The 82,800-nt window shown below is 67.1% G+C and carries 79 protein-coding genes and 3 pseudogenes; 48 read left to right on the top strand and 34 right to left on the bottom strand.

The annotated features are described in order from the left end of the window. Nucleotides 1–137: pseudogene (locus K3M35_RS26735) on the bottom strand (IS630 family transposase); the annotation flags it as partial. A 321-nt stretch (nucleotides 138–458) separates the two neighbouring features. Continuing rightward, nucleotides 459–1,074 (bottom strand): annotated as a pseudogene (locus K3M35_RS21860) (transposase). 255 nt (nucleotides 1,075–1,329) lie between these two features. On the opposite strand from K3M35_RS21860, the gene K3M35_RS21865 reads away from it, so the two are divergent. Both K3M35_RS21865 and K3M35_RS21870 read left to right on the top strand, forming a co-directional pair. Next, complete coding sequence (locus K3M35_RS21865) at nucleotides 1,330–2,301, top strand: LLM class F420-dependent oxidoreductase (protein ID WP_019290753.1); 972 nt, start codon at nucleotides 1,330–1,332, stop codon at nucleotides 2,299–2,301. 88 nt (nucleotides 2,302–2,389) lie between these two features. Beyond that, complete coding sequence (locus tag K3M35_RS21870) at nucleotides 2,390–3,337, top strand: alpha/beta fold hydrolase (RefSeq protein WP_019290754.1); 948 nt, start codon at nucleotides 2,390–2,392, stop codon at nucleotides 3,335–3,337. On the opposite strand, the gene K3M35_RS21875 is transcribed toward K3M35_RS21870, so the two are convergent. Further along, nucleotides 3,307–4,482, bottom strand: coding sequence for an MFS transporter (locus K3M35_RS21875; RefSeq protein ID WP_220666966.1), 1,176 nt, complete (start codon nucleotides 4,480–4,482; stop codon nucleotides 3,307–3,309). The genes K3M35_RS21870 and K3M35_RS21875 overlap by 31 nt on opposite strands. Before the next feature lie 141 nt (nucleotides 4,483–4,623). On the opposite strand from K3M35_RS21875, the gene K3M35_RS21880 reads away from it, so the two are divergent. From K3M35_RS21880 to K3M35_RS21945, 14 genes are all read left to right on the top strand, one after another. Next, the gene (locus K3M35_RS21880; RefSeq protein ID WP_220666967.1) at nucleotides 4,624–6,021 is read left to right on the top strand and encodes an amidase; all 1,398 of its coding nucleotides are present in this window, start codon (nucleotides 4,624–4,626) and stop codon (nucleotides 6,019–6,021) included. A gap of 21 nt (nucleotides 6,022–6,042) precedes the next feature. Further along, nucleotides 6,043–7,146 carry an XdhC family protein gene (locus K3M35_RS21885; RefSeq protein ID WP_006551033.1) on the top strand — a complete coding sequence of 368 codons (1,104 nt, stop codon included), beginning with the start codon at nucleotides 6,043–6,045 and terminating at the stop codon, nucleotides 7,144–7,146. A gap of 54 nt (nucleotides 7,147–7,200) precedes the next feature. Continuing rightward, nucleotides 7,201–8,904, top strand: coding sequence for a PucR family transcriptional regulator (locus K3M35_RS21890; protein WP_024102180.1), 1,704 nt, complete (start codon nucleotides 7,201–7,203; stop codon nucleotides 8,902–8,904). 177 nt (nucleotides 8,905–9,081) lie between these two features. Next, on the top strand, nucleotides 9,082–10,530 hold the full coding sequence (locus K3M35_RS21895; RefSeq protein WP_006551031.1) for a uracil-xanthine permease family protein: 1,449 nt from the start codon (nucleotides 9,082–9,084) through the stop codon (nucleotides 10,528–10,530). A gap of 87 nt (nucleotides 10,531–10,617) precedes the next feature. Continuing rightward, nucleotides 10,618–11,532, top strand: a complete 915-nt coding sequence (locus K3M35_RS21900; protein WP_220666968.1) for a xanthine dehydrogenase family protein subunit M — start codon at nucleotides 10,618–10,620, stop codon at nucleotides 11,530–11,532. After that, complete coding sequence (locus K3M35_RS21905; protein WP_006551027.1) at nucleotides 11,529–12,200, top strand: (2Fe-2S)-binding protein; 672 nt, start codon at nucleotides 11,529–11,531, stop codon at nucleotides 12,198–12,200. Before K3M35_RS21900 ends, K3M35_RS21905 begins: the two co-directional genes overlap by 4 nt. After that, nucleotides 12,197–14,725 (top strand): aerobic carbon-monoxide dehydrogenase large subunit, encoded by a 2,529-nt coding sequence (cutA, locus tag K3M35_RS21910; RefSeq protein ID WP_006551026.1) that lies wholly within the window; start codon nucleotides 12,197–12,199, stop codon nucleotides 14,723–14,725. Before K3M35_RS21905 ends, cutA begins: the two co-directional genes overlap by 4 nt. Continuing rightward, entirely contained in the window at nucleotides 14,722–15,399 is a 678-nt protein-coding gene (locus tag K3M35_RS21915) for a carbon monoxide dehydrogenase subunit G (RefSeq protein ID WP_039586497.1), read from the top strand. Before cutA ends, K3M35_RS21915 begins: the two co-directional genes overlap by 4 nt. A 196-nt stretch (nucleotides 15,400–15,595) precedes the next feature. Then, entirely contained in the window at nucleotides 15,596–17,698 is a 2,103-nt protein-coding gene (locus K3M35_RS21920) for a hydantoinase/oxoprolinase family protein (protein ID WP_220666969.1), read from the top strand. Beyond that, entirely contained in the window at nucleotides 17,695–19,647 is a 1,953-nt protein-coding gene (locus K3M35_RS21925) for a hydantoinase B/oxoprolinase family protein (RefSeq protein WP_006551022.1), read from the top strand. Before K3M35_RS21920 ends, K3M35_RS21925 begins: the two co-directional genes overlap by 4 nt. Further along, on the top strand, nucleotides 19,647–20,495 hold the full coding sequence (locus tag K3M35_RS21930) for an SDR family oxidoreductase (RefSeq protein ID WP_039586499.1): 849 nt from the start codon (nucleotides 19,647–19,649) through the stop codon (nucleotides 20,493–20,495). The genes K3M35_RS21925 and K3M35_RS21930 overlap by 1 nt, the downstream gene beginning before the upstream one ends. Nucleotides 20,496–20,521: 26 nt before the next feature. Next, the gene (locus K3M35_RS21935; protein WP_308257101.1) at nucleotides 20,522–21,337 is read left to right on the top strand and encodes an enoyl-CoA hydratase; all 816 of its coding nucleotides are present in this window, start codon (nucleotides 20,522–20,524) and stop codon (nucleotides 21,335–21,337) included. A 57-nt stretch (nucleotides 21,338–21,394) separates the two neighbouring features. Next, on the top strand, nucleotides 21,395–22,912 hold the full coding sequence (locus K3M35_RS21940; protein WP_220666970.1) for an acyl-CoA synthetase: 1,518 nt from the start codon (nucleotides 21,395–21,397) through the stop codon (nucleotides 22,910–22,912). Nucleotides 22,913–22,952: 40 nt separating this feature from the next. Continuing rightward, nucleotides 22,953–24,104 carry an acyl-CoA dehydrogenase family protein gene (locus K3M35_RS21945; RefSeq protein ID WP_006551018.1) on the top strand — a complete coding sequence of 384 codons (1,152 nt, stop codon included), beginning with the start codon at nucleotides 22,953–22,955 and terminating at the stop codon, nucleotides 24,102–24,104. 30 nt (nucleotides 24,105–24,134) lie between these two features. On the opposite strand, the gene K3M35_RS21950 is transcribed toward K3M35_RS21945, so the two are convergent. From K3M35_RS21950 to K3M35_RS21970, 5 genes are all read right to left on the bottom strand, one after another. Further along, the gene (locus K3M35_RS21950; protein ID WP_033098434.1) at nucleotides 24,135–24,974 is read right to left on the bottom strand and encodes an alpha/beta fold hydrolase; all 840 of its coding nucleotides are present in this window, start codon (nucleotides 24,972–24,974) and stop codon (nucleotides 24,135–24,137) included. A 75-nt stretch (nucleotides 24,975–25,049) separates the two neighbouring features. Beyond that, nucleotides 25,050–25,649 (bottom strand): bifunctional 2-polyprenyl-6-hydroxyphenol methylase/3-demethylubiquinol 3-O-methyltransferase UbiG, encoded by a 600-nt coding sequence (locus K3M35_RS21955; RefSeq protein ID WP_084222359.1) that lies wholly within the window; start codon nucleotides 25,647–25,649, stop codon nucleotides 25,050–25,052. A gap of 475 nt (nucleotides 25,650–26,124) precedes the next feature. Further along, entirely contained in the window at nucleotides 26,125–26,664 is a 540-nt protein-coding gene (locus K3M35_RS21960; protein WP_019290767.1) for an acyl-CoA thioesterase, read from the bottom strand. 33 nt (nucleotides 26,665–26,697) lie between these two features. After that, nucleotides 26,698–27,177 carry a MarR family winged helix-turn-helix transcriptional regulator gene (locus K3M35_RS21965; RefSeq protein ID WP_039586507.1) on the bottom strand — a complete coding sequence of 160 codons (480 nt, stop codon included), beginning with the start codon at nucleotides 27,175–27,177 and terminating at the stop codon, nucleotides 26,698–26,700. A gap of 43 nt (nucleotides 27,178–27,220) precedes the next feature. After that, nucleotides 27,221–28,183 (bottom strand): DNA-3-methyladenine glycosylase 2 family protein, encoded by a 963-nt coding sequence (locus K3M35_RS21970; protein WP_220666971.1) that lies wholly within the window; start codon nucleotides 28,181–28,183, stop codon nucleotides 27,221–27,223. Between the two features lie 97 nt (nucleotides 28,184–28,280). On the opposite strand from K3M35_RS21970, the gene K3M35_RS21975 reads away from it, so the two are divergent. Then, nucleotides 28,281–28,799, top strand: a complete 519-nt coding sequence (locus tag K3M35_RS21975; RefSeq protein ID WP_033098456.1) for a ribonuclease H — start codon at nucleotides 28,281–28,283, stop codon at nucleotides 28,797–28,799. Between the two features lie 12 nt (nucleotides 28,800–28,811). On the opposite strand, the gene K3M35_RS21980 is transcribed toward K3M35_RS21975, so the two are convergent. Genes K3M35_RS21980 through K3M35_RS21990 form a run of 3 tightly spaced genes read right to left on the bottom strand, consistent with a single transcriptional unit; the run spans nucleotide 28,812 to nucleotide 31,169 of the window. Further along, nucleotides 28,812–29,570, bottom strand: coding sequence for an ABC transporter ATP-binding protein (locus tag K3M35_RS21980; protein ID WP_033098433.1), 759 nt, complete (start codon nucleotides 29,568–29,570; stop codon nucleotides 28,812–28,814). Continuing rightward, complete coding sequence (locus K3M35_RS21985; protein WP_230811174.1) at nucleotides 29,567–30,577, bottom strand: iron chelate uptake ABC transporter family permease subunit; 1,011 nt, start codon at nucleotides 30,575–30,577, stop codon at nucleotides 29,567–29,569. The genes K3M35_RS21980 and K3M35_RS21985 overlap by 4 nt, the downstream gene beginning before the upstream one ends. Continuing rightward, a complete protein-coding gene (locus tag K3M35_RS21990; RefSeq protein ID WP_308257102.1) occupies nucleotides 30,564–31,169 on the bottom strand; it encodes an iron chelate uptake ABC transporter family permease subunit in 606 nt (201 codons plus the stop codon). The genes K3M35_RS21985 and K3M35_RS21990 overlap by 14 nt, the downstream gene beginning before the upstream one ends. Between K3M35_RS21990 and K3M35_RS21995 the strand changes: the two genes are divergently transcribed. After that, nucleotides 31,159–31,377 carry a hypothetical protein gene (locus K3M35_RS21995; protein ID WP_220666988.1) on the top strand — a complete coding sequence of 73 codons (219 nt, stop codon included), beginning with the start codon at nucleotides 31,159–31,161 and terminating at the stop codon, nucleotides 31,375–31,377. The genes K3M35_RS21990 and K3M35_RS21995 overlap by 11 nt on opposite strands. 127 nt (nucleotides 31,378–31,504) lie before the next feature. Then, nucleotides 31,505–32,383 (top strand): amidohydrolase family protein, encoded by an 879-nt coding sequence (locus K3M35_RS22000; protein WP_006551007.1) that lies wholly within the window; start codon nucleotides 31,505–31,507, stop codon nucleotides 32,381–32,383. Between the two features lie 16 nt (nucleotides 32,384–32,399). Here the strand turns inward: K3M35_RS22000 and K3M35_RS22005 are convergent, their stop codons facing one another. Continuing rightward, nucleotides 32,400–34,037 carry a class I adenylate-forming enzyme family protein gene (locus K3M35_RS22005; RefSeq protein ID WP_174556303.1) on the bottom strand — a complete coding sequence of 546 codons (1,638 nt, stop codon included), beginning with the start codon at nucleotides 34,035–34,037 and terminating at the stop codon, nucleotides 32,400–32,402. A 303-nt stretch (nucleotides 34,038–34,340) separates the two neighbouring features. Here K3M35_RS22005 and K3M35_RS22010 point away from each other — a divergent pair, with 303 nt between their 5' ends. From K3M35_RS22010 to K3M35_RS22030, 5 genes are all read left to right on the top strand, one after another. Further along, entirely contained in the window at nucleotides 34,341–35,735 is a 1,395-nt protein-coding gene (locus K3M35_RS22010; protein WP_193903964.1) for an ABC transporter substrate-binding protein, read from the top strand. 65 nt (nucleotides 35,736–35,800) lie between these two features. Next, nucleotides 35,801–38,071 carry an ABC transporter permease gene (locus tag K3M35_RS22015; RefSeq protein WP_220666972.1) on the top strand — a complete coding sequence of 757 codons (2,271 nt, stop codon included), beginning with the start codon at nucleotides 35,801–35,803 and terminating at the stop codon, nucleotides 38,069–38,071. Then, entirely contained in the window at nucleotides 38,064–38,807 is a 744-nt protein-coding gene (locus K3M35_RS22020) for an ABC transporter ATP-binding protein (RefSeq protein ID WP_220666973.1), read from the top strand. Before K3M35_RS22015 ends, K3M35_RS22020 begins: the two co-directional genes overlap by 8 nt. After that, a complete protein-coding gene (locus K3M35_RS22025; protein ID WP_006551002.1) occupies nucleotides 38,804–39,508 on the top strand; it encodes an ABC transporter ATP-binding protein in 705 nt (234 codons plus the stop codon). Before K3M35_RS22020 ends, K3M35_RS22025 begins: the two co-directional genes overlap by 4 nt. Beyond that, nucleotides 39,505–39,870, top strand: coding sequence for a hypothetical protein (locus tag K3M35_RS22030; RefSeq protein ID WP_220666974.1), 366 nt, complete (start codon nucleotides 39,505–39,507; stop codon nucleotides 39,868–39,870). Before K3M35_RS22025 ends, K3M35_RS22030 begins: the two co-directional genes overlap by 4 nt. Nucleotides 39,871–39,941: 71 nt before the next feature. Here the strand turns inward: K3M35_RS22030 and K3M35_RS22035 are convergent, their stop codons facing one another. Continuing rightward, the gene (locus K3M35_RS22035; RefSeq protein ID WP_006551000.1) at nucleotides 39,942–41,255 is read right to left on the bottom strand and encodes a bifunctional o-acetylhomoserine/o-acetylserine sulfhydrylase; all 1,314 of its coding nucleotides are present in this window, start codon (nucleotides 41,253–41,255) and stop codon (nucleotides 39,942–39,944) included. A gap of 377 nt (nucleotides 41,256–41,632) precedes the next feature. Between K3M35_RS22035 and K3M35_RS22040 the strand changes: the two genes are divergently transcribed. Then, nucleotides 41,633–42,472, top strand: coding sequence for an IclR family transcriptional regulator (locus K3M35_RS22040; RefSeq protein WP_006550999.1), 840 nt, complete (start codon nucleotides 41,633–41,635; stop codon nucleotides 42,470–42,472). A gap of 106 nt (nucleotides 42,473–42,578) precedes the next feature. Here the strand turns inward: K3M35_RS22040 and K3M35_RS22045 are convergent, their stop codons facing one another. From K3M35_RS22045 to K3M35_RS22055, 3 genes are all read right to left on the bottom strand, one after another. Continuing rightward, nucleotides 42,579–43,511 (bottom strand): diiron oxygenase, encoded by a 933-nt coding sequence (locus K3M35_RS22045; protein ID WP_006550998.1) that lies wholly within the window; start codon nucleotides 43,509–43,511, stop codon nucleotides 42,579–42,581. 150 nt (nucleotides 43,512–43,661) lie between these two features. Then, nucleotides 43,662–44,057 carry an MFS transporter gene (locus K3M35_RS22050; RefSeq protein WP_259444347.1) on the bottom strand — a complete coding sequence of 132 codons (396 nt, stop codon included), beginning with the start codon at nucleotides 44,055–44,057 and terminating at the stop codon, nucleotides 43,662–43,664. Beyond that, the gene (locus K3M35_RS22055) at nucleotides 44,054–45,151 is read right to left on the bottom strand and encodes an adenylate/guanylate cyclase domain-containing protein (RefSeq protein ID WP_006550996.1); all 1,098 of its coding nucleotides are present in this window, start codon (nucleotides 45,149–45,151) and stop codon (nucleotides 44,054–44,056) included. Before K3M35_RS22055 ends, K3M35_RS22050 begins: the two co-directional genes overlap by 4 nt. A 140-nt stretch (nucleotides 45,152–45,291) precedes the next feature. Here K3M35_RS22055 and K3M35_RS22060 point away from each other — a divergent pair, with 140 nt between their 5' ends. Together K3M35_RS22060 and K3M35_RS22065 are read left to right on the top strand one after the other, a co-directional pair. Then, complete coding sequence (locus tag K3M35_RS22060; protein ID WP_064060875.1) at nucleotides 45,292–46,128, top strand: DUF6319 family protein; 837 nt, start codon at nucleotides 45,292–45,294, stop codon at nucleotides 46,126–46,128. Nucleotides 46,129–46,176: 48 nt separating this feature from the next. After that, entirely contained in the window at nucleotides 46,177–46,839 is a 663-nt protein-coding gene (locus K3M35_RS22065; RefSeq protein WP_006550994.1) for a hypothetical protein, read from the top strand. 34 nt (nucleotides 46,840–46,873) lie between these two features. Here K3M35_RS22065 and ilvD read toward each other — a convergent pair whose 3' ends face one another. Both ilvD and K3M35_RS22075 read right to left on the bottom strand, forming a co-directional pair. Next, a complete protein-coding gene (gene ilvD / locus K3M35_RS22070) occupies nucleotides 46,874–48,571 on the bottom strand; it encodes a dihydroxy-acid dehydratase (RefSeq protein ID WP_019290782.1) in 1,698 nt (565 codons plus the stop codon). After that, on the bottom strand, nucleotides 48,568–49,134 hold the full coding sequence (locus K3M35_RS22075; RefSeq protein ID WP_033098423.1) for a TIGR03086 family metal-binding protein: 567 nt from the start codon (nucleotides 49,132–49,134) through the stop codon (nucleotides 48,568–48,570). Before K3M35_RS22075 ends, ilvD begins: the two co-directional genes overlap by 4 nt. Nucleotides 49,135–49,248: 114 nt before the next feature. On the opposite strand from K3M35_RS22075, the gene K3M35_RS22080 reads away from it, so the two are divergent. The 3 genes from K3M35_RS22080 to K3M35_RS22090 all read left to right on the top strand — a co-directional run bounded on the left by K3M35_RS22080 (nucleotide 49,249) and on the right by K3M35_RS22090 (nucleotide 52,433). Continuing rightward, a complete protein-coding gene (locus K3M35_RS22080; RefSeq protein ID WP_220666985.1) occupies nucleotides 49,249–50,253 on the top strand; it encodes an aldo/keto reductase in 1,005 nt (334 codons plus the stop codon). 40 nt (nucleotides 50,254–50,293) lie between these two features. Beyond that, on the top strand, nucleotides 50,294–51,568 hold the full coding sequence (locus K3M35_RS22085; RefSeq protein ID WP_220666975.1) for a nitrate/nitrite transporter: 1,275 nt from the start codon (nucleotides 50,294–50,296) through the stop codon (nucleotides 51,566–51,568). Nucleotides 51,569–51,740: 172 nt separating this feature from the next. Beyond that, complete coding sequence (locus tag K3M35_RS22090) at nucleotides 51,741–52,433, top strand: GTP pyrophosphokinase family protein (protein WP_220666976.1); 693 nt, start codon at nucleotides 51,741–51,743, stop codon at nucleotides 52,431–52,433. 85 nt (nucleotides 52,434–52,518) lie between these two features. Here K3M35_RS22090 and K3M35_RS22095 read toward each other — a convergent pair whose 3' ends face one another. From K3M35_RS22095 to K3M35_RS22135, 9 genes are all read right to left on the bottom strand, one after another. Continuing rightward, nucleotides 52,519–53,448, bottom strand: coding sequence for a hypothetical protein (locus K3M35_RS22095; protein ID WP_308257103.1), 930 nt, complete (start codon nucleotides 53,446–53,448; stop codon nucleotides 52,519–52,521). After that, nucleotides 53,445–53,972, bottom strand: a complete 528-nt coding sequence (locus K3M35_RS22100) for an LpqN/LpqT family lipoprotein (protein ID WP_039586525.1) — start codon at nucleotides 53,970–53,972, stop codon at nucleotides 53,445–53,447. The genes K3M35_RS22095 and K3M35_RS22100 overlap by 4 nt, the downstream gene beginning before the upstream one ends. Continuing rightward, nucleotides 53,969–54,913 carry a hypothetical protein gene (locus K3M35_RS26370; RefSeq protein WP_231414086.1) on the bottom strand — a complete coding sequence of 315 codons (945 nt, stop codon included), beginning with the start codon at nucleotides 54,911–54,913 and terminating at the stop codon, nucleotides 53,969–53,971. The genes K3M35_RS22100 and K3M35_RS26370 overlap by 4 nt, the downstream gene beginning before the upstream one ends. Further along, entirely contained in the window at nucleotides 54,913–55,911 is a 999-nt protein-coding gene (locus tag K3M35_RS22110) for a hypothetical protein (protein WP_039585296.1), read from the bottom strand. Before K3M35_RS22110 ends, K3M35_RS26370 begins: the two co-directional genes overlap by 1 nt. After that, complete coding sequence (locus K3M35_RS22115; RefSeq protein ID WP_254707489.1) at nucleotides 55,908–56,183, bottom strand: hypothetical protein; 276 nt, start codon at nucleotides 56,181–56,183, stop codon at nucleotides 55,908–55,910. Before K3M35_RS22115 ends, K3M35_RS22110 begins: the two co-directional genes overlap by 4 nt. Nucleotides 56,184–56,473: 290 nt before the next feature. Next, nucleotides 56,474–57,322 (bottom strand): 3-hydroxybutyryl-CoA dehydrogenase, encoded by an 849-nt coding sequence (locus K3M35_RS22120; protein WP_006553692.1) that lies wholly within the window; start codon nucleotides 57,320–57,322, stop codon nucleotides 56,474–56,476. Nucleotides 57,323–57,381: 59 nt separating this feature from the next. Further along, nucleotides 57,382–58,539, bottom strand: a complete 1,158-nt coding sequence (locus K3M35_RS22125) for an acyl-CoA dehydrogenase (RefSeq protein WP_006553691.1) — start codon at nucleotides 58,537–58,539, stop codon at nucleotides 57,382–57,384. Between the two features lie 123 nt (nucleotides 58,540–58,662). Then, on the bottom strand, nucleotides 58,663–59,409 hold the full coding sequence (locus K3M35_RS22130; protein WP_006553690.1) for a TetR family transcriptional regulator: 747 nt from the start codon (nucleotides 59,407–59,409) through the stop codon (nucleotides 58,663–58,665). 36 nt (nucleotides 59,410–59,445) lie between these two features. After that, nucleotides 59,446–61,026 (bottom strand): acyl--CoA ligase family protein, encoded by a 1,581-nt coding sequence (locus K3M35_RS22135; protein WP_232238145.1) that lies wholly within the window; start codon nucleotides 61,024–61,026, stop codon nucleotides 59,446–59,448. A gap of 195 nt (nucleotides 61,027–61,221) precedes the next feature. Here K3M35_RS22135 and K3M35_RS22140 point away from each other — a divergent pair, with 195 nt between their 5' ends. Then, on the top strand, nucleotides 61,222–62,082 hold the full coding sequence (locus K3M35_RS22140; RefSeq protein ID WP_220666977.1) for a LuxR C-terminal-related transcriptional regulator: 861 nt from the start codon (nucleotides 61,222–61,224) through the stop codon (nucleotides 62,080–62,082). A 16-nt stretch (nucleotides 62,083–62,098) separates the two neighbouring features. On the opposite strand, the gene K3M35_RS22145 is transcribed toward K3M35_RS22140, so the two are convergent. Together K3M35_RS22145 and K3M35_RS22150 are read right to left on the bottom strand one after the other, a co-directional pair. Then, nucleotides 62,099–62,878 (bottom strand): 3'-5' exonuclease, encoded by a 780-nt coding sequence (locus K3M35_RS22145; RefSeq protein WP_220666978.1) that lies wholly within the window; start codon nucleotides 62,876–62,878, stop codon nucleotides 62,099–62,101. Between the two features lie 107 nt (nucleotides 62,879–62,985). Beyond that, the gene (locus K3M35_RS22150; protein ID WP_039585292.1) at nucleotides 62,986–63,570 is read right to left on the bottom strand and encodes a hypothetical protein; all 585 of its coding nucleotides are present in this window, start codon (nucleotides 63,568–63,570) and stop codon (nucleotides 62,986–62,988) included. A gap of 58 nt (nucleotides 63,571–63,628) precedes the next feature. Here K3M35_RS22150 and K3M35_RS22155 point away from each other — a divergent pair, with 58 nt between their 5' ends. The 9 genes from K3M35_RS22155 (at nucleotide 63,629) to K3M35_RS22195 (ending at nucleotide 71,434) form a co-directional block, all read left to right on the top strand. Next, a complete protein-coding gene (locus tag K3M35_RS22155; RefSeq protein WP_006553685.1) occupies nucleotides 63,629–64,693 on the top strand; it encodes an ATP-dependent DNA ligase in 1,065 nt (354 codons plus the stop codon). 1 nt (nucleotide 64,694) lies between these two features. Next, entirely contained in the window at nucleotides 64,695–65,747 is a 1,053-nt protein-coding gene (locus tag K3M35_RS22160) for a DNA polymerase domain-containing protein (RefSeq protein WP_039585290.1), read from the top strand. A 117-nt stretch (nucleotides 65,748–65,864) separates the two neighbouring features. Continuing rightward, complete coding sequence (locus tag K3M35_RS22165; RefSeq protein WP_220666979.1) at nucleotides 65,865–66,416, top strand: DUF6764 family protein; 552 nt, start codon at nucleotides 65,865–65,867, stop codon at nucleotides 66,414–66,416. A 106-nt stretch (nucleotides 66,417–66,522) separates the two neighbouring features. Next, a complete protein-coding gene (locus K3M35_RS22170; protein WP_006553683.1) occupies nucleotides 66,523–67,782 on the top strand; it encodes a serine hydrolase in 1,260 nt (419 codons plus the stop codon). 92 nt (nucleotides 67,783–67,874) lie between these two features. After that, entirely contained in the window at nucleotides 67,875–68,099 is a 225-nt protein-coding gene (locus tag K3M35_RS22175; RefSeq protein WP_006553682.1) for a dodecin, read from the top strand. Nucleotides 68,100–68,224: 125 nt separating this feature from the next. Beyond that, nucleotides 68,225–69,901: an FAD-dependent oxidoreductase gene (locus tag K3M35_RS22180; RefSeq protein ID WP_220666980.1), complete on the top strand. Its 1,677-nt coding sequence runs from the start codon at nucleotides 68,225–68,227 to the stop codon at nucleotides 69,899–69,901. A gap of 28 nt (nucleotides 69,902–69,929) precedes the next feature. Continuing rightward, nucleotides 69,930–70,193, top strand: a complete 264-nt coding sequence (locus tag K3M35_RS22185; protein ID WP_220666981.1) for a hypothetical protein — start codon at nucleotides 69,930–69,932, stop codon at nucleotides 70,191–70,193. Next, on the top strand, nucleotides 70,148–70,417 hold the full coding sequence (locus K3M35_RS22190; protein ID WP_308257104.1) for a hypothetical protein: 270 nt from the start codon (nucleotides 70,148–70,150) through the stop codon (nucleotides 70,415–70,417). The genes K3M35_RS22185 and K3M35_RS22190 overlap by 46 nt, the downstream gene beginning before the upstream one ends. Before the next feature lie 48 nt (nucleotides 70,418–70,465). Then, nucleotides 70,466–71,434, top strand: a complete 969-nt coding sequence (locus tag K3M35_RS22195) for an MsnO8 family LLM class oxidoreductase (protein ID WP_220666982.1) — start codon at nucleotides 70,466–70,468, stop codon at nucleotides 71,432–71,434. A 26-nt stretch (nucleotides 71,435–71,460) separates the two neighbouring features. Here the strand turns inward: K3M35_RS22195 and K3M35_RS22200 are convergent, their stop codons facing one another. Both K3M35_RS22200 and K3M35_RS22205 read right to left on the bottom strand, forming a co-directional pair. Beyond that, complete coding sequence (locus K3M35_RS22200; protein WP_019290802.1) at nucleotides 71,461–71,898, bottom strand: PaaI family thioesterase; 438 nt, start codon at nucleotides 71,896–71,898, stop codon at nucleotides 71,461–71,463. A gap of 57 nt (nucleotides 71,899–71,955) precedes the next feature. Beyond that, on the bottom strand, nucleotides 71,956–73,293 hold the full coding sequence (locus tag K3M35_RS22205; RefSeq protein WP_220666983.1) for a wax ester/triacylglycerol synthase domain-containing protein: 1,338 nt from the start codon (nucleotides 73,291–73,293) through the stop codon (nucleotides 71,956–71,958). Nucleotides 73,294–73,433: 140 nt separating this feature from the next. On the opposite strand from K3M35_RS22205, the gene K3M35_RS22210 reads away from it, so the two are divergent. The 6 genes from K3M35_RS22210 (at nucleotide 73,434) to K3M35_RS22235 (ending at nucleotide 79,625) form a co-directional block, all read left to right on the top strand. Then, a complete protein-coding gene (locus K3M35_RS22210) occupies nucleotides 73,434–74,063 on the top strand; it encodes a hypothetical protein (RefSeq protein WP_064060821.1) in 630 nt (209 codons plus the stop codon). A gap of 211 nt (nucleotides 74,064–74,274) precedes the next feature. Further along, nucleotides 74,275–75,216: an Ig-like domain-containing protein gene (locus K3M35_RS22215; RefSeq protein ID WP_006553674.1), complete on the top strand. Its 942-nt coding sequence runs from the start codon at nucleotides 74,275–74,277 to the stop codon at nucleotides 75,214–75,216. A gap of 115 nt (nucleotides 75,217–75,331) precedes the next feature. Further along, on the top strand, nucleotides 75,332–76,258 hold the full coding sequence (locus tag K3M35_RS22220) for a carbohydrate ABC transporter permease (protein WP_052040160.1): 927 nt from the start codon (nucleotides 75,332–75,334) through the stop codon (nucleotides 76,256–76,258). After that, nucleotides 76,255–77,148: a carbohydrate ABC transporter permease gene (locus K3M35_RS22225; protein WP_217579447.1), complete on the top strand. Its 894-nt coding sequence runs from the start codon at nucleotides 76,255–76,257 to the stop codon at nucleotides 77,146–77,148. Before K3M35_RS22220 ends, K3M35_RS22225 begins: the two co-directional genes overlap by 4 nt. Before the next feature lie 18 nt (nucleotides 77,149–77,166). Next, a complete protein-coding gene (locus tag K3M35_RS22230) occupies nucleotides 77,167–78,501 on the top strand; it encodes an ABC transporter substrate-binding protein (RefSeq protein WP_082921143.1) in 1,335 nt (444 codons plus the stop codon). An 11-nt stretch (nucleotides 78,502–78,512) separates the two neighbouring features. After that, nucleotides 78,513–79,625 carry an ABC transporter ATP-binding protein gene (locus K3M35_RS22235; protein ID WP_006553670.1) on the top strand — a complete coding sequence of 371 codons (1,113 nt, stop codon included), beginning with the start codon at nucleotides 78,513–78,515 and terminating at the stop codon, nucleotides 79,623–79,625. On the opposite strand, the gene K3M35_RS22240 is transcribed toward K3M35_RS22235, so the two are convergent. Genes K3M35_RS22240 through K3M35_RS22250 form a run of 3 tightly spaced genes read right to left on the bottom strand, consistent with a single transcriptional unit; the run spans nucleotide 79,591 to nucleotide 81,216 of the window. After that, on the bottom strand, nucleotides 79,591–80,079 hold the full coding sequence (locus K3M35_RS22240; RefSeq protein WP_217579448.1) for an SRPBCC domain-containing protein: 489 nt from the start codon (nucleotides 80,077–80,079) through the stop codon (nucleotides 79,591–79,593). The genes K3M35_RS22235 and K3M35_RS22240 overlap by 35 nt on opposite strands. A 3-nt stretch (nucleotides 80,080–80,082) precedes the next feature. Beyond that, entirely contained in the window at nucleotides 80,083–80,424 is a 342-nt protein-coding gene (locus K3M35_RS22245) for a helix-turn-helix transcriptional regulator (RefSeq protein ID WP_006553668.1), read from the bottom strand. Nucleotides 80,425–80,454: 30 nt separating this feature from the next. Next, a complete protein-coding gene (locus K3M35_RS22250) occupies nucleotides 80,455–81,216 on the bottom strand; it encodes a DeoR/GlpR family DNA-binding transcription regulator (protein ID WP_064060819.1) in 762 nt (253 codons plus the stop codon). Between the two features lie 206 nt (nucleotides 81,217–81,422). Between K3M35_RS22250 and fgd the strand changes: the two genes are divergently transcribed. Beyond that, nucleotides 81,423–82,427, top strand: a complete 1,005-nt coding sequence (fgd, locus tag K3M35_RS22255; RefSeq protein ID WP_138844654.1) for a glucose-6-phosphate dehydrogenase (coenzyme-F420) — start codon at nucleotides 81,423–81,425, stop codon at nucleotides 82,425–82,427. A 41-nt stretch (nucleotides 82,428–82,468) separates the two neighbouring features. Continuing rightward, nucleotides 82,469–82,800 (top strand): annotated as a pseudogene (locus tag K3M35_RS22260) (glucose-6-phosphate isomerase); the annotation flags it as partial.

Here is an 82,800-nt window from a genome sequence, read left to right on the forward strand (position 1 = left end):
GGCATGTTCTGGGCGGAGAGCAGGATCATCTGGGCGCGCCGCCAGGTCACCACCGATCCGGTGCCACGGCGGATGATCCGCACCAGCCGCTTGCCTTCGTCGTCATCGAGTTCTCGCACTCGTACTCGTTCTGCCACTCGACCAGGTTGACCGATCCCGTGGCCGACACGCCGCAACCGGTCGGCGTGTCGGCGAGAACGGGGCAAAGGTTCACGGGTGCGGCACTAGCGGATCCAGATCGCGGACCTCCGTCGGGACGGCATCAGCGTGGTCGGAACTGTCCGACTTCCGAGCGCCGTCAACAGGATTTAGCCTCAATGCACCGATCGGCTGATGCGGTCGTCGTGACTTCCTTTGCGCACCTTCGGACAGAGTCTGGACACAGCTGACCGCCTGACCGCTCGTGCCGGGTTGTTCCACTGGATCTTTCGTGTCGTAGACAGGCAAGGACGAGCCGGTTAGCCGACGATCGGCCGGTTCCGCCCGAACGCTGTGTCGAACAGGGAGTTCCACGCCGGTTCCCACGGCCCGCGCAGGGGTAGATGCAACGTCAACCGGCGCGCCGACGACGCGATCCGTGCGGGAACCGACACGAGGGTCCGCCGGACAGTTCCGGTGGTTGCCCTGACCAGCTTCGGATCGCCGGTGGCGGCGGCTGCGGCGCGGGTGAGGTTGAACGCCATCACCGCGCAGACCAGCCACGCGGCATTGGCAGTGAACCGAGACGACGGCACACGAGCAAGCGCGGAGTTCTTCAGGTCCGCGTGGACCTGCTCGATGATCGCGTGATGGCGGTGGAGCTTGACGGAGGCGACGGCACCCGAGTTGCCGGACGTGTCCGAAGGTGAAGGTGCGCAGGAACGATCCCAGGGTCGAGGGTGCATACGGACGGTCGAAGAGTGTTCCCATCGCCCCGTGCCGTAGTAGTGCCACGTCGGCGATGCTGTCGGCGCCGGTGATCAATCCTGCGATGAGTGATCCGATCTTGTCGCCGGAGTGCGCACCCTTGTCGATGGGAACGCTGAGGTGTTCGTCGGCGAGAGCCTGCAGGCCGCAGTTCTGTGCCAAACCCATGATCGGAACGAGCCCGGCGGCCGACACGAGATTCGCATCGTCGAACCTCGCCGCGGTGACGGGCCGGGAGGTTTCCCCTTCGTCGATCGTCGATCGAAAAACGCGGTGATGCCGCACTTTCCGGACACGGTGGCGAGAGTGGGTGTCGAACACGCCGGACACCGAGGACCGGAGTGGGCGCGGGGCGGGCTCGATCGCCCGGGGCGGGACACGCCCGGATATGACCTGAACCACAGTGTGGCTAGGGTGACGGTCATGACGGAGAACACGACACGACGATGGGGCCTGACCGTCCCGCTCGACGGCATCCCCCTGCCCGACCAGCGACGCATCATCGAAGAGCTCCCCGATCTCGGGTACACGGACGTGTGGTCGTCCGAGGCCGGCGCTGCCGATGCGTTCACCCCGCTGACCCTCGCGAGCGTGTGGGCTCCCGGCCTGCGCCTGGGTACCGCGATCGTCCCCGTCTACACTCGCGGCCCCGCGACGCTGGCCATGTCGGCCGCGAGCCTCGCCGCCGCCGCACCCGGCCGCTTCGTGCTCGGGGTGGGCACCTCCTCCGACGTCATCGTGGAGAAGTGGAACGGCATCCCCTTCGAGGAACCGTTCAAGCGTGCCCGTGACACCCTGCGGTTCCTGCGTGCGGCGCTGGCGGGGGAGAAGGTCTCCGAGAAGTACGACACCTTCGCCGTCGACGGCTTCCGGGCCGGCGTCGTACCCGACCCGGCGCCGCCGGTGCTGCTGGCGGCACTGCGCCCGGGCATGCTGCGTCTGGCCGGGCGTGAGGCCGACGGCGCCATCATCAACTGGCTGTCCGCCGACGACGTCCGCACCGTGGCGCCCTACGTCCACGAGGGCGGCGAGAACAAGGAGATCGTCGCGCGGATCTTCGTGCTCCCCGGCTTCGACACCGAGACCGCCCGCGCCATCGGCCGCCGCATGATCGCCGCCTACATGAACGTCCCCGTCTATCGGGCCTTCCACGAATTCCTCGGCCGTTCGGACGATTTCGCCGGCATGTGGAAGGCGTGGGCGGAAGGCGACCGCAAGGCCGCCCTCGAAGCGATCCCGGACCACGTGGTCGACGCCCTCGTGATCCACGGCGAACCCGAGGCCTGCCGCGAGCATGTGGAGCGCTACGTCGAGGCAGGTGTGACCACCCCGGCCATCGCCCTGGTGCCCTCGGGCGATCCCGCACCGATGATCCGGGCGCTCGCCCCGCGCTGACGACCGGACGTCACGATTCGATGTCGGCGGTTAACGGCACCCGAGGGCGACGCGACAACTCCTGCAGATGCGCTGTGCAGGAGGCGAGATGGCCGAGCCGACGTCGAGTACGGACCCGAACACGATCGCTCGTGTGACCGTGGTTGCCGACGACGGAGTGCCGTTGGCCACCACGGTGACCGGATCGCGGGATGCGGGTCTGACCCTCGTGTGCCTGCACGGCCACTGCCAGGACGCCGCGAGCTGGGATGCCGTCTGCGAATCGGTGGACCTGCCGGGTCTGCGCATCGTCCGCTACGACCAGCGAGGACACGGTCGTTCCGGGACCGGCGACGTCACGGCGTGCACGGTCTCCGGGATGGCCGACGACCTCGACGCGGTGCTCCGGACCCTCGCGCCGGACGGACCGGTGGTGCTGGCGGGATATTCGATGGGCGGCATGGTCGCACTGTCCTACGTCCGTCGTCACCCTGACGCCGTCGGCGACCGCATCGTGGGTGTCGGCCTGTTCGCCACCGCAGCATCGGGGCTCGCGGACGGCGGTATCGGACGCTATCTGCGGCATCCGGCCGCCTTCATCGTGCACCGGGCGGTGTCGCGTGCACCGCGCGTCATGGAGTTGTCGAAACGCGCCGGGGGCCGGGTGTGCACGGTTGCCGCACGCAGGCGCACGGAGGAATCGTGGCTGCGGGTGGTCGGATCGGCGCTGTCGAACGAGACCTCCGTCGTCACCTGGTCGCGACTGCTGGCCGACTTCGCGGTGCTCGACGAGTCCGCCGCCCTCGATGTGCTCGCCAGAGTGCCGGTGGTCGTCGCGGCGGGCACGGAGGACGTCTTCGTGCCCTTGTCGTTGTCGGAGATGATGACGGCGCGGCTGCCGCACGCGAACCTCGTGCGGTTCGTCGGTGCCGGTCACCGCGTGCTCGCCGACCGTCCCGAGGAGGTCGCCGGTGCGCTGTCGGATCTGCTCGAGCAGGTGCGCGTCCAGAGTCCCGTCGGCCTCGCTCAGCGCGAGCCGACGAGGGTCGCTTCCTGATCGGCGAGCAACTTCCGGGGGACGAGCGCGAGCACGAGCAGTGCCACGGCGACCGCGAAGCATGCGACGAACCCGACGTGGGGTGCGGCGAGCGAGATGACGAAGGGCACCGCGAAACCCAGATAGATCAGGCAGTAGAAGACGGCGACGGTCTGCGCCAGCTCGTCCGGCGGAGCGATGTGCTCGACGGTGACGAGACCGGAGACGAGCAGCATGCCGTAACCCCCGCCGAGAAGGACGGCGGTGACGAGGACGGCAAGCACCGATACCGGGCCGTCGACGAGCACTGCGACGCCGGCGGTCACGAAGCCCAGCACACCGAGACCCACCCCCGTCCAGACGCCACGGTCCTCACCGTGCCGGGTGATGCGCCGGGCCACGGGCTGGATCAACGCACCGGTGAGCAGGGTCAGGGCGGCGACCACGCCGGTGAACGCGACGGCCACGCTGTCCACGCGGCCCGAGACGATCGGCGGCATCGTGGCGAACGAGACGGTCGCGCATCCGAAGACCCACGGGGCCCACGGCACGACACCCCAGCGGAAGCGCGGGGACGACAGCGTCGACAGGCGCCACGAGCCCTGCACGGTGCGGGGCCGGTGGGCGTCGGGGACGGTCCACACCAGTACCAGCGCGACCACCATCAGAGCGATGTGCACGAGATAGGGCAGACGGTCGGGGGCGGGCAGCCACTGCGCGATGAGACCGGCGAACAGGGCGCCGCTGCCGAATCCCGCCGACAGTGAGACGGCGGCTCGGCGCGCTCCCACACCTGGACCTTCGCTCAGTTCCTTCATCCACGCGGTGCCTGCTCCGAACGCCATCCCGGATGCCAATCCGGCGAGGACCCGGCCGAGATACAGCAACGCCGGGATATCGGCGCCGAGAAGCAGGACGATCGACGACAGGATGCTCACCGGGATCATCGCCCGGATCACCGGACGACGCCCGATCCGGTCGGCCACGCGCCCGAAGTAGAGCAGGGCGGGGATCAACCCGACGATGTAGGAGCCGAGCATGGCGGTGAACGAGTCGCTGCCGAGTCCCAGGTGGTCGCGGTAGACGAGCTGCATCGGAGCGAACTGATTGGCGCCCCAGCTCACCGCGAATACGGCGAACGCGAGACGAGCCCAGGACGGAATCATTCCCCGATCCTCTCAGGCCCGTTCCGGCGGGAAAGTATCAACTCTTCACACCGCGGCGACCGGCTTCCTGTGGAGTGTGGACGTAGGAGGGGCCCGGAGCCGGCCATAGCGTTCTCGTCGAACGCAGACCAAGGAGGGCCAGTGGCGGTAGACGGTCGATCCCCGACGCTCGACACCGAGCGCACCGGCACGTGGACCGGCACCGACGCGCGGTCGATCGCCGCCGTGGTCCGCAACCGCGAGGTCACCGCCCGTCGGGTCGTCGAGGACCATCTCGCCCTGATCGCCGAGCAGAACACGCGCCTCAACGCGATCGTCACCGTCGCGGCGGAGAGTGCCCTCGCCGAGGCCGACGCCCTCGACCGACGCCTCGACCGCGGCGAGGTGGCCGGTCCGCTCGCCGGGGTGCCGTTCACCGTCAAGGACCTCATCGCCACCGCAGGCGTGCGCACGACGGCCGCCTCGAGGGCGCTGGCCGACAACGTCCCCGTCGTCGATGCACCGGCCGTCGCCGCGATGAAGGCGGCCGGCGCGATCCTCGTCGGCAAGACCAACACGCCCGAGTTCGGGACCTCCGGGCTCACCGACAACGAGATGTTCGGACCGGCCGTGAACCCGCTCGGCAGCCCCGAGTCGCCGCGCTCACCCGGCGGATCCAGCGGGGGCGAAGCCGCGTCGATCGCGTCGGGCATGAGCGTCCTCGGATTGGGCACCGATTTCGGCGGGTCCGTGCGCTGGCCCGCGCACTGCACCGGCCTGTGCTCGATCCGCCCCACCGTCGGCCGGGTGTCCGCGGACGGCCAGTACCCGGGGGTGCTCGTCGGCGATCATGTACGTGCCAATCCGACGACGGTGCACGGCGCGCTGCAGACCGTCGGGCCCATGACACGGAACCTCGGCGACCTCGTCCTCGCCCTGCGCATGATCTCCGAACCGCACGTCGCGTGGACCGACCCGGCGACCGTCGACGTCGACACGCTGACGATCACCTGGGCGCCCGGGGAGGGCACCGTGCCCGTCGACGACGAGATCGAGGACGTCGTCCGCGAGAGCGCGCGGCGCCTCGGTGCCCGTGAATACCGCGGGTCGGCCCTGGTAGAGGGGAACGAGTTGTTCGGGCGGCTGAGGGCCACCCAGACCCACGCCGACATCGACGCGCTGGCGAGGACCGACCGCTTCGGTGCTGTCATCCGCGACCTGCTGTCCACGGCCGGTCGCGCCGAACATCGGGAGGTGGAGGGCCTCTGGGCGTGGCGCACCGCGCTGATCCATCGCCTGCTCGACGAGATGGGCGACGTGCTGGTGCTGCCGGTCGCGTCCATCGGGGCGCCTCCGCTCAGCGACGATCGTTTCGCTGTCGGCGACCGGCTGCTCACCTGGCAGGAGGCACTGGCGAGCTGCCGCACGATCAGCGTCACCGGCCTCCCGTCCGTCGTCGTCCCTGTCGGGCGGACGAGTGACGGCATGCCCATCGGCGTGCAGGTCGTCGCGCGCCCCTTCCACGACCACGTCGCGCTGGCCGTCGCCGCGCGTCTGTGACACACCGGTAAGGAGACCGCTGTGCGGGACATTCTCGACGAGCTGTCGCGATGGTTCGACGACGGTGAGACGTTCGCGCTCGCAACCGTCGTGCGCACCTGGAAGTCGTCGCCGCGCGAACCCGGCGCCGCGATGGCCGTCTCGCGGTCGGGCGAGGTGGTGGGCAGTGTCTCGGGAGGGTGCATCGAAGGCGCGCTGTACGACATCGCGGGTGACGTGCTCGCCGACGGGCGTGCACGGACCGAGGTCTTCCGCGTCACTGACGACGACGCCTTCGGAGTGGGTCTGACCTGCGGCGGCACCATCGAGGTGTTCGTGCAGCGGGTCGATGCCGCGACCTATCCCGAGTTCCCCGAGGTGGCACGGCGGATCGGGGCTGGAGAGCCGGTCGCCGTCGTTACCGATCGGGAGTCCGCCGACCATCGTGTGGTCACCCTCGACGGGGACGACGGCACCGACGTCGGGGACGAGGTGCGCCTGCGCCTGTCCTACGGCGATTCGGAGGTCTATGTCGACGAGGGGCGTGCGCAGATCGTGGCGATCTTCGCGCCGCGACCGCGGATGTACGTCTTCGGTGCCATCGACTTCGCGTCCGCCCTGTGCACGCTGGGGAAGTTTGCCGGTTACCGCGTGACGGTGATCGACGCCCGGCCCGTCTTCGCGACGCCCGCCCGATTCCCCGACGCCGACGAGGTCGTGGTGGCGTGGCCGCACGTCTTCCTCGAGTCGGCGCCGATCGACCCCACCACGGTCGTCGCGGTGCTCACCCACGACGAGAAGTTCGACATCCCACTGCTCGAACGGGCCCTCCGCTGCGAGGCCGGATACATCGGGGCGATGGGCAGCCGCTCCACGCACGAGCGCCGGGTCGCCCTGTTGCGCGAGGCCGGTCTGTCCGCCGACGAACTGGGACGGCTGCACTCGCCGATCGGACTCGACCTCGGGGCGCGCACCCCGGAGGAAACGGCCGTGTCGATCTTCGCCGAGGTCCTCGTGAGCACGCGCGGTGCCACCGGACGCAGCCTCGCGACACTGCGCGGACCCATCCACCGGGTCCCGGCGGGACGTGCTGCCCGACCTGCGGCTTGTCCGCCTGCGATTGACGGTGTTGCCACAGCCCTCTAATGTCACGTGTCTCCCACGCAGGGGTGAACGACTGGCAGGTGGACGGGTATTGCTGTGACGGTGCGCAAGGCTGAGAAACCGGGGCCCAGCGCAGCCGAACCGGATCGCAGCGCAGCCGATCCGGAGGACAGCGCAGCGGTCGCATTCGAACCCTGCCCGCTCACGGACGTCGTCTCCTCGGGCTTCCTCGTCGCACCGACGGTGCTCGCCGGTGACGTCTCCACGGCGCGAGCCGTCACCGGGGTCGCGGTGATGATGCTCCCCGAGATCGGTCCCTGGTTGCGTCCGGGACTGCTGCTCGTCACCTCCACCACCGTGCTCGCGCGACTCGCCGTGCCGATCGCCGACTTCCTGGCGCGGCTGGACCGGAGCGAGGTCTCGGCTCTGGTGGTCCGACTCGACACCGGACACCCGCTGCCGCAGGGTCTCACGGACGACGTTCCCCTCCCTGTGCTGACGACGCCGGAGGAGGTCGTCGCGGATCACCGTCTCGCGCGGGATCTCCGCGACATGGCCGTCGCTCAGGTGGAAGCGGTCTTCGAGGCGGATCACCTCCGTCGCGGGCTGCTCGAGATCGTCATGGCGGGTGGTGGGCACAGGGCGCTCGCCGAAGGCATCTCGCGCCGGCTCGGCGGGGCGGTTCTGATCACCACGCCCGACGGACGCCAGACCTACAGGGCCGGAAAAGAGTCCGATTTCGCCTGGCTGTCCTCGACGGCGGCTGTCGACGCGACTGGCCGGGTGCGGACCGATTCGATCGAGGGCGGGCTCGGTCTGCACCGATTCGGCAACGAGTACGTGGCGATCGCCGCGATCTCCGCCAATGGCATAGACCACGGCCGGCTCGTGTTCTTCTGTCCCGCACGCGATCTCTCCGCGCCGGATCTGTATCTCGTGGAGCAGGCGGCGACGGTGTGTGCGCTCGTCGTCAGTCGTGAACTCGCAGTGTCGGCGGTCGAGGAGAAGCACCGGGCCAACTTCGTCCGGGACCTGTTGCGCGGCCGCGCCGGTGAACCCGAACAGGTGATCGTGCACGCCCAGATGTTCGGCTGGAATCTCGACCGCCCGGTGGTGGTGGTCGCCGTCGAACCCGATCGCGTGGACGACGATTCCTCGGCGGCACCGGCGCGACTGCCCGTCGTGGAACGGCAGGCCCGCGCGTTCGCGGGTGCGCTCGCCGGCCGCGATTCCGGAGCGTCCGTCACGGCCCTGGCGACCGAGACCGTCGTGCTCATGGGTGAGGGCAGCGACACGATGACCCTCGTGCACGAACTCGTCGCCCAGGTGCGCGGAGCCGGTGGGGGAGGACGTCGCCCGTTCGGTGTGGGGGTCTCGCGTGCGTCGTCGTCCACCGACGACCTGCCGGTGCTCTACGCCCAGGCGCGCACGGCACTCGAAGTGGGGCGCAAGATCTCCGGGCCGTGGGCGGTGACCCATTTCGACGATCTGGGTGTGTACCGGTTGCTGAGCCTCGTCGAGGACACCGAGGAACTCGAGTCGTTCGCGCGCGAGACGCTCAAGGAACTGACCGACGGCACGGCCGAGGCGCAGGACATGTGCCGTACCCTCGAGGTGCTCCTCGCCACCAACATCAACATCGCAGAAGCCGCGCGCCAGTTACATTTTCATTACAACACTCTGCGCTATCGTGTGGCGAAACTCGAAAAGATCCTCGGTCCCTTCACCGAGCAGCCCGAACTGCGGCTGGACCTTTCGCTCGCCCTCAAGATCATCGCGATGCGCGGGATCGATTCCTGACGATCAACCACCGATCTTGCCAATTTCGGAAGGTCGCTCCTGGCAGATTCCTCCCACGCCGGGCCGGAGCTGCTCCGTTAGCGTTTGCGGCTACCGAAGTACACGTGTGATCGGCAACACAGGCGTAACGATCCACGTGAACGCTATCGGCACCCACACTCTGCTGAAAGGTCCGATATGCCCATCTGGACAGTGCACGGAGACGGCAAGAACATAGAACCGGGACAGGTCGTGGCGCCGATGGAGCGCCTGAGTTGGGGCCGCACCATCGGCCTGGGCGGCCAGCACGTGGTGTCGATGTTCGGCGCCACCTTCGTCTTCCCCATCATCATGGGACTCAACCCGCAACTCGCAGTCATGCTTTCGGGCTTCTGCACCCTGTTCTTCCTCGCTGTCGTCAAGGGCCGGATCCCCAGCTATCTCGGTACCTCCGCGGCCTTCGTCGGCGGCATCGCCGCGATCTACGCCCAGGGCGGCTCGCCGTCGGAGGTCACCGGTGCGATCATGGTCTCCGGGCTCGTGCTCGCCGCGATCGGTGTGGTGATCCACTTCCTCGGCGGCTCGCTGGTCTTCAAGATCCTGCCGCCGGTCGTCACCGGCGCGGTGGTCATGCTCATCGGCTTCAACCTGGCGCCGGTGGTGGCCGGTACCTACTGGCCGCAGGATCAGTGGGTCGCGCTGACGGTGATGATCGCGCTGATCGTGGGCAGTGTCGTGCTGCGCGGCTTCCTCGGCCGCGTCGCCATCTTCCTGGCATTGCTGTTCGGCTACGCACTGTCGTGGATCCTCGACCGGATCAGCGGACCGATCACCTCCTACGACGCCGGTGCCGACGCCGTCACCGAACACTTCCGCGTGAACTGGGACGGCGTCGCGTCCGCGCCGTGGTTCGGTCTGCCGCCGTTCACGGACGAAGCCGCCGGTGTCGTCGGCATCCATGCCCCGTCGTTCAGCCTCACCTTCATCGTGCTCGTGCTGCCCGGCGTCATCGCCCTGATCGCGGAGAACGCCGGACACGTCAAAGCGGTCGCCGAGATCACCAAGACCGATCTCGACCCCATGATGGGACGCGCGCTGGCCGGTGACGGTCTCGCCACGGCCCTCGCCACCGGTGTCGGCGGTTCCCCGACGACGACCTACGCGGAGAACATCGGCGTCATGGCCGCGACCCGCGTGTACTCGACGGCCGCCTACGCCGCGGCCGGTGTCATCGCGATGCTCCTCGGCTTCTCCCCGAAGTTCGGCGCGGTCATCTCCGCGACCCCCGGCGGCGTGCTCGGCGGCATCACCGTGGTCCTCTACGGCATCATCGGCCTGCTCGGCGCCAAGATCTGGAAGGAGAACGGCGTCGACTTCGGCGACCCGCGCAACCTCATGCCCGTCGCGGCCGGCCTGATCATCGCCATCGGCGACACCAGCCTCGAGTTCACCGACACGTTCTCGCTGAGCGGCATCGCGCTGGGCACCATCGTCGTTATCGGTCTCTACCACCTGTGCCGGGTCATCGCCCCCAAGGACATCGCCCCCGAGGATCCCGATACCCCCTCCGATCAGGGAGAACCGGTCCGGACGGAGCCCGATCCCGACGGGGAGAGCGGCGCCGGGAGGCTGAAGGAGTTCGCGTGACCTCTATTACATCTGACATTGTCGACCGGTGAGCTTTGTCACTTCTCCACGAAACGCCGATCACACTATGCGGGCAGGATCTGTTCAATGAAACCGTCGCCACTCACCTACCACCGACCGCGGTCGATCGATGAAGCCTGCGAGATCCTCGCGGGGGTCGCGCACGAGGGCAAAGTGCTCGCCGGCGGCCAGTCACTGATTCCACTGCTGTCGATGCGCCTGGCGGCACCGGCTCACCTCGTCGACATCGGCTCGATCCCGCGCCTCGACGCGATCTCCGCTTCACCGGAACTCGGCGTCACCTTCGACGCTCTCACCACCCACACAGCGCTCGAATCCGATTCGACGGTCGCGCAGGTCCAGCCCCTGCTGGGCCGCGCGCTCCGGTTGGTCGCACACCCGACCATCCGCAATCGCGGAACGACCGTGGGATCGATCGTCCACGCCGATCCGTCCGCGGAGATGCCGGCCGTGCTGTCGCTGCTCGGGGGAACGCTCACCGTTCGCTCCGTCCGCGGAGTCCGGCAGATCCCCGCCGCCGAGCTGTTCGCCGGGGCGCTCGAATCGACCCTCGAGGCCGACGAGATCGCCACCAGCGTGACGGTGCCGGCTGCGCGGCCGGGCACCGGCACCGCCATCGACGAGATCGCACGACGCCACGGCGACTACGCACTCGTCGGCGTGGTCGCGCAGGTGGAGGTCGAGGACGGCGCGGTGACGTCCGCCCGGATGACCTACGTCTCCGCGGGAGAACTCGGGCAGGTCGTCGACTACACCGACATCCTGCGCGGAGCCTCGGCGCACGACGAGCGCGACCCGCTCTGGCAGCAGGTCGCGGAGAAGGCACGCGAGACCGTCGAGACGGAGGCGGACATCCACGCCACCGACCGCTACCGGTCGCAGCTGGTGGCGGCACTGACCGGCCGTGTCGGCTTCGCGGCCGCGCAGGACGCGATCCGCGACGACACACGGGTACCGATGCACACGGGAGGAAGTCGATGACGAGCTCGATCCACAAGGGTGGTCGCGATGCCTCGCGGCGGACCGTCGCCGAACAGGTCGACGAGCTGCAGGCGGAGACCGGCGAGCACCACGTCGCCGTGACCTTCACCCTCAACGGCGTGACGCAGACCGTGGTGCTGCCCTCGCGCACGCTGGCATCGGACGCGATCCGTCATCACCTCCGCCAGACCGGGACCCATGTGGGATGCGAGCACGGTGTGTGCGGCGCGTGCACGGTGCTGCTCGACGGCAAGCCGGTGCGGTCGTGCCTCGTGCTCGCTGCGAGCCTCGAGGGCCGCTCGGTGACGACGGTCGAAGGGCTCGTCGAACCGGACGGCACCCTGCATCCCGTGCAGGAGGCGTTCGTCGACTGCCACGGTCTGCAATGCGGTTTCTGCACACCGGGATTCGTCACCACGATCGCCGCCTTCCTCGAGGAGAACCCGTCGCCCACCCACGAGGAGGCGACCGATGCGATCGCCGGCAACCTCTGCCGGTGCACGGGCTACCAGAACATCCGGGCGGCCGTGCTGCGCGCCGCCGAGATCAAGCGCGAACGGTCCGGAGGCTCACCGCTCGGCCCCGACAGCGAGGCGGCACGCGCCTCGCTCGACGCCAAGGTCCGCGGCGCCACCGCTCCGGTCGGAGGAAAGGCAGGACGAGCATGACCAGCGTCTCCGATTCGCCCGTCTCCACCTCGGTCTCGACGAGCACGGCAACCGACCTCGCCCCCGCCGACATCGGTGGTGCCACCGAGTCGGGCAAGTCGTTCGGCAAGCCCATCCCGCGTGTCGAGGACAACCGGCTCGTCAGCGGTAATGGCCGCTATCTCGACGATCTCGGGCACGGCGCGCTCGCCGCGGCCTTCGTCCGGTCGCCGCACGCGCACGCCCGCATCCTCGACATCGCCGTCGATGCGGCTCTCGAACTGCCGGGCGTGCACGCCATCTACACCTACGACGATCTCGAGGCCGACTCGCCCGAGATGGCCGAGAATCTCCCACTGCTCATCCCGCACCCCGCGATCACCGCTCCGCGCAACGGATATCCGCTCGCCAAGGACGAGGTGAACCATGTCGGTGAGGCGATCGTGATGGTCGTGGCCGACAACCGGTACATCGCCGAGGACGCCTGCGCGCTGATCGACATCACCTACGAGGCCCTTCCTGCCGTGGTCGGTGTCGACACCGCACGCAACGCCGAGCACGTCGTCCATCCGGATGTGCCCGACAACGTCGCGGCGCACCTCCAGCACGGGTTCGGCGACATCGAGGCGGAACTCGCCGCGGCACCGCACACGTTGACCCTCGACCTCGAGATCGAACGTTCGGCGTCGATGCCGATGGAGGGCAAGGGCGTCTACGCCCGCTGGGACGACGACGAGAAGGTGCTGACCTTCTGGACGTCCACCCAAACCTCGACGTCCGCCCGTGCTGCGATCGCCGCGCGACTGGGCATGGCGCACAACAAGGTCCATTGCATCGCCCCCGACGTCGGTGGTGGTTTCGGTGTGAAGATCGTCCACCCGTGGCCCGAGGAGGTCATGGTCACCTGGGCCGCCCGCAAGCTGGGGCAGGCCGGGATCTCCAGCGAGGTCAAGTGGGTCGAGGACCGGCGCGAACATTTCATCTCGAGCGCCCACGAGCGCGGGCAGGTCCACGAGGTCACCGTCGGGTTCGACGACGACGGCAGGCTGCTGGCCTTCGACTTCTCGATCTGGCACGACAACGGCGCGTACCTGCCGTACGGAATCATCGTGCTGCTCAACACCTCCACCCAGGTGCTCGGCCCCTACAAACCGCGCGCCTTCCGGGTGGACGCCTATTCGCTGTACACCAACACGGTCATCGTCACGCCCTACCGCGGCGCGGGACGACCCCAGGGCGTGTTCGCAATGGAGCGGGCGATGGACGCCATCGCCAAGCATCTCGGCAAGGATGTCCTCGAGGTCCGCGAGACCAACTTCATCCGCCCCGAGGAGATGCCCTACGACTTCCACCTGATCTTCCAGGACGGTCGTCCCCTCATCTACGACACCGGCGACTACCAGGCCGGAATGGACAAGCTCAAGAAGCTCATCGGCTGGGACGAGTTCGCCGAGTACAAGGAACGTGCCCGCGCCGAGGGCCGCCGCGTCGGAATCGGTGTTGGAGCGTACGTCGAGGGCACGGGACCGGGCCCGTACGAGGGCGCACACGTGCTCATCGAGACCTCGGGCAAGGTCAAGGCCGCCACGGGCCTGACCACCCAGGGCCAGGGACACCAGACCTCCTTCGCGCAGATCGTCGCCGATGATCTCGGTGTGCCGGTCTCCGATGTCGAGATCGTCACCGGCGACACCCGCCGATTCGGGTACGCGGTCGGCACGTTCGCCTCGCGCGGTGCCGTGATGTCCGGATCCGCCTTCCACGTCGCCGCGCAGATGGTGGCGGAGAAGGCGAAGAAGATCGCCGCGGACCACCTCCACGCCGATGTCGCCGATCTCGAACTGCGCGAGGGGCACGTGTGCGTGGTGGGCACCGAACCCGGCGCGGAGGGCACCTCGATCCCACTCGGTGTCGTGGCCGTACTGTCGAACCCGCTCCGCTACGCCTTCGACGACGCATCCCGTCGCGCAACGGGATTCGCGAACGCCGAGACCGACATGTCGGTGCCGCCCGTCCTCGAGGGTGAGCAGCCCGGCCTGGAGGCGACCGGCTACTACTCGCCGCCCACCTCGACGTTCGCGTCGGGAATCCACGCGGCGATCGTCGAGACCGATCCCGTCACCGCCGAGATCCGGGTGCTCCGGTACGCGGTGGTGCACGACTGCGGCAACGTCATCAACCCGCGCATCGTCGAAGGCCAGGTGCAGGGCGCGGTTGCGCAGGGCATCGGCGGCGCACTCTACGAGAAGATCGTCTACGACGAGCACGGGCAGATGCTCAACGCGTCGTACATGGACTTCCTCATGCCCTTCGTGACGGAGATGCCCGACTCTCTCGAGATGGACCACACCGTCACCCCGTCCGCACTCAATCCCCTCGGGATGAAGGGCGCCGGTGAGGCCGGTGTCATCCCGACGTCGGCGGTGATCGCCGCGGCCGTCGAGGACGCGGAGGGTATCCCGATCACCAGCATGCCGATTTCCCCCTCGGAGTTGTTCGAGCTGCGTCTGACCCACGCGGCGTCCCGAAACAAGGAGAACGAATGAGAATCGCCGGTACCGCGCAACTGCAGGCACCTCCCGACGTGGTGTACGACAGCCTGCAGGACGGCCGTGTTCTCGCGGCGACGATCCCGGGCGTGCAGTCGCTCGAGCAGATCAACGACAACCACTACAAGCTGTCCATCACCGCCGGAGTGGCCTCCATCAAGGGCACCTACGACGGGGAAGTGGTTCTGTCGCAGCAGAATCGCCCCGAATCGTTCGTGATGACGGCATCGGGATCCGGTGCCCCGGGAACGGTCAAGGCCGATGTGACGGTGCGTCTCGAAGAACGCGACGGCGGCACCGTGCTCACCTACGACGCGGACGCGGTCGTCGGCGGCATGGTCGGTGGTGTCGGACAACGGATGATCACCGGTGTCGCCAAGAAGATGGCCGGTGTGTTCTTCAACGGCATCGACGGTGTGATCGCCGACGGTCTGCCGGCGGCGCCGAGTGCGGCCGAAGCCGAAGTTGTCGCGGGCATGAACGGAGCCGAGGTGGCCGAGGTCGCCGAGGGTGCGGGTGTGAAGACCACCGCGCTGCCCGTGGCCGCTGCGTCCGCTGCACCGGTACCGGCCGGAACACCCTCGGTAGCAACCGTTCTGCTGTCCGCGGGAGTGGGCGCCGGTATCGCGCTGGCGGGCGTCGCCCTGGGAGCGATCCTCGCCCGACGCTGACCTTCTCGTCGAATCTCCACGGCACCCCCGGGCCATCACGGCCCGGGGGTGCCGTCGTCTGCAGGTGGCAGGTGCACGAACCCCGAACTCCAGGCGACGAGTTCGGCGAGATGTGACAAAGAAACACCGCCGCTCAGGGGGTGGAATGTCATCAGACGTCAGGTGGGACACCGGCGAGACGAACCCAGGAGGAAACATGGGATCCAGGAAGATTCGGGTCGGTATCGATACCGGCGGAACATTCACGGACGTGGTCGCGGTGGACGACGAGTCCGGCGCCATCGTCACCACGAAGACCCCGTCGACACCGCAGGATCCGGCCATCGGCTTCCTCGCAGGCATCGAGAAGGTCCTCGCGCAGCTCGGCGAGACCGGCGACGCGATCGACGCCGTCAGTCACGGCACCACCGTCGCGACCAACAAGCTCCTCGAGGGCAAGGTCGGCACCCTCGGATTCATCACCACCGAGGGCTACGAACACGTCCTCGAGATCGCCCGCCAGTCGGTCCCCGACGGCTACGGCAACTCCTACTTCTGGGTCAAGCCCGACCGCATCGTGCCGGCCGACCGTGTCCGCACCATCCGCGGTCGTCTCGCCTACAACGGCAGCGAGATCCGTCCCCTGAACGAGGACGACGTCCGCGCCGCCGCCCGCTTCTTCAAGGACCGCGAGATCCGCACCGTCGGCGTGTGCCTCATGCACTCTTACGCCAACCCCGAGCACGAGCGCCGCGTCCGCGACATCCTCATGGAGGAGTACCCGGAGGCGACCGTGAGCATCTCCAGCGAGGTGCTGCGCGAGTACCGCGAGTACGAGCGGTCCATCACGACCCTCGTCGACGCCGCGGTCAAGCCCAACATCCGCAACTACGTCAACAACATCGCGAACCGGCTCCGCGAGTTCTCCTCCGCCGAGGGCGAACAGCGCGACATCCCGTTCTACGTGATGAAGTCCAACGGTGGCGTGCTGTCGGCGAAGGAGGTCGTGCACCAGCCGATCACGACCGTGCTCTCCGGCCCTGCAGCCGGTGCCCTGGGTGCGGCCCTGATTGCCGGCGTCGCCGGTGTCGACCAGGTGCTGACCTGCGACGGTGGCGGCACCTCCACGGACGTCACCGTGGTCGTCGGCGGCGAGCCGGCACTCACCACGGAAGGTCGCGTGGGTGTCTACCCGTCCAAGATCCCGATGATCGACGTGGTGACCGTCGGCGCCGGCGGTGGCTCCATCGCGTGGATGACCCCCGAGGGCACCCTGCGCGTCGGCCCGCAGTCGGCGGGCGCCGATCCCGGACCCCTGTGCTACGCCAAGGGCGGCAACGAGCCGACCATCACCGACGCCCACGTCCTGCTCGGTCGCATCCCTCCCCACCTGCTCGGCGGTGAGATCCCGCTCGACACCGAACTCGCCCGCAAGGGCGTCGAGGAGCTCGCACACCGTCTCGGCCTCGAATTCGAGGCGTGCGCCACGGGCATTCTCGAAGTGTCGGCCTGGAACCAGGCCAACGCGCTGCGCCAGATCACCGTCAAGCGTGGTCTCGACGTCCGCGACTTCACCCTGGTGACCTTCGGCGGCTCCGGGTCGCTGCTGGCCTGTCGCCTCATCGACATCCTCGGTCTCAAGGACGTCCTCGTGCCGCTCGAGCCCGGCAACGTCTCGGCCTTCGGTCTGCTCACCGTCGATGTCCGCAACGACTATGTGCAGACGCACGTCAGCCGTCACGACCGGTTGAAGATCGACGAACTGCAGGCCGGACTCGACGCCCTCGCGGCCGAGGCCGAACGCGCTTTGGAGGACGAGGGATTCGGGCCCGACCAGCGGCAGTACGCCCGCTCGGCGGACCTGCGCTATTTCGGCCAGGCCTTCGAGGTGCGCGTGCCGGTCGGCGACGGCCCCATCACCCAGGAACTGATGGACGAGGCGGCCGAACGCTTCCACCAGGCCCACCGTGAGCTCTACGGTTACGACTTCCGCAACGATCCCCACCAGCACGTGGAATGGGTCAACCTCCGCGTCAGCGGTATCGGCCCCATCAAGCGACCGGAACTCGCCGAGATCGCCCCGGGCACGGGGGCGGACGACGCCCTCACCGGCACCCGTCAGGCGTACTTCGACGAGTGGGTCACCACCCGCGTGTACGACCGCGCCCGCCTCGGCGCCGGCGACGAACTCGAAGGTCCCGCCGTGATCGAGGAATTCAGCTCGACCATCCCGGTTCATCCCGGATTCCGCGCTCGCATAGACACTTTCGGCAACATCCGCCTCAGCAAGACGTCCGACTCGAACGGAGCCACCCGATGACTGCGACTCTCGAACCCGCCGCGGCCACGACCCGCAAGCCCTTCCGGCTGACCGACGCTTCGGGTAGCGCTCCCGATCCGGTGCTGGTCGAGATCGTCGCCGGCTATCTCGCCAGTGTCGAGATGGAGGTGGAGACCTCCATCTCCCGGACCTCGCGCTCGCCGATGATCCGCGACGCCCACGACTTCCGTGCCGGCATCCACGACCGCAACCTGCGCAAGCTCACCGGTCGTTCGTACTCGGCGCTCGTGCATCCGGTGGCGCGGGACTTCCCGCTCGAGACGATGAAGCCCGGCGACGTCTTCTTCCACAACGACGTCTACCTCTCCGAAGGCGGCATCGGGCACCTGCCCGACCTGTGTGTCACCGTCCCGGTCTTCGCGACCCGCCCCGGCGACACCGAGCCCTCGGTGGTCGCGTTCGTGCAGGCCTTCGGCCACCACGACGACATCGGCGGTTGCTGCCCGGGCTCCATGCCCTCGGGTGCGACCACCGTGTACGAGGAGGGACTGATGGTCCCGCCGATCAAGCTGTGGGACCAGGGCGTTCCCAACGAGGCGGCACTGCGCATCATGACCCGCAACTCCCGCATGCCCGATTCGCTCGCCGCCGACCTCGACGCCGAGTGCTCGGCGTGCCTCATGGGTGCGCGCCGGCTGTCGGAGCTGTTCGAACGCTACGGTGTCGAGACCGTCGAGGCCTGCTTCGACGCGATCCTCGATGCGACCACCGAGACGTACCGCCGCGAGATCCTCAGCAAGATCCCGGTGGGCACGTACACCTGGGAGGACTACGCCGAGCACGACGGTGTGGACGAGCCGATGCTGCACGTGCAGCGCATCACGCTCACCAAGACCTCCCCGGAGGACGAGGGCGGCGAGCGCCTGATCCTGGACTTCAACGGCACCGGTCCGCAGGCGAAGGGCCCGATCAACCACTGCGGTGACTACGCCGACGGCAACTTCCTCATCAAGTGGCTGGCGCCGATCCTCCGCAACCTGGCCGACACCCCGGACCGCATGGCGGAACTGGACGTCAACGAAGGTGTCGTGCCGCTGATCGAGATGAGGTTCCCGGAGCCGGGCACGCTCATCACGCCGATCTTCCCCGCTCCCACCAACGCTCGCACGTTCGTGATCCTGCGTCTGCTCGGTGTGCTCTCCGGTGTGGTCGCCAAGGCGGTCGACGGCAACATGCCCGCCGACCAGGAGACCATCCGCTACACCGGTGTGTACGGCGAGGACTTCGACGGCCACTCCTACCTCATGCGTGAGGTGCTCGGCGGCGGCTCCGGCGGCCGGCACTACGCCGACGGTGAGGACACCATCCACGTGGTGCCCGACTCGCGGAACCTGCCCACGGAGTTCACCGAGAGCCGTTTCCCGTTCATCGTCGAGAAGCTGGGTCTGGCAATCGATTCCGGTGGGGCCGGCCGCTACCGCGGTGGTCTCGGCTACGAGAAGCACATCCGCATGCTCAAGGACGCGAACTTCATGTCCATCGCGGACCGTTCGATCCTCGCCTGCTGGGGCGTCAAGGGCGGCAAGGCCGGCAAGCCGTTCTCCGTCACCCTCGATCCCGGCGGCCCGAACGAGCGCGAGTTCGACGCCCTCACGGACGCCGAGCCGATCAAGGCCGGCGAGGTCGTGCGCATCCGCACCACCGGTGGCGGTGGCTGGGGCGACCCGCTCGATCGTCCGATCGACGAGGTGGTCCGGGACGTGCTGTGGCGCAAGGTGTCCGTCGAGGGCGCCCGCGACGACTACGGCGTGATCCTGAAGGACACCTCGGCGGAGGAGCCCGTCGCCGACGTCGAGGCCACCGAGGCGCTGCGTGCGCAGATGCGCGCCGAGCGCGGCGAGGAAGAGCCCTTCTTCGACCGCGGTCCCGGTTACGCCCGCCTGTCGGGTGGTGCCGAGTTCGCCGAGTACGACTTCATCGGCAACTGATGTCGACGACGGCCACTTTCTCCCGCGGCACCGATCTCGCAGTGATCGGTGCCGCGGGGAAGACCGGAACGGCTGTCATCGCGGCGCTGGAGACAGCAGACACGACCCCCGTCCGCCGAGTGGTGCACACCGCTCGGCAGGCGGGGGATCGTGCTGTCGACCTCGAGACCGGTGCCGGGCTCGTCGACGCCCTGTCGGGCTGCCGTGGCGTCTACTTCATCGCCCCGAACATGCACCCCGACGAACCGGCGCTGTTCGAACGGTTCCTCGCGGCGGTGGCCGAGGCAGGTGTCGATCACGTCGTCTACCACTCCGTCGCCTGGCCGTACACGCCGGCGATGCCGCACCACCTCGACAAGGCGCGTTGCGAGGACATCCTGCACGCTTCCGGGGTGCGGTGGACCGTTCTGCAGCCCTGCGCGTACACGGAGAACTTCGCATCCGTCCTCGACGGCTCGGTCGATGCACTCGACGTCCCCTACGACCCCGACGCGCCGTTCTCGTTCGTCGCCCTGTCGGACGTCGCGACGGTGGCGGCCCGTGTCCTCGTCGAGGGTACGGACATCCACCACGGCGCCACCTACGAGCTCGGGGGACCGGACTCGGTGAGTGTGCGGCAGCTGTGCGCGGTCGCCGGGCGGTCGGTGGAGATCGAGCAGGTGTCCGTCCCGGTGTGGATGGAGCGCCACGGCCGCGACCTGCCCGCGGATACCCGGGAGCGTCTGGCGGCGATGTTCGACTTCTACGACGATCACGGCTTCGTCGCGGGAAGCGCCGTGACGGCGGCGCTGCTCGGTCGGGCGCCCGCCCGCGTCGCGGATCTCGTCTCGTCGATGCCGCGCCGGTAACCCGCCGGTGGTGTAGGAAAGGGAACGTGACGGATCGCTCTGCGGACGGCCCCGACGCCGTCGACACCCTGCCCCCGCCTGTGCTCATCGCTGTCGACGAGGCCAGCGGTATCGGGGTGCTCACCCTCGACCGCCCGGAGCAGCGCAACCCGCTGTCGGTGGAGACGATGCGCGAGCTCATCGCCGGTCTGACGGCGCTCGCGGCCGACACGAAGGTGATCGTGGTCCGCGCGGAAGGCCCGGTGTTCTCGGCCGGGCACGACCTGCGGCAGATGATCGGACGCACGCTCGACGAGGAACGCGCGATCTTCGAGACGTGCAACGAGATGATGCGGACCGTGCAGTCGATCCCTCAACCGGTGATCGCATCGGTGCAGGGCACGGCGCTCGCGGCGGGATGCCAGCTCGTCGCTGCGTGCGATCTCGCCGTCGCTGCCGGCGACGCTCGCTTCGGTACCCCGGGTGTGCGGATCGGGTTGTTCTGCTCGACGCCGATGGTCGCGGTCAGCCGCGCGATCGGCCGCAAGCGGGCGCTGCAGATGCTGCTGACCGGCGACACCATCGACGCGCAGACCGCCGCCGACTGGGGCCTGGTGAACTACGTCGTCGAACCGGAGACGCTGGAGACCGCGACCACCGAGCTCGCCCTGAAGATCGCCACGTCGTCCCCCGAGACGATACGGATCGGCAAGGAGGCGTTCTACCGGCAGATCGATCTGCCGCAAGAGACGGCCTATGCCGCAATGGCGGAGACGATGGCGTCGAACGCGATGATCGACGACGCGCAGGAGGGGATGACGGCCTTCCTCGAGAAGCGGGCACCGGTCTGGAAGGATCGCTGATCCCGAGCGATCGCTAGGTCTGGACTAGTTGGTTGGACGTCCTATAAAGTTCACTGCATGACCCCCGACCCGCGTCAGAGCACCGTCGACGGCATCCTCCACCGCACCGCCGCGCGCTATCCCGCCCGCGTCGCACTCCGCTTCGGCGACCGGCAGTTCACCTACCGGGAACTCGACGACGCCGTCACCCGTGCCGCTGCGCACCTGCTCTCGTTGGGCCTGTCCAAGGGCGACCGCGTGGCCGCCTACGGCACCAACTCCGACGGCTACGCGATCGGATATCTCGCCGCTGCCCGCGCCGGCCTGGTGCACGTGCCGATCAACTACGCACTGCGCGGCGAGGAACTGTCGTACCTGCTCGGTCAGTCGGGCGCGAAAGCCGTGCTCGTCGACCCCGTGTTGCGCGACAATCTCGACGCCGTCCTGGCCGACGTGCCGGCCGAGACCGTCGTCCCGCTCCGCGACGCCGACGACTCCCTGGTGACGGTCGCGCAGACCGGCGACGTGCCGGCGCTCGACGTCGCCGTGGCCGACACCGACCTCGTCCAGCTCCTCTACACCTCGGGCACGACGTCGAAGCCCAAGGGCGCCATGATGACCCACCAGGCGCTCACCTTCGAATACATGTCGTCGATCGAGGCGCTCGACCTGTCGGCCGGCGACGACCCGCTCGTGTGCATGCCGCTCTACCACTCCGCGGCGATGCACGTCTTCCTCATCCCGTACTTCGCGGTCGGTGCGACCGTGCGGCTGCTGCCCGCACCCGACGTCGCCGAGATCCTGCGGCTGGTGGAGGAGGAGCGCATCGGATCGCTGTTCCTCGCCCCGACGGTGTGGGTGCCGCTGACCAACCATCCCGACCTCGACGAGCGCGACCTGTCGTCGCTGCGCAAGGCGCAGTACGGAGCGTCGATCATGCCCGTCACCGTCCTCGAGCGACTCCGCGGCCGCTACCCGGAGCTCGGCTTCTACAACTGTTTCGGCCAATCCGAGATCGGTCCGCTCGCCACCGTCCTCCGCCCCGAGGAACACGACGCGCGTCCCGCCTCGTGCGGCCGGGCCGTGCTGTTCGTCGAAACCCGCGTCGTCGACGCCGACGGCAACGACGTCCCCGACGGTGAACCCGGTGAGATCCTGTACCGCTCACCGCAACTGTGCCTGGGCTATTGGGAGAATCCCGCCGCGACGGAGGAGGCCTTTCGCGACGGCTGGTTCCACTCCGGCGACCTCGTCACCCGCGACGCCGAAGGCTTCATCACCGTCGTCGATCGCATCAAGGACGTCATCAACACCGGTGGCATCCTCGTCGCCTCACGTGAGGTCGAGGACGCGATCTACACGCATTCGGCCGTCGCGGAGGTCGCGGTGATCGGTACTCCGGACGAGAAATGGATCGAAGCGGTGACCGCGGTGGTCGTCCTCAAGGACGGTCACGAGCTCGACGAGTCCACCTTGATCGACCACGTCAAGCAGCGCCTCGCACCGTTCAAGGTGCCCAAGGCCGTTCGCTTCACCGACGTCCTGCCGCGTAACCAGAGCGGCAAGCTCCTCAAGCGCGAACTGCGCGGATCCTGACCACTCCGACCGAACACTGCGAAAAGGAAATCCGAACCCGATGCCGAAGAAGCACGTCGCCTCCTGGTACGACGACGAGGTCTCTGCCGTCTACGATCTCGCGCGCGAGTTCTTCGATCGCGAGGTCATGGGCAAGGCCGAGAAGTGGGATTCGCAGCGTCGTATCGATCGTGAGGTGTGGCTCGAGGCCGGCAAACTCGGTCTGCTGTGCTGCTCGATCCCCGAGGAATACGGGGGTGGCGGCGGTACCTTCGCGCACGACCTCGCGGTGTTCGACGCGCAGGGCTACTCCGGCGATCTCGCGTTCGGCAACTCCGTGCACAGCGGCATCGTCGCGCACTACATCCTCGAATACGGCAACGAGGAGCAGAAGAAGACGTGGCTGCCGGGCATGGCCACCGGCGAGATCCTCGGTGCCATCGGCATGACCGAACCCGGCGCGGGTTCGGACCTCAAAGCGATCAAGACCACCGCGGTGCGCGACGGCGACCACTACGTCGTCAACGGCTCGAAGACCTTCATCACCAACGGTTCTTCGGCCGACGTCATCGTCCTCGCCGTCAAAACCGACCCGAAGGCAGGTGCCAAGGGTGTGTCGCTGCTCATCGTGGATCTCCGTGACGCCCCGGGCTTCTCGGTGGGCCGTGTGCTCGACAAGGTCGGCCAGCACGCCGCCGACACCTCCGAGCTGTCGTTCGTCGACGTGCGCGTGCCCGTGACGAACCTGCTCGGCGAATCCGAAGGTCTCGGCTTCGGTCAGCTCATGGCACAGCTCGTGCAGGAACGTCTGATCATCGGCGCGCAGGCCGCCGGTGCGATGGACCGGGCCGTCGAGGAGACCGTCCGCTACACCAAGGCGCGACAGGCGTTCGGGCACAGCCTGTTCGAGTTCCAGAACACGGCCTTCGAACTCGCCGAGTGTCAAACCATCGCCCGCACCTGCCGCATCTTCCTCGACCACTGCATCGAGCAGCACCTGAAGGGCCAACTCGATCCGTCCGATGCCGCGATGGTCAAGTACTGGCTGACCGACAAGCAGTGCGAGGTCATCGACCGGTGCGTGCAGTTGCACGGCGGCTACGGCTACATGCGCGAATACCTCATCGCGCGGATGTACGAGGACGCGCGCGTCCAGCGGATCTACGCCGGCGCGAACGAGGTCATGAAGCAGATCATCGCGCGGGCGCTGTAACCGCCGAGTCGTATCCGGATGCGGGACGTCTCAGCGGGCTGTGGCGGTCAAGAACTCTTCGATCGCCGCCGTGAGCTTCTCGGGCTGGTCTTCGGCCAGCAGGGTGTAGCTGTCGTCGATTTCGACCAGCCGCGCGTCGGGGAAGGCCTCGGCGAGGCGTCGCCCGTGATCGCGCGGCATCATGCGGTCCTCGGTGGCCCACACGACCAGCACCGGCCCGGAGAATTGCGCCGCTTTCGCAGCGATCTCGAGCAGCTGTTGCTTGGGCGGGGCCGAGAGTGCGTACTTGGCCAGATCACGCCGGATGTTCCGGTCGACGGTGGCCGGGCGGAACCAGGCGTCCATGACGGGTCCGGGCACCGGACGTTTGCTCATCCATCCCCAGGTGCCGGGGCCACGCCGGCCGAACTTCGTGCCGAGCACCGCCATGAGCAGGCGTACCCCACCCGGAAGCTTGACCAGCGGCAGGAGTCGTTTCACCGGGCCGGGAGGGTAGTTGTCGAATGCCTCGCACGCGGCGAGCACGAGTCGCGAGACCCGTTCGGGATTCGACACGGCGAAGAAGGCCTGGGCGCCGCCCCAATCGTTCTGGATCAGCGTGACGTCACGCAGGTCGAGAGCGTCGAGGAACTCCCCGATGAGATGGCCCATGCCGACGAGGGTGAGGTCTGCCTCCGGGCGCATCGGTATGCGGTGCGAGCCGAGAGGCCAGGTCGGCGCGATGCAGCGGTAGGTGCCGCGGAGTTGTTCCACGACGTTTCGCCACGCGGTTCCGTCCATCAGTAGACCGTGGATGAACACGAGAACCGGTCCGTCGCCACCGGTGTCCTCGTACTCGATCGTTCCTGCCGAAAGCTCGATGTCGAACACGCGATCCCCCTTCGCGTCGAGTCGTCGAGATACTTCCACAGTTCGACGCCGATCACCGGGATTTCACTGATTCCCTCAGAGGGGCTTGGTCCAGTCCAGCGTGTAGCGGTAGTAGAAGCGTCGATGGATACGGCTTCCGGGCAGCACCATCGCGGCCGCGCGACGGATATCGGCGAGTGACTCGCGGGGTTGTTCGGTCGTCATGCCGGGGTAGCCGGATTCGCGGTGGATGGTGCTCGCTACGCGAACGGGAAGAACAAGGGCCCCGGCGACGAGCCGATCGATCACGGTCTTGTTGGCAGACAGCCCCACGATGCACAGGCTCCCTTCCGGGGCCAGAAGTTCTCGCATGCGTTCGAGCGCGATGATCAGCGGCATGTGATGGAGGGTGGCGACGCACGTGATCAGGTCGAAGCGCCGATCATCGAGTTCCGACGAGGTGAGGACATCTCCCTCGACGACGTGCGCGTCGGGGGTGTCGGCAAGGCGTGCGCGCGCTCGGGCGACAGCCGAGTGATCCGAATCGATGCCGGTGACCGATGCAGCTGCCGTGGCGAGTTTCCGAAGGAGAAGTCCGTCGCCGCAGCCGATATCGAGGACGCTGCTGTCACGGTGCGGAACCGCTGCGAGCAACTCCGAGTGGAAGACCGTGTTGTGATTCCAATACTCGGTCACGATGCTCCTTTCTCGTCGTCGGGAACGTGTCAGGGTGCATGAGGTCGGGTCCGCGGAATCGCCGACGGTATCGAGCGTGAACTCGACGCATCGGGCTGGGGCACCTGCCACATCGTCGGGAACTCCCTCCGTGGACAGGTCGGGTTCGAACTCGAACGCCATGGCCGTGCACGTTCGCCGGCTGCTGTCAGTCCGAGTCGCGGTCGGAAACGTTTGTCATGGAGGGAGTTCCGTATCGGCTTGTCGTTCATTGCGCAGTTTCCGTTGGCGGCAGCGGCGCGGGTGCTCGGTGAGCGGGCCTGGGCACGGCTCCAACGACCGATCCTCCGGAACGCGAGCCGGCGACTCGACGCCGTACCACCCGAGGATGCTGCGAATGTCGTCCGCGCAGTGTCCCACTGCCCGATCTACCTCACGAGGCTGCTCGCCGGCCTTCGCGACGGGCCGTTGACGGACCTTCACCGGGTGAAGGCACCTACCACGGCCGGCTCGTGGTGAGATACTTCGCCATCTCCTGACTCTGCGCGCGGTGCATGCGGCGGTGCTCCGCCCGCTCGTCACCGGACTCGTTCAGCTTGCGTTCCTCGTCGGATTCGGGTAGCACCGGTGGGACCTGCATGGTTCGACCGCCGTCGTCGACGGCGACGAAGGTGAGGAAGGCGGTGGCGGCGATGCGCCGCTCCCCGCTGCGCAGATCTTCGGCGGTGACCTTGACGAAGACCTCCATCGAGCTACGTCCGGTCCACGTCACGAACGACTCGAGGCACACCGAATCGGACGGACGGACGGGTTCGAGGAAGGCCACGGAATCGGTCGACGCCGTCACAACCGAGGCACGACTGTGACGGGTCGCCGAGATCGACGCGGTCATGTCGATGTCGCTCATCAGCTTCCCGCCGAACAACGTGTTGTGGTCGTTGACGTCGTTGGGAAACACCCTGCTGGTCTTGACGACTCGCGATTCTCGGCAAGGTTTGGCCTGCACGCCGATGGTCCTTTCGTAGATCGTGCTCACGGCTGGATCTCCGCCGGATGCACCTCTACAAGCCTACGACTGCTGCGCGGAAATCGGCGCAGGCCTGGTGTGATACTCGACAATTCTGGTCAGCATGGCGGTGAGCTGTGCGCGTTCGGCCGCGTCGAGGGGAGCGAACGCCTCGTCCTGCGCCGAGGTGAGCATCCGGTCGAGATCGAACAGTCGCCGGCGCCCGCGCTGGGGGAGGGTGATGATGTTGCGTCGCCGATCGGTCGGGTCGGGTGCTCGTTCGACGAAACGCCGGTCGACGAGTGCGTCGACGGCGGCGGCGACGTCGCTGCGATCGAGTCCGCAGCGACGGGCGAGGTCGATCTGACTGGACGGACCGTGTACCTCGAGGGCGGCCAGGATCCGGTAGTGGTGACCTCGGGCATCGGCGGAATCGAGGCGGTCGAACACGACGCGATGCACGTGTCGCGCCGCCAGGGTCATCAGATAGCTCGGGAGGTGTCCGAGCCGATCGGGGCCGGCCGCGTCGTGGGTGGCGGACATGTGACCGAGTCTACGATTACGGGCCCTGTGGATCGAGACCCCGTCACCGCCGACGGTGGTCGGTGATGGGGGTGCGAGGGCCGCGTTTCGGAACCTGCGCGTACCCACCGGACTCCACGATCAGTCGAACCGCCCGATAGCGTTGCGGGCGCAGGGGTTCGAGGTATTCGATCATGCCGGGATCGTCGAGGGGCGTACCGAGCAGCGCCCATCCGACGACCTTCGCGAGGTGATAGTCGCCGACGGAAAGCGCATCGGTGTCGCCGAACGCGCGCTGGGCGACCTCCGCGGCCGTCCACACGCCCACCCCCGGCACGACCCGCAACTTCCGTCGGGCGTCGGCGGCCGGTTCATGCACGAGGCGCTCGAGGGAGTCGGCGACCTGCGCGCACCGCACCACAGTGCGTGCGCGGCCGGGGTCGACGTTCGCCCGATGGAACTCCCAGGACGGCACGGTCCGCCAGGTCGCCGCGGAGGGCGGCACGCGCATGCCCTCCGGGGCCGGACCGGGCGCCGGATCGCCGAACCACGTGACGAGACGACGCCAGGACGCGAACGCCGCCACCCCGTGCACCCGCTGTTCCAGGATGGCCGGCACCAGGGATTCGAGCACCCGGCCCGTGCGGGTGATGCGCAGGGCAGGCATGCGTCGGTGCGCCTCGACGAGCAGGGGATGCTCGGGTACGAAGCCGGACGGGTCGTCGTCGGCGCCGAGCAGCGCCGGAAGCCGATCGACCAACTCGGATGCGCCCGGACCCCACGCCAGACACCGCGCGCCGTGCGGACCGTCCTGGGTGAGTCGGTACGTCACGGCACCGGTGTTCATCCGGGAGGTACGCCAGACGGCGCCGGCGACGACGCGATGACACGGATCCCACGGCCCGCGCTGCAGCGGGCGCAGGGTGCGCACCACGTCGACCGGCCACGGCACGCGCACGCGGGTGTCGAGGGGTGCTTCGTCCGCCACGCTCGCGATGCGACGGCCTCGCTCGTCGGACACGGTCACCGTCCTACCGTACTCTGTGCGCTGGAGCCGACTTTCGCGACTCTGTGCGCTCGAGCCGACTTTCGTGGTGTCGGAGGGTGCGGCTATGGTCGGGCGCATGATCATCGTGAGCACCGACGGATCCTGCCTTCGCAATCCCGGTGGCGCCATCGGGTGGGCGTGGGTCAATCACGAGGGGCCCAGCGCGTCGGGCGGTGAGCGTTCGGGCACGAATCAGATCGCCGAGCTCCGGGCGGTGCTCGAGGCACTGCGCGCGCATCCCGGCGCCGAGCCGATGATCATCGAATCCGATTCGCAGTACGCGATCAAGTGCGCCTCCGAATGGCTGCCCGGATGGAAGCGCAAGGGTTGGAAGACGGCCACCGGCGCGCCGGTGAAGAACCTCGAACTCGTGCGCGCCATCGACCGCGAGCTCACCGACCGCACCGGTCCGGTGCGGTTCCGCTGGGTGCGCGGCCACGTCGGCAACCACTTCAACGAGATGGCCGACACGCTCGCCGGCCAGGCCGCCCGCGAGATCGCGGCGCAGCCCGGACCGATCGAGGTGCCGAGCACGCCCGTGGTCGCGCACAAGCCGCCGAAGTGCGCCGACGACGCCGAATTGACCTTGTTCTGAGCGAAGTTCCGCTCAGCGCGCGTAGACCGCGGTGGGTTGCCCGTTGATCGCGTGGACGGTCACGGGGGTATCGAACACGTCGGTGAGGATCTCGTCCCGCATGATCTCGTCGGACGTGCCGCTGGTGACGATCAGGCCGTCGCGCAACGCGATGATGTGATCGGAGTACGCGGCGGCGATGTTCACGTCGTGGATGACGAGCACGATCGTCTTGCCCAGTTCGTCCGCTGCCCGCCGCAGCTGACGCATCATCAGCACGGCGTGCTTCATGTCGAGGTTGTTGAGCGGCTCGTCGAGCAGCACGTACTTGGTGTCCTGTGCCAGCACCATCGCCACGAAGGTGCGCTGCCGCTGACCGCCGGAGAGCTGGTCGAGGAAGCGGTCTGCGAGGTCGGTGAGGTTGAGGAATTCCATCGCCTCGTCGACGTGCCGCACGTCTTCCGCGGTGAGTCTGCCCTGGCAGTGCGGGAATCGACCGAAGCCGACCAGTTCGCGGACCGTCAGGCGCGCGGTGATGTGGTTCTCCTGCCGCAGGATCGACAGATGCTTGGCCAGCTCCCGGGTCTTCGTGGAATGCACGTCGAGTCCGCCCACGGTGACGGTGCCGCTGGTGGGTTGCAGCAGTCGGCCGATGATCGTCATGAGCGTCGACTTGCCGGCACCGTTCGGTCCGATCAGGGAGGTGATGCCGCCCTCGCGGATCGTGCCGGAGACGGGTCCGAGGACCCGCTTGTCCTGGTACGACATCGAGACGTCGTGGAACTCGATCACAGCGTTCCCTTTCTCAGGAGCATGAACAGGAACAGGATGCCGCCGACGAACTCGATGATCACCGTCAGGAACCCGCCCGCGTAGAAGACGTGCTGCATGAAGAACTGGCCGAAGGCGAGGGTGATCACGCCGAGCAGGAACGCCATGGGCATGACGTACTGGTGCTTGTACGAACCGGCGATCTGGTAGGCGAGGGTGGCGACGAGGAAGCCGAAGAAGGTCATGGGCCCGGCCAATGCGGTCGCGAACGCCACGAGCAGCGCGATGAGGACGAGCATCAGCGTCAACTCGCGCTTGTAGGCGACACCGATGTTGGTTGCGGTGTCGCGGCCGAGCAGCAGCGCATCGAGACGGTGGCGACGGCGCCACAGGATCACCCCCACGACGATGCAGATGCCGAACGCGAGGGGCAGATAGTCGCCGGGTACGGACGACAGGCGACCCATCAGCTCGACCGAGAGCATGTCGTACTCGGTGGGGGAGAGCACCCGCTGGATGAACGTCGAGAGACTGTCGAACGCCATTCCGAGTACGACGCCGACGAGCAGCATCAGGAACAGGCTGCCGAAACGGCCGGAGAACAACCAGCGATAGAGCAGCGTCGCCAGTGCCACCATGAGCCCGGTCTGGAGGACGAGCTTCGGGATGCCTTCGGAGGTCGCGATCGCGGTGGCTCCGAAGAAGAAGACCGTCAGCGTCTGCATCAGCGTGTACAGGGAATCGAACCCGATGATGGACGGCGTGAGGATGCGGTTGTCGGTGACCGTGTGGAACACGACGGTCCCCATGCCGTGCGCGAACGCCGCGACCACCATGGCTCCCAGGACGGTGAGCCGGCGAGGGAAGGTGAAGTCGAACGAGCCGCGGATGAACAGGAACAGATAGCAGGCGACCGCTACGGCGGCGATCGCGGCGACGATGGCCAGGCGCACTCCCGGCGACAGGCGACGGCGCTCACCCTTGCCGGACGGGACGGCCCGGGCGCGTACGGAATCAAGCACTGACATGACGACGCTGCCTCAGAACGAGAGTGATGAAGACGACGGCGCCGACGACGCCGAGGACGACGGACGCGGGAATCTCCATGGGGGCGACGATCGTGCGGCCGACGAGATCGCACGCGAGAAGTAGTCCGGCGCCGATGACGGCGACCCAGGGCAGGTTCTTGTGCATGTCGTCGCCGAGCATCATCGACACGAGATTCGGGACGATCAGGCCGAGGAACGGGATGAAGCCCACCACCACGGTAGTGACGCCGGTGGCGATCGCGACGAGCATGACGCCGAGGAAGACGACCTGCTCGTACTTCAGCCCCACGTTGGTGGCGAGGTCTCTACCGAGACCGGCGATGGTGAACCGGTCGGCGAGGAGATAGGCGAGGACGGCGACGGCGAGCACCGCCCACAGCGGTTCGTAGAAGCCGCGAACCACGCTGCTGAAGCCACCCGAACGCCACGCCGACATCGACTGCAGCAGGTCGAAGTTGCCGGCGAGGAAAGTGGTGATCGAGCCGACCACGGCACCGAGCATGATGCCGACGAGCGGCACGATGATCGACGACTTCAGCGCGATCCGGCGCAGGACGACGATGAACACCATCGTTCCCGCGAACGGTCTCGATGGTGACGGTCGCGCCGTTCTCGGCGTCGGCGCTGTCGATACCGCTGTCACCGCAGGCGGTCAGGACGAGCGCCCCGGCGAGGGCCGGTGCGAGGAGCAGGCGCTTGAGATTCAGTTTCACGGGGTGACGTCCGAGGAAGGGTCGGACGGCGTGCTGACATGCGCCAAGACGCTCGCGGATCGGTAATTCAAGTTTCACATAGTATTGGTAAGGCAAACCTTTGTCCTGCTGGGGGTATGTGACAACGATCTCCCGGAGCGAATATCAACTACTCACGTCACCCCTGCTGAGGGTCGCCGGATAGGGTCGCGGCATGAACGAAGTCGAGTCGGTCGCACGCTTTCGGAGCACCCACGGTCTCGATCACCTGATCGACGTCCACACGCACTTCATGCCCCGCCAGGTCATGGACAAGGTCTGGGCGTACTTCGACTCCGCAGGCCCGCTCGTCGGACGGCCCTGGCCGATCACCTACCGGCACGACGAGGAGGAACGCGTCGCGCGTCTCCGCGACTTCGGGGTACGCCGGTTCACCGCCATGCTGTACCCGCACAAGCCGGAGATGGCGGCGTGGCTCAACTCGTGGGCGGCCGACTTCGCGGCCCGGACCCCCGACTGTCTCCACACCGCCACCTTCTACCCGGAGGCCGAGGCGAAGGAGTACGTCGCGTCGGCGATCGAGGCGGGCGCGCGCGTGTTCAAATCCCACATCCAGGTCGGCGATTACTCGCCGCTCGATCCGCTCCTCGACGACGTGTGGGGCCTGCTCGAGGACTCGGGCGTGCCCATCGTCGTGCACTGCGGGTCGGGCCCGGCGCCCGGCACGTACACCGGTCCGGCTCCGATGCAGGAACTCATGCGCCGGTACCCGCAGCTGACGGTGATCGTCGCGCACATGGGTCTGCCCGAGTACCGCGAGTTCCTCGACCTCGCGGAACAGTACGAGCGGGTGTATCTCGACACGACGATGGCGTTCACCGATTTCGTCGAGGAGGACACACCCTTCCCGAGGGATCAGCTGCCGCGTCTCGACGCGCTGCGTCGGAAGATCCTGCTCGGCACGGATTTTCCGAACATTCCGTACGACTATCTGCACCAGCTCGAGGTGCTCGAGCGCGTCGCGCCCGACAGCGAGTGGATCCGCGCGGTGTGCCGCGACAACGCCACGTCGCTGTTCGGGCTCGGCGAGTGATCGACGGGTTCGCCGGTCAGACGGTGATCGAGCGTCGGACGATCTTGCCGGTCGCGTTGCGGGGGAGCAGATCCTGCGTGATCCGCCAGACGGTAGGGACCTTGTAGTAGGCCAGTCGCTCGGCGCAGAAGGCTCGCAACTCGTCCTCGGTGATCGTGCTGCCGGGTCGCAGCACGACGACGGCGGCGATCTCCTGTCCCAGATCCTCGTGGTCCACGCCGATCACGGCGCTCTCGACGACGCCGGGGTGCTCGTCGAGGCACTGTTCGATCTCCGTGGGATAGACGTTCTCGCCGCCGCGCAGGATGAGATCGGACCGTCGGCCCGTGAGCCGCAGACGTCCGTTCTCGATCGCGCCGTAGTCGCCGGTACGCAACCATCCCTCCGGGGTGATGGCCGCGTCCGTTGCGGCCGGATCCTCCCAGTAGCCGAGCATTACGTAGGGACTGCGGACGCAGATCTCACCCTCGGTGCCGTCGGGCACCCGTTCGCCGAACGGATCGCGGATCTCCATGCTCACCGTGATGATGGGGGAGCCGAGGGTTCCGGGGAAGGCCTCGATTTCCGGGGCCGTCGCCATGGCGATCGCGGTGCTGCACTCGGTCAGCCCATAGCTGTCCACCAGAGCCTGTCGCGCGAAGGGGAACTTCGCCTGCAGGCGTTGCTTGAACTCGGGGGAGGACGGAGCAGAAGCCAGCGCGAACGCAGTGAGCGAGCCGAGGTCGTACTTGTCGGTGTTCTCGTGCTCGAGCATGCGCGAAGCCATCGTCGGCACCGCACCCCAGTTGGTCACCCTCTCGCGCTCGATGAGCGTGAAGACCTTGTCGACGTCGAACCCGCCTTCCGTCATGACAGCGGCGCTTCCCGTTGCGAGTCGCGGCACCGCAAGGTTGTGCAGGCTCGCGATGTGGAACAACGGTGAGGTCAGGAGATACCGGTTGTCGTTGGGCACCGAGTCGTCATAGGGGCGCTGCTGCATCGCGGCAACCAGCGCGTCGGAGTATCGGTGATAGTCGACGACGGCGAGCACGTTGCGGTGGGAGTGCAGTGCCCCCTTGGGACGCCCACTGGTACCGCTCGTGAACAGGATGACCGCGGGATCGTCCTCCTCCACGTCCGCCGACGGCAGTTCGGCGCCGGACGCCGCGGCCACGATCCGGGGCACGTCCTGCTCGGTGGTGAGCAGATCGAACCCGGAGACCCCCGCTCTCCCCAGCAACGCGGCGCGTTTGGCGTCGGCGACGATCACCTTGGGCCGCACCAGGTTCACGCCGTACGCGATCTCGGGCGGCGTCCACCAGGAGTTCAGGCCCACTGCAATTGCACCCAGGCACTGAGCGGCCCAGAAGGTGATGATCCATTCGGGAGAGTTGGCCGCGAGAAGCGCGACGCGGTCGCCCTTCTTCACGCCGTGCTCGTCGCGCAGGACGGTCGCCAGGGCGGCGACGGCGTCGGCGTGCGCGCTGAACGAGAGGCGGCGATCGGCCGTCACGAGGTAGTCGCGGTCGCCCCATTGCCGGGACGCGGCGACGAGGTCGCCGATGCGGCGGTCGCGGTTGCGCATGACCTGCATCCGGTTGCCGCGCACGTCCTCTTCGACGATTTCGAATCGGCCACCGGGGCCGGTGAGCTGGGAAACGACCATCTGCAACATCTGCTGCAGATCTGCTTGTGCTGTCAAGGATTCGCCTTTCTCGGTCCCGCACGGTTTCGTCGCGCAGCAGGGCGTACACAGGGGATCGGAGAACTGTTTCGGGTGACGTAGTGCATAGAACCCTAGGCGCTGTGTTCACTGTCACAGATTTGTCCCGGTGAGTGAGAGTGGCCCAGGTCTCACTCTGTGGGGTGGCTACCTTCGCGACACCCGGCCTACCGTCCGGCGCCCCGGAATTGCGCTTCAGCCCAGACCGAGACCAAGGAGTCCATCGTCGTGAAACTCAGCGCTGCCTCGAAATCGATGGCGGGTCTGTTCGCCGTCGTAGTGGCGACGTCCGCTTGTGCGTCGGACCGCGGCGCCGACCCGTCGGCGGGCGCCCTCGCTCCGGCGGCAGCCGCCGCAGCGGCGGCCCCCACGGCCGAGGAATCGTTCGGAACCCTCGCGTCTCCGTGCGGGCCGGGGGATGCGGCAGGAAGCACCGACCAGGGAGTGTCGGATACCGAGATCCGCATCGGATACGGCGACGACCGGGGCTACTCGAAAAGTCCCGGACTCAACAAGGAGATCGGTGACGCCGTCTCCGCGATGATCGACTGGTGCAATGCCCAGGGTGGCATCAACGGTCGCACGATCGTCGGTACCCACTACGACGCTGCGATGACGCAGGCCAACGCCGTGATGCAGAACGCGTGTGCGAGCGAGTTCATGATGGTCGGTCACGGCTTCGCCATGGACCAGACGTCCGAGCAGACTCGGGTCGCGTGCAATCTCGCCGCTGTCCCCGCCTTCACCGTGTCCCCCGACGCGGCCAACGGCCCGATGACCTACCAGGGCGTCCCGTTCCCGGTCGACTACGCGAACGGCTCACAGTGGTTCCAGATCGCCGAGATGTACCCGGACCTGGTCGGCGAGTTCGACGTCATCGACAGCACGATGCCCACGATCATCTCGGCGAGCACCAAGATCCGGTCCATCGCCGAGGCCGCCGGCTTCACGCTGAAGAACTGCGGTGTCACGCTCAACTACGAGGGCGAGTCGAGTTACGCGCCCTTCGCCGAGAAGTTCAAGCAGTGCGGCGTCAAGGGCCTGTGGACGTCCCGTTCTCCGGTGCCGGCCGAGTTCAACTTCGTGAAGGCACTCGACCAGGCCGGCATCGACCCGATCCTGCTCGGTGAGGCCACCTGGTACGGCAACGCCGCCCAGGCGTGGAACGGGGAGAGCGGTCTGCTCGACAACCTCCACGCCGGCATGACCTTCCAGATGATCGAGAACGCTGATGCCGTACCGGCCGTGAAGAAGTACGTCGAGCTGGTCACCGAGCAGGACGGCAAGACCGCGCTGCTCGGCATGCAGGCCACCTCTTCGTTCCTGTTGTGGGCGACCGCTGCGGACGCCTGCGGATCGGACCTGTCTCGTCAGTGCGTCATCGACGAACTGTCCCGAATCGACGAGTGGGACGGAGGCGGGCTGCACGCCGTCACCGATCCCGGGAACAACATGCCGGCAACCTGCGGGCTCGTCGTGAGGCTCACCGGCGCCGAATACACCCAGGCGTTCCCCACGGAGGCCGGCACCTTCAAGTGCGACGACCGCTACCGCGTCGCAACCGATCCGAGCACGTGGGGCACCGAACTCGGACCCGACCGCGTCGCGACGAAATACCTGAACCCGAACATCATCAGACCGACCGTCTGATCCGAGCGCCCGGTGCCGGCGAGGCCTGACACGCACTCGCCGGCACCCCGACCAGAGGTACTCGTATGGACACCTTTCTGACCTTCACGATCGTGGGGTTGGTGCTCGGATCGGTTTACGCGATCGCTGCATCGGGCCTCGTTCTCACCTACAACACGTCCGGCATCTTCAACTTCGCGCACGGCGCACAGGCGATGCTCGGTGCGTTCGCCTACTGGCAACTGCGCTACGGCTGGGGGCTGCCCACACCCGTCGCGTTGCTTCTCGTCCTCGGCGTCCTCGGCCCGATGACGGGCCTGTTGCTCTACGTCGTGATCATGCGCGGCATGCGTGACACCGCCGAGGTCACCAAAATCGTCGTCACCGTGTCGATCCTGCTCGGCATGGTCTCGGTGTCGCACTGGTTCTGGCATCCGGAGACCGCACGCACCATGACGATGTTCTTCGGCGACCAGGCAAGGATCGACCTCTTCGGCGTCACCATTCGCTACCACGAATTGATCTGTCTCGCCGCCGCGGTGCTCATCGCCGTGGGACTGCGAATCATGTTCGTGCGCACCCGCGTCGGAGTGGCGATGCGAGGTGTGGTCGATGATCCCGATCTGCTGCGCCTGAACGGGCACGACCCCGACCGGCTCGCCGCGCTGTCCTGGATGATGGGTTCGACCCTCGCGGTGCTGGCAGGTGTCCTCGTGACACCGATCAACGGTGGCACCCTCGAAGCGAACATGCTGACCCTGCTCGTCATCGACGCGTTCGCGGCGGCGATGTTCGGCCGGCTGCGCAGCATTCCGCGCACCTTCGCCGGTGCGCTGTTCCTCGGCCTGGCAGCCACATACGTGCTCGCCTACTTCCCGACCGCGTGGACGTGGACGTCGAATCTGCGGGTGTCCCTGCCGATGATCGCGCTGTTCGTGGTTCTCGTCGTACTGCCGCAGGATCGGTTGCGCGGTGCCGTCACCCGTACCCGGGAGCGCTACCACGTGCCGTCGGTGCGCAAGGCGATCGCCTGGGCGGTCGCGCTCGTCGTCATCGTCTATGCCATCCGCCTGCTCATGGTGACGTCGGCGGTCACGACCCTCACGATCGGCATGGCCTTCGCGATCATCGCGTTGTCGCTGACCCTGCTGACCGGATACGCGGGCGAGATGAACCTCGCGCCGGTATCTTTCGGTGCCATCGCGACGATCGTGGCGTTCCACTTCGGTATCTCCGGGAGCGGACTGGCTGCCCACCTGAACCTGTGGGGCGTGGCGCTCGGCGTCGCCGTCACGGCCGTGATCGGCGGGCTCATTGCGCTTCCGGCCCTGCGGTTGCGCGGCCTCTATCTCGCCCTGGCCACGATGGCGTTCGGTGTGTTCCTGTCGAACATGGTGCTGCGCGACACCACCCAGCACGAGCTGTTCGGCATCAGGTTCTCGCTGTTCACCGACGGCAACATCGCGATCCCGCCGTTGAAGGTCGGCCCACTCGACCTGCGGAACGAGACGGCCTTCCTCATGACGGTGACGGTGATCTTCGCCGTTCTCGGCGTGGGCTTCATCGCCCTGCGCAACAGCGGCTACGGCCGCCGGCTCGCAGCGATGAAGGACAGCCCCGCCGCGGCGGCGATGCTCGGCCAGAGCCTGGTGCGTCTGAAGCTCGGAGTCTTCACCCTGTCGGCGGGCATCGCCGGACTGGGCGGGCTGTTCATGTCGAGTGCGATGGGCTCGGTGTCGAACGAAAGCTTCTCGATCATGGTGAGCTTGTCGCTGCTGATGCTCACCGTCGTGGCCGGTATCGGTTACGTCTCCGGTGCGCTGTTCGGTGGTCTGATGTCGGGTATCGGCTTCGCCGTCATCATGGTTTCGTTCTCCGATCTCGCTGCGGGACAGCCGGAACTGGCCGGAATGTGGACCTTCCTCGGTCACGTCGCCGCAGTGAGCCCCGCGCTCATCGGTATCGGCGTCGCGGCCAACCCGAGCGGCAGCGTCCACCAGATGGTGGAGGGCTACCGTCACCTGAAGAACGCGGAGCCCGTGCTGGTCGGGGGTGCCGCGGTGGTGCTCGTGTCCTACCTGCTCGCGCTCGTCGGCGCGCTCGACAACTGGTGGTTCGCGTCGATCACCATCGCGACGGTGTTCATGCTTCCGGTCGTGGGACAGTGGCTGATGCCCGAAGCTGTGCTCGGCGCAGAGGAAGCGCAACGTCGCGCGCCGCTGGTTCCCGAACGGATCGGAATCGACGAGCCCTACAACGAGCAGGCACGGGACGAGATCGACCGTGAACTCGGCATCGACGAACTTCTGGCCGCACGTGCCACCGGGTCGGAGAAGGAACTGATTCCTCATGGCTGAGACACCCATTCTGGAAACACGCGGAATCACAGTCCGATTCGGCGGACACGTCGCGGTCAAGGACGTGAGCCTCGGAATCGAACCGGGAACGGTGACGGGCCTGATCGGACCCAACGGGGCCGGGAAGACGACCCTGTTCAACACGATCACCGGCCTGCAACGGCCGACGGTAGGCAAGGTCTTCCTCGATGGTCGTGACATCACGTCGCTACCGCCCTACAAGCGGGCCCGCATGGGTATGGCCCGCACGTTCCAGCGTCTCGAGTTGTTCGTGTCGCTGTCCGTGCGCGACAACCTCCGAGTGGCCGGGGAAATCCACAATGCCAACGGACGCAACAAGATCGATCTGGACGAGGAAGTCGACCGGCTCCTCGAGCTGACCGGCCTGGCCGATATCGCGAGCACCGACGTCTCGGACGTACCCACCGGCCGCGCCCGCGTCGTGGAGGTCGCCCGCGCGTTGATGACCTCGCCGCGGGTGCTGCTGCTCGACGAACCCGCCTCCGGGCAGACGGAACAGGAAACGGAGGCGTTCGCCGCCCTGCTCCGCGATCTGGCCGATTCGGGTCTCGCGATCTGCCTCGTCGAGCACGACATTCCGCTCGTGATGAAGATCTGCTCCCGGATTCACGTGCTCGACTACGGCGCGGTGCTGGCCAGTGGCGTCCCGGACGAGATCAAGAACGATCCGGCAGTGATCAACGCCTACATCGGCACCGAGGAGGAAGCGGTATGAGCGTCGAACCGTTGCTCGAACTGTCGGGTGTCCGGGCCGGATACGGTGCGATCGAGGTGCTGCACAGCGTGGATCTCATACTCGAACCGGGCGCGGTGGTCGCCCTGCTCGGGCCCAACGGCGGAGGTAAGACGACGACCCTGCGCGTGTGCTCGGGTATCCATCCGGTCTCGTCGGGTGAGTTCCGGCTGGCCGGCCGTGTCGTCAACGGTGTGTCCGCAGCGGAATTCGCACGTCTGGGGGTGTGCTCGATTCCCGAGGGACGCGGCATCTTCCCCAACCTCACCGTCCGCGAGAACCTGTGGATCGGAACCGGCACCGGTGTTCCTCTCGCAGACCTCGAAGAGGTGGCGTACACGCGATTCCCCGTTCTCGGTGAGCGCCGATCACAGCTGGCCGGTTCGATGTCCGGCGGCGAACAGCAGATGCTTGCGCTGTCGCGGGCGCTCGGTACCCATCCCACGGTGCTGTTGCTCGACGAACTGTCGATGGGTCTGGCACCGCGCATCGTCTCCCGGATCTACGACATCGTCGGCGAACTCGCCGCCGAGGGGGTGTCGATTCTCGTAGCCGAACAGTTCGCGCGAGCGGTGCTCCCGATCGCCACCAGTGCCGCGCTGATGTTGCAGGGCCGGGTGGTGCGCACGGGCGATCCGGCAGAGATCGAAGAAGAACTTTCCACCACCTATCTAGGAGGATGACCATGACCGCACTCGCCGACGAGCGACGTGAACAGTTCAAGAAGGACGTTGCAGCGCTGGGTCTCGACGCTCCCTGTCCGGATTCGGGAGGAAAGGCCCGCATCGTCGGCCTGGCCCTGATGGTGATCGGCGCCATCGCGATCTTCGTCGTCTACATTGCGTCGCTGACCCTCTCCGATACCCGTGACCTGCTGTCCTACCAGTTGCTCGCTCTCGGCTTCGTGGCTGTCACTCTGATCGGTGTGGCGGTCCATCTCGCCGCCGCGGTCACTCGTGTCCTGCGTCTGTGGCTGGTCAGGCAGTTGCTCGAGAGCAGCACGCAGGCCGAGCGGATCGCGCAGGCGCTCGCACGCAACGACTGAGCGCACATACGCCGAACGCGGCGACGGCCCACCCCGAGGGATGGGCCGTCGCCGTTGTCGATGTGCCGGAATCAGCTGCCGGCAGCCTCGAGACCGGTGGTGATGTCGGCAAGGATGTCGTCGATGTTCTCGATGCCCACGGCGAGTCGCACGAGACCCGGGGTGACACCCGCGGCGATCTGCTCCTCGCCGGTGAGCTGCGAGTGGGTGGTCGACGCGGGGTGGATGACCAGCGAACGGACGTCGCCGATGTTCGCGACGTGGCTGTGCAGGGTCAGCGCGTTGACGAAGCGCTTGCCGGCGTCGATGCCGCCGGAGAGCTCGAACACCACGATCGCACCGGCGCCGCGCGGGGTGAGCTGCTGGGCGCGGTCGTACCACGGCGAGGACTTCAGGCCGGCGTAGGCGACGGAGGTGACCTCCGGGCGTCCCTCGAGGAACTCGGCGACCTTCTGTGCGTTCTCCACGTGCCGCTCGATGCGCAGACTCAGCGTCTCGATGCCCTGCGAGATGAGGAAGGCGTTGAACGGGGAGACCGCCGCGCCCATGTCGCGCAGCAGTTGCACGCGCGCCTTGAGTGCGTAGGCCGGAGCGCCGAGGTCGGCGAAGACGACACCGTGGTAGCTCGGGTCGGGGGTCGTGAAACCGACGTGGCGGCCCTGCGTCCAGTCGAACGTGCCGCCGTCGACGATGACACCGGCGATGGCCGTGCCGTGGCCGCCGAGGTACTTGGTGGCCGAGTGCACGACGATGTCGGCACCGTGCTCGAGCGGGCGGAGCAGGTAGGGGGTGGCGACCGTGTTGTCGACGATCAGCGGTAGCCCGTTCTCGTGGGCGACACCCGAGATGCCGGGCAGGTCGAGGATGTGGTTCTTCGGGTTGGCGATCGTCTCGCCGAAGAACGCGCGGGTGTTGTCGCGGACGGCCTCGCGCCACTGGTCGAGGTTGTCGGGATCCTGGACGAAGGTGACCTCGATGCCGAGCTTGGGCAGCGTGTAGTGGAACAGGTTGTACGTGCCGCCGTAGAGATACGGGCTCGACACGATGTGATCGCCGGCCTGCGCCAGGTTGAGGATCGCGAAGGTCTCGGCGGCCTGTCCGGACGCGAGGAGGAGGGCGGCGACGCCACCTTCGAGGGCAGCGATGCGCTGCTCGACCGCGTCCTGCGTCGGGTTCATGATGCGGGTGTAGATGTTGCCCGGTTCGGCGAGACCGAACAGCGCCGCGGCGTGATCGGTGTTGTCGAAGGTGTAGCTGGTGGTCTGGTAGATGGGCAGGGCCCGGGCCTTCGTGTCGCCGCCGGCGGGCTGTCCCACGTGGATCTGCTTGGTCTCGAAGCTCCAGTTCGCGCTGGGATCGGTTGCTTCAGGGGTGGTGTCGCTCATGGCTCTGCTCCGGATTCGGGATGTGTTCTGATCGTCGACATGCTGACCTTCGGGCCCCGCACACGACATCACCGTACGGCGGTGTGGAGGGGGCAGGAACGGGTGCGGCGGTCAGCGGGCCAGGCACCCGCGGATACACGAGAGTTGGGCACGACGGTGCGGCGACCGGCTCGCGCGCTCGTACGTCTTGCTCACGGTCCCGACAATAACCTGTCCGCACGATTCCGACCAGACTCGTAGGAATTCGCTCTCGCCAGGAAACTGACTCCGGAGTACCTACAGTCTGTGTGTACCCCTTCCGGTGTGACCTCTGTTACTGCTAACGTTCTGGAACAGATTCCAGTTTCATGAGGCGCGCAGGGTCGTGGCCAGGACTTATGGAGGTGCAGTTGACCGCCGTCGACTCCGCGCTCGAGCCCGTCGGAACCTCGTCGAAACGAGAACTTCCACCATCGATGGTCGATCGGATGACCCTCATCCTGGAGGCCTTCGACAGCCGCGGCGCACTCACTCTCGAAGAGGTCACCTGTCGCTCCGGGTTGCCCCGTTCGACGGTGCACCGCATCCTCGATCACCTCGTGCGTCGCGACTGGATCGAGCACGCATCCTTCGGCTACTGCCTCGGCCCGCGTGCCCTCGGTCTCGGTGGCAGCGACACGGGCCACCGCCGCATCCGGGAGGCCGCTGCGCCGCATCTCCACGACCTGGCGATGCAGACCGGCGCCGTCGTCCACTTGACGGTCCTCGAGGGCAACGAGGTGCTCTACCTCGACAAGGTTGGTGGACAGTTCGCGTCGAGCGTGCCGTCACGGGTGGGCGGTCGGTTCCCCGCCTACGCCACCGCGGCCGGCAAGTCCATCCTCGCGTGGCTCGAGCCCGAACGCATCGACGCGCTGTACGGCAAGACTCTCGTGCCGTGCACCGAGCGCACCATCCGCGATCACGTCGCACTGCACCAGGAGCTCAACCGCATTCGCAAGCGTCGTGGCGTCGCGTTCGAACGTGAGGAAGCTGCGCGGGGCATCGGATGCGTGGGCGTCGCGCTCCGCGGCGTCGACGGCCCGGTCGCCGCCCTGTCGCTGGCAGCGGACGCGCGTTCGACTCGCCTGGAGTGGGTGGCGCCGATCGTCGCCGATACCGCTCGAAAGATCACGCGCACGCTGTTCCCGGAGCAGGAGCGCGACGACAGCCTGCGGGCCACCGAGAAGGTGGGCTGACGCCTTTCGGTTTTCGCCACGAAGGACTGTGCGCAGTTCTCGTCGGAAATCCCTCGAGGAGATCGACGAGAACTGCGCACAGTTCGTTGTATGGCCGTAGGCCGTGTCAGAGCAGGTGGACCTTCTTGTAGAGGATCTTCGACGGTCCGCCGATGAGGCCGACGTTGTCGAGGAAGGTCATCAGCTTCGCGCCGGACTTGCGCACGCGATCGTGATAGTGCTTGTTGCCCTTCGCCTCTTGCAGAGCGCGCTCGCGATCGAGGCCCGCATTGGCGTAAACGTCGGGGTGGATCATGCTCTTGACGACGAAGAACACCACGAGCGCGGTGTTGAACCGCTCGAACGCGAGTCGCGTGCGGCTCGCACCGGCGAGTCGGCGTGCGACCTCCTCGCGGGCGAAGCGGATGTGGCGCGCTTCCTCGAGGACGTGGATCTTCGACACCGCGCGGGTGACGGGCTGCACCCGCTCGTCGCGCATGAAGTCGCGCTGCATCATGTCGAGGATCTCCTCGGCAGCCATGACCGATGCATAGGCGTTGGCGCCCTTGAAGAAATGGCCCCACAGGCGACCGAGCTGGTGGATGTAGCGGGCCGGACCGTAGCCCGGCATGTTCAGCCGTTCGCCGGCGCGCGCGAACATCACCGAGTGGCGGCACTCGTCGGCGACCTCGGTGAGGGCGAACTGGACGTGACGCGAATGCTTGTCGCGGTCGTAGACGTCGCGCAGGAGCATCTGCATGAGCAGGATCTCGAACCACAGGCCGACGCTCGAAACGCTCGCGGCCTCATGCTTGGTCAGCTCGATGCGCTGTTCGTCGGTGAGCTCGTCCCACAGTGCGGTGCCGTAGAGCGTGCTCCATTCGGGGGTCATTCCGAACTTGTCGTCGGGGACGGGGGCTTCCCAGTCCACCTCGACGACCGGGTCGTACGACTTACGTGCGGACGAGGCGAGCAGTCGTCCGGCGGTTTCTTCGCGATCGGACAGTGCGACGCCGGGGATGAAGCCCTTGCTGGTCTCGCGGGTGAGCGATGCGGTCATGCCTCCACCTTTTTAGTGTGACGACTAGTAACTGTTATCCAGGTTAGCGTGATCACGCGCACAGCACAATGCCCGCGACCTGCGTCGCGGGCATCGAGAAAGAAAAGAGAGGGGAGGGTTACGAGCGCCGGGGTGGCCAGAAGGCGGAGATCAACGCTCCGACCAGCAAGATCGCGGCGACTGCCCACGATGCCTGCTGCAAGCCGTCGAGGAAGGCGTTCTGTGCGAGTTCGGCGAGTTGCTCGCCTGCGGACCCGCATGCTCGGCGACCTGTATCGCGGCGGCGAGCGAATCCTGCACGGCGGCCCGGGCCGCCTCGGGGATCATCGGCGCCACCGGATCGATGCCGTGCCCGTAGGCTGCGGCCAGGACGCTGCCCGTGATCGCAACACCGATCGCCGCACCGATCTCGCGGGTCGCGTCGTCGACCGCCGCATGGGGGCGGTACTTCGTGGTCTCCTCGAGGGCGAAGGAGGTCGGAAGAAGTATCAGTGGGTATGAGGGAGTATCGGGCTTCTCGTCGACTGTTGTCAGCCTGCCGGTCACAGACCCATGTCCTCGTCGTGCAGACCCTCCACGCCCACCGCCGCCTTCTTCTCCTCGCGCGGACGACGCAGGACGTACAGCCGCGAATGCTGGAAGTCCCGCAGCCGCAGCGTGCGCACCGTCTGGAAGCGGAACTCCTCGCAGTCGGAGAGGGCGTCGGCGAGGTTCTCGTCGACGAGGATCGTGCCCGGCCGCGCCGCGCCGGTGAGACGGGCCGCGATGTTGACGACCGAACCGAACAGGTCGCCGAAGCGCGGCAACGCCTGGCCCCACGCCAGTCCGATCCGCAGGTCCGGATAGTCCTTCTGGGACCTGAACGAATCCTGCAGTTCGAGGGCGATCCGTGCGGCGTCGACCGGACGTTCGGCCGCGAACATCACCTCGTCGCCGACGGTTTTGATCACCCAGCCGTTGTGCCGGGCGATGACGTCGGAGACCTCCGATTCGAAGTAGTCGAGCAGCTCGCTCAGCGCGGCCGCATCGATCTGCCGGGTCAACCGTGTGTAGCCGACCATGTCGGCGAAACCGACGACCAACTCGTGGAGCTCCCCGGAATCCTGCGGGCGCGCGGCGGCCCGGGCGGTCGTGGCCACCAGGTGCCGACGCCACATGTGGCTCTGGAGGCTCAGCGTGAGCTCGGTCGTGCGATCGACGATGTGGTCGATCAGCGCGCGGATCTCCTCTTCCTGCGGGGGAGTCTCCGTTTTCGCGTAGGCGGAGGCCAACTGGGTGAAGACGTGGGTGTTGAGCAGATTCAGTTGCCACTCGGTCAGCCGCGACATCGACTGTCCGATCGACCGGGCCGCGGGCACCTCGAGGCTTTCGTCGATCGCGCCGCTCGCGATGATGGCCGCCGTCGCACGCAGGGCCTCGACGTCGCCGTCGGTGAACATCACGACGTCGGGATCGGGATCGACGGTCAGACCGAGTGCCTGCCACAGCCGGCGCACCCGCGCAGGTGCGAGCCCGCACAACTCGGCCACCTCGTTCAGGGTGTAACGAAGAGGACCACCGAGCAGCGCGTTCTCCAGCTGTGACTGGATCACGGACAGCACGTCGGTTCCTGAGGCAGGTGCCGGATCGGACGGGGTCACTCCTCCATCCTTACCGTGCCCCGGGCCCATGCGCGCGGCAGGTCGTATCGAACAGGTGTACAGGCGTGTCGTACGGATGTGCGACAGTGACCGACATCGAAGCCCTGCCGACCCTTCGGCGAACCGAGAAAGGACGTCGCATGTCGCCCCGCAGACGCGCGGACCACCTGACGGAGGAACAACTCGGAGAGCTCGGTGCCGCTCTCGCCGAGGGGCGCCGCGCGACCGTCTACCTCGTCGAGGGCATTCCGAGTCTCGGCATCGACCCGGGGACGTCGGCGCGGGTGGTATCGATCAGCGGCAGCACCGTGATGGTGCGGCCGAAGGGCGTCGACGACGAGTTGCCGTTCGAGACCGACGAACTGCGCGCCACCCGCGAGCCGGCCGGAACGAAGCGCGCACCGACGAAGACCGCGCGCACGTCCGGTGGTGCGAAGCCCGCTCCGGCGAAGGCAGCTCCCGCGAAGGTGCCACCTGTGCAACCCGCGACCCCACGGGCTACCGCATCCAGGCCTGCTGCACCGAAGCCTGCTCCCCAGAAATCCGAGAGCCCAGCAGTCGCTGCGGTTCCCCGCGCCCAGGAGAAGAAGCCCGTGACCCAGACGACCCCCGCTTCGTCCGACACTCCCGCCTCCCGGCCGCCGGCACCGGCGAAGCCGAAGGCCCCGGCCCGCAAAGCGAAGAAGGCGCCGTCGATCACGATCACCGTCACGATCGACCCGGAGAACGAGTGGACGGTGGGGGTCGCGCACGGCACCCGCAAGGTCGGTAAGCCCGCAACGGTCGCACCCGACGCCGTCGAACGTGCGGTGAAGGAACTCGGCGATCCCACGGCCACCGAGGCCGTCCAGTCGGTGATCGAGGAGGCGCGTCGCGCGGCCGAGGAGCGGGTCGCGCAGCTCAGCCGCGAGCTCGAGGAGGCCCGTCAAGCTCTGGAAAGCTTGGGCGCAACCCGGAAATCCGGCGGAAACCTCTAGTACGCTCAGCCCGACGGCTGCCGGACGGCGCAGCGCAGGAGGGCCTCCATGTTCAGAAAACTGGTTGTTGCAATCGCGAGCGCGGTCGCGCTGGTCGGCGCGGGTTCCGGGGTGGCCGTCGCGGCTCCTCCGGTCACCCTCGGTGGCGGTTCGGGCATCACTCTCGGAGACAACGGGCAGGACATCTTCGACTGCACGCTCACCACGATCGGCAACGACGCCGCCGGACGCCTCGTGGGTCTCACTGCCGCGCACTGCGGCTCTCCCGGCATGACGGTGAAAGCCGAATACGACCTCGCTGCCGGCTCGGTGGGCCGCATCGTGTCGACCAACGAACGGCTCGACTACGCCGTGATCGAGTTCGACCGGAGCAAGGTCGTTCCGGTCAACCGCGTCGGCAACGTGACGATCACCGGCCTCGGTGCCCCCGCGGGCTTCCCGAACATCGCCTGCAAGGAAGGCCGCACCACGGGCAACACCTGCGGCATCGTCTGGGGCGACGTGTTCGGCTCGCAGGAGACCTGGACGCAGGTGTGCGTCATCGAAGGCGACTCGGGCGCACCGCTCGTGGTGGGCACGACGCTCGTCGCGATGGTCAACGCCTACCTGCTCGCGCCGTGCGCCGGCCCCGAGGTCGGAACGAACATCGACGTGATCATGGCCGACATCAACGGTCGGGGCGGGCCGGGCGCAGGTTTCCGTCCGATCTAGCAGCACCCCCGGAGCGGGAGGGTTCACCCGACCCTCATCCGCACACCGCACCGTTCGATGCGGAACCGACCAGCTTCGTGTACTTCGCCAGTACACCCCGGGTGTAGCGCGGCGGCAGTGGCTCCCAGCCCTGTCGCCGCGTTTCCATTTCCTTCTCGTCGACCAGCACGTCGAGCAGGCCGTTCGAGACGTCGAGACGAATCCGGTCGCCGTCGCGGACGAAGGCGATGGGGCCGCCGTCGACGGCCTCCGGGGCGACGTGCCCGACGCACAACCCGGTGGTACCACCGGAGAATCGTCCGTCGGTGAGCAGCAGGACGTCCTTGCCTAGCCCGGCGCCCTTGATGGCGCCCGTGATCGCGAGCATCTCGCGCATACCCGGGCCACCCTTGGGGCCCTCGTACCGGATGACCACCACGTCGCCTGCGGTGATGGTGCCGTCCTCGAGCGCGTCCATCGCGGCGCGTTCGCGTTCGAAGACCCGCGCCGTTCCCTCGAAGACCGACTCGTCGAAGCCTGCGGACTTCACCACCGCTCCGCCGGGAGCGAGACTGCCCCGCAGGATCGTGATGCCCCCCGTGGGGTGGATGGGGTCGCTCAGGGCACGCAGCACCTTGCCGTCCGGGTCGGGTGGCCTGATGCCGGCGAGGTTCTCGGCCACGGTGTTCCCGGTGACGGTGAGGCAGTCACCGTGCAGCAGACCCGCGTCGAGCAGCGCCTTCATGATGACCGGGACGCCGCCGATGTGGTCGACGTCCTTCATCACGTGCCGGCCGAACGGTTTGACGTCGGCGAGATGCGGCACCCGCGCACCCACGCGGACGAAGTCGTCGAGGCTCAGATCCACCTGCGCCTCGTGCGCGATCGCGAGCAGGTGGAGCACGGCGTTCGTGGATCCCCCGAAGGCCATGACCACCGCGATGGCGTTCTCGAACGCCTCCTTGGTGAGGATGTCGGAGGCCGTGATTCCGCGACGCAACAACTCGACCACCGCCTGTCCGCTGCGCCGGGCGAAACCGTCGCGGCGACGATCGGTGGCGGGTGGGGATGCGCTTCCCGGCAGCGACATACCGAGCGCTTCGGCCGACGCGGCCATCGTGTTCGCGGTGTACATGCCGCCGCAGGCGCCCTCACCGGGGCAGATGGCGCGTTCGATCGCGTCGAGATCGGTCTCGGACATCAGGCCTCGCGCACACGCCCCGACCGCCTCGAAGGCATCGATGATCGTCACGTCGCGTTCGGTGCCGTCGGACAGTTTCGCGATGCCCGGCAGGATCGACCCGGCGTACAGGAAGACGGCGGCGAGATCGAGGCGGGCGGCAGCCATGAGCATGCCGGGCAGGGACTTGTCGCATCCCGCGAGCAGCACCGAGCCGTCGAGTCGCTCGGCCTGCATCACCGTCTCGACGCTGTCGGCGATGACCTCACGGGAGACCAGGGAGAAGTGCATACCCTCATGCCCCATCGAGATCCCGTCGGACACGGAGATGGTGCCGAATTCGAGCGGATAACCGCCCGCGGCGTGCACGCCCTCCTTCACCGATCGCGCGAGGCGTTCGAGTGGGAGGTTGCAGGGGGTGATCTCGTTCCACGACGACGCCACACCGATCTGCGGCTTGCCCCAGTCCTCGTCTCCCATCCCCACCGCACGGAGCATGCCGCGCGAGGCGGCCTTCTCCATGCCGTCGGTGACGTCGCGGCTGCGGGGCTTGATATCGGGTCGGTCCGTCATGACGCCTTCCTGGGGTCGCGGCCGGTGAGGGCGATGAGCCGGTCCTGCGGGGACGCATCGTCGGGGACCGGGACGGGATCGGCGAACAGACCGCTCGAGGCGAGCATGTCCTTCTGCGGTTCGATGTCGGCGAGCACGGCGTCGACGAGGTCGGCGTCGAGCGTTTCGTCGGCACCGATGGCCCGGGCGAGATCCCAGGTGTGCACGGTGATGTCCGCGACCTGCTGTTTCATGTAGTCGAGGCACGGGACGGTGCCGTAGGACAGGTGGACCTCCTGGGACGGTGACGCCATCGCCCACGCGGCGGTCGCCTGCTCGGCGAAGCGTGCCCATTCGGCGGCGAGATCGTCCCCGATCGGTTCGAGTACGGCCTTCGCGTCGTCGAGGGAACGGCCGGAGAGCAGCGGCTGGATCCAGCGCTGCTCGTCGACCATGTGCCACACCAGGTCGGTGACGTCCCACTCGGTGTCCGGGGTGGGTGCGTGCCAGTCGCGGATCTGCGCGACACGGTCGTCGAACTCGCGACGCGCGGTTCGTTGCAGGGAAAGCCAGTCGGTCACCATGGATCTCAGCCTAGGGCGCGGGCTGCTCGGATCACGGCGATTTCAACTCCTGCGATCATGCGCGGGATGCGGGACGATCGGGAGTCGCACCGTGTCGTCGTCGAGGAGAAGTACATGCCTGTCCCCACCGTCCAGCTCGCGCCCGGTCTCGTCGTCAGCGCCCAGGGTTACGGCGCGATGTCCGTCGCCCCCGCATACGGCGAGGTGAATCTCGACGAGGCACTCGCGACCCTGCACCACGCCGTGGATCTGGGCATCACCTTCATCGACACCGCCGACGTCTACGGCGACGGCACCAGCGAGAAGGTGGTCGGCACGCTGCTCGCCGACCGGCGGGACGAGGTCCAGCTGGCGACGAAGTTCGGTCTCGTCGGCGCGGTCGGCGGCACGGGCACCGCCAACCGTCGCATCAACGGCCGTCCCGAATACGCGAAGCAGGCCATCGACGAGTCGCTCGGGCGTCTCGGCGTCGACCACGTCGACCTGTACTACCTGCACCGCGTGGATCCTGACGTGCCGGTCGAGGATACGGTCGGTGCCCTCGCCGAACTCGTGCAGGCCGGCAAGGTGCAGCACATCGGACTGTCGGAGGCCACGGGCGACGAACTGCGCCGCGCGCACGCCGTCCACCCGATCGCGGTGATCCAGTCGGAGTGGAGCATCGTCTCGCGCGACGTCGAACGGCACGTGGTGCCCACCGCCGCCGAACTCGGCATCGGCTTCGTGCCGTACTCGCCGGTGAGCCGGGGGCTGCTCACCGACGCCTTCGATCCCGGACAGGTCGCCGAGAACGACCTGCGCAAGCGCTTCCCGCGCTTCGACGCCGACGCCCTGCCGATCAACCTCGCGGTGCGCGAGGAGGTGCGGGCGGTCGCGAAGGAGGCGGACGCGACCATCGCACAGATCGCCCTGGCATGGCTGGATGCGAAGGGTCGCGAGTTCGGCTTGCCGTCGGTGTCGATCCCCGGCACCCGCTACGCGAATCGCGTCACCGAGAACGCCGGAGCGCTCGACGTGACGCTCACCGACGAGCAGGTTGCACGGCTGGATCGTCTCGCCGGCAAGGTCGCCGGTCCGCGTGCGGCCGACCCGACGTGGGTGTCGCTCGGGCGTGAGTAATTAGTACCGTTAACAGACCGACGCGTATCGTCCTTGTGACATGAGGGCATGGCTGGTCTGGGGTATCGGAGTCTTCGCCTACATCGTCGCCGTCCTCCATCGGACGGCGTTCGGCGTCTCCGGACTCGCCGCCACCGAACGCTTCGAGATCTCACCGTCGGTGCTGTCCGGCTTCGTCGTCCTCCAACTCATCGTCTACGCGGGGATGCAGATCCCGGCCGGTGTGCTCCTCGACAGGTTCGGTTCGCGGCGGATGATCGCGACCGGCGCCGTGATCCTCGCCGTCGGTCAGGCGATCCTCGCCCTCACCGAGTCGCTGCCGGTCGCGTATCTGGCCCGAGTGCTGGTCGGTGTCGGTGACGCCCTGACGTTCATCTCGGTGCTGCGGCTCGTGCCGGTGTGGTTCGCGCCGCGCCGCGTGCCTGTCGTTTCGCAGCTGACGGGCATCTTCGGCCAGCTCGGCCAGGTGCTGTCGGCGGTGCCGTTCGTCCTGCTGCTCACCGGCACGGGATGGACGGCCGCCTACGGCAGTGCCGCGGCGCTCGGCCTTTTCGCGTGCGTGCTGGTGTTCGCGGTCGTGCGCGACACCCCGCCCGGTGAGACGCGCGAAGCCACCGCGTCAGGGCTGCGGGAGGTGATCGGCGGGCTCGGCACGGTGTGGCGGCGCCCCGGCACCAAACTCGGCTTCTTCACCCACATGGGCACGCAGTTCTCGGTGACGACCTTCGCGCTCATGTGGGGCGTGCCGTATCTGGTCTCCGCTCAGGGCCTGTCACCCGCGGCGGCCGGCTCGATGCTGACCGTCTCGGTGGTCACCGCCATCTCCGCCGGACCCATCCTCGGCGTGCTGTCGGGACGCTTCCCGACCAGACGCTCGTGGCTCGTGCTCATGATCATCCTCGCCAGCGCAGTGACGTGGTCGGCGGTGCTCGCCCTGCCCGGACCCGCACCGCTGTGGCTGCTCGTGGTGCTCGTCGTCGTCATCTCGGTGGGCGGGCCGGGATCGATGATCGGCTTCGACTACGCCCGCACCTTCAATCCCGGGACCGCGCTCGGCACGGCCAACGGCATCGTCAACATCGGTGGCTTCCTCGCGACACTGCTGGTCGTGCAGACGATGGGCATCGTGCTCGACCGGCTCGGCGGCTACACCTTCGACGCCTTCCGCGTCGCATGGTTCGCGCAGTACCCGATCTGGGTGATCGCGCTCATCGGGGTGCTCGTGACCCGAGGACGCGCCCGCCGCGAGGCCGGCATCGAAGCGCGTTCGCTGCGGGCGGTCGTGCTCGACCGACTCGGTCGGGGTAAGCGCTGAACTCGGTTGGGGCAAGCACTGGGCTTCGAGGCGTCCGGATGCCTCGATCGACGATCGGCGGGAGTCCTGTTCGAGTGGACCGTCTCGCATCACTGCAGGTCAGGGCGGTCAGAACCGCCTGTCGTGGTCGGACTGGCAGACTCGATCCCGGAAGTGATCGAGGAGGAATCGAGTGAAGACGACGGTGGGCGAACCCGAACCGGGACTACCGACACCGGACGACGTGCAGGCACCGCTGGTCGCAGTGGAGCATCTCGCGCAAGATCTGCGACGCGCACTCATGGTGTACAAGTTCGGCATCGACGAGATGATGACGAAGATCAACATCCTGCGCGAGGAGTTCACCTACGCCCGCGAATACAACCCGATCGAGCACGTGAAGTCGCGGTTGAAGAGTCCCGAGTCGATCCTCGCCAAGGCGGAACGGAAGCGTGCGCCCGCCTCGCTCGACGGCATCCGCGAGGCCGTCCGCGATATCGCAGGCATCCGCATCACGTGCAGCTTCACGTCGGACGTCTACCGGATCATCGACATGATCACGAGCCAGCTCGACGTGACGGTCGTCGAGATCGAGGACTACATCGCGCGCCCGAAGCCCAACGGGTACAGCAGCGTGCACGTGATCGTCCAGATCCCGGTGTACATGTCCGACCGGGTCGAGCGCGTCTACGTCGAACTGCAGATCCGCACGGTCGCCATGGACTTCTGGGCGAGCCTGGAACACAAGATCTACTACAAGCACGACCGCGAGGTACCGGACGAACTGCGCGAGGAGCTCCGCCTCGCCGCGGAAACTGCGCGCGATCTGGACCTGCGGATGGAAGCACTGCACCGCCGCGTCCACGGCCCGAACAACGGGAACTGACCGAGGTACGCAATGCGGGGTGAAGGCTCGCAACACGGTCGGTCACCAGCGGTGTTGCGAACCCGCCATCGGTGTTGCGTACCCATCACCATTCCCACTGTTGACGCGGAACCTTCCGCGCGATGCGTAAGCGTTCCCGCACCGGGAGAGGACGAAGGAGTTCTGGGGCCTCGGGTGTGGTGACGAGATGGCGATCTTCGGGACACCCATGGAGACGGTCGATGAGTCCGAGCAGCGTGTTGGGATCGCTCACGAGAACGTACGCCGGCACGGTGAACGAATCCGGCTTGTCGTGCGCCACGCGAGGCGGAGTCGGTTCGTAGCCGGGTACGTGGAGACGGATGAGTGGATTGTGCGTAGACGCCCCGCGGCCCGAGACGGTGTAGACATCGGCATCCACTTCCTGGATCTCGTCCCATCGAACGAACACGTCCGAAACGCCACGCCGCACGAGCCATGTCGTGCGGCGGCGAATACCGTCGGCATGGAGACGGGTGGATCCCCGGGGGTGGATCAAGAAGGGTAGAGCGCACACCGCCACGGTTGCACATGTCGTCCATGCGATGAACGAGCCGGAGTGGGGGAGCTCGTGTCTCGCAAGAAGCATCGCTCCGTCCGGTCGGTTCGACGCACGAATCATGAATGCGCCCGACACTGTGATGCAGGAGAACACAGCGGACAGCTGAACGGGAAGTATTCTCACGTAGGGAATCTCGATGCCGGGGCCGTGAATGTCGTCTCGGCACTGCCGGATCCTCGGATGCAAACCGAATCGGTGGAAGCCGGCCCGCTCGAAGCCCCAGGCCGAACCTAACGCCGTCATCAGAGCGAGACAGAACCCCAGGGCGATGGCTCCGAGGTCATCCGCTCGCCGATCGTCCATGGTCTTCTGCAGCACAAGGATTCCGGCCCCGGCCAGGAACACGCCGAGGCAGAGCGATCCCGTACGAAACCGTTGCGGCCAAGCAGGTTCGGATCGTTCTCCGTACGGGCACGGCTCGATGGAATCGCTCACCGGATTCTCAGTCCCTCATGGATTGCATGCAGATGAGCGATAAGGGACTCGGCGCTGTCGGAGCGTGCGGTTGCCGTCAGTTGCGTCAGGTAGCGGTCGTACTCGTGGTCGATCACGAGGTATCGCGTCACGGCGGTGTACTCGACGTCGTCCACTCGATAGGAGCCTTGGATGATCACCGATCGGTGCCCGCGGAAATCGGATGTGTCGCGGAGCGTCTCCCTCCACGCGGGCAGTTCGCGAGCTTCACGCGCCGCGACCTCCAGCAGTTCGTCCGTCGGCCGCCATTTCGACAGTGCGCAGTGGAGGAGGACGGCGTTGGGCACCCAATCGTCCGCGACGTGCTCGGGAGCCACGAGAACCGTATGTGCATGCGGAAAGACATCGCGAGGGAGAACTATCCAACCCTCCGGCGCCTGGAGTTCCGGTTGCGGGTGCCGCGGATCGTCCGGGTCGCAGGGGCTCAGTCCGACTTCGTGTGTTGCGAGGTAGTCGGAGAGCGTCGCCTGAATCGGAGCGTTCACCGAGACGCTTCCTGGTGGCGTACCATCCGGAATCGTTCTCGCAACGGCGGTGGTCTGAGAAGTTCGGCCGCGTCTTCCCGAGCGAGGAGCGTGCGGTCGTTCGGGCGTTCGCTCATCTGTCGGATCAGGGTCAAGAGGGCGTTGGGTTCGGCGATGAGCCAGGTGCAGACGATGGCGAGGGTGTGTTCTTCGTCGTGGGGGATGCGCGCTTCAGGGGGAAACCGCCCGGTCGTGTGGACGTGGATCATCGGAGTCCGGACGTCGCCGTATCCGGAACGGGTCACGATATCCGTTCCGGCGATGCCCTCGATATCGTTCCAATGCACAAATTGCACGGTGGCATTGTTTCGTCGGAGATTGCGAGAGCGTACGACTCTTTCGATTCCTTGCGGGTACAACCCCACTGTTGTCGGGAGCCGGAACCATACGAACACTGCCGACGCGATCAGGGCGACGACCCCACCCACGAGCATGAAGATTGCAGTGGCGTGAGGGTCGCGACCGTAAGGCAACTCGGATTTGTCGGTGATGTAGATGGTCAGCGCCGCTACGGCCAGGCATCCGAGGCCGACCACGACGAGCAGGACCATGAAAATGGTTAGAGGCGTAAGTCCTCCAGGAACAACGATGCCCGTGCCATATTCCGGATGCCTGTAACTTCTGATGCGTGGCGAATACAGGACATGTCGAATCCCGCCGAGTCTGACACACATCACGCCCATGAGCAGCATTGCTGCTCCGTACAACAGCGAACCGATCGTGGATACCAACTCCTCGTGGAGGATATTCGCAGAACTGTCAACCAGACTCCACGTAGCGAAGACCAGAACACATACCCCCGTTATGCACCATCCGATTCGAAGACGTTGCGGCCAACAGGGCGCGTCGGAGGAACTATCGGCGCGAACGTGATTCCGGTCTTCCGGCGTGCCTTCGGTCATTACCACAACTCCTGGATCCTCTTGGATGTGTACCACGTGGCAAAGCCCCCGAGCACAAGCCCGACAGCGAAGCCGGCGGCGGTGCCGACCCCTGGAACGACCGAGCCGGTCGCAGCGCCGATAGCCGCGGTAGTTCCCTTCGACGCCAGGAATGCACCGACCATGCCGACAACGGTTCCGGCGCTCTCGGACACCACCGCCTCGGTGGGATCCATGCCTCCCTTGATGTCGTTGACGATCGCAGGAACGGTGCCTACTGCAGCGGCAGCCGGGTTCATTCCACGTGCGATGTTGCGTGCGACATCGTCGCCCGAGGCCACTGCCGCGTCGGTCAGGAGTTCCTTGGTAGCTCCGGACATTGCGCCGATGGACGACGCTGCGATGGTCGATGGCCAGTCAGGCCACCAGGAGAACTCGCCGTTCTCGTTCTGCACGACCTTCCCCGGCGCCGCGGCATCCCTGGCTGCTTCGAGTACCGCAACGGCAGCGGTGAAGCGATCGGCAGTTTCCGTCGCGGCTCGCGACGCTTGTTCGAGAGCGCCGGTGACGGTGTGGGTCAGTTCCGTTGCTTCGTGTTCGAGGCGGACGCGGGCCTCTGCGACGGCTTCGCTCGGCAGCGTCGCCGAGAGGATGTGGATCTGGTCGGAGGGGTCGACGGTGCCGTCGTCGTGCACGGTGAACCCGGACTGTTCGGCGCCGCCCACGACCGACAGGAGGTGCAGGCGGGTGCCTTCGACGAGCCACGCGCCGGTGCGGTACGCCTCAGCGACCTGCAGGAGTGCTTCGGCGATGGCGCTGCCCAGCGAGCGTTCGCGGACCACTCGCGCGGCGGCGGCACGTGCGGCGTCGCCGGACCATCGCTCGGCGAGCACATCCTGCTCGGTGAGCAGACCTTTCATGCGGTCGTCGAGTGTGTCGACGAGCACGTCGAGGTGGTCGGCGGTGATTCGCAGCGCGTCGGGATTCCAGGACCGGACCGCAGCGACTCCCGGTCTCATCCGTGCTGATCCATCGCCGAGAGTGCAGCCACGAAGTCCGTCTCTGCGACGACGTAATCGTTCGCGGCGCCGTCGGTGATGTCGACGATCTCGCGCAGGCGACTGCACACGTTGCCGAGTGCTTGATCGGTGGCGGTGAAGGCTCGTGCGCAGACGGCCGCGAATTCTGTTCCGGGAAGTGCTGATTGCGACACGGCATACGGTTCGCCGACGTCCCAGTCGTTCATCGCGTCGGCGGTGTCCGCCACGAAGGCTGCGAATGTGCGCAGCACTTCAGGATCTACGTGCAATGTCACCACTGCCCCCCGACAGAATCCCCCGATACGTCCGGGTGGGGACGATAGCAGACGGCGCCCTCACGGAGCCGGAGCGGACCGTCGGGCGACTTCGAGCGGGGCATCGGTCGTACGCGAGGTACGCAACACGTAGTGAAGGTTCGCAACGCCGGCAGTTGCTGGCCGTGTTGCGAGCCCGGAACTGTTGTTGCGTACCTCCCGGCTGTCCGGATGCGCAGACGCCCCCGCCGTTCCGAGAAGGAACGGCAGGGGCGTCCGAGTGAGGCCTACTTGTAGCTGTAGAAGCCCTCGCCGGTCTTGCGACCCAGGCGACCCGCGTCGACCATGCGGCGCAGCAGTGCCGGGGGTGCGTAGTGCGGCTCGGCGAACTCGTCGTACAGCGACTGCGCGGCGTTGAGGGTGATGTCGAGGCCGACGGTGTCGATGAGGGTCAGCGGTCCCATCGGGTAGCCGCAGCCGCCCTTCATCGCGGCGTCGATGTCTTCCTTCGTCGCGTAGCCCGACTCGAGCATGCGCACTGCCGAGCACAGGTACGGGATGAGCAGGGCGTTGACGATGAAACCCGCACGGTCGCCTGCGCGCACGGCCGTCTTGCCGAGGGTGTTCTTCGCGTAGTCGAACACCGTGTCGGCGGTGGCCTCGTCGGTGGTGAGCGCCGAAATGATCTCGACGAGCGGCATCACCGGCACCGGGTTGAAGAAGTGCACGCCCACGACCTTGCCGGGCCGCTGCGTCGCCTGCGCCATCTTGATGACGGGGATCGACGACGTGTTGGTGGCGAGGATGCCTTCGGGCTTCACGATCTTGTCGAGCTCGGAGAAGATCTCCACCTTGAGAGACTCGATCTCGGGGGCGGCCTCGACGACAAGGTCGCGGTCGGCGAACTCCTTCAGGTCGAGGGTGACGCGGATCCGTCCGAGGACCGCGTCGGCGTCCTCCTGCGTGATCTTGCCGGACTTGACGCCACGTCCGATCGACTTCTTCAGACGCTCGCGTGCCGCGGCGGCGAACTCCTCGGTGGTCTCCTTGACGAGGACGTCGCTACCGGCCTTGGCGCACACCTCGGCGATACCGGCACCCATGGTGCCGCCACCGATCACGCCTACCTTTTCCACTGCCACTGCGGTAACTCCTGATCGCTTCGATGTTCCGGGGGTAACCTACGCGACCGGTGTCAGCGCAGCAGCGCGCGCGACATGACGACGCGTTGGATCTGGTTGGTGCCCTCGTAGATCTGCGTGATCTTCGCGTCGCGCATCATGCGCTCGACCGGGAAGTCGGTGGTGTAGCCGGCGCCACCGAACAACTGCACGGCGTCGGTGGTGACCTCCATGGCGACGTCCGACGCGAAGCACTTCGCGGCGGCCGAGATGAAGCCGAGGTTGGGCTCGCCGCGCTCGGCGCGAGCGGCGGAGGTGTAGACCATCAGGCGTGCGGCCTCGACCTTCATCGCCATGTCGGCGAGCATGAACTGCACACCCTGGTTGTCGGAGATCGGGCGGCCGAACTGCTTGCGGTCCTTGACGTAGGCGGTCGCCGCGTCGAGGGCGCCCTGGGCGAGGCCGACGGCCTGCGCACCGATGGTGGGGCGGGTGTGGTCGAGGGTCGCGAGAGCGGTCTTGAAGCCGGTGCCCGGCTCGCCGACGATGCGGTCGCCGGGGATGCGGCAGTTCTCGAAGTACAGCTCGGCGGTGGGGGAGCCCTTGATGCCGAGCTTCTTCTCCTTCGGTCCGACGACGAAGCCCTCGTCGTCCTTGTGGACCATGAAGGAGGAGATGCCGTTGGCGCCCTTCTCGGGGTCGGTGACGGCCATGACGGTGTACCAGGTGGACTTACCACCGTTGGTGATCCAGCACTTGGAGCCGTTGAGGATCCAGTCGTCGCCGTCGGCCTTGGCGCGGGTGCGCATGGAGGCGGCGTCGGAGCCGGCTTCGCGCTCGGACAGCGCGTAGGAGGCCATCGCGCCGTTGACGATGTCGGGGAGGACCTTGGCCTTGAGTTCGTCGGAGCCGCGGAGGATCAGGCCCATGGTGCCGAGCTTGTTGACGGCGGGGATCAGCGAGGAGGAGCCGCATACTCGGGCGACCTCTTCGATGACGATGCAGGCGGCGATCGAGTCGGCGCCCTGGCCTTCGAACTGCTCGGGCACGTGGATGGCGTTGAAGCCCGACTTGTTGAGGGCGTCGAGGGCTTCCTGCGGGAAGCGGGAGTTCTCGTCGACGTCCTTGGCGTAGGGCGCGATCTCCTTCTCGGCGAGCGCGCGGATGGCCTCGCGCAGCGCGTCGTGCTCCTCGGAGAGCTTGAACAGATCGAAGTCGGGATTGAGGGCCATGACGGCGGACTCCTAACGGCACGCGGTGCCAGATTTGCGAACGTAGCTCCCTCGACGATATCGGGGCGAGGGTTCGCGACGTGACGGAATGAGTCGATTGTAACCACGGCACTCAGTGCCAGGTCAACGGCGCTGCTGTGCGCCTTCGAGTTGGAGCCGAACCTGCTCGGCGATCTCGGCCGGTGTCAGGTGGGCCGGATAGGTCACCACCGCGACCGCCGGCGGAGCCGGCGCGACCTTCCCGTTCGTCGCGCCTTCGGGCACCGGAACCACCCCGTACGTGCGGCGGAGCTCGAGCAGCTCCTGCTCGAGGCGTTCGGCAGTGGCGGTCTCGTCGCCGCGGATCATCGCGCGCAACACGAAATTGTGCGTGGCGGTCATCGCCGCCGCGAAGCTGACGGTGCGCACCGGCTTCTCCGTCGGGACGGCGGCGCGCAGGAAGTCGGTGAACAACCGCTCGTAGCGGTAGGTGGTGACGAGTTCGCGCTCCCGCAGCGCCGGCACCCGCTGCACCACCCGATACCGCCACACCGCCAGCTCGCGCCGGTCCCGGAAGTGCCCGAAGACGAGCTTGGCCCCCTCGCAGGCCGCCGCCCACGGATCGTCGAAATCCTGCGAGAGGTACTCGGCGACCTGCTCGAGCAGCGACTCGTGATCGGCGAAGATCACGTCCTCCTTCGACCGGAACTGCCGGAAGAAGGTCCGCCGCGACACCCCTGCGGCCGCGGCGATCTGCTCGACGGTGGTCGACTCGTAGCCGAACTCGGAGAACAAACGGATCGCCTGCGTGACGACATGCACCCGGAACTGGGCGGGATCGGGGCCCGTCGAATCGAGGCGACGGGTGCTGTTACCGGTACCGGATGTCATGGCGTCGAGTATCCAATGCAGTCGTGAGGGGTCGGCTCACCCCTCGGCGGCTTCGGCCGATCGCAGCTCGAACTTCAGGATCTTGCCGGTCGAGGTGCGGGGCAGCTCCAGCGGGAAGACGATGTCGCGCGGCACCTTGTACCCGGCGAGCAGCGTGCGCGTGTAGTCGATGATCTCCTCGGCCGTGACCGATTCGCCCTTCTTCAGGATCACGAACGCCTTGGGACGCTCACCCCACTTCTCGTCCGGAACGCCGACGACCGCGACGTCGAGCACCGCCGGGTGGCTGACGATCGCCTGCTCGACCTCCACGGTCGAGATGTTCTCGCCGCCGGAGATGATGATGTCCTTCGCGCGGTCCTTGAGCTGGATGTATCCGTCCGGGTACATCACGCCGAGGTCGCCGGTGTGGAACCAGCCGCCGCGGAAGGCCTCCTCGGTCGCGTCCGGGTCCTTGTAGTAGCCGAGCATGACGTTGTTGCCGCGCAGCACGATCTCGCCCATGGTCTCGCCGTCGGCGGGCACGTCGTTCATGTCCTCGTCGACGACCCGCGCGGTCTCGGCCTGCAGCATGCCCACACCCTGACGGGAGAGCAGCGCGGCGCGTTCGTCGGCCGGCTTGTCGTCCCAGCTGTCCTGGTACTCGCAGATCGTGTACGGGCCGTACACCTCGGTGAGTCCGTAGACGTGGACAACCGTGATGCCGATCTGTTCGAGCTGGGCGATCACCGTCGGCGACGGCGGCGCGCCGGCCGTGGTGATCCGCAACGGACGGTCGAGTGGATGAGCCTGCTCGGCGTTCGCGATGGTCGAGCACACCGCGGGCGCACCGCACAGGTTGGTGACACCGAGGTTGTCGATGGCATCCCAGATCGCGTCGGCCCGCACCGCCCGCAGGCAGATGTGGGTGCCCGCCGCAGCGGTCACCGCCCAGGGCGTACACCAGCCGTTGCAGTGGAACATCGGCAGTGTCCACAGATACTTGCTCTGCCCGTCGAAGCTGTTGTGGAAGGTCTCGCCCAGCGAGTTCAGGTACGCGCCGCGATGGGTGTACATCACGCCCTTGGGTTTGCCTGTCGTGCCCGAGGTGTAGTTGAGGGTGATGACGCCGAGCTCGTCGTCGACGCTCCACGGCAGCGGCGTCGCATCGAGCGAGTCGGCCTGCGCGAGGAACTCGTCGTACCGGGCGGTGGCCACCCCGGCGGGTACCTCGGGAGCGGGCACGGTGGAGTCGGGGACCTCGATGATCTCGGCGACGCCCGGAACGTTGTCGCGGACGTTCGCGACCGATCCGAGCAGTTCGGAGTCGACGAACAGCAGCTTCGTCTCGGAGTGGTCGAGGATGTACTCGAGTTCCGGCCCGGCCAGGCGCGAGTTCAGCGCGACCAGCACACCGCCCGCGAGCGGAACCGCGAAATGCGCGATGAGCATCTCGGGCACGTTCGGAGTCAGGTACGCGATCTTGTCGCCCGGCTCGATACGGCTGCGCAGCACGCGCGCGAGCCGCTGCGCCTCGTCGGCGAACTCGGCGTAGGTGTACGTGCGGTCGCCGTGGATGATCGCGGTGCGATCCGGGAACACCGCCGCGGACCGTTCGAGGAAGCGCAGCGGGCTCATCTGGCTGTAGTTCGCGGCTCCGGTCGAGCCGGGACGGACGGGGGCGATGGACACGGATACCTCCGGGGTGGCCTACTCGGATTCCGGCGTCTTCTGTGATCGTTGCAACACCGGGCGATGTGCAGGTTACAAATCGTGGAACTGGCCCCTCTACCCTCGAAAGTGGGTGTTCGGAGGGAAGAGCAGGAGCAATCGATGGATGTCGCCGTGCCGGATGTGTTGCGTCCCGACGATCTCGACACCCTCCGCGCCACGCTGCGCGACCTCGAGGCGACGACGGAACTACCGGTGCTCTTCGGTGGCGCGGTGCAGGGCTCGGACGTCGTCCTGTCCGGATTCGTCGGAACCCGCGGTCGTGCCCTGCGCAATCTGGTGATCGCCGCCGAACGTGGACTCGGCGGTCGGGTGGTCGTCGAACAACGACCCGGCGCGGTCGCCGACTACTTCACCTCCCCGCACATCACCCACCACTACGACCGGCAGGTCGCCGGGGAGGGAATCGAGTCGTTGCTCGCCGTGCCGGTCGTGGTGCGCGGACGCACCCGGGCGGCGATCTACGGCGGGCTGAGGGTCAACCGGCCCATCGGCGACGTCGTAGCGGAGAAGGTCGTGCGGTCGGCCGCGGAGCTCGCGCGGGAGATCGAGATCCGCGACGAGGTCGATCGCCGCGTGTCGCTGATCGGGAACACGCGGGCCGCGCACGGCGCCACCGTGCCTGCCGCCGTCTCCGAAGCGCTGACGGAAAGCCTCGTGGCGCTGCGGGCGATCGCGGCGCGCACCGACGACCCGGTGATCAGGGAACAGGTGCGGAACGTCGAGGAGACACTGGCCCGGGCGCGCGACGGTGCGTCGCAGCCGCGGACGCATCTGACCGCGCGCGAGCACGACGTGCTGAGTCATGTGGCGCTGGGCTGCCGCAACGCGGAGATCGCCGACAGGTTGTCGCTGCGCGTGGAGACGGTGAAGACCTATCTGCGTAACGCCATGGACAAACTCGATGTGCGCAGTCGGCACGCGGCGGTCGTCGAGGCGCGGCGGCAGGGACTGCTGCCCTGATCGACCGCACTCCTGATCAGCGGCGGCGCAGTCGCCGGAAGAACCCGCGGATCGCGCTCAGCGCGCGTCGGAACCTGGTCTCGGTCGCGGGACGCTCGAGGACATCGGTACCCACCGGCGTGGGGAGCCGGACGGGCCAGCTGTCGTCGACGTCGACGACCTCGCGACCCAGCCCGCGCAGGTACTCGGCAAAGCTGCGTTGCCGTTCGGCGTGCCAGGCGGCCTGATCGGCCATGATGTCGAGTTCGGCGAGCTCGGGGAATCTCGCCACGAGCGCGCGGGTCAGGTGGCCGGCGGCGAGCGCGTCGGCCTCGGCCTCGTGCGGATTCGGCAGCGACACCCCGTACGCCTCGCACACCGCCTGCAGTGTGCGCCTGCCGGGCCGGCTGCGGTCCATCTCCCGGTCGATGACGTACGGGTCGACGACCGTGCCGATGTCGAGCCCCGTCAGGCCGAGCCGGCGTCCTTCGGCGTCGAGGACCGTCAGGTCGTAGCTGGCGTTGAATGCGACGACGATGTGGCCGCGCGCCCACGCGTCGCTCACGGCCTGCCGGATCTGCTTGTATCCCTCGAGATAGTCGAGTCCTTCGGCGCGGGCGTGGGCGGTGGTGATGCCGTGGATCGCGGTGGTCTCCTCGGGTATCGCGATACCCGGGTCGAGCAGCCACGAGCGTGTGTCGATGCGATCGCCGTCGAAGGTCGCGACGCATGCCGTGACGATGCGGGCGTTGCGGGGATCCCGGTCGGTGGTCTCGAGATCGAACGCGCAGATCGGTCTGTCCGGCCAGTGCGTCATGTTCCGTCCTCGCGTCCGTCGGATGATGATCTGTCGAACGCATTGTTGCGGGAGGCACCGACATGCTCCGTCGCGGCCGCGACGGGCATCCGCACAAGGAGAGAACCTCAGATGGTGTCGGTGCAAACCACGAAGTTGCGTTCCCGGTACACGAACCCCCCCTCGGACGTGGAGCAGTCGTTCACGTCGGAGGTGTCGAGCAGGATCTCGGTGACCTCCTCGCCCTGGACCGCGGGCTCACCGCAGTCGATGCGCTGCGGATCCTCGCCGCCGAGGTCGATGCAGTCGCCCACCACCCAGTCGATGTCGAGACACAACGCGCCGACCTCGATGCCGCCGAAGGACTCGTAGTAGGTCTGGTCGATGTCGCCGGGGCACATGGCACTGGCATCGACGACGTCGACGACCTTGTAATTCGAGCTCGGGCTGCCGCACACCGCGTAGTCGATGGTCGCGTCGTCGACCGTGCCGCCGAGCGCGACGCATTCGCCGGCTGCGACGTCGACGCTCAACTCGGTCGACGACGACGCCGACGGGGTCGTGGTGGGTAGGGAGAAGGACGGCGCCGTGGACGTGTCCAGGGCGTTCGCGGCGGGCACGGCCTGCCCTTCGACCTGGGTCGCGCATCCTCCGAGCACCCCTGCTGCCGCCAACGCCATCGCGGCACCGGCCGCCCCTCGGAGAATGTTCATGGTCGAAGAGCCTACGGAAGTGCTGCCGGTACCCGTACAGGGTGGAACGATGTGCCGCATGGACCTGCCTGTGGTGCCGCCGCTCGCCCCGATGCTCGCCAAGGTCTCCTCCACCGTCCCCTCCCAACCCGAAGACGGTCCCGACGAGTGGTCCTACGAACCCAAATGGGACGGGTTCCGGGCGATCGTCTTCCGCGACGGTGACGAGGTGGTTCTCGGCTCGCGCGGAGGCAAGGACCTCGTGCGCTACTTCCCGGAACTCGCCGACGCCGCGCGCGCCGAACTGCCCCGCAGGTGCGTGGTCGACGGGGAGATCGTCGTCCCGCGCGAACACGACGGCCGCACCCGACTCGACTGGCAGGCGCTGTCCGAGCGGATCCATCCGGCCGCCAGCCGGGTCACGATGCTCGCCGAGCAGACACCGGCCGTGTTCGTCGGTTTCGATCTGCTCGCTCTCGCCGACGAGAATCTCATGGAGACCCCGTTCGCGGAGCGGCGCGCGCGGCTGCGGTCCGAGATCGGCGGGGGTAAGAGCTGTCATGTCACGGTGGCCACGACCGACACCGATACCGCCCGCCGCTGGTTCGAGGAGTTCGAAGGGGCCGGCCTCGACGGCGTGATCGCCAAGCGACTCGACGGGCTCTATGTGCCCGACAAGCGGGAGATGCTCAAGCTCAAACATGCCCGCACCGCCGACTGCGTCCTCATGGGCTACCGCATGCACAAGAGCGTCGAGGGCATCGGGTCGTTGCTGCTCGGGCTCTATCACGACGGCGAACTCGCGATGGTCGGCGGAGCCTCGGCGTTCACGCGGGAGCGGCGCGAGGAACTGCTCGCCGAACTGCAACCGCTGCGACTCGGGGACGACGTCGTCGAGCAGGGTGAACCGACGCGGTGGCGTTCGGCGGTGGACCGCAGCTGGGTGCCGTTGCGTCCCGAACGTGTCGTGGAGGTCGCGTACGACCAGATGGAAGGTGTGTCGGGAGCGGGGATGCGGTTCCGGCACGCAGCGAAGTTCCTGCGGTGGCGTCCCGACCGTGACCCCGAGAGCTGCACGTTCGACCAGCTGGAGGTGCCGGTGCGCTACGACCTGTCGGATGTGCTCGACCGGACGGAGGACTGACATGGCCACGAAGCGTTCGCCCGCGGAGGAGTTGGACGTCGACGGCACGCCCGTGCGGTTGTCGAACCCCGACAAGATCTACTTCCCGCAGCTCGGCGCCGCGGGTGGCACGAAGCGGCACCTCGTGGAGTACTACCGCAGGGTCGCCACCGAGTTCGACGCACCGATCCTGACGGCTCTGCGCGATCGGCCGACGCATCTGCAGCGCTTTCCCGACGGCATCGAGGGGGAGGAGATCTATCAGAAGCGGGCACCGGTCAAGCGACCCGACCACGTGGCGACCTGCGAGATCACGTTCCCGTCGGGGCGTACCGCCGATGCGCTGCGTGTGTGTTCGGCTGCCGACGTGGTGTGGGCGGCCAATCTCGGGTGCGTGACCTTCCATCCGTGGCCGGTGCGCTGCGGCGACACCGACCGTCCCGACGAATTGCGCATCGACCTCGACCCGCAACCGGGAACCGATTTCGGCGACGCGCGGGCCGTGGCGCTGGAGGTCGTGCGCCCGCTTCTCGACGAACTGGGACTCGCCGGATATCCCAAGACGTCCGGTGGGCGGGGACTCCACATCTATCTGCGGATCGTGCCCGAATGGGATTTCGTCGGAGTCCGTCGTGCGGGGATCGCGCTCATGCGTGAGATCGAGCGGCGCAGCGACGGGCGGGCGACGACGGCGTGGTGGAAGGAGGAGCGCGGAGAGCGGCTCTTCCTCGACTACAACCAGAACGCGCGCGACAAGACGATCGCCTCGGCCTACTCGGTCCGTCGCACCCCGATCGCGACCGTCTCGACTCCGCTGACCTGGGACGAGCTGGTCGACGCCGAACCTGACGACTTCACGATCGCCACGGTGCCGGATCTGCTGGCGAAGCGCGGCGATCCGATGGCGGATCTCGATGCGCATGCGCACTCGCTGGACGTTCTGCTCGAGATGGCCGAACGGGACGAGGCGAACGGTATCGGCGACCTGCCGTATCCGCCGAATCACCCGAAGATGCCGGGGGAGCCGAAGCGCGTCCAACCATCCCGCGACACCGACCGGGCAAAGGACACGTGAACCGGAACGTTCGGGGAATCGCGTCCCTGTCGTGACCTCGAGTATGAGTCCTCCCGAGGTGCGAGTCCATAAACTGTCCGAGAGAACAGTCACTCGAGGTTCGGAAGGGTCGATGTCGTGATTCGCTCGTGGGCGTCCGGTCGGGTTCTCGGCGTCGGGGCAGTAATCGCTGCCGCCATCGGGGTCGGTTTCCTCATTCCTCAGACCGCGTCCGCGGCCACGACGTGCACGGCACCGCCGGGTGCCCCGGCCGAGATCGTGCAGATCGACGGTGGCGAAGCGTGCGGTGCGTCCACCGACGGCACCGCCGAGGCGTGGAGCTATGCCGAGCGGGGCGTGGGATTCGCCGATGCCCGCAGTGCCGCACAGGTGGTGGCCGCCGGATTCGACGGCGGTGTCGGCGCCGGGGAAAGCACGTCGGGACGGCTGTTCGCGATCGGCGTGGGGGAGGAGGCCCTGGCGCTCGGTGTGCTCGAAAGTCCGGGCACGGCGGTCGTCGCCGCGGGTCCGCAGTCGCAGGCCTATGTGGGCGACGCCGACGATCCGGTGTTGTGCGAGGGCACGGCGGCGGCCGCGTTCGAACTCGAGGCCGCACGCGGGTGTGTCGTGCTGGGCGACTTCCGGTACTTCACTCCTGGCGCGCAGACGCCGCCGTCGCCCCTGCCGTAGATTCGACGCGTCTCGCCGGGATCCTCGACAGACAGACTGTACGTAAACCCTTCCTTTACGTTCCGTGTCGTCGTAGCCTGTCGCACATGCCGATGGAGGTGTCGCGATGACGACCGGAGCAGTCTTCGAACCTGCCGGGGCGACAGCGTCGTTCGCACCGGTGCACGTCCCGGGGCGGATCGACGCCCGGCCGGGCCCGGCGGCGCCGACCGAGATGGTCGTCGATGCGCGATTCCTGCGGCTGGCCGACGCGTTCTTCTCGCTGTACAAGCGGCCCCGGGACGGCGGCGGCGCACTCACCGCCTATCTCCACGGTGAGAAGGTCCTCGACATCTGGTCCGGCTGGTCGGCCCCCGACAAGCGGTGGAGCCGCGACACCATGGCGTTGTCGTTCTCGACCGGCAAGGGCGTGGCGTCGACCGTCGTGCACCGTCTGGCCGAGCGCGGAGTGATCGACTACTTCGCGCCCGTTGCGCAGTACTGGCCGGAGTTCGCCGCGAACGGCAAAGATGACATCACCGTCGCGGACGTCATGACCCACCGATCCGGCCTGCACCGGGTGCGCGGTCTGGTTCCGGGGACGCGCGGGATCCTCGACTACGAGACGACCGTCGCGGCACTCGAGCAGGCGGCACCGGATCGACGGCGGCGACGCGGCTCGGGCTACCACGCCGTCACCTACGGATGGCTCGTCGCCGAACTCGTGCAGCGGGTGACCGGTCTGCCCTTCGTGGAGGTCGTGGAGCAGGAGATCGCCCGGCCCCTCGGCGATCCCGATTTCTGGTACCGCGTGCCTCATGACGAACGGGGCCGTATCGCGAAGCTCTTCCCACGGCTCGCCCCGGTCGGCCTGCACTGGGGTGCGAGCGCCGCGGTCCTGTCGCGACTCGAACCGACCCGCGGTCTCGCCGAGGCCGCGATGCCCGACGGCTTCGACAGGCTCGTCGGCGACCCGGCCGTGCACGACTCGGTGATGCCGGGCTGGAACGGTGTGTTCACCGCCCGCTCGCTCGCGCGTATGTACGGGGCGATAGCCGCCGGCGGGACGATCGACGGCGTGAAGTTCCTCGACGCCACCACGATCGACGAGATGTCGCGCGTGCGGGTGCGCAGCCGGGACTACGTGCTCGGTGTGCCGATGGCGTGGCGGCTCGGCTACCACCAGCCCATCTTCGCGAGCATCCAGCGTCCGCGTGGTGCGCTCGGGCACTACGGAGTGGGTGGCTCGGGGGCGTACGCCGATCTCGACACCGGTCTGTCGCTCGCCTTCGTCACCAACCGGCTCGGTGCCGGCGCGATCCCGCTCGGGGACCTGCGTCTGGCGCGGCTGGGCGAACTCGCCCGGTCGCTCGCGCGTCGTGCCTGAATCTTTCTGTCATTTTCGTGGTTCCGGGGACGGGGGTCCCTCGAGGGCGGGACGATCCGAATCGGAGCATCGTCGATTCGAGGAGTTCAGCCATGAGCCATGTCTACCGGGTGATCGAGGTCGTCGGATCGTCGACGACGGGAGTCGACGACGCGATCGCGAAAGCGGTGGCGCGAGCAGCGGAGACCACGCGGCATCTCGAGTGGTTCGAGACGGTCAACATCCGGGGCCACATCGACGACGGCCGGGTGGCCCACACGCAGGTCACTCTCAAAATCGGTTTCCGCATCGAATCGAGCGCCGAAACGGACATCTGAGGCACCTCGACAGCCGGAAATTCGATGATCTCGTTTCGAGAACGTGGTTCTCGACCGAAACTGGAACGTGTACTAGTCTGAGGCCCGTTCGTTGTCCGGAATCGGCACTGTAGGCAGGTACAACTGTGGCTTATGTAATCACCCAGGCGTGCTGCAACGACGCCTCGTGTGTCGAGGTCTGCCCGGTCAACTGCATCCACCCGACACCCGACGAAGCACCCTTCGCGACCACGGAGATGCTCTACATCGATCCCGACACGTGCATCGACTGCGGGGCCTGTGTCGACGAGTGCCCGGTGGATGCGATCGCCGCCGACAACGAACTCACGCCGGCGCAGGAGCCGTATCTCGAGATCAACGCCGAGTACTACCGTCGCTACCCGATCGGACCGAACTGGCCCGAGCTGCGCACGCGCCGCAAGCTGCCCGCCGAGCTGGGCACGCTGCGGGTGGCGATCGTCGGCTCGGGTCCTGCGGCGTGCTATGCCGCGATGGATCTGGTGACGCACTCGGCGGTGCAGGTCGACATCTTCGACCGCCTGCCCACCCCCTACGGGCTCGTGCGTGCCGGTGTGGCCCCCGATCATCAGAGCACCAAGGGAGTCGGCGACCTCTTCCGCAGCGCCATCGGCCACAAGAACACCCAGTGCTATTTCAACGTCGAGGTCGGCACCCACATCACCCACGAGGAACTGCTCGCGCACCATCACGCCGTGATCTACGCCGTCGGTGCCGCGGGCGACCGCACGCTGGGCATCCCGGGAGAGGACCTCGTGGGCAGCCGCGCCGCGACCGAGTTCGTCGCCTGGTACAACGGACACCCTGATTTCGCCGACCACACCTTCGATCTGTCGGCCGAACGCGCGGTGATCATCGGCAACGGCAACGTCGCCCTGGACGTCGCGCGAGCCCTGGTGATGGACCCCGACGAGCTCGCGCGCACCGACATCGCCGAGCACGCGCTCGAGGCGCTGCGGAAGTCGAACATCCGCGAGGTCGTGGTCGTGGGCCGGCGCGGCCCGGCGCAGGCCGCCTACACCAACCCGGAGCTGCTCGCGCTCGGCTCGCTGCCCGGTGTCGATGTGGTCGTCGACCCGGTCGAGGTCGAACTCGACCCGGTCAGCCGCGCGCTGATCGACGATCCGGAGGTAGAACCCCGCCTGACGCTCAAGGTGCGGCAGGTCGAGGGCTTCGCGCAGCGCACTCCCACCGAGGGCAACAAGCGGGTCGTGCTGCGCTATCTCGCCTCGCCGGTGGAGATCTCCGGCGACGGTGTTGTCGAATCGATCACCCTCGAGCGCAACGAACTGGTCGAGGTCGACGGCCGTCTCGAGGCCCGCCCGACCGGACAGACCGAAATCCTCGAGGCGGGATTGGTGCTGCGTTCGATCGGTTACCGCGGCACCGCGCCGGCCGGTCTGCCCTTCGACGAGCGGCGCGGGGTCATCCCGAACGAGGGCGGCCGGGTGATCGACGCCGAGGCCGGAGCACCGGTGCCCGGTGTCTACACCGCCGGTTGGATCAAGCGTGGTCCCAGCGGCGTGATCGGCACCAACAAGCAGTGCTCTGCCGAAACGGTCGAGAAGATCCTCGACGATTTCGTCGAGGGCAAGCTGCCCGAGCCGGTCGCCGATCGGGAGAAGTTGGCGGCGCTGGTGGCCGAGCGGCGTCCGGAGCACATCGATTACCGGGGCTGGCTGCAGATCGACAAGCAGGAGAAGGCCCGCGGATCGGCGGCGGGACGCTCGCGCCTGAAGTTCGTCTCGATCGAGGAGATGCTCGCAGCGTCGCGGATCGAGTAATCCCGTCCGGTGGCGGGAACCCGGACCCATGGCTCAGCACTCCCACCCGGCGGTCGCTGCGTCGGGCCGATGGATCAATACCGACGGGATCCGCTACCCGTCCGGCGACACCCACGCATGGACGCCCGGCACCAATCAGACCCTGTGCGGGGTGCCGCTCTCCCGTGCCCGACTCGACCGCTTTCCGCACGTGCCGTGGAGCGACGCGCTGTACCTGGCGGAGCTGGGTGAACACGGAGTCGTCCCGTGTCGTCGCTGCACGGCGACCACCCGCAACGACCGGCCGCGGTGACAGGGGCGATCGGTACCGGGCGCGTACTCGCCGAGATGGCGATCCGAGCGGGTGTTGCCCGCGACCAGGTCGTCGCGGTCGGAGACGCGATCGCCGATCTCCTGCTGTACCTCGCCGATGCACACGGTGTCGCCGCGGCGCAGAAGGCCTCGGAGCACGGGCAACTCCACTTCCACGGGGACTGGATCGCAGCCGGACGCCCTTGGGGTCCCGAAGATCCCTGACCTGCAGGGAAGATCCGGGACGGTCGCGGTGTTGAGACGACCGTGCAGGTGGCGTTGTCGTTGCTGGACCGCTCCCGGACCCGGGAGGGGCAGCGGGACGCTGCCGCATTGCAGCAGACCCTGCGTCGCGCCGAACTCGCCGAGGCGGCCGGCTACCACCGCTTCTGGGTGGCCGAGCACCACGCCGTCCCAGGCATCGCGTCGGGAGCTCCACCGCTGCTCATCGGCACGATCGCGGAGCGGACGAGCCGGATCCGGGTGGGATCCGGCGGCGTCATGCTGCCCAACCATCAACCGATCGTCGTCGCCGAACAGTTCGCGATGCTCGAAGCGATGCACCCCGGACGGATCGATCTGGGTGTCGGTCGTTCCCTCGGATTCACCGCGCCTGTGCGCGATGCGCTGCGGACCCACAAGGCCGACGCGGACGACTTCGCCGCCGACATCGAGGAACTGCGCGGTTATCTGCACGGCACCGCCGAAGTGACGGTGCGTCCTCGACTGTCCGAGCCGCCTCCGATCTTCGTCCTCGGCACCGGGCAGGGTATGCGGCTGGCGGCGCGTCTGGGCCTGCCCGTCGTCGTCGCCGGACCGCTTCTGCGGCAGGGATCGGAACCGTTCGACCGTTATCGCGCCGACTTCCGCCCGGCCACACCCGGCGCTGAGCCCTATGTTGTCGTCGGCCTGGACATCCTCATCGCCGACACCGAAGCCGAGGCTCGGGAGCTGCAGCTTCCGGAGGCCTGGGCGATGGCCGTCTCACGCGAAGAGGGGGCGTTCCCGCCGCTGTCCCCGATCGAGGAGATCCGCCGGCAGCCGATGACCGAGCGGCGCCGCCGCATCGTCGACGAGACCGCGAAGGGTTCGCTGGCCGGCACCGAGGATCAGGTGGCCGAAGGGCTCGAAAAACTGCTCGTCTCCACCGGGGCGAACGAGGTGCTCAGCTCCGCATCCACTTTCGACACCGACGCCCTGTACGACTCCGATGCGCGACTGGCGAGGATCTTCGGTCTCTGAACGGAGGGTGGAACAGATTGTCCCGCTCAACGATTCAGATCGATCAGGCGAGCACTGCCCTGCGCCGCCGCACACATCTTCTCCGTCCCGTCCTCGGTGACGGCGTAGATCTCGCAACGACACAGTGCCTGCCTGCGACTGGTGCTGACGATCGTGGCGACCGCGCGTAGGAGTACGCCCCCGGCGGGCCGCAGGTAGTCGAGGCTCATGCCGGTCGTCACGATCGACGGCCCGAGGGCCGTGCCTGCGGCGAACGTGAGCGCATTGTCGGCCGCGTAGGCCAGAACACCTCCGTGCGCGAAGCCGAACTGCTGGAGCAGTTCCTCCCTGAGCGGTATTTCCAGGACTGCCCGGCCGCGCTCGTACTCGGTCAGACGGGCTCCGATCAGGACGCTGAACGGTTGCGATGCCAACACCTTCCGGGCATCGGCGAGGGTACGGATCTCGGCGATCTCCTCCGACATGCACAGCAAGGTACTCCGCTCCTCGGTTCCCGACCGCCATATCGGAGCGGCCGGCAGTCACTGTGCGGAGGCGACGATCGAGCGGAACTGTTCGCGCAGGGCCTCCGTGAGGTCACGGTGTTCGGGGACGAGATCGGGGTCGACGACGACCGCCACGGTCAGCGTGCCGGCATAGGACAGGGCCGCGAAAGCGACCGCGACGTTGCCCGTGGTGACGATCATCGGCACCATCGACGCGACAGGCACTCCTGCAACGGTGAGCGTCGACGACGGTCCCGGCAGGTCGGACAGGAACGAGTTGACCCGGCGCTGCCGGTCCACGAACCGGCGGAACGCCCCGACGGCCGCAAGGGCGCGGAAGACCGGACCCAGTAGTTCGGCAGACAGGCCCCGCACGTTCGCCTTCTGCAGTCGGGTCGTGCGGGAGACGGATACCGACCGGTGCTCCGGGGTCCCGTCCAGCGGTACCCGGACGGGCATGACGCCGACGCGATTGCCCAGTTGCCCACCCGTGGCAGCGGTGCGGGCGGAGACCGGCACCGAGATCATCAGCTCGGACGGGAACTCGCCGCGCTTGTGCAGGATGGTGGCGAGGGCGCCCCCGACGGCGACCAGCAGCACATCGTTGATCGTTGCGTCCCACTGCCGTCCCGCCCGACGGAGCGTGTCCAGATCCACCTCGACGGTCTCGAGCGCCAGACGAGACCCGATGGGCGCGTTCAACGAACACCGCGGGGCACGTCCGCCGGCGCCCCTCCCGAGTTCTGTCCATGCTGCAGGAAGACGTGCGACGGCTCGCGGTGCCCGGCGGAGCGCCCGCAAGTGACCGATTGCATTGTCGTAGAACAACTCTCGTCTGGTTGGTTGCGTTGAAGCGCGCTGTTCGGGCATGGGCGGTGTGCTGTCCGTGCCGTCGACGAGATGCGCCAGGATCGACAGACCACCGATCCCGTCGGCCAGGACGTGGTGCAGCACCATCACCAACGCCGTGTGCCCGTTCGGGTCCGCGATGTCGGTGACGAGCAGCGCGCGCCACAACGGCTGCGATCGGGGCAGCGGCCGGGTAAGGGCGTCCGCGGCGAGCGTCAGTGCGGCGTCCCTGTGGCGGGGACCGGGGCACCGCAACTGGGAGAAGTGGGCATCGATGTCGAAGTGGGCGTCGTCGAGCCAGTAGGGACGCCCGAGTCCGAAGGCCGGCTCGATCAGGCATTGCCGCAGGCGTCGAATCCGGACGAGGCGTTCGGCGAGCACGGTCATCAGTGTCGTGGGGTTCGTCAGGTTCTCACCGGCGAAGAAGATCGCAGCACCGACATTCATGGGTACCCGTCCCACGTCCGAGACGAGTTCGATCAGGTCTCCGGGACCGATACGGTCGATGCCGTTCGAGGCCGCCACCCTTCGAGGATGACAGACGCACGCTGTCCGTCTATTGCCTACGGCCGAGTAGGGGAGCAGTGTGAACACGGGTGGTTTCGGGTGGGGGGTCGCGCCGAAACGACCGGCGGCGCCGCGTCGGCGCCGCCCTGAGGAGAGGGGTGCCGATCGTGTTTGCACGCTCCACCACAATTCATGCGCATCCGTCGTACATCGACGCCGGGATCAAGCACGTACGCGACATCGTGATGCCTGCCCTGGCGGACATGAACGGTTGCCTGGGGCTGTCCCTGCTGATCGACCGCGGCTCGGGCCGATGCATCGCCACCAGCTCCTGGCGGGACGAGGACGTGTTGCGCTCCAGCGAAGGCATGGCCCGCATGCTCCGGGACGAGGCGGCCCGGATGTTCCATGCCACCACGGACGTGGCCAACTGGGAGATCGCCGTCATGCACCGCGATCACCACTCGACCCGTGGGTCCTGCTGCAGTGTCACCTGGGTCGACATCGATCCCGCGCAGGTGGATCGCGGTGTGGACATGTGGAAGATGGCCGCGCTGCCGCGGATGGAGGAACTCGAGGGTTTCTGCAGCGCCAGCCTGATGCTCGACCGTGCCGGTGGTCGCGGGGTGACCTCGTTGACGTTCGACAGTGCCGAGGCGATGGACCGCACCAGAGCACATGTCGACGACATCCGCTCCGAGGTGACTCGGGCAGCAGGCGCCAGGGTGCTCGATACCGGTGAGTTCGAGCTCGTCATCGCCCACCTCGACGTCCCGGAAATGGTGTGACCGCGGGTCTGCGGCGCGGGTGATATCCGTTCACCCGCGCCGTGGCCGTCCGCATTCGTAATAGACCACTCGGTCCGCTGAGCTGGGAAAACACCGAGACCGTCCGCATTCGAATTGCCCGTCCGTAACCGTCCTGTGTCTAATGAATGGGTACGAGCACGCCGCGCAGGGGAAGTAAGGCGCGGCGCACCGCTGAACGATGGGTTGTGGAATGTTCGAAAAGCGAGCTTTGTCGAACGGTCGCCGCACGGGCCGCCGATCTGCGCGGATCGGTGCTGCACTCGTGGGCGCAGCCGCCGTGGCACTGGCCACCGCCGGTCCTGCGAGCGCGGCACCGCTGTGGCCCGGTGGGCCCGAGGTGCCGAGTGTCCAAGAGCTGATCGAAGGGCTCACGCCGCCCGGGGTGACGCCGCCGCAGCTTCCGCCCCAGCTCGCTCCCGAGCCGGCCGCCCCGTTCTCCGCTCCGTCCGTCAACCCGTCGAACGGGGAGACGGTGGGTGTCGCGCAGCCGATCATCATCCGCTTCAACGAGGCCGTCGGAGATCGTGCAGCCGCCGAACGCGCCATCCGCATCACCACGCAGCCGCCCGTCGACGGGCACTTCTACTGGGCGTCGAACACGCAGGTCCGCTGGAAGCCGTTCGAGTTCTGGCCCGCGAACACCGCGGTGACCGTGAAGGCCGGCGACACTCAGTCGTCGTTCACCATCGGTGACGCTCTGGTGACGGTCGCCGACAACAACACCAAGACCATCACCGTCACCCGCAACGGCGAGGTCGTCCGCACCATGCCGACGTCCTTCGGCAAGCCCGGCCACGACACCCCGAACGGCACGTACATCGTCGGTGAGAAGTACCGCGACATGTACATGGACTCGTCGACCTACGGGGTGCCCGTCGACAGCCCCGAGGGATATCGCACCTACGTCGAGTACGCGACGCGGATGTCCAACAGCGGCATCTTCCTCCACGCCGCACCGTGGTCGGTCGGCGCGCAGGGCAACACCAACGTCAGCCACGGCTGCCTCAACGTGAGCACCGAGGACGGCAAGTGGTTCTACGAGAACGCCAAGAAGGGCGATCCGGTGATCGTGCAGAACACGGCCGGTGGAACCCTCAACGGCTGGGACGGTCTCGGCGACTGGAATCTCTGACACCGACGCACATCTCCGACGCCCCCTGCTTCCGGTTCGTAACGTTCGTCCGGAATAGCAGGGGGCGTCGCCCTTTCGTAACCCATGGTTCGTTCTGTCGGCACACACTGCTCCGGTGTCACCGAGTCCGGAACGAACCCTGCCGCAACACGAACGCGGCCTCCGCCACCGCCCGTGGCGCGATTACGCGCTCTTCGCGGCATTGGTCGGGCCCAATCTCGCGCTGTTGATCCTGTTCACCTACCGGCCTCTCGCCGACAACATCCGGCTCTCCTTCTTCGAGTGGAACATCGCGAGCCCGAACTCGACCTTCGTCGGACTCGCCAACTACCGAGAATGGTTCACGCGTCCCGACAGTTGGGAAATCGTCGGCAACACGATCGTGTTCACCGTGGCGACCGTTGCCGGTTCGATGGCACTGGGACTCGGGCTCGCACTGCTTCTGGACCGTAGGCTCCATGGACGCAATCTCGTCCGGTCGGCGCTGTTCGCGCCGTTCGTCATCTCCGGTGCGGCCGTCGGAATCGCCTTCCAGTTCGTCTTCGATCCGAACTTCGGTCTGGTGCAGGACGTCCTGACCCGGGTGGGAATTCCGACGCCGGACTTCTACCAGGACTCCAACTGGGCGTTGGTGATGGTGACCCTGACGTACATGTGGAAGAATCTCGGCTACACATTCGTCATCTATCTCGCTGCACTGCAGGGACTCCGGCCCGAGTTGAGCGAAGCCGCCGCCATCGACGGTGCCTCCCGGGGAACGAGCTTCCGGCGCGTCGTCCTTCCGCAATTGCGGCCCACCACCTACTTCCTGTCGATCACCGTGCTGCTCAATTCGTTCCAGGTCTTCGACATCATCAACGTCATGACTCGTGGGGGTCCGTTGGGGACCGGCACGACCACGATGGTCTACCAGATCTACGACGAGTCGTTCCGCAACTTCCGTGCCGGCTACGGCGCCACCGTTGCCACCATCATGTTCCTGGTACTGCTCGCGGTGACCGTTTATCAGGTGCGCATCATGGACCGAGGAGGTCACTCGTGACCGCTGTCGCGGAGAAGTCTGTCGTGCACCTGGTCGCACCCGCGGACGAAACGCGTTCGCACCGAAGACGAGAGCGCGCCGTCACGGCTTTGGCCTATGTCGCCATGGTGCTCGTGCTGCTGGTGGTGGCTCTGCCCTTGTACTGGATTGTCGTGACATCGTTCAAGGAGCGGCCCGACATCTACACGCTGCCGGTGACCTGGTGGCCGAGCGTCTTCCATCCGCAGAACTACACGGAGGCAACCGAATCTGTGCCGTTCGGGTTGTTCCTGCGCAACTCGATCGTCATCACGACGATACTGGCGACGGTGAAGTTCGCCCTCGGAGTGTTCAGTGCGTTCGGTCTCGTGTTCCTGCGGTTCCCCGGCAAGAACATCGTCTTCCTCGGCATCATCGCCGCGCTGATGGTGCCGAACCAGATCACCGTCATCTCCAATTATGCGCTCGTCGCGGACTGGGGTTGGCGCAACACCTTCCAGGGCATCATCGTGCCGTTGGCAGGCGTGGCCTTCGGAACGTTCCTCATGCGCAACCATTTCCTGTCCATTCCGGCCGAGATCATCGAAGCCGCACGGATGGACGGAGCGGGCCCGTTCCGGCTGCTGTGGCGCGTGGTCCTCCCCGTATCCGGCCCGACCATGGTCGCGTTCGCGCTCATCACCGTCGTGAACGAGTGGAACGAGTATCTATGGCCGTTCCTGATGGCCGACGACGCATCCGTTGCGCCGTTACCGATCGGGCTGACACAACTCCAGAACAACGACGGTGTCACGAACTGGGGTCCGGTCATGGCCGGCACCGTGCTCGCGATGCTGCCGATTCTCGTGATTTTCCTTGTGCTGCAAAAGCACATGATCAAGGGCCTCACCTCCGGTGCGGTCAAGGGCTGAATCCTCAGGGAGCTGGGAATGGACATCAGGAACATCGACAGGCGTCGTTTCCTCGGGCTGACCGGTCTCGTGGCTGCGAGCGCTGCGCTGACCGCATGTGCAGGGACGGGCGGTGGCTCGTCCCAGACTTCGGGAACGGGATCGGTATCCGGCGATGCATCGCGGATCAGCTTCTGGTCCAACCACCCCGGCAAATCCCAGGACGTGGAGAAGGAGCTGATCCGGCGGTTCCAGGACGCGAACCCGGGCATCACGGTCGATCTCATCGACGGTGGCAAGAACTACGAGGAGGTCTCACAGAAGTTCAACGCCGCGCTCTCCGGCGGCGACCTGCCCGACGTGGTCGTGCTGTCGGACGTGTGGTGGTTCAACTATGCGATCACCGGTGCGATCACCCCGCTCGACGATCTGTTCCGCGAGGTGGGAGTGGACACCGGCGACTACGTCGATTCCCTGCTCGCGGACTATCTCTACGAGGGAAGTCACTTCGCTCTTCCGTACGCGCGGTCGACTCCGCTGTTCTACTACAACAAGCAGGTGTGGCAGCAGGCCGGACTTCCCGATCGCGGACCCGACACCTGGGAGGAGTTCGACGAGTGGGGTCCCCGCATCCAGGGGGTGGTCGGCGACGGCAGGCTCGCGCACGGCTGGGGCAACGCCAAGGATTACCTCGGATGGACCTTCGAGGGCCCGATCTGGACCTTCGGTGGTGCCTATTCCGACGGATGGGACCTGAAGTTCACCGACGAGAAGACGATTGCGGCAGGTGAATTCCTGAAGCGCATGATCCACGACAAGAAGTACGCCGCGGTGACGACCGATATCGCGAACGACTTCTCCGCCGGTCTCATCGCCTCCACGATCGCGTCCACGGGAGACCTGTCGGGTATCACGCAGAACGCGTCCTTCGAATTCGGGACGGCCTTCCTGCCGGCTCCCGAAGGCGTCGCGGGATGCCCCACCGGTGGTGCGGGTCTGGCGATTCCGTCCGGTATCTCCGACGAACGCAAGCGCAATGCCCTGAAGTTCGTCGAGTTCGTCACCAACGGAGACAACACCGCGTACTTCTCACAGAACATCGGTTACATGCCGGTCCGGAAGTCCGCGGTGGACAACCCCGCCATGAAGGAGTACCTCGAGGACAACCCCAACGCACGGACCGCGGTCGACCAGCTGGCCGTCACGCGCTCCCAGGACTACGCCCGGGTGTTCGTCCCCGGTGGCGATCAGATCATCGGGACCGGCCTGGAACGGATCGCACTGCAGAACGCCGACGTCGCAACGACCTTCGCCGACGTGCAGCAGCAGCTGCAGGCGGTCGTCGACAGGCAGATCACCCCCAACCTGAAGTAGAAGGAACACCATTGGCTGCCATCGCCTTCCGCAACGTCACCCATCGGTATCCCGGTGCCGATCGTCCTGCCGTGGACCGACTGGACCTCGACATCGAGGACGGGGAATTCCTCGTCCTCGTCGGGCCCTCGGGATGCGGCAAGTCGACGAGCCTGCGCATGCTCGCCGGTCTCGAGGCGGTCGACTCCGGGCGCGTGGAGATCGGTGGTCGTGACGTCACAGGACTGCCACCGAAGGCCCGTGACGTCGCGATGGTTTTCCAGAACTATGCGCTCTACCCGAACATGACCGTGGCGGAGAACATGGCTTTCGCTCTGCAGAACGCGGGGATGAAGAAGGACGAGCGCACGGCCCGAGTGCTCGAAGCCGCCCGGATGCTCGAACTGGAATCACTGCTGGACCGCAAGCCCGGAAAGCTGTCGGGTGGTCAGCGTCAGCGTGTCGCGATGGGGCGCGCGATCGTCCGTCACCCGGCAGTGTTCTGCATGGACGAGCCGCTTTCGAATCTCGATGCGAAACTGCGGGTCAGCACCCGCGCGCAGATCGCCGAGTTGCAGCGGTCGCTCGGCACCACCACCGTGTACGTGACCCACGACCAGGTCGAGGCGATGACGATGGGAGATCGTGTCGCCGTCCTGGAGAACGGCCGCCTTCAGCAGGTCGCGTCGCCTCGGAAGTTGTACGACGAGCCGGTGAACACCTTCGTCGCCGGGTTCGTGGGGTCGCCGGGGATGAACCTCGTCGAGGCAGCTGTACACGACGGGTACGCCGAACTCGGAGCGCTGCGAATCCGCGTTCCGCGTTCGGTGGATTCCGATCGCGTGGTGATCGGGGTCCGTCCGGAATCGTGGACGACCGTGGGGGCGTGGCGATCCGACTCCTGGTCGCTACGGACGGTCCTGGTCGAGGAACTCGGTGCCGAGTCGTTCGTGTACGCGGTGCCGAAGGACACCGTGGACGGAGATGCCGACAGGATCGTCGTCCGGTGGGATCGGCATGTGCCCGTCTCGTCGGGTTCCGAGATCCACGTGATCCCGAAACCCGACGAGGTGTACTTCTTCTCCGCACGGACCGGGGTTCGGCTCGGTGCTACTGCTCCGCTACCAATGCGTCGATCTGGTTGATGGCGGACGAGGCGCCCTCGACCACGCCCATGTCCAGAACCTGCTGGAGCGCTTCGGCGCTCTCGTAGGTGCTGACATAGGTTGCGCGCGTGCCGCCCTCGAACTCCTCGAAACTGTAGACGCACCGTGAGACGGGTAGTTCCGGTTTCGGGGTGAAGTCCGGCTCCGCGAAGCCGTCCAGGAACGAGAAGCCCGTCGGTTCGTCGACGGTCGTGATATCCCAGTAGCCGGCGTACTTCTCACCATCGGGGCCGGTCATGAAGTAGGTGGTACGGGTGCCGGGCTTCGGATTGTGGTCGACCACCGTCGCGGGGAAGGTCGGGGGTCCCCAGATCTTCTCCAGCTGACGGGGATCGGCGTAGACCTGCCAGATACGGGACACCGGGGCGGCGAACTCCGCGGTGATGGTCAGGGTCGGCTGGTCGGAGTCGTGCCGGACGTCGGTTACAGGCATTTCTCAGCCTTCCTCGGAGGATTCGGATGCGATGAGTTCGTCGATGCGCGCGATGCGACCGCGCCAGAGCTGCTCCATCTCGGTGAGCATGGACGCCACCGACCGCACTGCCGCCACGTCACCACTGGCCAACTGCTCGCGACCGCTGCGTCGCTTCACGAGCAGACCGGCCTTCTCCAGCACGGCGACGTGTTTCTGTACTGCGGCGAAGGACATGTCGTAGTTCGCTGCGAGAGCGGACACCGAGTGCTCCCCCGCCAGGACGCGTCGCATGATGTCTCGTCGGGTCCGGTCGGAGAGCGCGTGGAACAGGGCATCGGCCCGGTCCTCGTCGTCTCCGCTCACATCCCAAATGTACAACCGAATGATTGTATGTCAAGAGTTCGAAGCGATCACGAGTCGGTCGCCGTAGGCTGCCCGCTTCTCCTCGTCGAGGCCGCCGTCGGTGACGATGCACGAGACCTCGTCGAGGCTCGCGACCCGGGCGAGCGCGCGCTCTCCGAACTTCGAACGATCCGCCACGACGATCGTCTTCTCGGCCGACCGGATCATCGCCCGCTTGATCGGGATCTCCAGCGTGTTGGTGTTGGTGATGCCGGCAGTGGGGTGCACGGCGTCGGCACCGAGGAACGCCCAGTCGGCCGAGTAGTCCGAGAGGAACTGCACGGCATGGTCGCCGACCAGGGTGTAGACCGAGCCGAGGAGCTCGCCTCCGGACACGAGAAGCCGGACATCGGGAAATGCCGCAACGTATTTCGCGATACGCAGGTCATTGGTGAGGACCGTCAGTGACGCCTTGTGTCGCAGTGCGACCGCTACCTCGTAGGTTGTGGATCCACTGTCGAGCACCACGCTGTCGCCGTCGGACACCATGGCGGCCGCTACCGCCGCGATCGCCACCTTCTCCTCACGGCGTACGTCCTTCTTGAGGGCGTACGGCACCTCGAGGCCCGCGCCCTCGACCGCTCGGGCGCCCCCGTGCGTGCGCTCGACCTTCCCTTCACGGGCGAGCGAATCGAGGTCGCGACGGATCGTGGACGCGTCGACGCCGAGATCGGCCGAGAGGGTCTTCGCATCGACATATCCGTCGGCGAGGATTCGGTGGAAGATTTCACGTCGCCGTGCGGTCGCTGACACGATTGCTCCTAGGGCTCTGGGCACTCGAATTTCTGGGTACTCGGACGCCGTGGTCGGGGGTCGGTGCACGACCATAACGCACGGGCGACACACCTTTGCGTGGATATTGACACTGTCTGCGCTCAGTGTGCATGATTTCGTGCAGGATTTGCGCGATAGTGCGTGATCGTTTCGCTGGCACCACGTTGTTCGGAGGTTGCACGGTAATGCTGAAGTTGGGATACAAGGCGTCGGCAGAGCAGTTCGGGCCGCGCGAGCTGGTGGAGTTGGGTGTGTTGGCCGAGGCGCACGGGATGGATTCGGCGACGGTGTCGGATCATTTCCAGCCGTGGCGGCACAACGGTGGGCATGCGCCGTTCTCGTTGGCGTGGATGACCGCTGTGGGGGAGCGCACCGAAAGGTTGCAGCTGGGCACGAGTGTGCTCACGCCGACGTTCCGGTACAACCCGGCGGTGATCGCGCAGGCCTTCGCGACGATGGGGTGTCTGTATCCGGGACGGATCTTCCTCGGGGTCGGCACCGGCGAAGCACTCAACGAGATCGCCACCGGCTACGCCGGCCAGTGGCCGGAGTTCAAGGAACGCTTCGCCCGGCTGCGCGAATCGGTGCGGTTGATGCGTGAGCTGTGGCGCGGAGACCGGGTCGATTTCGAGGGCGAGTACTACACCACCAAGGGGGCGTCGATCTACGACGTGCCCGAAGGCGGCATCCCGGTCTACGTCGCCGCCGGCGGCCCGGTCGTGGCTCGCTATGCCGGACGCGCGGGGGACGGGTTCATCTGCACCTCCGGCAAGGGCATGGAGCTCTACACCGACAAGCTGTTGCCGGCCGTCGCCGAGGGGGCGGAGAAGGCGGAGCGGGATGTCGCGGGGATCGACAAGATGATCGAGATCAAGATCTCGTACGACACCGATCCGGACAAGGCGTTGGAGAACACCCGCTTCTGGGCACCGCTGTCGCTCACGCCGGAGCAGAAGCATTCGATCGATGATCCGATGGAGATGGAGGCGGCGGCGGATGCGTTGCCGATCGAGCAGGTCGCCAAGCGGTGGATCGTGGCGTCGGATCCGGACGAGGCGGTCGAGCAGGTCAGGGCGTATGTCGATGCGGGGTTGAATCATCTGGTGTTCCACGCGCCGGGTCATGATCAGAAGCGGTTCCTGGAGTTGTTCGAGCGCGACCTCGCCCCGCGCCTGCGCGCACTGGCGTGACGAAAGGCGTTGGCAGAAACATGGATACGGAAACACAGGATGTGACGACCACGGAGGCCTGGCGAGCCCTCGATGCCCATCGCGACGAGATCGCCGCGGTGTCCCTGCGGGAGCTGTTCGCGATCGAACCGCAGCGCGCGCAGGCGTTGACCTCGCACGCCGGGGATCTGGTGGTCGACTTCAGCAAACAACGTCTCACCGGTCGCACTCTCGAACTGCTCCTCCAGCTGGCGGAGCAGACGGGTGTGGCCGCTGCTCGGGAGGCGATGCTCTCGGGTGCGCACATCAACGTCACCGAGGATCGGGCGGTGCTGCACACCGCCCTGCGTCTGCCCCGCGATGCGCAGTTGATCGTCGACGGGGTCGATGTCGT

This window comes from Rhodococcus sp. DMU2021 (assembly GCF_019641445.1).
GTDB lineage: Bacteria > Actinomycetota > Actinomycetes > Mycobacteriales > Mycobacteriaceae > Rhodococcus > Rhodococcus pyridinivorans.

Bases quoted from the DNA above. Each gene is read 5' to 3' on its own strand.
- K3M35_RS21865 (WP_019290753.1), top strand. From the start codon at position 1,330: ATGACGGAGAACACGACACGACGATGGGGCCTGACCGTCCCGCTCGAC.
- K3M35_RS21870 (WP_019290754.1), top strand. From the start codon at position 2,390: ATGGCCGAGCCGACGTCGAGTACGGACCCGAACACGATCGCTCGTGTG.
- K3M35_RS21875 (WP_220666966.1), bottom strand. From the start codon at position 4,482: ATGATTCCGTCCTGGGCTCGTCTCGCGTTCGCCGTATTCGCGGTGAGC.
- K3M35_RS21895 (WP_006551031.1), top strand. From the start codon at position 9,082: ATGCCCATCTGGACAGTGCACGGAGACGGCAAGAACATAGAACCGGGA.
- K3M35_RS21900 (WP_220666968.1), top strand. From the start codon at position 10,618: ATGAAACCGTCGCCACTCACCTACCACCGACCGCGGTCGATCGATGAA.
- K3M35_RS21905 (WP_006551027.1), top strand. From the start codon at position 11,529: ATGACGAGCTCGATCCACAAGGGTGGTCGCGATGCCTCGCGGCGGACC.
- cutA (WP_006551026.1), top strand. From the start codon at position 12,197: ATGACCAGCGTCTCCGATTCGCCCGTCTCCACCTCGGTCTCGACGAGC.
- K3M35_RS21915 (WP_039586497.1), top strand. From the start codon at position 14,722: ATGAGAATCGCCGGTACCGCGCAACTGCAGGCACCTCCCGACGTGGTG.
- K3M35_RS21920 (WP_220666969.1), top strand. From the start codon at position 15,596: ATGGGATCCAGGAAGATTCGGGTCGGTATCGATACCGGCGGAACATTC.
- K3M35_RS21925 (WP_006551022.1), top strand. From the start codon at position 17,695: ATGACTGCGACTCTCGAACCCGCCGCGGCCACGACCCGCAAGCCCTTC.
- K3M35_RS21930 (WP_039586499.1), top strand. From the start codon at position 19,647: ATGTCGACGACGGCCACTTTCTCCCGCGGCACCGATCTCGCAGTGATC.
- K3M35_RS21940 (WP_220666970.1), top strand. From the start codon at position 21,395: ATGACCCCCGACCCGCGTCAGAGCACCGTCGACGGCATCCTCCACCGC.
- K3M35_RS21945 (WP_006551018.1), top strand. From the start codon at position 22,953: ATGCCGAAGAAGCACGTCGCCTCCTGGTACGACGACGAGGTCTCTGCC.
- K3M35_RS21965 (WP_039586507.1), bottom strand. From the start codon at position 27,177: ATGTCCGCCACCCACGACGCGGCCGGCCCCGATCGGCTCGGACACCTC.
- K3M35_RS21975 (WP_033098456.1), top strand. From the start codon at position 28,281: ATGATCATCGTGAGCACCGACGGATCCTGCCTTCGCAATCCCGGTGGC.
- K3M35_RS21985 (WP_230811174.1), bottom strand. From the start codon at position 30,577: ATGTCAGTGCTTGATTCCGTACGCGCCCGGGCCGTCCCGTCCGGCAAG.
- K3M35_RS21995 (WP_220666988.1), top strand. From the start codon at position 31,159: ATGAACACCATCGTTCCCGCGAACGGTCTCGATGGTGACGGTCGCGCC.
- K3M35_RS21990 (WP_308257102.1), bottom strand. From the start codon at position 31,169: ATGGTGTTCATCGTCGTCCTGCGCCGGATCGCGCTGAAGTCGTCGATC.
- K3M35_RS22000 (WP_006551007.1), top strand. From the start codon at position 31,505: ATGAACGAAGTCGAGTCGGTCGCACGCTTTCGGAGCACCCACGGTCTC.
- K3M35_RS22005 (WP_174556303.1), bottom strand. From the start codon at position 34,037: ATGTTGCAGATGGTCGTTTCCCAGCTCACCGGCCCCGGTGGCCGATTC.
- K3M35_RS22010 (WP_193903964.1), top strand. From the start codon at position 34,341: ATGGCGGGTCTGTTCGCCGTCGTAGTGGCGACGTCCGCTTGTGCGTCG.
- K3M35_RS22015 (WP_220666972.1), top strand. From the start codon at position 35,801: ATGGACACCTTTCTGACCTTCACGATCGTGGGGTTGGTGCTCGGATCG.
- K3M35_RS22020 (WP_220666973.1), top strand. From the start codon at position 38,064: ATGGCTGAGACACCCATTCTGGAAACACGCGGAATCACAGTCCGATTC.
- K3M35_RS22025 (WP_006551002.1), top strand. From the start codon at position 38,804: ATGAGCGTCGAACCGTTGCTCGAACTGTCGGGTGTCCGGGCCGGATAC.
- K3M35_RS22030 (WP_220666974.1), top strand. From the start codon at position 39,505: ATGACCATGACCGCACTCGCCGACGAGCGACGTGAACAGTTCAAGAAG.
- K3M35_RS22035 (WP_006551000.1), bottom strand. From the start codon at position 41,255: ATGAGCGACACCACCCCTGAAGCAACCGATCCCAGCGCGAACTGGAGC.
- K3M35_RS22040 (WP_006550999.1), top strand. From the start codon at position 41,633: ATGGAGGTGCAGTTGACCGCCGTCGACTCCGCGCTCGAGCCCGTCGGA.
- K3M35_RS22045 (WP_006550998.1), bottom strand. From the start codon at position 43,511: ATGACCGCATCGCTCACCCGCGAGACCAGCAAGGGCTTCATCCCCGGC.
- K3M35_RS22060 (WP_064060875.1), top strand. From the start codon at position 45,292: ATGTCGCCCCGCAGACGCGCGGACCACCTGACGGAGGAACAACTCGGA.
- K3M35_RS22065 (WP_006550994.1), top strand. From the start codon at position 46,177: ATGTTCAGAAAACTGGTTGTTGCAATCGCGAGCGCGGTCGCGCTGGTC.
- ilvD (WP_019290782.1), bottom strand. From the start codon at position 48,571: ATGACGGACCGACCCGATATCAAGCCCCGCAGCCGCGACGTCACCGAC.
- K3M35_RS22075 (WP_033098423.1), bottom strand. From the start codon at position 49,134: ATGGTGACCGACTGGCTTTCCCTGCAACGAACCGCGCGTCGCGAGTTC.
- K3M35_RS22080 (WP_220666985.1), top strand. From the start codon at position 49,249: ATGCCTGTCCCCACCGTCCAGCTCGCGCCCGGTCTCGTCGTCAGCGCC.
- K3M35_RS22085 (WP_220666975.1), top strand. From the start codon at position 50,294: ATGAGGGCATGGCTGGTCTGGGGTATCGGAGTCTTCGCCTACATCGTC.
- K3M35_RS26370 (WP_231414086.1), bottom strand. From the start codon at position 54,913: ATGACCGAAGGCACGCCGGAAGACCGGAATCACGTTCGCGCCGATAGT.
- K3M35_RS22110 (WP_039585296.1), bottom strand. From the start codon at position 55,911: ATGAGACCGGGAGTCGCTGCGGTCCGGTCCTGGAATCCCGACGCGCTG.
- K3M35_RS22125 (WP_006553691.1), bottom strand. From the start codon at position 58,539: ATGGCCCTCAATCCCGACTTCGATCTGTTCAAGCTCTCCGAGGAGCAC.
- K3M35_RS22130 (WP_006553690.1), bottom strand. From the start codon at position 59,409: ATGACATCCGGTACCGGTAACAGCACCCGTCGCCTCGATTCGACGGGC.
- K3M35_RS22135 (WP_232238145.1), bottom strand. From the start codon at position 61,026: ATGAGCCCGCTGCGCTTCCTCGAACGGTCCGCGGCGGTGTTCCCGGAT.
- K3M35_RS22140 (WP_220666977.1), top strand. From the start codon at position 61,222: ATGGATGTCGCCGTGCCGGATGTGTTGCGTCCCGACGATCTCGACACC.
- K3M35_RS22145 (WP_220666978.1), bottom strand. From the start codon at position 62,878: ATGACGCACTGGCCGGACAGACCGATCTGCGCGTTCGATCTCGAGACC.
- K3M35_RS22150 (WP_039585292.1), bottom strand. From the start codon at position 63,570: ATGAACATTCTCCGAGGGGCGGCCGGTGCCGCGATGGCGTTGGCGGCA.
- K3M35_RS22155 (WP_006553685.1), top strand. From the start codon at position 63,629: ATGGACCTGCCTGTGGTGCCGCCGCTCGCCCCGATGCTCGCCAAGGTC.
- K3M35_RS22160 (WP_039585290.1), top strand. From the start codon at position 64,695: ATGGCCACGAAGCGTTCGCCCGCGGAGGAGTTGGACGTCGACGGCACG.
- K3M35_RS22170 (WP_006553683.1), top strand. From the start codon at position 66,523: ATGACGACCGGAGCAGTCTTCGAACCTGCCGGGGCGACAGCGTCGTTC.
- K3M35_RS22175 (WP_006553682.1), top strand. From the start codon at position 67,875: ATGAGCCATGTCTACCGGGTGATCGAGGTCGTCGGATCGTCGACGACG.
- K3M35_RS22185 (WP_220666981.1), top strand. From the start codon at position 69,930: ATGGCTCAGCACTCCCACCCGGCGGTCGCTGCGTCGGGCCGATGGATC.
- K3M35_RS22200 (WP_019290802.1), bottom strand. From the start codon at position 71,898: ATGTCGGAGGAGATCGCCGAGATCCGTACCCTCGCCGATGCCCGGAAG.
- K3M35_RS22215 (WP_006553674.1), top strand. From the start codon at position 74,275: ATGTTCGAAAAGCGAGCTTTGTCGAACGGTCGCCGCACGGGCCGCCGA.
- K3M35_RS22230 (WP_082921143.1), top strand. From the start codon at position 77,167: ATGGACATCAGGAACATCGACAGGCGTCGTTTCCTCGGGCTGACCGGT.
- K3M35_RS22240 (WP_217579448.1), bottom strand. From the start codon at position 80,079: ATGCCTGTAACCGACGTCCGGCACGACTCCGACCAGCCGACCCTGACC.
- fgd (WP_138844654.1), top strand. From the start codon at position 81,423: ATGCTGAAGTTGGGATACAAGGCGTCGGCAGAGCAGTTCGGGCCGCGC.